Origin of the sequence: Streptomyces sp. 3MP-14, from assembly GCF_006334905.2 — a bacterium.
GTDB lineage: Bacteria > Actinomycetota > Actinomycetes > Streptomycetales > Streptomycetaceae > Streptomyces > Streptomyces triticirhizae.
Genome location: NZ_VDLZ02000011.1, coordinates 1 through 115,343, shown reverse-complemented (window position 1 = coordinate 115,343; position 115,343 = coordinate 1). Strand labels below are relative to the sequence as shown.

Here is a 115,343-nt window from a genome sequence, read left to right as displayed (position 1 = left end):
GTACCGTCCCGGTCCGTTCCGGCGACGCGGCTGGCCGCGACGAACGGGACCCGCCGTGCGGCCCGCGCGGCGACAGCCGAACGACAACGTCCCGCCGGGCAGGGGCCGCCACGGCCACGGCCATGGCCGACGCCGGCCAGAGGCACGTACCCGGCGACCCGGCCGGAGGCGGAACGGTTCCCGCCGCCGCGCACCGGCGGCACAGCCTCGGCCGACACCAGCCAGAGGCGCGTACCCGGCACCCCCGCCGGAGGCGGAACGGCCCACGCCGCCGCGCAGCAGCGGACACGGCCACGGCCGACGCCGGCCAGAGGCGCGTACCCGGCGACCCGGCCGCCGGAGGCGTGGCGCTGCCACGTCGGCGGGAACGAATCGCCGTCCGGCGAGACAGGGGCCCGCCACGACAGGGGCCCGGCCCCCAGGGCCGGGCCTCCGGGAGGCCGCCCCGGCCAGGGGCTAGCGACGGTCCTCGTCGTCCGGCTCGTCGTCGGTCGGCCGGGGGCCGAGCAACTCGTCGGCCAGCGTGGGCACATCGTCCAGCGGAGTCTCCTCCGCCCACTCGGGCCGCCGGTCCCTGCGGGACGCCGGCTCGTCCTCGACCCGGGGCAGCGGGCGCGTCTGGTCGACGGCCTCCGCCGCGTCGGGCCGGGGCAGCACGGCCGTCTCCTCGTTGTCGCCCGGGGTGCCCTGTTCGCCCGGGTAGGCGTGCGGGATCTGCACCGTGGTCTGGTTGTCCGCCGCCGCTGCCCGCGCCTCCTCGGCGCGCAGCAGCGCCTCCTCGGCCCGGCGCTGCTTCTCGCGGCGCAGCTCCTCGGCCTGGGCGCGGAGCCTGGCCTCCTCCTCGGCCTCCCGCCGGCGGCGTTCCTCCTCCTCGCGGCGGAGTCGTTCCTCCGCCTCCCGGCGGCGGCGCTCCTCCTCGGCGGCCCTGGCGGCCTCCTCCGCGCGGAGCCTGGCCTCCTCGGCGCGGCGGGCCTCCTCGACGCGGAGACGCTCCTCCTCCTCGCGGCGCAGCCGCTCGGCCTCCTCGGCCCGCTGCCTGGCCAGCTCCTCCTGGCGGGCGCGCTCCAGCCGGGCGGCCTCCTCCTGGCGCTCCCGCTCCAGGCGGGCCTCCTCCTCCTTGCGCTTGCGCTCCTCCTCGGCGAGCCGGCGGGCCTCCTCCTCGGCCTTGCGCCGGGCCTCCTCGCGGGCCCGGATCTCGGCCTCGGAGAGCGGCAGCATCTGGTCGAGCCGGTGCCGGGCGGCCATGGTCACCGACTCCGGGTCCTGGCCGGCGTCGATCACCAGGTAGCGCGCCGGGTCGGCGGCGGCCAGCGCCAGAAAGCCGGCGCGGACCCGCTGGTGGAACTCGCTCGGCTCGGACTCCAGCCGGTCCGGCGCCTCGGTGAAGCGTTCCCTGGCGGTCTCGGGCGAGACGTCCAGCAGCACGGTGAGGTGCGGGACCAGGCCCTCGGTGGCCCAACGGGAGATCCGGGAGATCTCCACGGCCGAGAGGTCCCGGCCGGCGCCCTGGTAGGCGACGGAGGAGTCGACATAGCGGTCGGTGATGACCACCGCGCCGCGCTCCAGCGCCGGGTTGATCACGGAGTGGACGTGCTCGGCGCGGTCGGCCGCGTAGAGCAGCGCCTCCGCCTGGTGGGAGAGGCCGCCCGAGGCGACGTCGAGCAGGATGCCGCGCAGCCGCTGCCCGATCGGCGTGGCGCCCGGCTCCCTGGTGACGACGACCTCGTGGCCCTTGCTCCTGATCCACTCGGCGAGCGCCTCGACCTGGGTGGACTTGCCGGCACCGTCCCCGCCCTCGACGGCGATGAAGAAACCCTGCGCAGCGGGGGCGCTGACCGGCTCGGCGCCGCCGCGCACGGCCGCGCCGATGTCCTTGCGCAGCGGGACGCCCCTGCGGTCGTCGGTGCGGCCGAGCACGACGGCCGCGACGGGCAGCAGCAGCACGCCGACGATGGTCAGCGTGTAGGCGGCGCCGCCGTGGTCCAGCACGAAGTCGCCGCGCACCACCCGGTGCGGGCCGATCAGGGCGGCGGCCAGCGGGCCGGCGAGCAGGGCCAGCGCGACGGCGAGCCGCACCACGGCGTGCAGGTGCTGGGTGAGCTGGGGCCGGCGGAAGTCCTCGGTCTCCTGGTCGAGCAGGGTGTGCCCGGTCTGGGCGGCGACGCCGGCGAGCAGGCCGGTGGCGGCGGCGGTGAAGAGGACGGTGGCCGGGTCGGCGATCAGGCCGACGCCGAACAGGCCGAGCCCGGTCAGGGCGATCGCGAGGGCGAACAGCCGCCGCCGGGAGAGCGCCGGCAGGGTGCTCGGCGCCAGCCGGACACCGGCGACCACGCCGCCGGTGAGGCCGAGCGTCAACAGCCCGTAGGAGACGGGCCCGCCGCCCAGTTCGGCGATGCGGAGCACGCCCAGCGCGCCGGCCGCAGCGATGCCGGCGGCGACGGTGGCGCAACCGAGGACCAGCACCGGGATGGCGCCGGTGCGGCCCTTGTCCGGCTTGGTGCCGGCGGCCGGGCGGCGCAGCCCGACCAGCGGCGAGACGGGCCGGCGCCCCTCGCCGCTCGGCAGCCGCAGGAAGTAGAGGACGGAGATGGCGGCGGCGAAGTACCCGGCGGCGACATAGGACGCGAGCGCCGCCTGGTGGGTGTCGAACCAGTCGAGCCCGGTGGCCAGGAGGTTGCTCACCAGCGAGGCGGCGACCAGGGTGAGGGCCGCGACCGGCAGCGCCACATAGCCGCCGCGCAGCCAGAGGCGGCGCAGCGCGTCGTGGTGGTCGGGCAGCGGCCGGATGGCGGCGCCCTCGGGCGGCGGCGGGGGCAGCAGCACGGGGGCAACGCTGTCCCGGCAGGCGACCCAGATCCGCTCGGCGACGCTGGTCACGAAGATCGTCGCCAGCACGTAGACATAGGCGTCGTCGGGCACCCAGTCGATCCAGAGCGGGGCGACGATCAGCAGCGCGGCGCGCAGCGCGTCGGCGCCGATCATCGTCCAGCGGCGGTCCAGCGGACCGTCGGGTGCGAGCAGTCCGGCCACCGGGCCGAGCAGCAGCACGCCGGCGAGGCCGGTGCCCAGCAGCCGCACCGCGAAGGCGGCGGTGACGGCCAGCGCCAGCCCCCGGTACTCGCCGCCGAAGAGCGGCTCGCCCGACTCCGGTACGTGCAGGGCGGCCTGGACGGTGAGCAGCACCAGCGCCAGCAGGGCCAGGGCGTCGCCTATGCCGCTGGTGAAGTGCGCCTCCCACAGCCGGCGGAGGGCTGGGACCTGCAACAGTGCCCCTCGGGCACGGTCGCGGGAGTCCGCGGCGAGCGCCTCGTCGGTGGCGCCCGTGGTGGGGTCATCAACCCGGGGTTGCTCTGCTCGCGTCATTCGGCCAGCGTAACCTTACGGAATCTGAGGGGACCGCCCGCCCGCACACCTGCCCGGCCAACGGTCTTGGGGAGAACAGAGGTTACTCCGCCCCACTGACAAAAGCCCGGGCGGAGGGCCACCGGCCGCCGGCCCGAGGGCCCCGCCGGCCGGCGCACCGCTCCGGCCCGGCCATCCGCCGGCCCGCGCCACGCGCCGGCTCACCCTTCGGCGGAGTCCTCCGCGCCTCCCGCCCGCGCCGCCGTCTTCTTCGTCGCGGCGCTCTTCTTCGTCGCGGTCTTGGTGGCGGTCGACTTGCTCGCCGTCTTCTTCGCGGCGGTCTTCGCGGTCGTCTTCTTCGCCGCCGTCTTCGTCGTGCTCTTCTTGGTCGTCGACTTCTTGGCGGTGGCCTTCTTGGCGGTCTTCTTCGCCGGCCCCTTCGCCCGCCGCTCCGCGAGCAGTTCGAAGCCGCGCTCCGGCGTGATTGTCTCCACGTCGTCGTCCCGGCGCAGCGTCGCGTTGGTCTCGCCATCCGTGACATAGGGCCCGAAACGCCCGTCCTTGACCACCACCGGGCGCCCGTTGGTCGGGTCCTCGCCCAGCTCCTTCAGCGGCGGCTTGGCGGCGGCCCGGCCGCGCTGCTTGGGCTGCGCGTAGATGGCGAGGGCCTGCTCCAGGGTGATGGTGAAGATCTGCTCCTCGGTCTCCAACGACCGGGAGTCGGTGCCCTTCTTGAGGTACGGCCCGTACCGCCCGTTCTGCGCGGTGATCTCCTGCTTCGACTCCGGGTCCACGCCGACCACCCGGGGCAGCGAGAGCAGCCGGAGCGCGTCGGCCAAGGTGACGCTGTCCAGCGCCATCGACTTCAGCAGCGACGCGGTGCGCGGCTTCACGGCGTTCTTGCCCGACTTGGGCGTGCCCTCGGGCAACACCTCGGTGACATAGGGCCCGTAGCGGCCGTCCCTGGCGACGATCTGCCGGCCGGTGTCCGGGTCGACGCCCAGCTCGAAGTCGCCGCTCGGCTTGGCCAGCAGCTCCTTGGCGAGGTCGACGGACAGCTCGTCGGGCGGCAGGTCGTCCGGCACGTCGGCCCGCTTGCCCGGCTCGCCCTCCTGGCCTGGCTCGGGCGGCGCCTCGACATAGGGCCCGTAGCGGCCGACCCGCAGCACGATGCCGTCGCCGACCGGGAACGAGGAGATCTCCCGGGCGTCGATCGCGCCCAGGTCGGTGACCAACTCCTTGAGCCCGCCCAGGTGGTCGCCGTCCCCGTTGCCCGCCTCGGCGGCGGTGCCCTGGCCCTCGCCCTCGCCGAAGTAGAAGCGGCGCAGCCACGGCACGGCCTCGGCGTCGCCGGTGGCGATCCGGTCGAGGTCGTCCTCCATCTTGGCGGTGAAGTCGTAGTCGACGAGCCGCCCGAAGTGCTGCTCCAGCAGGTTGACCACGGCGAACGAGAGGAACGACGGCACCAGCGCCGTTCCCTTCTTGAAGACGTAGCGCCGGTCCAGGATGGTGCCGATGATGCTGGCGTAGGTGGACGGGCGGCCGATCTCCCGTTCCTCCAGCTCCTTGACCAGCGTCGCCTCGGTGTAGCGGGCCGGCGGCTTGGTGGCGTGGCCGTCGGGGGTGATGGCGTGGACGGCCAGCGGGTCGCCCTCGGCGACGGCCGGCAACCGGCGTTCCCGGTCGTCCAGTTCGGCGTTGGGGTCGTCGGCGCCCTCGACGTACGCCTTGAGGAAGCCGTGGAAGGTGATCACCTTGCCGGTCGCGCTGAACTCGCAGTCCCGCCCGTCCGCGCTGGTCCCGGCGACCCGGACGGCGACCGACTGGCCGACGGCGTCCTTCATCTGGGAGGCGACGGTGCGCTTCCAGATCAGCTCGTAGAGCCGGTACTGATCGCCCGTCAGCCCGGTCTCGGCCGGGGTGCGGAAGCGGTCGCCCGAGGGGCGGATCGCCTCGTGCGCCTCCTGGGCGTTCTTCACCTTGCTGGCGTAGACGCGGGGCCGGTCCGGCAGGTAGTCGGCGCCGTAGAGCTGGGTGACCTGGGACCTGGCCGCCGCGACCGCCGTGTCCGACAGGGTCGTCGAGTCGGTCCTCATATAGGTGATGAAGCCGTTCTCGTAGAGCCGCTGCGCCACCTGCATCGTGGCCTTGGCGCCCATGCCGAGCTTGCGGGACGCCTCCTGCTGGAGCGTGGTGGTGCGGAACGGGGCGTACGGGGAGCGGCGGTACGGCTTGGACTCGACGGAGCGTACCGCGAACGTCGTGTCCGCCAGGGCGGCGGCGAGCGCGCGGGCGTTCTCCTCGCTGAGCTGGGTGACCTGCGTGGGGTTGCGGAGTTCGCCGTCGGGGCCGAAGTCCCGGCCCTGCGCGATGCGGCGGCCGTCGACGGCGGACAGCCGGGCGTCGAAGGTGCCGGCCTCGCCGCGCGCCGCGAAGGTGCCGGTGAGGTCCCAGTACTCGGCGGAGCGGAACGCGATCCGCTCCCGTTCCCGCTCCACGACGAGGCGGGTCGCCACGGACTGCACCCGGCCGGCGGACAGCCGGGGCATGACCTTCTTCCACAGGACGGGGGAGACCTCGTAGCCGTAGAGCCGGTCCAGGATGCGACGCGTCTCCTGGGCGTCGACCAGCAGCTGGTTCAGCTCGCGCGGGTTGTTGACCGCCGCCCTGATGGCGTCCCTGGTGATCTCGTGGAAGACCATCCGGCGCACCGGGACCTTGGGCTTGAGCACCTCCCGCAGGTGCCAGGCGATCGCCTCGCCCTCGCGGTCCTCGTCCGTGGCCAGGTACAGCTCGTCGGACTCGGCGAGCAGCTGCTTGAGCTTGCGGACCTGGTCGCGCTTGTCGCTGTTGACGACGTACAGCGGCTGGAAGTTCTCCTCGACGTTGACACCGAGCCGAGCCCAGGGCTCGCCCTTGTACTCGGCCGGCACCTCGGCGGCGCCGCTGGGGAGGTCACGGATGTGCCCCACGCTGGCCTCGACCACATATCCGGGGCCGAGGTAGCCCTTGATCGTTTTGGCCTTGGCGGGCGACTCGACAATGACGAGTCGGCGTCCGCCATCGGCGGTGTCGCTGGTCGGGGACAACTTCTCGCTCTTCTCTCCAGCCCGGGGGGAAAGTTCTGACGGTGCGGAGTGTGACGGTACATCCCTGCTGCGTGTCAAATGGGAAAACCCCGCAACGCATCTCGAACGGTAACCCGAGAGCCGCCCATCCCGCCGCCCGATGACACCCCCGCCGGCCGCCGCCGGGGGTGGAACCGGGGTGGAAACCGGGTGGAAACGGCGGGGGCTGCCGGGTCGGCGGTCAGCCGACGGGAAGCAGAAAGCCCTGCTCAACGAGGGGGCGCAGCCACTGGGGCGCGGTCGCCCGCAAGCTTGCCGGGTCCTCGTCAACCAACTGGGCGATCGCGTCCAACAGCGCGCCGGCAGCGAGGCTTCCGTCACAGCTGCCGGCGAAACCGGCGCTGACCGTGTCCATCGCGGTCGCCCTGAGCATCCCGTGGCGCTGACGCAGCACCACGTGCTCCGGGTCCTCGGCACCCGGCTGGCCCAGTTGCTCCTGCACCACGCCGTCGGCGAGGGTGTAGCGGGCGGCGAGCAGGGCCTCGTCGTGGTGGGCGCCGAGAAAGTCCTGGCGCGCGAAGTGTCCGGGAACGATCGCGCCAAGCGGCTGTTCGACCGAGTGGGGCCAGTCCTCGATCAGTACGGCCGGCTCGGCGACGTCCGAGCGGCGCAGGGTGATCCAGCCGAAGCCGACGGAACGCACCTTGCGCGCCGCGAACTCGTCGAGCCAGGCGTGGTAGGCGAGCTGGTAGTCGGCCGGGTCGCCGCGGTGCGCGCCGGCGTCGCGCAGCCACAGCTCGGCGTACTCGTTGACGTCCTGCTCCTCGCGCCGCACGATCCACGCGTCGCAGCCGGGCGGCACCCAGGACGCCAGCCGGTCGCGCCAGTCCTCGTCGGCCAACTGTTCCCAGTTGGCGAGCAGTTGGCAGTAGCCGCCGGGGGCGAGCCGCTCGGCGGCCGAGCCCACCAGGGTGCGGCAGAGCGCGTCGCCCGGCAGGCCGCCGTCGCGGTAGGTCAGGCCGGCGCCGGGGGCGGCCGGGGAGATCACGAACGGCGGGTTGGAGACGATCAGGTCGAACGGCTCGTCGTTCTCCACGGGGGTGAAGAGCGAGCCCTGGCGCAGGTCGATGTCGGGCGCGCCGGAGAGCGCGAGGGTGAGCGCGGCGACGCGCAGGGCGCGGGGGTTGAGGTCGGTGGCGGTGACCTGCCGGGCGTGGCGGGTCAGATGGAGCGCCTGCACGCCCGAGCCGGTGCCGAGGTCGAGGGCCCGGCCGACCGGCTCGCGGAGGGTGAGCTGCGCCAGCGTGGTGGAGGCGCCCCCGGCGCCCAGCACCACGTCGCGCCCCTGCCCGTGCGCCCCGGCGCCCCCGGCGACCGCGCGCCCCGGGTCCGAGACGATCCACCAGTTCTCGCCGGCGTCGCCGGCGTAGGGGCGGATGTCGACGGTGGCGCGCAGGAGTTCGGCGTCACCGGTCTCGCCTGGCACCAACCAGCCGTCGGCCAGGGCCTGGTGGGCGGGCAGCGCGGCGGCCACCCGGGCCGCCGGCAGGGCCTGGCCGAGGAGGAAGAGCCGGGTCAACGTGGCCAGCGGCCCGGCGTCCTCGCCGGTGGCGCGGAGCGCGGGCACGGTCTCGCCCCGCGCGAGCGCCGCGTACGCCGGGGCGCCCACCAGGTCGAGCACGCCGTCGGGGGTGTAGGACGCGGCCAGCAGGGCCTCGCGCAGGCGCGCGGTGCCGGGCCCGGGGGCGGGAAGACCATGGATACTCACGCGACCATTGTGGCCACGGCGGCGATCACGTCGGTCACGCGGTCCGGCGCGGTACCCGCTCGGGTCCGGCGGCGGTCACTCCCCGGACTCGGCCTCGCCCTCCCCGGCCTCCTCCGCGTTGTCCCCGCTCCCCTCGTCGGCGGCGGCGCCCTCCTCGCCACCCTCCTCGGCGCCCTCGTCTTCCGCGCCCTCGTCGGCGGCGCCCTCCCCCTGGTCGCCCTCCGTCTCGCTGGGCGCCGACGGGCTCTGGCAGCCCTCCTGACGGCCCATCGCCTCGCCCAGTTCGCCGGACTGGATCTCGTTCAGCGCCTCGTCGCCCCGCTCGCCCAACTCCCTGAGCTGTCCCGCAATTTCCTGGAGGCCCTCGGCGAAGGCGCCCTGGTCGGAGGTGTCCAGGCCGTCCATCGTCTCCCTGAGCTGCCCGTACGCCTCGGAGATGCCGCGCAGCTCGGTGACCGCGTCCTCGCGCAGCTGGGCGCCGTCGTCCACCGGCGGGTCGCCGGCCGAGTCCACGGCGTCGGCGAACGAGCCGTAGGCGTCCGAGATGTCCTGGAACGCCTGCGCGTCGGCCTCCTGCACCTCCTCGGCGGAGAGGTCGCCTTCGCTGGCCTCGGCGATGGCCGTGTTGGCCCGCTGGATCGCCTCGGCCTGCGGCCGCACCTGGTCGCAGACGCTCTGGGCCCACTCGTCGGCCTGCCCGCTGTCGTCACCGCCGCAGGCCGTCAGCGTGAACGCCATCGCCGCGCACCCCGTCACCACGGACAGTGCCACCGGGAGCTTCTTCTTCACGTTCCTCGTCCCTTCGTGCCGCTCGGGCGGGAACTTACACGGCGAACATCCCTCTTCCGAGTGACGGTCGGCAGCGATGTCCCGATGTGCAGCCATTTGCATCAGTGGGTCATTGGTGCGTCGTCGGTGCGTTATCAGTGAGGCGTGGGTGGGGTTCCGACGTCGTGTCAGGGGCCGAGCAGCGCGCCCAACGCCCGGCGCAGCGCGGCGTTGTCACGGTGGTGCAGGCCCGTCATGCCCAGGCGCCGAGCGGCCGTCACATGGCCGGCGGTGTCGTCGACGAACAGGCAACGACCAGCGGGAACGCCCGCCCGGCCGGCCGCGATGCGGAAGATCTCCGGCTCCGGCTTGGCCACGCCCTCCCGCGCGGAGTTGACCACCGCGTCCACCGCCCCGGTCAGGCCCAGGGCGGCGAGGTCGGCGTCGAGCCGGGTGGTGGCGTTGGTCACAAGCACCACGGGGACCCGGCGCCTGACCGACGTCAACAGCGCGAGCACCTCGGCGTCGACCGTTCCCGGCGTCTCGGTCCAGGCGGCCACCAGGGCGCGCGCCCGCGTTCGCGCCCCGCACGCCGGCGCGAGATCCGCCGCGACCGCCTCCCGCCACTCCTCGTCCGTCACCGCGCCGGTCACCGCGGGCAGCAGCCGCTCCGGTCGGAACGCGGCCCGGCTGAACGAGCCGGGCGCCAGCCCGTACTCCCGCTCCAGCCCGGACATCAGCCCGGGGTCCCAGTGCCGCAGTACCCCGTCCAGATCGCACAGCACGGCCTCGGGAACGGGACCGGGAGCGGGAGCGGCCTCGGGACCGGCGCCGCCGAGTTCAACAGGTTCAACGGGTTCAACGGGGCGCGCTGTCACGGTGGTTGGTCCCTCACACGTCGGGCCGGGCCGGGGCCCGCCCGGCCGCCTGGTCGGTGTCCAGCCTACGAACCGGCGCGCGAACGCCGGAAGATCGTCTGGAATGGGACGGTCGAGGAAAAGCCGCCCGGGCCCTCCCGGGCCGCCCAACAACTCACGGACCCTCCATGGTCGAGATGCGTTCCCTGGTCGGCGACGCCGACCGTGGCTTCGTCCCCGTCGAGGAGTTCGCCGGCCCCTGTCCCAAGCGGGGAGACCTGGAGAGTGCCGTCGTCCTGGAAGCGAACGGGGTCACGCTGCTCGACACCGACATGTGGGACTCCGTCGATCTGTTGTGGGCACTGATCGTGCGCGGTGCTCACGAGTTCCGGGACAACGGCCAGGCCAGGATCCGCTTCCCGGACCAACCGATCTTTGTGACCCTCCGACGCAGCGGAGCGGACGGCGTCCGGCTGGACGTGGAGTGGCCCGCCGGCCACCGGTCTTCCTGGGCCACGCGTGAAGAACTCCTCGCGGCGGTGAGACAGGGAGCCGTGACATTCTTCGAACTGCTGTTGGAACTGTCGCCGCCGAGCGACTGGAAGTACCGAGAGCAGTTGCGGAGCGCTCAGACGCTGTGAGAGGCGCGGCCGTGGCTGGTTGTGGCCGCCCTCAGGCACGCGCTATTCCCTCGTCTGGCGACCCCGCCTATTCTCACGATCACGCGACTGGGGGGTGGCATGGCTGCTGAGGCGACGAGTTGGCAAAAGGAACAGGTCAGTCGTGCTTTCGTGCACGCCCTGGCCACGCAGGGCGGTTACACGATCTGTGACTGGAACGTGGACAAGGACGGAGTGGACGTCACGCTCCGCTCGCGTGGACTCATGGTCGATATCCAACTCAAGTGCACTCAGAGCCCGCGCACACTCCGCAGTGGCTACAGCTACGACTTACTGATGGTTTCAGAATGAGGTGAGCTGCGGATCTTGTGCTCGACGATCTTGGTCGCCAGGGTGTCCGAGGTGCGTGCTGATCTTGTTCCTGTCGGCCTGTCGGCAGCGGGAGGCCCGCTCCCGAGCGGCGCCGCTGGTATCTGAGGCGGTTGCTTGTTCCTGACCGAACAGCACTGGCCGGTGTCGCCCGAGCTCTTCCGCGCCGAAGAACGGTACACGGTCTCGGGCACGCCCGAGATCGTGCTGCGTAAGACCGGCGGCATCGAGACGACCCGCGTCGGCGGGCAGCTCAGCCTGATTCACGGGTGCGCCGCCGCGGTCGTCGCTGCCCAGGTGGCCAGCAGTTGCAGGCGCTCGGCGGTGGACGAGGCGGGCTCGGCGATGTACGCGGACAGGGTGATGGAGGGAGAGGATTCGAGGGTCAGTTCCTCGAAGCCCAGGACGAGCTCTCCGACCTGGTGGTGGTGGAGAATCTTCCTGCCCGCGCGGTGGACGCCGACATCATGAGCGGCCCAGCGGGATCTGAACTCGGTGCTTCTTGTGGACAGCTCGCCGACGAGCTGTATCAGCTGCTTGTCGTGTGGTGTCGCGCCGGCCTGGGCCCGGAGGATGCGCACGCACGCGGCTGCCGCATCGTCGAGGTCGTCGTAGAACTTGGCCGCGGCAGGGTCGAGGAAGACGACGGAGGCCAGGTTCGGCGGGAAGGCTGATGAGCGCCGAGTCGGGCTGGTGAAGGCCATGTCGAACAGGGCCCGGCCGAGAGCGTTCGACGCGAGGACGTCGAGCCTCCTGCTCAGGGCGATGACGGGGGTGGCGCTCATCGCGTCGATGAGCAGCTGTACCTGCTGCGGCACGCCCGTCGCGGCCTTCGGCTGTCTCCTCGCCCGCGAGGGGCGGCGCGCGGTGCGGGCGAGGTCGTAGAGGTAGGCGCTCTCGTCCTCGGTCAGCTGCAGGGCGCGGGCCAGGGCGTCGAGGACCTCGTCGGAGACCCCTGTCAGGTCGCCTTTCTCGATCCGGGTGTAGTAGTCGACCGAGACGCCGGAGAGCATCGCGACTTCCTCCCGGCGCAGGCCGGGGACGCGACGTGCTCCGCTGCCCTTCGGGATGCCGGCCACGTCGGGGGTGATCTTCGCGCGGCGGGTGGCCAGGAAGTCCCGTACGCGCTCGTCCTTCGGTGCCATGACCTCACGCTATGGGCGATCGGGGCCAGGGGCCAGGTTCCGCCAGACCCCCCTCTGAGGGGGGGTTCTATCGCAACCTTCCACCCTCGATCGAGGACGCCCACTGTTGATGTCGTAAGAGCCCGACGGGCGCCGGCCCGCGGCCCGGACGACGATGAGTAGGACAGCCAGGAGGAATCATGACTGAACGGACCGAGCGTGTGAGCTTCCGTTCCCCGGGGATGGACTGGGACCTGGCGGGAATCCTCCACTTCCCCGCGGATTTCGACGAGAACGGCTCCTATCCGGCGATCGTGAGCGTTCACCCGATCGGCAGCTGCAAGGAACAGACCGCCGGCAACGTGTACGCGAAGGCGCTGGCGGAAGCCGGCTACGTGGTGCTGGTCTTCGACGCCAGTTACCAGGGCGAGAGCGGCGGGCAGCCGCGTCTGGTCGAGGACCCCACGCAGCGCGTGGAGGACGTCCGGGTCGCGGTCGACCACCTCATGACGCTGCCGTACGTCGATGCGGACCGCATCGGCGGGATCGGGGTCTGCGGCGGTGGCGGCTACGTCATCAACGCGACCATGACCGACCGCCGGATCAAGGCCGTCACCAGCATCACCGGCGTGAACTTCGGGCGCCTCAGCCGCGAGTCATTCGGTGGCTACGACCCGATCGGCGCTCTGGAGCAGATGGCGGCGCAGCGCACCGCCGAGGCACGCGGCGCGGATCCGCGGGTCGACAACCTTCTGCCTGCCTCGGTCGAGGCCGGACGGGAGGCGGGGCTGACGGACATCGACGTGCTGGAGGCCACGGACTACTACAAGACCGGCCGGGGACAGAGCGCGGGTGGTGCCACAAGCGCGGTGTTGTCGCGTCGCGCGGCGGCGATCGGCTGGGACGCGTTCTTCGACGCGGAGCAGCTGCTCACCCGGCCGCTGCTGGTCGTGATCGGCGACAAGCCCGGCGGGTTCGGCGCGTACCGCGACGGCCAGGAGATCTACGGCCGCGCTGCCTCGAAGGACAAGCGGCTCCTCGTGGTGGAAGACACCTCGCACTACGACCTCTATGACCGGCCGGAGCCGACGCGCCGGGCCATCGAAGCAGCGACGGAGTTCTTCGGCACCCACCTGTGAGCCCGGCCCACCCAGAAACCCATTCGGACATCAATCCGAGGAAGATCATGAGCGAGAACATCAGCATCCAGACCCTCAACGGCTACGGCACCACCCTCGCCGCGGTGATCAACTTCCCGGAAGGCTTCGACGCGTCGAAGACCTACCCGGCGATCGTCGTCTCCCACCCGGGGGGCGGCGTGAAGGAGCAGGCAGCGGGCCTGTACGCGGGCAAGCTCGCCGAGCACGGCTTCGTGACCGTCGCCTACGACGCCTCGTTCCAGGGCGCGAGCACCGGGGAGCCGCGGCAGCTGGAGAACCCGCACATCCGTACCGAGGACGTCAGCGCCGTGGTCGACTACCTGACCACGCTCGGCTACGTGGACAGCAGCCGCATCGGCGCGATGGGCATCTGTGCCGGGGCCGGCTACACCGCGAACGCCGCGATCAACGATCCCCGCATCAAGGCCGTGGGCACCGTGAGCCTCGTCAACATCGGCCAGATGTTCCGCAACGGCTGGACGAACGACGTCGCCGACGCCGACGCCGCCCCGCTGCTCGCGATGGGCGCGGAGGCCCGCACCACCGATGTCCAGGGCAAGGACAACCCCTTCCCGCTCGCCCCGATGCGCGAGGAAGAAGCGCCGAACGAGGAGCTGCGCCAGGCGTGGGAGTACTACCACACGCCGCGTTGCGAGCACCCCAACGCACCGGGCTTCATGACCACGCGCAGCCTGAGCCAGATCATCACCTACGACGCCTTCCACAAGGCCGAGGCGTTCCTCAGGCAGCCGCTGCTCGTGATCGCGGGCAGTGAGGCGGGATCGAAGTGGATGAGCGATGACCTGTTCGCACGTGCCGCGAGCAAGGACAAGTCCTTCCACGTCGTCGAGGGATCGAACCACATGGAGCTCTACGACGGCGAGAAGGAGGTCGCCGAGGCCGTCAGCAAGCTCGGCCCGTTCTTCACCGACAAGCTCTGACAGCTCCCCACCCCGGAGAGCGGCGGGACACGTATGTATCGCCGCCTCCGGGCCCGAAGGAACAAGACAAGCACATGACGCGCACAGTATTGATCACCGGATCACGCTCCGGATTCGGCGCTGCCCTGGCCGCGCCGCTGGACGTGACAGACCCGGCCTCCATCGCCGAGGCCGTGGCCGTCGCCGAGCAGCGGTTCGGCTCTGTCGACGTCCTCGTCAACGCCGCGGGATTCGTCGTGCAGGGCACGGTCGAGGAGATCACCCTCGACGCGCTGCGCGACCAGCTTGAGACCAACGTGGTCGGAACGGCAGCCGTCATCCACGCGATTCTGCCGGGAATGCGGGCGCGCGGAAACGGCCACATCATCACCTTCTCCTCGGGCGCGGGACTCGTCGGGATCCCCCGGATGGACGCGTACGCCGCATCGAAGTTCGCCGTCGAAGGGCTCAGCGAGTCGCTGGCCCGCTCGGTGGCGCATCTCGGCATCGAGGTCACGATCATCGAGCCCGGAGTCTTCGAGACCGAACTCGGGTCCTCTGTCGTCACGCCCGCCTCGCCGATCGAAGCCTACGATCCCGCGGCCGCCCAACTGCCCGACCTGTACGACTGGACCCCCGGAGACCTCGGCGCGGCCGCGCGCGCGGTCGAGTCCATCGCCGGTAGGCCAGACGCGCCGCTGCGCCTCTACGTGGGCCACGGCCTGGACGAGGTGCGCCGTCACTACGGGGATCGTCTCAAGAGCTGGGAGCGCACCGCTCAGATCACGGCGACGACGACCAGCGCACCGTGAGTGAACCCGAGAAAGGCTGACGAGATGAGCACCTGGACGCAGGACGAACTGGACCGGATCAACGCCGAGACCTACTTCACCGTCGGAGCCACCCTGCCCGATGGCACCACCCCGAAAACCGTGGACATCTGGTCAGTGCCCGTCGGGGATCGGATCTTCATCCGCTCCTACAACGGCACCCAGGGCAAGTGGTACGGACCCGCGCTCAAGACCGGCCGCGGGCGCATCTCCGCCGGCGGAGTCGAGAAGAGCGTGCGCTTCGTGCCCGTCGACCCTGACGACGAGGAGACCAACCAGGCCGTCGATGCCTCCTACCTGGAGAAGTACGCGGACAGTGAGTACTCGGTGACGATGTCGACCGAGCCCGTACGCCGCAACACCCTGGAGGTGGTCCCCCAGGGGTGAGGCACCGGATGCGGGCGGCGGTCCGGGGCGGGAGACGCCCCCGGACCGCACGGCCTGTTCAGAACGCCATCACCGGCGCAAGGGGGGATCACGTCGGCCCCTCGCCCGTCGACCGTGCCCGTCCAGGCTCCAAGCACCATCTGATCGTCGACCGCCATGGCACCCCGCTCGTCGTCACGCTCACCGGTGGCAACCGCCATGACGTCACCCAGCTCCTGCCACTGCTGGATGCAGTCCCCGCGATTCGGGGTCTGCGAGTCCGCCCCCGCCGAAGCCCCCGCCGCCTGTATGCCGATCGGGGCTATTAGACATCGAAACCTACAACAAGTTACGTGACCCAGAGCGCTCAGCGCCTGGGCACCTGGCGCTGCTCATCGTTCCTCCCGACATCGGGCGCTGGGTGACCCACCAGCCCGACTCGATCATCCTTGCCTGCCACGGCTACTGGGCTTCCCTCTTCGGATTGGGAGACGCCACAGGCAGTGTTACCACCGCTATCCACCTTGCTGAGCACCAGGAGCTCACTGTGAAGGCGATGGGCACCATGTTCGATGCGGCGCGGCGCATGACCAACGGCGCTGGTCTGGGGTTGAGATGACATGGCAGACATCCTGGACTTCGGCCCCGACGAGATGCGCAGCTATCTGAAGGTCACGGGATGGACCCCCGTATCCGGCGGAGACGTCGCGGAATTGTGGACCCTGCCGGGGCCAGCCGATGAAGTCGTCTTGGTCCCCATGAAGCCCGGCGCACCAGACTTCAACAAGCGAACCCGAATCCTCATTCAAGATCTCGCTCGAGTCGAAGCACGAGATGCGCAAGCCGTCCACGACGCCATTGTCACGGTCTACCACGACGTCACGGATCTGCGAGCCTCGGACCCATCACTGAGCGATGGGTCGATCTCCCTTGAGTCCGGTTACGAACTCTTCGTCTCCACCAAACGCCTGCGGGTAGCTGCCGCTGCGGCGACCATCAGACGGCAGGGCCACTTCCGCAACTTCCCTAACCGAGCACGCGATCAGGCGCGCGAAGTACGCATTGGGCAGACCCGGCGCGGCTCCTACGTTGTGCCCATCATCAGCCAGGCGCGCTCTCCCGAGGACGTGTACGCACCTCGTCAGGACCATATCGATGTGCACGTAGAGGTAACGCTCTTCGACCGCCGCGTGACCGCGACGATGTCCCGCGCGCTGGGCGTCCTGGCGGACATGGCTGGCGCCGAGCGCGAACCCACGCGCAGTGAGATCAACGACTCCATCGGCGAGGGTGTGTCCTACGAGCTGTGCCGTGCGCTCACACGAGTGGTGAACACCGAGTCCGTCAGCACGCTCGATGTCTCCTTCAACTGGTCACGAGTGGCAGCGCCACCGCCGGGCACCCCAGCCTGCGTCGGCTTCAACCGCGACGCGATCGACATCGTCGATCGCGTTTCGGAGCAGCTCAAGACGAAAATCTACACACGTGAACACCTGATCTACGGCGTTGTCACGGGCCTGAGTCGTCACCCCGAGGACGACACGGGCCGCGTCGGTGTGAAGACGCTCATACAGCGTCGAAGCCGCACGGTGTGGATGGATCTCCCCGATCAGGACTACCACACCGCCGTGCGCTGCCACGACGCCGGAATCCCCGTTCGCGTACGAGGCACGTTGGCCAGTCCGCCTGGTGGGCAGGCCAGCATGGATGTCGTCGCCTTTGGCCCTGACCCCTCACTTGGCTCCGACGCCTGAATCGCCATCGAGCTGAGCGGAGCCACTGACCCAGCCTCGATCGCCCAACGGGCGCCGGCGAGGCGATCAGTTCTCGGTCTGGCCAACGCCGGCCTCAGCGACTCGCTCCGCGCGAACCGATGAGCGAACCGTTCACGCGGCCCGACAGGCCTATCCGACCAACAGCGGACCTCACTCTTGGGTACGTCCCCGCCCATGAACAACCCCACGAGCCGCCCCGACCGCCGTCACGGTGAACACCGTTGCCGGACTAACCGGACTAACCGGCGGGCGCCGGCGCCGGCGCGCGCCCCGGCGTGCGCGGCGCCTCCTTGAACACCTCGGCGCCGTGCCAGACGACGAACGCCCGCCCGGGGCCCGGGTGTTCGCCGCGCGGCGCGGCCAGCGGGCGCCCGGCCAGCGCGCTGGTCTCCCGGCCGCTCGCCGAACGCGCCGCGAAGCGCGCGGAGACCCGGATGCGCCCCTCGGTGGTCAGGCCCAGCGCGCCCAGGTCGAAGAGCGTGTGGTGCAGGGCGCACAGCGCCAACGCGTTGGCCAGCCGGTCCGGCCCGTCCTGGCTGTGCCAGCGGATGTGCGCCGCCTCCAGGCCGACCGGGCGCCGGTCCAGCGCGCCGTCGAACCCGCACATCGCGCACGCGTGGCCGTACGCCTCCAGCACCGCCCGGGCGAAGCCGGCGCTCCGCGCCCGGCGCCGGCCGCCGGCCACCAGGCGGTGGGCGACGCCCTCCACCTCGGTCAGCTCAAGCCCGGCCGCCTCGACGACCAGCCCGTCGATGGCGGGGGTGAAGTGCTCGTCCAGCAGCAGCCGCGCGCAGTCGGCCAGCACCCCGGGCTCGGCCAGCGCCAGCTCGACCTCGGGGCGCAGCCGCCCCCGCGCGCCCGTCCTCCGCAGCAGCGTGCCGCGCTCGGGGGTCGCGGGCGGCAGCGGACGGCCCCCGGCGTCGGTCAGCTCCCAGAGTTCCCGCTCCAGATGGACGAACGGCATGGCCGCCCGTTGACGGGCCGTCGCCGCCCGGGCCGGCGGCCCGAAGTCGTCGATCAGCGCGGAGACCGGCTCCTCGGCCTCCGCGTAGCTGACCTCGGTGCGGCCGGTGGCGGCGAACCGGCCCAGCAGCCACAGCAGCAGCAGAGCCTTGTGCGGCGCCCGCCGGCCGGCCACCCGCGCCCGACGCAACGCGGCCAGCCGGCCCAGGAGTTGGTCCGTTGGCATGGGCAACGGCATCGGCTTCGGCCTCGACGCGGTCATGGCGGCCATGCTGGCAGGGCCACCGGCGCCGCATCCAGGGGTGCCGCGAAAGTCCGTCGCCCGGCGGCTCCCCCGGGCGCGGGGAGCCGCCGAACGCGCGGCGGGGGAACGGCCGGTCAGGCGCCGACGTACTCCGCCAGGTGCTCGCCGGTGAGGGTGGCGCGGGCGGCGACCAGGTCGGCCGGGGTGCCCTCGAAGACGATCCGGCCGCCCTCGTGACCGGCGCCGGGGCCCAGGTCGATGATCCAGTCGGCATGGGCCATGACCGCCTGGTGATGCTCGATGACGATCACCGACTTGCCGGCGTCCACCAACCGATCGAGCAGGCTCAACAGTTGTTCGACATCGGCCAGATGGAGACCGGTCGTCGGCTCGTCGAGCACATAGACGCCGCCCTTCTCGGCCATGTGCGTGGCCAGCTTGAGCCGCTGCCGCTCGCCGCCGGAGAGCGTGGTCAGCGGCTGGCCGACGCTGAGGTAGCCGAGGCCGACGTCCACCAGCCGGCGCAGGATGCGGTGCGCGGCCGGGAGGCGCGCCTCGCCGGCGCCGAAGAACGCCTCCGCCTCGGTCACCGACATCGCGAGCACCTCGCTGATGTCGCGGCCGCCGAGGTGGTAGTCCAGCACGGCCGCCTGGAACCGCTTCCCCTCGCACTCCTCGCAGACCGTGGCGACCCCGGCCATCATCCCGAGGTCGGTGTAGATGACGCCGGCGCCCTTGCAGTGCGGGCAGGCGCCCTCCGAGTTGGCGCTGAAGAGCGCCGGCTTCACGCCATTGGCTTTCGCGAACGCCTTGCGGATCGGGTCGAGCAGCCCGGTGTAGGTCGCCGGGTTGCTCCGCCGGGAGCCACGGATCGCGGACTGGTCGACGGAGACCACGCCCTCGCCCGCCGGGATCGAACCGTGCACCAGCGAACTCTTGCCCGAGCCCGCCACGCCGGTGACCACGACCAGCACCCCGAGCGGAATGTCGACATCGACGTTCCGCAGGTTGTGCTCCGTCGCGCCCCGGACCGCCAGCCGGCCACTGGGCGTGCGCACCTTCTCCTTGAGCGCGGCCCGGTCGTCCAGATGGCGGCCGGTGAGCGTGTCGCTGGCGCGCAGCCCCGCCACGGTGCCCTCGAAGCAGACGGTGCCGCCGTTCGTTCCGGCGCCGGGACCGAGGTCGACGACGTGGTCGGCGATCGCGATCGTCTCCGGCTTGTGCTCCACGACCAGGACGGTGTTGCCCTTGTCGCGCAGCCGCAGCAGCAGGTCGTTCATCCGCTGGATGTCGTGCGGGTGCAGGCCGACGGTGGGCTCGTCGAAGACGTAGGTCGCGTCGGTGAGGGAGGAGCCGAGGTGGCGGATCATCTTCACGCGCTGCGCCTCGCCGCCGGAGAGCGTGCCCGAGGGCCGGTCGAGCGAGAGATAGCCCAGGCCGATCTCCACGAACGAGTCGAGCGTCCCGCGCAGCCCGGCGAGCAGCGGCGCCACCGAGGGCGCTTCGAGGTCCCGCACCCAGGCGGCCAGGTCGCTGATCTGCATCGAGCACGCCTCAGCGATGTTGATCCCGTTGACCCGGGACGACCGCGCCGCCTCGTTGAGCCGGGTGCCGCCGCAGTCGGGGCAGTCGGTGTAGGTGACCGCGCGGTCCACGAACGCCCGGATGTGCGGCTGCATCGCCTCCCGGTCCTTGGCGAGGAACGACTTCTGGACCCGGGGCAGCAGCCCCTCGTAGGTCATGTTCGCGCCCGCCAACTTGATCTTGGTCGCCTCCTTGCGGAGCAGGTCGTGCAGCTCCCGCTCGGAGTAGTCGCGGATCGGCTTGTCCGGGTCGAAGAAGCCGGAGGCGACGAACATCTTCACGTTCCACCCGTCGGCGTTGTAGCCGGGGATGTTGAACGGCCCCTCGTTGAGCGACTTGCTGTCGTCGTAGAGCTGGGTGATGTCGATGTCGGTCACCGAGCCCATGCCCTCGCAGCGCGGGCACATCCCGCCGGTGACCTGGAACGTCCGCTTCTCGGTCCGCTTGCCGTCGGCGCCCTCGACGGTGATCGCGCCGGCGCCCCTGACCGAGGGGACGTTGAACGAGAACGCGTTGGGCGAGCCGACGTGCGGCTCGCCGAGCCGGCTGAAGACGATCCGCAGCATCGCGTTGGCGTCGGTGGCCGTGCCCACGGTGGAACGGGGGTTGGCGCCCATCCGCTCCTGGTCCACGATGATCGCCGTGGTCAGCCCCTCCAGCAGGTCCACCTCGGGGCGGGACAGCGTCGGCATGAAGCCCTGGAGGAACGCGCTGTAGGTCTCGTTGATCATGCGCTGCGACTCGGCGGCGATGGTGCCGAACACCAGCGAACTCTTGCCGGACCCCGAGACGCCGGTGAAGACCGTCAGCCGGCGCTTGGGGATCTCGACGTTGACGTCCTTGAGGTTGTTCTCCCGCGCGCCGCGCACGCGGATCAGGTCGTGGCTGTCCGCCGCGACGGGCGGTTCGGAGGTCCGGGCGTCCCCGCCGGTGCCGTTGCTCATGGTGGTCTCCCTCAGTGCGGCCCTGCCGCGCTCCTCGCGCGCGGCAGGGCCGCGTTCGCGAACGTGATCGGGTCGGTTCAGGTCAGATGGAGTGGGGTCGGTCGAATGGCACGGGCCAACCACCGGGTCGCCGCGCCTCGTCGGGCGCGGCCGGGGCGGATCGCCCCCCGGCGGAAACGGCGACCGGCACCGGGGTCGCCGCAGCCCACGAACGTGGCGTGAACTTCTGGCCGAAGGGTGAGGATAGCGCCCCCGCTCGCCGCGCGTCTCTCGCGTGCCCTCCGCGCCGGGCCGCTGTCGGTGCCCCGTGCGATGCTGGCGGCGTGCATCGGGAGGCGCCGTGAACCTGGAGGACCTGAGGCGGCTGCGCCGCGCCAAGGACGCGATGGACCGCGAGTACGCGCGGCCCCTGGACGTTCCCGCGCTGGCGCGGATCGCCCTCATGTCGCCGGGCCACTTCTCCCGCAGCTTCCGCGCCGCCTACGGCGAGACCCCGTACAACTACCTGATGACGCGGCGGGTCGAGCGGGCGAAGGCGCTGCTGCGCCGGGGGGACCTGAGCGTGACGGAGGTCTGCTTCGCGGTGGGCTGTACCTCGCTGGGGTCGTTCAGTTCACGCTTCACCGAGCTGGTCGGGGTGAGCCCCAGCGCCTACCGCGCGCGCCGCCACGAGGCGGGGGCGGCGATCCCGGCCTGCGTCGCCAAGGACCTCACCCGGCCGGCCAGGAACGGACAGCGGCCGGCGAGCGATACGCGATCGGTCAGGATCGGAGAAGCGGAGTCGGACGTCGGCTCGTAGCGTCGTCGACATGACCATCAAGCTTTCACAGTGCTTCATCGCCGTTGACGACCACGACAAGGCCCTGGCCTTCTACCGCGACGTCCTCGGGCTGGAGGTGCGCAACGACGTGTCGTTCGAGGGGATGCGCTGGCTGACCGTCGGCTCGCCCGACCAGCCCGGCGTGGAGATCGTCCTGGAACCGCCGCTCGCCGACCCCACCGCCTCGACGGCCGACCGTCAGGCGATGGAGGAACTGCTGGCCAAGGGGATGCTGCGCGGCGTGATCTTCGCCGTGGACGATGTCGACGCCACCTTCGAGCGCGTCCGCGCGGCGGGCGGCGAGGTGGTGCAGGAGCCGATCGACCAGCCCTATGGCGTGCGCGACTGCGCCTTCCGCGACCCGGCCGGCAACATGCTGCGCTTCAACCAGGCGCGCTGACGCCGCCGAGCGGGGCGAACCGGGGAGGGGGCGGTTCGCCCGCGCCCCGCGCCCGCGATGGTGGCCCGGACCATCGCGGGCGCGGGCGCGGGCGCGGGCGCGGGACGGCGCACGGCGCTGGCGCTCAACGCGCCGCGCTCAGCACGTCGCTGGCGCTCGACGCGCCGCTCGCGCTCAGCCGGTCGACGCGCGCCCCGCCTCGGCGGCGCCGGTGCCCTCGCCCGGCCCGCCGCCCGCCGCGTCGTCCGTCCCGTCCGCCCCTTCGGGTGAGTCGGGTGCGTCGTCCACCGCGATGCCGCGCCGGCGCGAGACCTGGACGGCGGCCACGATCACCGCCACCGCCAGGGCCGCGATCACGGCGCGCGCCCCCGCGTTGGCGTCATCCCCGTAGCTGAGGGTGATCACGGCGGGGGCGATCAGCAGCGCGACCAGGTTCATCACCTTGAGCAGCGGGTTGATCGCGGGGCCCGCCGTGTCCTTGAACGGGTCGCCGATCGTGTCGCCGATCACCGTGGCGGCATGTGCCTCGCTGCCCTTGCCGCCGTGGTGCCCGTCCTCGACCAGCTTCTTGGCGTTGTCCCAGGCACCGCCGGAGTTGGCCAGGAAGACCGCCATCAGGATGCCGGTGCCGATGGCGCCCGCGAGATAGGCGCCCAGCGGGCCGATGCCCAGGCTGAACCCGACCGCGATCGGCGCCATCACCGCCAGCAGCCCCGGCGTGGCCAGCTCCCGCAGCGAGTCCCTGGTGCAGATGTCCACGACCCGGCCGTACTCGGGCTGCTCGGTGCCGTCCATGATCCCGGGCCGGGTCCGGAACTGGCGGCGCACCTCGTAGACCACCGAACCCGCCGAACGCGAGACCGCGTTGATCGCCAGCCCCGAGAAGAGGAAGACCACGGCCGCCCCGATGATCAGCCCGACCAGGTTGTTGGGCTGGGAGATGTCGAGGCTGAGCGCGGTCTCGGCGAGCACCTGTTCCGCCGTCAGGCCGGCGTCGCCGATGGCCTCGGCGACCGCGTCCCGGTAGGAGCCGAAGAGCGCGGCGGCGGCCAGCACGGCCGTGGCGATGGCGATGCCCTTGGTGACGGCCTTGGTGGTGTTGCCCACCGCGTCGAGGTCGGTCAGCACCTGGGCGCCCTCGCCCTCCACGTCGCCCGACATCTCGGCGATGCCCTGCGCGTTGTCGGCCACCGGGCCGAATGTGTCCATGGCGACGATCACGCCGACCGTGGTCAGCAGCCCGGTGCCGGCCAGGGCCACCGCGAAGAGCGCCAGCATCACCGTGCCGCCGGCGAGCGCGAAGGCCGCGTAGACGCTGAGGCCGACCAGCAGCGCCGTGTAGACGGCGGACTCCAGGCCCAGCGAGACGCCGGCCAGCACCACGGTCGCCGGCCCGGTCCGCGAGGTCCTGCCGATGTCCCGGACCGGGCGCCGGGACGGCTCGGTGAAGTAGCCGGTGAGCTGCTGGATCAACGCCGCCAGCACGATGCCGATGGCGACGGCCGCCAGCGCGAACAGCCGGGGGTTGGCGTCGTGCTCCGCGATCGCCCCGTCGGTGATGCCGTCCAACTCGGCGAAGCTGTCCGGGAGATAGACGTAGGTGGCCACGGCCACCAGGGCCAGCGAGATGCCGGCGGAGAGGAAGAAGCCCCGGTTGATGGCGGTCATGCTGGTCCGGTCGGTGCGGCGCGGCGCGACCAGGAAGATCCCGGCCATCGCGGTGAGCACCCCGATCGCCGGCACCAGCAGGGGGAACGCCAGGCCGGCGTCGCCGAACGCCACCGTGCCCAGGATCAGCGCGGCGACCAGGGTCACGGCGTAGGACTCGAAGAGGTCGGCGGCCATGCCGGCGCAGTCGCCGACGTTGTCGCCCACGTTGTCGGCGATGGTCGCGGCGTTGCGCGGGTCGTCCTCGGGGATGCCCTGCTCGACCTTGCCGACCAGGTCGGCGCCGACGTCGGCGGCCTTGGTGAAGATGCCGCCGCCCACCCTCATGAACATCGCGATCAACGCGGCCCCGAGCCCGAATCCCTCCAGCACCTTGGGCGCGTCGGCCGTGTAGACCAACACCACGCACGCGGCACCCAGCAGGCCGAGGCCCACGGTGAACATGCCGACCACGCCGCCGGTGCGAAAGGCGATGCGCATGGCCTGGTGACGCACCGACACCAGATCCTTTTCTCCCGCCTCACGCGCCGCAGCCGCCACCCGGACATTGCTGCGCACCGCGAGCCACATTCCGAGATAGCCGGTGCCGGCCGAGAACGCGGCACCCACCACGAAGAACACGGACCTGCCGATTCGTTCGTTCCAGTCGTCGGCGGGGAGCAGCAGCAGGAGAAAGACGACGGCGATGGCGAATCCGGCGAGGGTGCGGAGTTGTCTGGCGAGATAGGCGTTGGCGCCTTCCTGAACCGCGGCGGCGATCTTCCGCATGTTCTCGGTGCCCTCGCTGGCCGCCAGGACCTGTCGCACCAGGAAGATCGCCAGTCCCAGGGCCGCCAGCGCGACCCCGGCGATCAGCAGGACCAGCGCCCGGTTCCCACTGGTGAGTTCGACGGCCTCGGCTGCCTGTATGACATGGGGGTGTGCCATTCGTCCTCCTCGACGCTCAGGCGTGCTACGGAAAACTGACAGACGTCGCCGGAGTGTAGAGAGATATCGCGGATCGGCACAGGGGACGCGGAGCAGAATGACCGCATCAGGGGGCCCACGCGTAAACATCAGAAAAACCCGAACCGGCGAATACAAGATCGCAATTCCATGATCGCGGACATGGATCATGGAATTGCGATCTTGCATTCGCCGATCTTGTATTCATCGATCATGAAAGCAGAATCTCCTGACCAGCGCCGCGAGGGCGGCACCGACCAGGAGACGGGGAAACGCCAAGAACTGGAGGATCGGAGGGAACGGGCCCCGCTCAGGGGAAGGACGGCGTGGCGGTGGGCCAACTCATGCGGATGGCACCGCCGTTGGCGGCGGAGATGACCTCCACGTCGTCCACCAGGCCGCTGATCACCGCCAGCCCCAGCTCGTCGGTGTCCTCGGCCGCCTCGCCGGCGGAGGAGTCGCGCGGCGCCGGCACCGCGCTGGGCGCGTCGTCGCCGACCTCGATCGAGAAGGACTTCTCCCCCTCGGTCAGCACCACCCGCACCGGGCTGGTCAGGCCGTGGATGGCGTGCAGGCCCACGGCGCGGCTGCACGCCTCACCCACGGCGAGGCGCAGCTCGTCCAGCGCCGACTCGTCGACCCCGGCCCTTCTGGCGACCGCGGCGGCGACCAACCTGGCGGTGCGCACATGCTCCGGGGACGCGCTGAAGCGGAGTTCGACGGTGGCCATACCCATCCCCCTTGGTGATGCGGACAGACCGCCCCGGCCGTGCTGTCGACACTGGGTCGACCGTCGCGGCCGGGGCGGGTCGCTGGTGATCTTTCGAACGGCTGCCGGGCGACCGGTCGCCACGCCTCAGTCGGTGGCCGCGATGGCCTCGTCCACGGACTCGTGGATCGGGAACACCTTGGTCAGCCCGGTGATCCGGAAGATCTTGAGAATGCGCTCCTGGTTGCACACCAGGCGCAGCGAGCCCTCCTGGGCCCGCACTCGCTTCAGGCCACCCACCAGCACACCCAGTCCCGTGGAGTCCAGGAAGTCAACGCGCTCCATGTCCACCACGAGGTGGTGGTTGCCGTCGTTGACCAGCTCCACCAGCTGTTCGCGCAGCTTGGGCGCGGTGTATACGTCGATCTCGCCGCCGACCTCGACGACCGTACGGTCGCCCACGGTTCGGGTCGAAAGGGACAGGTCCACGGATCGTCCTCCAGCACCTTGCTAACGAGCGGTCGCCCCCCTGGATCGGCAGCCGCCAGGGCATTCAACCACTTACCTCATGCCCAGCACGACGTCTTACAGCCATTGTCCGTCGGACCAGTGACAGACTCGTTCCTTGTGCGCCCCTACCAGTCACCCCCGAACGCCACCGAGGCGGACGGCCGCCGTCGGTCTCCGCAGGCGGTGCTGGCACGGCTGAGCGAACCGGGGGACCGGTCACTCCGCATCACTCATACGGAGCAGCTGCCCGGTCGGGTCGAGGTCCATGCCAACTGGCCGGAAGGCATATGCCACGAGGTGTTGGACGCCGTGCGCGCCGCCGGCATCGACCGGCCCTGGGCGCACCAGGCCAGGGCCGTGGAACACGCCGTGCGAGGGTCCTCGGTGGTGGTGTCCACGGGGACGGCCTCGGGCAAGTCACTGACCTATCAGGTGCCGGTGCTCAGCGCGTTGCTGGACGGCCAGACGGCCCCCAACCGGCGGGGCGCGACCGCGCTCTATCTGGCGCCGACCAAGGCCCTGGCCGCCGACCAGTGGCGCGCGATACGCCGGCTCGCCGAACCGCTGGGCACCGCCGTTCGGCCCGCCGTCTACGACGGGGACACGCCGCAGGAGGAGCGGGCCTGGGCCCGGGAGCACGCCAACCTGCTGCTCACCAACCCGGACATGCTCCACACCGGCCTGTTGCCGGGCCACCGGCGCTGGGGCTCCTTTCTGCGCGCGCTGCGCTATGTGGTGATCGACGAGTGCCATGTCTACCGGGGGGTCTTCGGCTCGCATGTGGCGCAGGTGCTGCGCCGGCTGCGCCGCGTCTGCGCGCACCACGGTGCGGAGCCGGTCTTCCTGTTGGCCTCGGCGACCACCGCCGAGCCCGGCGACTCGGCGGGTCGACTGATCGGGCTGCCGGTCGCCGAGGTGACCGAGGACGCCTCGCCCCGTGGCGAGCTGGTCTTCGCCCTGTGGGAGCCGCCGCTGACCGAGGGCAGGGGCGAACGGGGCGCCCCCGTCCGGCGGACCGCCACCGCCGAGGCCGCCGACCTCCTCGCCGACCTGGCCGGCGCGGGGGTGCGCACGGTGACCTTCGTCCGCTCCCGGCGTGGCGCCGAGCTGATCTCGCTGATCGCCCAGGACCGGCTGGCCGCCCTGGACCGCACGCTGGCCGGCCGGGTCGCGGCCTACCGGGGCGGCTATCTGCCGGAGGAACGGCGGGAGTTGGAGCGGGCGCTGCACAGCGGCGAGCTGCTGGGACTGGCCGCGACCACGGCGCTGGAGCTGGGCGTGGACATCGCGGGGCTGGACGCCGTGCTGCTGGCCGGCTACCCCGGCACCCGGGCCTCGCTCTGGCAGCAGGCGGGGCGCGCCGGGCGGCGCGGGCAGGGCGCGCTCGCCGTGCTGATCGCCCGTGACGACCCGTTGGACACCTACCTGGTGCACCACCCCGAGGCGCTGTTCGAACGGCCGGTGGAGAGCACCGTGCTGGACCCGGGGAACCCCTATGTGCTGGCCCCGCACCTGTGCGCGGCCGCCGCCGAACTCCCGCTCACCGGCGCGGACTTCGCGGAGCAGCCCGCGCTGTTCGACCCGACGGCCGCCGAGCTGCTGCCCAAGCTCACCGACCGGGGTCTGCTGCGGCGACGCGGAAGCAGTTGGTACTGGACCCGCCGGGAGCGGGCGGCCGACCTCGTGGACATCCGGGGGAAGGGCGGCGAACCGGTGCGGGTGGTGGAGGCCGCGACGGGCCGGCTGCTGGGCACCGTGGACTCGGCGGCGGCCCACACCACCGTGCACGAGGGCGCCGTCCATCTGCACCGGGGGCAGAGCTTCGTGGTCCGGGAGCTGGACCTGGCCGACTCCGTCGCGCTGGTCGAGGAGTCCAACCCGCCCTGGTCCACCTCGGCCAGGGAGGTCACCGAGCTGACGGTGCTGGAGACCGACGTCGAGGTGCCGTGGGGCGACGCCCGGCTGTGCTTCGGGTCGGTGGAGGTCACCCACCAGGTGGTCTCCTATCTGCGGCGCCGGCTGCTGACCGGCGAGGTGTTGGGCGAGACCCGGCTCGACCTGCCGCCGAGAACGCTCCGCACCCGCGCCGTGTGGTGGACCATGACGGAGGACCAGCTGACCGACGCGCGGATCACGCCGGAGATCCTGCCCGGTGCGCTGCACGCGGCCGAGCACGCGGCGATCGGGATGTTGCCGCTCTTCGCGACCTGCGACCGCTGGGACATCGGCGGCGTCTCCACCGCGCTGCACCCGGACACCCTGCTGCCGACCGTCTTCGTGCACGACGGCCACCCGGGCGGCGCCGGCTTCGCCGAGCGCGCCTTCCACACCGCTGCCCGCTGGCTGGCCGCCACCAGGGACGCCATCGCCGCCTGTGAGTGCCGGGCCGGCTGCCCGTCCTGCATCCAGTCCCCCAAGTGCGGCAACGGGAACGAGCCCCTCCACAAGGCGGGCGCCGTCCGCGTGCTGACCCAGCTGCTCCGTGGCCGGCCCACGGCCTGACCCGGCCGGAACACCCCCGCCCCCCGGCCGAGCGAAGCCGACCGAGGCACGGGCCGGGGCGCGGGTCAGGGAGCCGTCCGTGGCGCGGGCCGAAGCCCCGGTCGGGGCGCGGGCAAGGCCGTCGGCGCGGCCTTCCGTGGCCGGATCGGGAACGCCGGCGGGCGCCGCCCTGGCCCTGGCCCTGGCGGAGTGCGGACCGGCGGTGGCCTCGGTGGTGAGGTCGGCGATCTCACCACCGAGGTGACAGCGGATCAGCCGGGCGCGCTGCGCCTCGGCCACCCGCCGCGCCACGGCGCAGGCGACCTCCGGCCCCGCCGCCGCGTGGTCGGCGGCGGCGAGCGCCGCCAGGTCGGCCGCCGACGCGGCCCGCTGCCGAGCCGCCAGCGCCTGGTCGAGCGTCACCACGGCGCCGAAGACGGCGCACAGCAGCGCCACGATGAGCGTCGCCCAGACCGTGGCGCTGCCCCGGTCGGCGCGGTCAGTCGGGCTCGACATGGGCCACCGCCCACCCTTCGACGGCCAGGCCGAGCACGCCCGTCGCCCACGAGGGCACCGAGACTCCGACCCGCACGAGCGAGCCGTCCCGGCCGATCTCCACCCGGGCGTGCCCCGGGGCGATGTCGCGCGCCACCCGCAGCACCTCGTCCGCCGGCTCTCCCCTGGCGGCGGCCCGTGCCCCCGCGCGCGCCGCGTCCTGACACAGCGACTGGGTGGCGAAGGCACCGAGCCCGCAGAGCAACGCGCCGAGGAAGAGCACCAGGGCGGGGATGACCAGGGCGCTCTCAACCGTGACGGCGCCCGGGTCAGAGCGGCGAGTTCTCGAGCGCCTGCAGGATGACATCACGCAGCGCCCCCCTTACCGGCGCGGAGTCGGAAAGGGTGAGCAGCGCGGCGGCGAAGCCGGCGGCGGCGAGGGTGCCGATGGCATACTCGACGGTGTTCATCCCGGCCTCCCGCCGGCTCGAACGGAGCACGCCCCACGGAACCGGCCGGACGACGAGCCGTCCGGCGCGCCCCGGAACGAACCGTGGAACCCGCGGTGGCACCAGCCGTGGGCCGGCCGAGGGCACGGACCGGGGGACGGATCGGGGACGTTGAGCCTGGTGGGCGCGCGTGGCGCTCCGTTGACTGAGGCTGCGCATGAGCGGTCTCTCTCTGGGCCCAGCTGGGGCCCGCCTGGTGACGGTGATCGACGGACGGTGGTCGACGGACGGTGGTCGACGGACGGTGGTCGGAGGCCAGCGGTCGGGGACGGCGGGCGGCCCGGGCCGGGCTCCGCCCGGAGCATCGGGACCGGAGGAGGCGGGGCGCGCGGCCTCCCTGGCTGGTGGGCCATGGGTCAGATCAACTCCCCGACCAGCGCGATCAGCACCGGGGCCACCCCGATCAGCAGGAAGGCCGGCAGGAAGCACAGCCCGAGCGGCCCGGCGACCAGCACCGCCGCCCGACGCGCCCCGACCTCGACCGCCCGACGCCGCCGGGCGCGCGCCTCCGCCGCCTCGACCTCGAACGCCCGCACCACCGGCACGCCGTTGCTCCCCGCCGACTCCAGCCGCCTGGCCAGCCGGGCGGCCCCCGGCAGCTCGCCCAACCGGCCCCAGACGACGGCCGGTTCGCCGCCGAGCCGCAGCTCGGCGGCCGCCCGCTCCAGCGCCTCCCCGACCGGGCCCCGCACGGAGGCGCCCACCGCACGCGCCGCCGCCCCCGGCTCCGCACCGGCCGCCAGGCACGCCGCCAGCAGCTCCGTGGCCAGCGGCAGCGAAGCGTCGGCGGCGGGCGGCGCACCCCGGCCGCGACGCGGCACCCACGGGCGGGGCCGCGCGGACGGCCGGCCGCACAGCGCGGCCCTGCGGCGACGGGCCGTCAGCCAGGTCGCGGCCTCGCGGGCCGCGAGAGGCAGCACCAGCGCCCACAGCCCCACGCTCAACCAACTCACCGCCGCCGCGCCGCTCATCGCGCCGGCCTCTCGGCCGCGCGCACGATGGCGGCGACCCACACCATGCCGAGCCACTGGAACAGCGCGCCGAGCCCCAGGCAGAGCAGCCCCGCCGGCGTACCGAACAGCGTGCGCAGCGGCGAGACACCCAGGGTCGAGCCCAGCGCGAGGCCGCCGAGCGGAAGCGCGGCCAACACCCACGCCGTGGCCCGGGGCCCGGCCAACAGCGCGCGCAGCTCCTCGTGTTGGTCACGCTCGGCGCGCAGCGCCGTCGCCACCCGCTCCAGCCCGGCGGCCAGCGAGGCGCCGCCCTGGACCGCGACCTCCCAGCAGGCGGCTACGCCGCGCAGCCCCTCGGCCCCGGGCCGCTCGGCCGCCGAGCGGAGCGCCGCCGGCACGTCCCCGCCATAGCCGGCGGCCGCCAGCGGGCCGGCCGCGAGCCGCCCCAACTCCGCCCGGCCGGCCACGGTCAGCGCCGCGACGGCCGGCCTGCCGGCCTGGACCTCGCCGGCGAGCGCCACGCAGAAGTCCACCACCGCCTCCTGCTGCCGCCGCACCGCCGCCGCCTCCCGGCGCCGCCGCCACCGGCGGGCGACCGGCGGCGCGGCGAGCACCGAGGCCACCAGGGGCAGCGGGGAGCCCGCTGCCAGGGCCAACAGGGCCCCGACCGCGACCCAGCAGAGCACCGCCCGCGCCTGGGACGCGTCGGGCATCCGAGGCCGCCGCCGAACCACGCGCCCACCCCGGGCCTCCCGGCCACGGTCGGGCGCTCGGCCCGCGCCGGCCAGCAGCCACGCCCCGGCACCCGCGCACAGCGCCGCGCCCCACTGCGTCACCTGCCCGCTCACAGCGCGCCTCCCCCGCCCCGCGCACAGAGCCGGGCCAGCCGCGTCCAGCCGTCCTCCCGGACGAAGCCGTCCCGCCCCCAGCGGGCGGCCGGCACGGTGCGCACCAGGCCACGCGGCCCCTGCTCCAGCAGCTGGATCTCCGCCAGCCGGCGACGGCCCGACTCCCGGTCCCTGACGAGGTGCAGGACGAGGGCGAGGGCGGCGGCCAGCTGGCTGTGCAGCGCGGCCCTGGGCAACCCGGCCGTGCCGCCGAGCGCCTCCAGCCGAGCCGGGACGTCCCCCGCAGCGTTGGCGTGGAGCGTGCCGCACCCGCCCTCGTGGCCGGTGTTGAGCGCGGCCAGCAGCTCGGTGACCTCGGCGCCCCGCACCTCCCCGACCACCAGCCTGTCCGGCCGCATCCGCAGCGCCTGCCGCACCAGGTCGCGCAGCGTGACCCGGCCCGCGCCCTCCTGGTTGGCCGGGCGGGTCTCCAGCCTGACGACATGGGGGTGACTGGGCCTCAGCTCGGCCGAGTCCTCGACGAGCACCACCCGCTCCCGTGGGCCGACCAGGCCCAGCAGGGAGGCGAGCAACGTGCTCTTGCCGGAGCCCGTGCCGCCGGTGACCAGGAACGAGAGCCGGGCGGCGAGGACCGCCCGCAACACCCGCTCCCCGCCGGGCGGCAGGGTGCCCGCCCGACGCAACTCCGGCAGGGTGAAGGCCCGGTGACGCACCACCCGCAGCGAGAGGCAGGGCGAGCCCACCACCACCGGCGGCAGCACGGCGTGCATCCGGGTGCCGTCGGGAAGCCGGGCGTCCACCCAGGGCCGGGCGTCGTCCAGCCGCCGCCCGGCCGAGGCGGCCAGCCGCTGCGCCAGCCGCCTGACGGACGCCTCGTCGGGGAACCGCACATCGGCCCGCTCCAGGCCCGCGCCCCGGTCGACCCACACCTCCTCCGGGCCGTTCACCAGCACGTCCGTGACGTCCGGCGCGGCCAGCAGCGGCTGGAGCGGGCCGGCGCCGACCAGCTCGGAGCGCAGCGCGCGCACCACCGACAGCACCGCCCGGTCCCCCAGCAGCAGCCCCTGGGCGCGGAGCGCGGCGGCCACCCGGCCGGGCGTCGGCTCGGCGCCCTCCTCGACCAGCCGCAGCCGGACCGTCTCCAACAGCGCGGGGAGCTCCGGCAGTTCCTCCCCGGAAGCGGAACGGTCGTCGCCCAGCCCTGCGACCGTCGCGCGGAACTCGGCGCCGGTCATGTCGAGGCCCCCTCGCGCGGCTGGGCGCGGTCGAGCAGCGTGGCGCAGAAGGCGGCGAGGGTGCCCCTGGGGTTGGCCCCCGGCGGCTCCCCCATCTCGGCGGCGGTCGACAGCCCGGGCTCGTCGACCAGCTCCCCCGCGAGCGGCAGCCGCAGCATCCGGGACAACTCAGCCGCCGGCAGCTCGTCCCCCGGCCGCGTCCTGGCGACCAGCCGCAGATCCCGCACCAGCGCCCCGGCGCCGCCGACGACCCGTCGGGCCGCCGCCGTCGCCCGCAACTCGCAGGGCACCACGAGGAGTCCGAGGTCGAGCTGGGTGAGCGCCTCGGCCGCCGCGTCGTCAACGGCGCGCGGCAGGTCGAGCACCAGGACGCCACCGCCCCTGCGGGCTGAGGCCAGCACCGAGCGCATCGCCTCCACCGGGAGCCGGACGCCCTCGTCCCTGTCCCAGCTGAGCAGGCTCACGCCGTGCAGCCGGGGCAGCGCCTCGTCCAGGGCCGCGCCGGAGAGCCGGCCGCGCGCGGAGAGGAAGGCCGGCCACCGCTTGCCCGCCGTGCGCTCCCCGCCGAACGGCACGTCGAGACCGCCGCCCAGCGGGTCGGCGTCCACCAGCACGCTGCGCAGCCCAGCCCGCGCCGCCGTCACCGCCAGCGCGCAGGCCAGCGAGGAGGCCCCCGCGCCGCCCCTGCCGCCCAACACCCCCAGGGTGAGCGTCGGTTGGCCCGGGCCCTCCACCGCGTCGGCGATGCGGTCCGCGAGGCGGGGCTCGTCCCACGGGAGGTGGAGCACCTGCTCGACGCCGATCGTCACGGCCCTGGCCCAGACCATGTGGTCGTCGAGATCCCGTCCGACCAGGAGCACCCCCGGGCGTCGGCCCTGCCGGGCGGCGCGCTGGGCGAAGGCCGGCGCCCGGTCGTCGCCGATCAGCACCAGCGGCGCGCCCCACCACTGCTCGGCGGTGGGCGGCGCCCCGTGCACCACCTCGACCTCGGCGCCGGCCACGGCACACAGCCGCAGCAGGTCGTCGAGCAGCTCGTCCTCCTCGGTGAGGATCAGCACGGGCCTGCCCCCCGGCGCGACCCCCGACACGGACGCGGACGACGCGGACCTGGACCCGGACGCGGACGTGGCCCGGGACGCGGACCTGGACGACCTGGACGACCTGGATGACGCGGATGACGCGGATGACGCGGATGACGCGGATGACGCGGATGACGCGGACGTGGATTCCGTCATGGCGAAGCCCCCTCGGCTCCGGGCGCCGACTCCGTCGAACGCCCTCCGAAACAACACATCACCCACAGTGACGGCATCCGGACGCCTTTGGGGAAGCCAGCCCAAATCTGTGGATAACCAGCCCCCTGTGGATAAGTCCGTCACCCACACGAGGCACAGCCATCAACAGCGACAACAAATGGGCACACAGAGTCACCGCTTGGTCGGACGACAAAGCGGGAAGAATGGCCGAGTACGTACCCCTGGCCCGAGCGCCATCGCGGCGCCCCACGCGCACACCGACGCGAGGCTAGGCCGTTGACCTGCGAAAACGCCCCCGGACAGGCGACGACCCCCGCCGGGGGGGAGAGCGGGGGTCGTCTTCCACGGCCGACTCGGGGGGGGAGGAGCCGGGCCGGGTTAGCACGGTCGCGAACGATCCGTGACTTCCATGGTGTACCCGAGAGCCTTCTCAGGCAAACCCACGCGCCCCAGCGTACGCCGAATGGCGGGCCCTTATGCTCGGGGCGTGGAAATCCTGCCGCAGCCCCGGACCGCCGCCTTCTTCGATCTTGACAAGACCGTCATCGCGAAGTCGAGCACGGTCACCTTCAGCAGGTCGTTCTACCAGGGCGGACTCATCAACCGCAGGGCCGTGTTGCGCACCGCCTACGCCCAGTTCCTCTTCCTGCTCGGCGGCGCGGACCACGAGCAGACCGAGCGGATGCGGGAGTACCTCTCGGCGCTCTGCCGGGGGTGGAACGTCCAGCAGGTGCGGGAGATCGTGGCGGAGGCCGTGCACGAGGTCATCGACCCGATCATCTACGACGAGGCCGCCTCGCTCATCGAGCAGCACCACGAGGCCGGCCGGGACGTCGTGATCGTGAGCACGTCGGGGGCGGAGCTGGTGGAGCCCATCGGCGAACTCCTCGGCGCCGACCGGGTGGTGGCGACCCGCATGGTGGTGGCCGACGGCCGCTACACCGGCGAGGTCGACTACTACGCCTACGGCCCGACCAAGGCCGAGGCCATCGCCGAACTGGCCGTCTCGGAGGGCTACGACCTGGCCCGCTGCTACGCCTACAGCGACTCCGTCACCGACCTGCCCATGCTGGAGGCGGTGGGGCACCCGCACGCCGTCAACCCGGACCGCGCGCTGCGCAGGGAGGCGGCCGCGCGGGAGTGGCCGGTGTTGACGTTCGAACGGCCGGTGCGGCTGCGCCAGCGGGTCTCGCTGGGCATACCGTCCCGCCCCGCGCTGGTGGCGACGGCGGCGGTCGCCGCGGCCACCGCAGGGGGGCTCGTCTGGTGGTACGCCAACCGCCGCCGCGCCGCCGGGCGCGCCGCCTGAGCCGGCGCGGTCAGGCCGCGCCGCGCTGGAGCGCCTCGCAGACCGCGACGGACTCGCGGGCGCCGAGTTCGGCCGCCCTCGCGCAGTGCGCGATCCAGCCGGCGACCCCGGCCATCGTCCCCGTCAGATAGCCGTCCAGCGCGGCGAGATAGCGCTCCTGCCCCTGCTCTGCGTGGCCGACCTCGGTCGGGGTGACGGCCTTCGGGTCGAGCCCGCCGCCGACCAGCACCAGCCGCGCCGCCGCCCGGGCGACCAGCCCGTTGTGGCTGGCGAACGGGCGCAGCGCCAGCAGCTCCCCGTGCACCACGGCCGCCGTCACCAGCGCCGGCGCGGCCGAGCCCGCCACGACGATGTCGGCGAGCGCCGCCAGCCGCACGGCCACCTCGTCGGCGCCGGGCGCGGTCGGCAGCGCCGCCAGCGCGGGTTCGTCGACCGCCTCGCCCGCCAGCCGGGGGCGGCCGATCCGGTCCGCGTCGGGGCCGGCCGCAGGGCCGCCGGCGGCGACCAGGTGCAGCCTGGCGAGGACCCGGAGCGGGGAGCCGCGCCAGATGCCCAGCGACTCGGTGGCCTCGGCGGTGGCCCGCAGCGCCGCCCCCACCGTTCGGGCCTCCTCGTCCCCGCCGAAGTCGCCGCGCCGCCTGACCTCTTCGAGCGCCCAGTCGGCGCCGGCCAGCGCGGCCGAGGCGCGGGCGCCGCGCAGCGCGGCCTCGGCGGCGACCTCGGGGCTGCGGCGGCGCATCACGCGGTGTCCGTAGACGGCGTCCACCGCCTCCCGTACGCCGGCCACCGCCGCCGGCACTCCGGGCAGTTCGGCCAGCCTGGCCAGGGGGTCGGTCTGCGGTTCGGTGGATGCTCCGGGGCTCATAGCACCGAAGCCTAGGCGGGGTCCAGCGATCATCGGCGACTCGTTCGAGTGGACTTTCCCACTTCGTGTGTTCGGGTGTTCCGCCGACACCACTACGCTCTTGAACATGAAGATCGCTTTCGTAGGCAAGGGCGGCAGCGGAAAGACGACGCTGTCCTCGTTGTTCGTCCGGTACCTCGCGGCCGGGGGCGTCCCGGTGACGGCGGTGGACGCCGACATCAACCAACACCTGGGCGTGGCCCTCGGCCTCCCGGAGGACGAGGCCGCCGCGTGCCCGCCGCTGGGCGCCAGGCTGCCGTTGATCAAGGACTACCTCCGGGGCGACAACCCCCGCATCCTGTCGGCCGAGACCATGATCAAGACGACGCCGCCGGGCGCGGGTTCGCGGCTGCTGCGGCTCTCGGAGCCCAACCCGGTCTTCGACGCCTGCGCCACGACGGTGCCGCTGGAGGAGGGGGCGGCCCGGCTGCTGGTGACCGGCCCGTTCACCGCGGACGACCTCGGGGTTGCCTGCTACCACTCGAAGACGGGCGCGGTGGAGCTGTGCCTCAACCACCTGGTGGACGGGCGCGACGAGTACCTGGTGGTGGACATGACGGCCGGCAGCGACTCGTTCGCCTCCGGGCTGTTCACGCGCTTCGACATGACGTTCCTGGTCGCCGAGCCCACCCGCAAGGGCGTCTCGGTCTACCGTCAGTACCGCGAGTACGCACGTGACTTCAGGGTCGCCCTGCGGGTGATCGGCAACAAGGTGCAGGGCCCGGAGGACGTCGCGTTCCTGCGCGCCGAGGTCGGCGACGACCTGCTGGTGACGCTCGGCCACTCGGAGTGGGTGCGCGCGCTGGAGCGCGGCGAGGAACGGCCGTTCGCGGCGCTCGAAGCGGCCGACGTCGCGGCGTTGCGCGCTCTGCACGGCGCGGCGGACGCCAGCTACGAGGACCGCGACTGGGAGCGCTACACCCAGCAGATGGTGCACTTCCACCTGAAGAACGCGGCGAGTTGGGGTAACGACAGGACCGGGGCCGACCTGGCGGCGCAGGTCGACCCCGGGTTCGTGCTGCGGGAGGCCCCCAGCCCGCTGCCGGCCTGAGCCGGGAGCCGGCGGCAGGCGGCAGGCGGTCAGCCGGCCAGGTACGCCTCCCAGCCGCCGGGCGGGGCCTGGCCGACGCCGAGGCCCCGCAGCCGGTCCAGCACCTCGGGGTCCTGAGCGTCCAGCCAGTCGACCAGTTGGCGGAAGGAGACGCACTCGACGCCCTCCCTCGGGCACAGCTCGGTGATCAGGTCCTCGACGGCGTCCATGTAGATGCCGCCGTTCCACTGGTTGAAGTGGTTGCCGATGATCAACGGCGCGCGGTTGCCCTCGTAGGCCCGGTCGAACGCGGCCATCAGGCCGTCGTGCATCTCGGCCTGCCAGGTGGGCCACATCGCCGGGTCGCCGCTCTGCTCGCCGGACTGGTTGACCATGAAGTTGTAGTCCATGGACAGCGTCTCGAAGGACCGCCCCGGCATCGGGACCGACTGGAGCGAGATGTCCCAGACGCCGTGCCGCTGCTGGGGCCAGAGCTGGAGCGAGTTGCCGCTGGAGTCGTAGCGGAAGCCCGACTCCGCCGCCGCCGGCAGCAGGTTCTCCTGGCCCTCCAGGCAGGGCGCGCGCCCGCCGACCAACTCCTGGTCGTAGTCGAACGGCAGCGGCTCCTCGTCGGTGAGGCCGGTGGTGGTCCGCCAGTTCTGGACCATCCAGCGGGCCTGCTCGATCTCGTCGACCCAGTCCTCGACGGTCCAGCTGGAGCCGCCGGTGGGGCCGCAGAAGTGCCCGTTGAAATGGGTGCCGATCTCGTTTCCCTCGCGCCACGCCAGCCGCAGCTGTTCCAGCGTCGCGGCGATGTGCTCGTCGGAGAGATACCCGATGTCGGAGGCGCCCGGTTGGTGCCCTGGCGGCTCGTACCTGAGGCGCTCACTCTCCGGCAGGAGATAAATACCGGACAGGAAGAACGTCATGTCCGCGTCGTAGCGCTCGCCGAGTTCGCGGAATCGCGAGAAGAGCTGATTGTCGTCCTCGCCGGCGCCGTCCCAGGAGAAGACGACGAATTGCGGCGGCTCCTCGCCGGGGGCCAGCGGCTCAGGGGCGGGGGGCTGCTCGGGCTGGGGGCCGGTGTTGGCGGTCGAGCCGTCGCCGAGGAGTTGGGGCGCGGCTCCGGCGTCGTCCCCGCCGGGGTCCTCCTCGGCCGGGCCCTCCGGGGCCGACTCCTCCTGATCGCTCCGGCCGCCGCCGGACCCGGTGTCGCCGACCAGCGAGCAGGCCGTCATGCCCAACGCCAGCGCTCCGATGGCCACCAGGCTCGCCGTCCGTCTCGTCGTGTGTGTGACCATCTCGCGTCCTCCCGTTGCCAACGCAGTGGTTTGTCCGCTCCGCCCGGTGTGCGGGGGAGCCAGACAAACTCTTCCTCTCAGCGTTAGAGATGTTTGTATGACAAGCGGTTCCCATGACTTTTTCGCTCCTTCGGATTAATTGCGGGGCCAAACGGGGTCTGCCCCTCGTACAGACCTTTGCGCTCCATTACTCTTCGTTTACCAAGCCTTGAGAAAGGCCATAACTCCTGTAACTCCGGGGTTTTCGCCCCTCACGGACGGAGACGGAAGATGTCCGCCTGCGCCCCCACTCCCGATTCGACCCAGCCCGAGCCGTCGTCCCCCTCGGTCTCCTCAGGACCCTCGGGTCGCTCAGGTCCCCCGGACCCCTCGTCGGCCACCCCCGCCGCAGCCCGAACGCCCCCGCCGGCCGGAGCCGGCGCTGACCCGGGTCCGGCGGAGCGCCGTCGCGCCGACCTGTCCGCCTCGATCTCGGTCTTCCTGATCGCCCTGCCGCTCTCCCTCGGCATCGCGCTGGCCACCGGGGCGCCGCTCCAGGCGGGGCTCGTGGCGGCGGCGGTCGGCGGCATCGTGGTGGGGCTGCTGGGCGGTGCGCCGCTCCAGGTCAGCGGTCCCGCCGCCGGCCTCACGGTGGTCACGGCCGACCTCATCCAGCAGTACGGCTGGCGCACCACCTGCGCCATCACGGCCCTCGCCGGCCTCGCGCAACTCGGGCTCTCGGCGCTCCGGGTGGCCAGATCCGCGCTGATGGTCAGCCCGGCGATCGTGCACGGGATGCTGGCGGGCATCGGGGCCACCATCGCCCTCTCCCAGCTGCACATCGTGCTCGGCGGCGAGCCGGAGAGTTCGGCGCTGGACAATCTCGCGGACCTGCCGGGCCAGTTGGCCGATCCGCAGTTGGCCTCGCTCTGGGTCGGCGGGCTGACGGTGGCGGTGCTGCTGCTCTGGCCCCGGCTGCCGGGACGCTCGGGCGGCCTGGTCCGGCGGGCGGCGCCGGCCGCGCTCGCCGCCGTGGTGCTGGCGACGTTCCTCTCCTGGGCGCTGTCCCTGGGGGTGCCCCGGGTCGACCTCCCCTCCTGGAGCAGCCACGCGCTGCCGGAGCTGCCGGACGGGCCGGTGCTGGGCCTCTTCGCCGCCGTGCTCACGATCACGCTGGTGGCGAGCGTCGAGTCGCTGCTGTCGGCGGTCGCCGTCGACAAGCTGGCGGCGGCCAGGCAGCGGGCCGGCGGGCCCCGGGTGCCGCGCGCCGACCTCGACCGCGAGCTGCGCGGGCAGGGCGTGGCCAACCTGGTCTCCGGCTCCCTCGGCGGGCTGCCGGTGACGGGCGTGGCGGTGCGCAGCTCGGCCAACGTGGCGGCGGGGGCGGTCAGTCGGCGCTCGACGGTCCTGCACGGCTGCTGGGTGCTGCTGGCGACGGGCCTGCTGGTGGGGCTGCTGGAGCTGATCCCGCTCGGCGCCCTGGCGGCGCTGGTGATGGTGGTCGGGGTGCAGATGGTCAACATCACCCACATCCGCAGCGTGACCCGGCACCGCGAGGTCGCGGTCTATGTGGCCACGGCGGTCGGGGTCACGGTCTTCGGGGTGTTGGAGGGGGTGGGGATCGGCATCCTCGCGGCGGTGGCGGTCGCGCTGCACCGGCTGACCCACACCGGGATCAGTCACGAGCGGCTGCCCGACGGCACCCATCGGGTGCGGGTGCGGGGGCAGTTGACCTTCCTCTCGGTGCCCCGGCTGTCCCGGGTGCTCGGGCAGGTCCCGGAGAGGGCGAGGGTCTCGGTCGAGCTGGAGGGCACCTTCGTCGACCACGCCGCCTACGAGACGCTGCACGACTGGCGGGCGGCGCACCAGGCCCAGGGCGGAACGGTGGAACTGCCGGGCGGGCTCGGGCGCTCCGGGAGCAAGGTCGCCGCGCCGCACCGCTGCCATCCCTGGCACTCCTGGCGGAACCACCGGGACGTCGCCTGCGAGACGGCGCCGGCCGACGGCTCCCCGGCGCCGGTCGCCCTGGCCGATCCGCTCCTCGGCGGGTTGCGCGCCTTCCAGAGCACCACCGCGCCCATGGTGCGGGAGGAGTTGGCCCGCCTGGCCCGCGAGGGGCAACGGCCCGGGCAGCTCTTTCTGACCTGCGCCGACTCCCGGCTGGTCACCAGCATGATCACCTCAAGCGGCCCGGGCGACCTCTTCACCGTGCGGAACATCGGGAACCTGGTGCCGCCGCCCGGCACCGAGTCGGGCGACGACTCGGTGGGGGCCGCCATCGAGTACGCGCTGACGGAGTTGGGCGTCACCACCATCACGGTCTGCGGCCACTCGGGATGCGGGGCGATGCGGGCCCTGCGGTCGGCGGACCGGGAGCGGGGCGGGCTGCCCGAGGGTCCCCTCGGGCGTTGGCTGCTCCATGCCAGGCCCAGCCTGGAGCGGCTGCGGCAGGACCCGAGGCCCCGGCTCGACGAGGACAGCCGCCGCCTCGACGAGGACAGCCCCCGGCTCGACGGCGACGGCGACGGCGGCGCGGCTGGCGGCTCCGAGGCCGGGGAGTTGGAGGCGCTCTGTCTGGCCAATGTCGTGCAGCAGTTGGACCATCTCGCCAAGCACCCGTGGGTGGCCCAGCGGTTGGCTGAGGGCACGGTCGAGCTGCGGGGGATGTACTTCCACGTGGGGCAGGCCCAGGCGTATGTGCTGGATCGGGAGCGAGGGCGGCCACCGGTCTTCACGGCGGTGCGGCCCGAGCGCGCGGAGGGGGTGGTGGGCGTGCCGGCGAGCGGCCGGGCGGAGCCCGTTCGTCGCAGCGGTTGACCGTTCGTCGCACTGGGTTCGAATGGCCTTGTCAAAGCAGGGTGGGACTGATGGGGTGTGCTCTGGGACACAACTGACGCCGCGAGGGTGACTGTCTTTGTGCGATGGGCGCTTGGCCGTCGGTCCTGGCCGACTCGTTCGCCAGCGTCACCCCCGGCGGCGGTGACAGCGACCGCTCAGCGTGGCGGGGCGAACAAGGAGGCGTTGTGAGTAACGAGAGCCTGGCCAACCTCATGACGGAAACCCGGAGGTTCGCACCCCCGGCCGAGGTGGTGGCGGGAGCCAATGTGACCGCCGCAGCCTACGAGGCGGCGGCCGAGGACCGGCTGGGTTACTGGGCGGAGCAGGCTCGTCGGCTGAGTTGGGAGCGGGAGCCGACCGAGACGCTGGACTGGTCCAATCCCCCCTTCGCCAAGTGGTTCGCCGACGGCAGGCTGAACGTCGCCTACAACTGCGTGGACCGCCATGTCGAGGCCGGCAACGGCGATCGGGTGGCCATCCACTTCGAGGGCGAGCCGGGCGACTCCCGGGCGATCACCTATGCCGAGTTGCAGCGCGAGGTCTCCCAGGCGGCCAACGCGCTGGGCGAGTTGGGGGTGGCGACGGGCGACCGGGTGGCGATCTACATGCCGATGATCCCCGAGGCCGTGATCGCGATGCTGGCCTGCGCCCGGATCGGCGCCCCGCACTCGGTGGTCTTCGGCGCGTTCTCCGCCGACGCGTTGGCCACCCGCATCGAGGACGCGGACGCCCGCGTGGTGATCACCGCCGACGGCGGCTACCGCAGGGGCGCGCCGTCCGCGCTCAAGCCGGCCGTGGACGAGGCCCTGACCCGGCCGGGCGCGGCCAACGTGCGCAACGTGCTGGTGGTGCGCCGCACCGGGCAGGACATTCCGTGGACGTCGGGCCGCGACGTGTGGTGGCACGAGGCGGTCGGCCGGCAGTCGACGGAGCACACCCCCGAGGCGTTCGACGCCGAGCACCCGCTCTTCATCCTCTACACCTCGGGCACCACCGGGAAGCCGAAGGGCATCCTGCACACCACCGGCGGCTACCTCACCCAGGTCGCCTACACCCACCACGCGGTCTTCGACCTCAAGCCGGAGACCGACGTCTACTGGTGCACCGCCGACATCGGCTGGGTCACCGGCCACTCCTACATCGTCTACGGCCCGCTGGCCAACGGCGCCACCGAGGTGCTCTACGAGGGCACCCCCAACACCCCGCACAACGGCCGCTGGTGGGAGATCGTCGAGAAGTACGGCGTCACCCTGCTGTACACCGCGCCCACCGCGATCCGCACCTGTATGAAGTGGGGCGACGACATCCCGGCCCGGTTCGACCTGTCCAGCCTGCGCATCCTGGGCTCGGTCGGGGAGCCGATCAACCCCGAGGCGTGGATCTGGTACCGCAAGCACATCGGCGGGGACCGGACCCCCGTGGTCGACACCTGGTGGCAGACCGAGACCGGGGCGATGATGATCAGCCCGCTGCCGGGGGTGACGTTGGCCAAGCCGGGTTCGGCGCAGACCCCGCTGCCCGGGATCAGCGCCACGGTGGTGGACGACGACGGGAACGAGGTGGCCAACGGCTCCGGCGGCTATCTGACGTTGACCGAGCCGTGGCCGTCGATGCTGCGCACGATCTGGGGCGACGACCAGCGGTTCCTCGACACCTACTGGTCCCGGTTCGAGGGCCGGTACTTCGCCGGGGACGGTGCCAAGAAGGACGAGGACGGCGACATCTGGCTGCTGGGCCGGGTCGACGACGTGATGCTGGTCTCCGGCCACAACATCTCGACCACCGAGGTGGAGTCCGCGCTGGTGAGCCACCCCCGGATCGCCGAGGCGGCCGTGGTCGGGGCCACCGATCCGCAGACGACGCAGGCGATCTGCGCGTTCGTCATCCTGCGCGGCGGGGCGCCGCAGGAGGAGGGGCTGGTCGAGGAGCTGCGGGCGCATGTCTCGAAGGAGTTGGGGCCGATCGCCAAGCCGAAGCGGATTCTCGCGGTGGAGGAGCTGCCCAAGACCCGCTCCGGCAAGATCATGCGCCGGCTGCTGAGGGATGTCGCGGAGAACCGCGAGCTGGGCGATGTCACCACGCTCACCGACCCGGCGGTGATGGACCTGATCCAGACCAAGCTGCCCTCCGCGCCCTCGGAGGACTGAGGCGGTAGCAGAACCGAGCCCGGCGCCCGGCGGCGGTGGGAGCATTCAGGGGCGCCCGATCGTTGATCGGGCGCCCCTATACCATCTGTGGCATCCCTCCCAAGGGCGACGAGGTGTCGCGACGGGCGCACCGCCCAGGCAGCACTACTGTCACGTGCACCTACCGCAACCACGCCAGGAGAGAAAGTGAGAACGCGATGAGCGCAGCCGACGAGGGGCGCAGCCTCGGAGAGTTGGTCGCGTCGGCGACCAGCGAACTGTCCGGTCTGGTGCACGACGAGATCGCCCTCGCCAAGGCGGAGATCCGACAGGACGTCAAACGTGCCCTGTTCGGGAGCGTCGCGGGTGTGATCGCGGCCGGTCTTGTCGTTTTCGCCGTGCCACTGTTGAGCTTCGCGCTCGCGTTCTGGCTGCGGAACTGGTGGGACCTCCCGCTGGCGGTCGCCTGCGTGATCGTCGCCGGCCTCTATCTGGTGCTGGCGCTGGCCCTGGCGCTGTGGGCGAAGCGGAAGCTGGGGAAGATCTCGCCGCCGGAGCGGTCGATCCGTTCCGCCAAGGAGTCCGCGACCCTCCTCTCCCACGCCAAGCCGCGCCCGCGCGAGAACGCCCCGAACGGGAGCGCGCAGCACGAGCGCGCGGTGGCCGGCGATCACGCCGGCTCCTCCGCATGAACAACGCCGACAGCTCAGGGATGCGGTCCTCGGTCGTCCTCCAGGAGGGCCCGTGGACGCATCGCGATGTCGCGGCCAACGGCGCACGGTTCCATATCGTCGAGGCGGGCGAGGGGCCGCTGGTCCTGTTGCTGCACGGGTTCCCCCAGTTCTGGTGGACCTGGCGGCACCAGTTGACGGCCCTGGCGGACGCGGGGTTCCGGGCCGTGGCCATGGACCTGCGGGGGATCGGCGGCAGCGACCGCACCCCGCGCGGCTATGACCCGGCGAACCTGGCGCTCGACGTCACCGGGGTGATCCGTTCCCTGGGCGAGCCGGATGCCGCGCTGGTCGGCCACGACCTGGGCGGCTATCTGGCGTGGACGGCCGCCGTGATGCGGCCCAAGCTGGTGCGGCGGCTGGCGGTCTCCTCGATGCCGCACCCGAGGAGTTGGCGGGCGGCGCTGCTGCGCGACCCGAGGCAGACGGCGGCCAGCCGCTATGTCTGGGGGTTCCAGCGGCCCTGGCTGCCGGAGCGGCAGCTGGTCGCCGACGACGGCGCGCTGGTGGGGCGGCTGCTCCGCGACTGGTCCGGGCCGCGTCAGCCGGAGCCCGCCGATGTGCTGGTGTATCAGCAGGCGATGTGTGTGCCGTCGACGGCGCACTGCGCCGTCGAGCCCTACCGCTGGCTGGTGCGGTCCATCGCCCGGCCGGACGGCATCCAGTTCAACCGGCGGATGAAGCGGCCGGTGCTGGTGCCCACGCTGCACCTGCACGGTTCGCTCGATCCGGTGCTGCGCACCCGCAGTTCGGCCGGCTCCGGCGAGTATGTCGAGGCGCCGTACCGCTGGCGGCTGTTCGACGGGCTGGGGCACTTCCCGCACGAGGAGGACCCGGCCGCGTTCAGCACCGAGCTGATCGACTGGCTGCGGGACCCGGAGCCCGACCGCTGAGCGCTGGGCGTTCGTTCGCCCGCCATCCAGTCACGGCCCGTCACCGTTGCCGACGGTGAGCGGCGGGCGCGGGTTGACGGAGCGTCGGCCGGGTCGGCCCGGTTGGCAACTGCCAGGCGCATAGGCCGACGGACTTCGCGCACTTGAGGTTACTGACCTTGGACCCCGGGCAGGGACGTGTTATGGGCTGGACGCACGAATCCCGTGACGTGGCACGTGAACCAAGCGGCAATGGGGCCGCCACCCGGACGCGAGGCGCCGCTCGCGGCTTCCCGGGGGGCCCGTTGCCCGACTCGGCGATCAGATTTCCCGATATCCTCCGCCGCCGTGCGCGCTGGGTGAGCGTGCGCCTGCGGCATCCGCGCGGCTGAGCCCCACGCGCTCCGCGCCAAACCTCGCTCCCTTCTCGCACCACACCCCCACGCGGTACGGACGGCCGTCATGCCGGCGCGCAGCGCCCGGTGTGCACCGGCCGCTCCGCGGCGAGCCCTCGGGCGGCCACCTCCCTGACCTCGTCCAGGGTCAGCGCGTACCCCGTGCTGCCCTCGTCGAGGGAACGGGCGAAGACCACGCCGAGCACCTCGCCGCGCGGTGACAGCAGCGGGCCGCCGGAGTTGCCCGGGCGAATGGTGGTGTGGAGGGAGTACACGTCCCGACTGACGGTGTCGGTGCGGTAGATGTCCGGGCCCCGCGCCCGGTAGCGGTCCCGGACGCGGGCCGGCACGGCCTGGTAGGGCCCGCTCTCCGGGAACCCGACGACGACGGCGCCGTCCCCGGAGACCGCGTCGTGCCCGCTGAACGGGAGGGCCGGCGCCGGCAGTCCCGGCACGTCCAGCACGGCGATGTCGCGCGCCGGGTCGAAGAGCACCACGCTGCCGGGGAACGACTCCCCCAGGCCGCCGATCCGCACCAGCGGCGCGCCGACCCCGCCGACGACATGCGCGTTGGTCAGCACCTTCCCGTTCGCGAACACGAAGCCGGTGCCTTCGAGGGTGCGCCCGCAGCCGGGCGCCGAGCCCTCGATCCGGACCACCGAGCGCCACGCCTCGCGCAGCGCGGGCGCGTCGACCAGTTCGGGGTCGGGCGGCGGGACCCGGGTGACGGGTTCGGTGCCGATGGGGGCGGCCAGGCCGCGCGGCCCGTCGGGCGCCAGCAGGGTGCTCAGCTCCCCCGCCCAGGAGTCGGCGTCGGCGGGCAGCGCCCGGGAGACGCCGAACAGGACGCGGGAGGAACGGAGTTCGCGGCCGAGCGCGCCCGAGGTGACCATCGTGAGGGCCGAGCCGAGCAGCCAGGCGACCAGCAGCAGCGCCAGCGCGTGGATCAGGGCGCCGCCGGCGGCGTCGAGGGCGCGGGCCGGCGGCCAGGTGACGAGCGCCCGCAGCCGGACGCCGAGCAGGGTGGCGAGCGCCTGGCCGAGGACGGCGGCCGAACCGACCAGCAGCAGGCCGACGGTGGCTCCCGCCGCGCCGATCCCGCCGGGCCACAGCAGCGGGAGGGCGCGGGCGGCGAACAGGGCGCCGAGCAGCAGCCCGACCGCGGAGCAGAGGCCGAGGAGCAGCCCCCTGCGGTAGCCGACCACCGCGAGCGAGCCGGCGCCCAGCAGCAGCGCGACGTCGAGGACGTTCACCCGGTCACGTTCTCACGCGGCCGGGGGCGGCTCACGCCGAGTGGTCCAACGGGAGCAGCCGTTCGGTGTCCCAGGGGCGTTCCCAACCGCCGTAGTGCAGCAGCCGGTCGATCACGCCGGCGGTGAAGCCCCAGACCAGGGTGTCGGCGACGTCGAAGCAGGGGCTACGGAAGCCGCTGGGGTGGAGCGCGGTGCCCCGGCGGTCGGGGTCGGCCAGCTCGGCGAGGGGCACGGTGAAGACGCGGGCGGTCTCGGCCGGGTCCTGCGGGGCGACCGGGGTGGGCTTGCGCCACCAGGCCAGCACCGGGGAGACCACGAAGCGGCTGACCGGGATGTAGAGCCGGGGCAGCGTTGCGAAGATCCGCACCCCCGCCGGGTCGAGGCCGGTCTCCTCCTCGGCCTCGCGCAGCGCGGCCCGCCAGGGCCCGGCGCCCTCCGGGTCGCCGTCCTCCGGGTCCAACGCGCCGCCGGGGAATGAGGCCTGCCCGGCGTGTTGGCGCAGGCTGCTGGCGCGTTCCAGCAGCAGCAGCTCGGGGCCGCTGCCGCCCTCGCCGAAGAGGACCAGCACGGCGGAGGGGCGGCCGCCGGCGGGCGGCGGCAGGATGTCGCTGAGCTGGGCGGGCTCGATGGTGCGGGCCGCCGTGGCGAGCGGGCGCAGCCAGCCGGGAAGGTCCTCAGGGGCGGCCGGGCCCGCCGGCCGCTGGGCGCCGGCGCCCGCCGGCCTCGCGCCGGTGCTGGTGCTGGTGCTGGTGCTGGTGCTGGCCGAGGGTGCCGAACGCGCCGGGTCCTGGCGGCCGTTGGGGTCCGCCGCGTGCGAGGTGGGGTCCCGACGGGCCTCGGCGGCGCTCGGGCCGGGATCGGCGTCATGCGGGCTGGTCATCTTCAGGATGGCTCCCTGGGCGGAGGTCGGTGGTGCGGGGCGGCCGGACGGTGCGGGCGCTTCCGGCGGGGCCGGCCGGGGCGGCGCGTCGTCAGCCGTCCGCGCGGGCGCCCAGGGGAGGGGCGGGGCGGCCCGGGTAGTCGGACGGGGGCTTCAGCCGCTGCCCCGGCTGGCCGCCCATCTCGTACTTGAGCAGCGCGCGCGCCTTCTCCGGGTCGGTCTCGCCCTCGCCGTACGCCGGGCAGAGGTGGGCGATCGGGCAGGCGCCGCAGGCCGGCTTCCGCGCGTGGCAGATGCGGCGGCCGTGGAAGATCACCCGGTGCGAGAGGGTCGTCCAGTCCTTCCGGGGAAAGATCTCGGCCACTTCGGCCTCGATCTTCACCGGGTCCTCCTGCTCGGTCCACCGCCAGCGGCGGACCAGCCGCTGGAAGTGCGTGTCCACGGTGATGCCCGGGCGGTCGAAGGCGTTCCCCAACACGACATGGGCCGTCTTGCGTCCCACGCCCGGGAGGGTCACCAGATCCTCCAGGCGGCCGGGGACCTCGCCGTCGAAGCGGTCGCGCAGCTCGGTGGAGAGCCCGATCAGGGACCTGGCCTTGTTACGGAAGAAGCCCGTCGGGCGGATCAGCTCCTCCAGCACCGCCGGGTCGGCCGCCGCCAGGTCCTCGGGGGTGGGGTAGGCGGCGAAGAGCTTGGGGGTGGTCTGGTTGACCCGCAGGTCGGTGGTCTGGGCGGAGAGCACGGTGGCGACCAGCAGCTGGAACGGGTTCTCGAAGTCCAGCTCGGGGTGGGCGTAGTAGTAGACCTCGCCGAGGGCCCGGTAGATCTTCCGCGCCCGGCGCACCATGGCCAGCCGGCTCTCGCCCGCCGCCCCGGCGGCGGGGCGGCCGGCCCGCGACGGGCTCACCCGCCCGGCCCCGGCCCGTTCGCCCTGAGCGGAATCCTGACGTGCGTTCACCCGGGTGGCCCTCACTTTCTCCCACGCCACCGCACGCGCGCCCCGCGCCCGCTGGCCACTCGGCCAGCGTAAACGGGCGGGCTGACATTCGCCCTTCCCCCGGCGAATTCACCCACCGAACGGGGCCCTGCCGTGGGCCGGTACGCACCGGTGCGTCAGACTTGTACCCGCTGGCCAGGCCGGGACATCCGGCATGATGAGAGGGTCAAAGCGTCCCCCGGGTTCCGGCCGGGGGGCTGGAGACCACCGGCCCTCGCGGCCGACAAGGAGAGGAACCCGTGGACGACGTACTGCGGCGTGCCCCGCTCTTCGCGGCACTCGACGACGAGCAGGCCGCCGAGCTGCGCGCTTCCATGACCGAGGCCACGCTCGCCCGTGGCGACACCCTCTTCCACGAGGGGGACCCGGGCGACCGGCTCTATGTCGTCACCGAGGGCAAGGTGAAGCTGCACCGCACCTCGCCCGACGGCCGGGAGAACATGCTGGCCGTCCTCGGCCCCGGCGAGCTGATCGGCGAGCTGTCGCTCTTCGACCCGGGCCCGCGCACCGCCACCGCGACCGCCGTCACGGAGGTCCGGCTGCTGGGCCTCGGCCACGGGGACCTCCAGCCGTGGCTCAGCGCCCGCCCCGAGGTCGCCGCGGCACTGCTGCGCGCGGTGGCCCGCCGGCTGCGGCGCACCAACGACAGCATGTCCGACCTGGTCTTCTCCGATGTGCCCGGCCGGGTGGCCAAGGCGCTGCTGGATCTCTCGCGGCGCTTCGGTGTGCAGTCGGAGGAGGGCATCCACGTGGTGCACGACCTGACCCAGGAGGAGCTGGCCCAACTGGTCGGCGCCTCGCGGGAGACGGTCAACAAGGCGCTGGCCGACTTCGCGGCGCGCGGTTGGCTGCGCCTTGAGGCGCGCGCGGTGATCCTCCTGGATATCGAACGGTTGGCTCGCAGGTCTCGTTAACGCGGGCCGCTACGCGCTGGCGTTTCGGGGAGAGCGCCGAGGCCGCTGCGCGGCCCGGCGCTCGGTGTCGCGACGCCGTCGCGGGGCGGGGCGCCCGCTGAGTGGCCGCGCTGCGCGGGCCGGCGGTGCCGGGTGGTTGGCGAACGGCGCCGAGGGCGGCCGGGGCCGGCCGGCGGGCGTGGTCCTCGGCGAGCGCCCCGAGGCAGGGTGGACGACGGGAGACCCAACTGGTCCTCGGCGTGGCCGGTATGAAGAACAGGTCGGCATCGGCGGCGACCTCCCGTGGCGGGTACGCGTTCCGGTTGACCTGGTATCGGCTCTCGCCGAGCCAACGGGCGCCCGGGCTCAGCGAGTTGAGCACCGCCGCCCAGCCGCCCCGGCCGACACGGTCGGTTTTGGCGACCAGGTCGGCCTGGAGGACGCGCCGCCGGCGTTCCCAGTCGGGTCGGACGGTCTCCTCCCGGATGTGCGTCAGGAGCGCGGTCGCCCGCTCGGGCGGGTCGTCCCGTTCGAGGAGGCCGGGGAGCGGGCCTCGGCGGCAGACCCTGAGGTTGTCTCGCGCCTCGCCGGGCCGGCCGCGCGCACCCCGCCCACTGTCTCCTCGCAGCTCTCCCCCTCGCGGGAGGTAGGGCGGCGGGCGGGGGTGGTCAGCGGTCGGTGAGGTAGTCGAGTTGGGCGCGGACGGAGAGTTCGGCGGCGAAGCGGACGGCGGGGGGAACGTCGGCGTAGACCTCGGCGACGATCTGCGGCGCCGTGGTCAGGCCGCGTTGGACGGCCGCCTCGACCTGGGCGAGGCGTTCGGCGCGGTGCGCGAGGTAGTGGTCGAGGACGCCCTGGGCGTCGGCCAGGACCGGGCCGTGGCCGGGGAGGACGGTGTGGGCGCCCGCGTCGCCCTCGGTGAGGGAACGGAGCCGGCGCAGCGAGTCCAGGTAGGCGCCGAGTTGGCCGTCCGGGTGGGCGACCACGGTGGTGCCCCGGCCCAGGACGGTGTCGCCGGTCAACAGGGCGGCGTCGGCCGGGAGATGGAACGAGAACGAGTCGCGGGTGTGGCCCGGGGTGGCGACGACGCGGAGTTCGAGGCCGCCGGTGGTAACGACGTCGCCGTCGGTGAGTCCCTCGTCGCCGAGCCGCAGCGCGGGGTCGAGGGCGCGGACCGGGGCGCCGGTGAGTTCGGCGAGGCGGGCGGCGCCCGCCGAGTGGTCGGCGTGGCCGTGGGTGATCAGCAGCAGGGCGATGCGGCGGCCCTGAGCGGCGACGGCGTCGCGCACGGCGGTGAGGTGGGCCTCGTCGAGCGGGCCCGGGTCGACGACGACGGCCTCGGTGGCGTCGGGTTCGGCGATGATCCAGGTGTTGGTGCCGTCCAGGGTCATCGGGGAGGGGTTGGGCGCCAGCACGCAGCTGGCGCGTTCGGTGATCCGGCCGCTGGGGGCGGCTCCGCTGGGGCGCCCGGGGGGCGTCGAGGCTCCGGTCAACGTTCCCTCACGTTCCTCGGCTGTCCTGAACCTGTCCTGACGTGCGGGGTGCGGGGTGCGCGCTGCTCGAACTCGCGGTGTCCCGGCCAGCTCAGCACGACCTCGTCGTCGACCAGTGTCGCGCGGGCGATCACCGGTGTCAGGTCGTTGCCGGCGGCGCCGGCGAGCGCCTCGGCGGTGGTGCGGTGCGGCAGGAGCTGGCGCAGGGTGGCGACGGTGGGCGGCATCATCGCCCGTTCGCCCCGCTGGTAGCCGGCGAGGGCCTCGGCCGGGGAGAGCCAGGCGACGTGGTCGGCCTCGGTGGACGCGTTCCGGCCGCGCTGCCCGGGCGGCAGCGCGGCGGCGAAGAACCAGGTGTCGTAGCGCCGGCTCTCGAACTCCGGGGTGATCCACCGCGCCCAGGGCCGCAGCAGGTCGCCGCGCGGCAGCAGGGCGCGGCGGGCGAGGAACGCGCTGAACGACAGCTCGCGGGCGACCAGGGCGCGGCGGTCGGCCTCCCAGTCCTCGCCGGTGACGTCGGCGACCAGGCCGCCGGGGTCGGGGCCGGCGAGCAACACGCCGGCCTCCTCGAAGAGTTCGCGGAGCGCGGCGAGGACGACGGCGTTGGCGGGGAGCGGTGCCCGGGCGTCGGCCTCGGCCTCGGGGGTGCCGTCGCGCGGGTCGACGGCGCCGCCGGGGTAGGCGTGGGCGCCGCCGGCGAACGCCATGGAGCGGCGGCGGCGCAGCAGGAACACCTCAAGGCCGGCGTCCCCGTCGCGCAGCAGCAGCACGGTGGCGGCCGGCCGGGCGGGCGCGGGCGTCAGCTCGCCCCGGGCGAGGGCGCGTATCCGGTCGGGCCAGTCGGGCGGGAACCACCGGCCCGGGGCGGGGCTGCCGCCGCTGTTCGTTCCCATGGCGGGGATGCTACGCGCCGGGCGGGTAGAGCAGGAGGGGACGGCGGCGCGCACGCGGCGCGGGTCGCGCGGAGAAGGGGAGGCGAGGCGTGGTGGTGGAGCGGCGGTTCCGGGGGCTGGTGTTGGACTTCGGCGGGGTGCTGACGACCGGGGTGCGGGAGTCCACGACGGCGTGGTGCGCGGCGCACGGGCTGCCGCCCGACGCCTGGCGGCGCGCGCTGGAGGAACACCCCGAAGGGCGGTTGCTCTACCGGGAGTTGGAGGCCGGGCGGCTCTCCCAACAGGAGTGGAACGCGGGGATGGCCGCGCTGCTCGGGGTGCCGGCCGAGGACCTGATGGGGCGGGCCTGGGCCGGCGTTCGGCCGGCGGCGCGGATGGTGGCGCTGGCGCGGCGGGCGCGCGAGTCCGGGCTCGCGGTGGCGTTGCTCTCCAACAGCTTCGGCCTCGACCCCTACGACCCGTACGGCCGGCTCGGGGTGTGGGAGTTGTTCGACGTGGCGGTGATATCGGAGCGGGAGGGGCTGGCCAAGCCGGAGCCGGAGATCTACCGGCGGGTGGTGGAACGGCTCGGGCTGCCGGGCGCGGCGTGCGTGTTCGTGGACGACCTGGCTGCGAACCTGGCGCCGGCCGAGGCGCTGGGGATGGCGACGGTGCTGGCCACGGACGAGGCGAGCACGGTGGACCGGGTGACCGCGCTGCTGAACGGGGGCACCTCGCTGGGCCGTTGAGCCCGGGCGGGCGTGGCCGCGACGGTGCGCTGTGCCTCGGTCGCTCAGCGTCGTAGGATCGACCCGCCACGGGGAGGGTTCGCGCCACGACGGAGGGGATTCGGCCATGGCCGCTGGGAACTCGGCCGCGCGGCGGGCGCAACAGGCCCGGCGTCAGGAGCGGTTGCTGCGGGAGCAGTTGCGGGCGGCGGGCGCGGAGGCGCGCCGCTGGGAGGCGGCCAGCGAGGGCGAACGGCGGGTCGCCGCGCAGCTGTTGGCGTTCACCGAGCGCGGCTGGCGGCTGCTCGTTGACCGGCGCTGGCCGGGCACCAGGGCGGCCAACGTGGACATGCTGCTGGTCGGCCAGGGCGGCGTCTTCGTGCTGGACGTGAAGAACTGGCGGGCCGCGCCCGAGGTGCGCGGCGACGCGCTGTGGGCGGGCGGCCAGCCCAGGGACGAGCACGCGCGGAAGCTGGCGCGGGTGACCGGGGTGGCCGAGGGCGCGCTGGTCGCGCTGGGGCTGTCGCCGGTGGCGGTGCGCCCGTTGATGGTGTTCGCCGGGCACCGGTTCGCGGCGCGGCTCGGCCCGATCGACCTGCTGGGCGAGGCGGAGTTGGCGCCGTACCTGTGGCGGCAGGGCAAGCGGCTGCCGCCGGCGCGGGTGCGGGCGGTGGCGGAGCGGCTGGCCGAGGTCTTCCCCGCGTACCGGCCGGCCGCCGTCTCGGAGCCGGCCCGGCGGCGCGCGGCGGCGCCCGGGCCGGGCGGGCCGGGCGGGCCGGCGGTCGGCTCGGCGGGCGCGGACGAGGCGCTCGGGCTGTTCGACGTGGCGGCGGTGCGGGACGCGGCGCTGGCGGACGCGCTGGCCGCGCCGATCGAGCGGTGGATGACGTTCCTCCACTCCGACCAGGCGTCGCTGGTGCGGCGCGACTGGGCCGGCCCGGCGCGGATCAGCGGCCCGGCCGGCACCGGCAAGACGGTGGTGGCGCTGCACCGGGCGGCGCGGCTGGCGCGGTCCACGAACGGGCGGCTGCTCTATGTCACGTTCGCCAACAACCTGCCCCGGGTGCAGCGGACGTTCCTGCGCACGCTGGCGCCGTCGGTGGCCGACCGGGTGGAGTTCTCCAGCCTGCACGCCTGGGCCGGCGAGTATCTGCGCGCGCGGGGCGTCGCGGTCAACCTGCGGGGCGACGCGGCGGAGGCGGCGTTCGGCAAGGCGTGGTTCGAGGTCGGGCGGCACGGGCGGCTGCCGGAGATCGACCGCTCGCCGCAGTACTGGCGGGACGAGATCCACCATGTGATCAAGGGGCGCGGGCTGACCGGCTTCGAGCAGTACGCGACGGTGCGCCGGCTCCGGCGCAGGACCGCCCTGCGGCGGGCGGACCGGGAGGCGGTCTGGGAACTGTACGAGGCGTACGAGCGGCGCCGCGCGGAGCGTGGGCTGCACGACTTCAACGACGTGCTGGCGATGGCGCTGGAGCGGGTGCGCGGGGGCGCGCCGGCGGCCGGCGCGGCAGGCACGGCAGGCACGGCAGGCACGGCAGGGGAACGGCCCTACCGGGCGGTGGTCGTGGACGAGGTACAGGACCTGACGCTGGTCGGGGTGCGGCTGCTGCACGCGCTGGTCGGCGACGCGCCCAACGGGCTGCTGCTGGTGGGCGACGGCCAACAGGCGGTCTACCCGGGCGGGTTCCGGCTGGCGGAGGCCGGCGTGGACATCAGGGGCGACCGGGCGCAGGTGCTGCGCCGCAACTACCGCAACGGGCACGAGATCCTGCGGGCGGCGATGGCGGTGGTGGCGGACGACACGTTCGAGGACATCGACGGGGAACGGACCCCCGGCCGCCGCGAGGTGGACCTGGAGTACCGGGACGGCGCCGTGGTGCGCGTGGTGGCGCCGAGCCCCGGGGAGCAGGACCGCGAACTGCTGGACGCGCTGCGTGCGTTGACGCCGGACGAGTTGGCGGACGCGGCGCTGCTCTGCGCGTCGAAGCGGGCGATCGACCACTACCAGCGGCTCCTGGCCCGGGCCGGGGTGCCGGTCTGCCCGCTGGAGGGGTACGCGGGGAGCGCCGTTCCGGGGGTGAAGCTGGGCAGCTACCGGCGGGCGAAGGGGTTGGAGTTCAAGCGGGTGTTCCTGCCGCACCACGACGAGGGAACCGTCCCGGCGGGGGACGGCGAGCCGTCGGACGCCGACCGCGAACGGGCGGAGCTGGCACGCGGCCAGCTGTTCGTGGCGATGACCCGCGCGCGGGACCTGCTGTGGCTCGGCTCGGTGAAGGGGACGGCGGCCCCGCCGAGGGTGGCTCCGCCGGGGTGACCGGGGGCCGGGTCCGCCGAGGGCCGGTGCGGTGAACGGGCTCTGCGCCCGTCGGCACTCGAGCCACGCGCCGAGCGCAGGGGTCGCGCGGGCCGCCCGGGGTGAACGGAGAGCGGCCCCCGCCGGGGGCCGCTGGGATGAACGGAGGGACCGCGCCCCGGCGTTCAACGCTCGCGCGCCCGGCGCGGCGACACCGGGGCAACCTCGCCCAGGAGCGGAAGCGGCTGCGGCAGGGCCGCTGTGCCGGAAACAGCCGCGCCGGTGAGGCGAACGGGCGGATGCCCCCGGCGTTCAACGCCCACGCGCCCGGCGACACGGACGCCCCGCCGCAGAACGGCCCCGCCAGGGGCGCCCCGCCGGGGCGGATCAGCGGACAGACGGGGTGAACAGGCGGGAGACGGCCCGGCGTTCAACACCCGCACCGCCGGCGCCGGAAACGACTCGCGGCAGGACGGCACCGCCAGGAACAACGGCCGGTGAGGTGAACGAGCCGGTGCCGCCGCCCCGGCGTTCAACGTCCGCTCGTGCGGCGAAGGAGGCGGCCACGCCCCGAGCCCCGCGCCAGCGGCACCAAGCGCTCGCGCGCGCAACGCGAGAATGGCCCCGCCAGGGGCACCCCGCCGGGGCGCCCGCCCGGGACGTCCCCGAAAGCCCAGCGGCAGCGTCTAGCGGCGCGGGATGCGCCAGGAGCCGGGGCCCTTCTCCTGGTGGCGGCGCGGCATGTGGTGTTCCTCCTCGGGCGTGACCCGGTGGATCACCACCAGCCGGTCGGTCAGCTCCAGGGTGGCCACGTCCGGGTCGTCGAAGGGCAGCAGCCGGTGGCCGCGTATCACGGAGACCACCAGGTCGGCGCTCTCGCGCGGCGAGCGCCCCGCCTCCTCGCTGGTGACGGGCCGCTCCTTGAGGGAGAGGCCCTTGCCGTGCTGGATCAGGTCCTCCATGACCGAGCCCGAGCTGGGGCTGATCATGGACAGGCCGAGCAGCCGGCCGACGGCGCTGGCGCTGGTGATCACGGAGTCGGCGCCGGACTGGCGGAGCAGCGGGACGTTCTCCTGTTCCCGCACCGAGGCGACGATCCGCACCTGCTTGCTGAGCTGGCGCGCGGTGAGCGCCACCAGCACGGCGGTGTCGTCGCGTTGGGTGGCGATCACCACCTGCCGGGCGCGGTCGGCGCGGGCCCGCACCAGCACGTCGCTGCGGGTGGCGTCGCCGACGACGCCGGCGAAGCCGAGGGCGTTGGCCGACTCGACGACGGCGGCGTCGGGGTCGACCACCACGATCTGGTCCTGGCTCAGCCCGCCGCTGATCAGCGTCTCCGCCGCCGAACGGCCCTTGGTGCCGAAGCCCACGATGACGGTGTGGTCGCGCAAGTGCTTCCTCCAGTAGGCGAGCCGCCACTGATCGCGGGTGCGTTCCGTGAGCACCTCAAGGGTGGTGCCGACCAGGATGATCAGGAACGCGACCCGCAGCGGGGTGATGCAGAAGGTCGTCATCAGCCGCGCCCCGTCGGAGGCGGGAACGACGTCCCCGTAGCCGGTGGTGGAGAGCGAGACGGTGACGTAGTAGAGGACGTCGGTGAAGCTGACCTCGGAGTCGTGGTTGTCGTGGTAGCCGCGCCGGTCGAGCCAGACCAGCACCACCGCCAACGCCATCACGCCGGTGGCCAGCATGAGGCGGCGGGCCACCTGGACCAGGGGTCCCGCGGCGTAGCGCGGGAGCGAGACGCCGGGGGAACGGTCCTGGTAGGTGGGCCGGTCGGCGGAGGGAGAGCTGGGAAGTCTCATGCCTGTGGGAGGTCGAGGAGGCGCACGGGGGTGTGGGCCTCGGCGCCTCCGGGCGGGATAACCGCCAGGGCTGACGCGGCGGCGATGCCACGCAGCATGGCCGGGCCAGCGTAGCTCAACGGGCGGACCTCGGCGGGGTCGGCGTCGGAAGCCAGCACGGGGACGAGTCGGGTGTCCCGGGGATGGCCGGTGACGCGTTCGGTGAGGCGGGCGGCGCGCTCGGCCGGCGGCGGGCGGTCGGTGAGCGCGCGCAGCACCGGCGCGGCCAGGGTGAGCAGGCCGGAGACGGCGGCCAGCGGGTTGCCCGGCAGGCCGACGAGGGGGGTGCCGTCGGGGAGTTCGGCGAGCAGCATCGGGTGTCCAGGGCGGACGGCGACGCCGGTGATCAGCGGCTGGGCGCCCAGCTCGTGCAGCACCCGGCGCAGCAGGTCGACGGGCCCGGCGGCCGTCGATCCCGTGGTGACGACGAGGTCGGCGCGGGTGGTGGCGACGGCCTCGGCGAGCGCCTCGACGTCGTCGCCGAGCCGGCGGGTGACCAGCACCCGGGCGCCGAGCGCGGCGAGCCAGGGCCCGACCATCGGGCCGAGCGCGTCGCGCACCCGGCCGTCGTGGGGCAGGCCACGGAAGAGGAGTTCGTCGCCGAGGACCAGCACCTCGGCGCGCGGCCTGGGGCGCACCGCGAGTTGGTCGTAGCCGGCGGCGGCCGCCAGGCCGAGCGCGGCGGGGGTCAGGGGGGCGGCGGTCGGCAGGAGTTCGGTGCCGCTGCGGCACTCCTGGCCCCGGGGGCGGATGTCGGCGCCGGGCTCGGGGGTGTGGCCGGTGAGCCGGCCCCGGTCGACGGTGCCGCGCTCGGCGCGGAGCACGGCGGTCGCGCCCTCCGGGACGCGGGCGCCGGTGGCGATGGGGACGGCCCGGCCGTCGGCGAGCGGGGCGGCGAGCGGGCCGCCGGCCAACGCGGGCGGGCCGTCGACCAGCCGCCAGGGGCCGGGGCCGGCGACGGCCCAGCCGTCCATGGCGGAAGTGTCGAACGCGGGCAGGTCGGTGAGCGCGGTCAACGGGGAGGCCAGCGCGTGGCCGAGGGTGTGCTCCAACGGGAGCCGACGCGGCACGATCGGCCGGAACGCCCGGTACGCCACCGTGCGGGCCTCCGCCCAGGCCGGTTCGGCGCGGGGGGCGCGGCCCTGGGGGCCGGGAGCGGCGGAGCCCTGCGGGGCGGCGGCGTCGGAGTCCTGCGGGGACGGGCCCCGCCCCGGGGGCACCCGGCCGCCGGCGTTCCCGGGGACCCGGCCGCCGTGACCGTCCTCCCCACCGGACGGGTTCCCGCCGGGGGCAACGGGCTCCCGCCCGCCGGGGCCCCAACTCCCCCTGCCGTTTACCGACCCGTCGACCCCGCCGGGCGGGCGCCCCGGCGGGCCGGGAGCGCCCAGGTCCTGCGCGGCCTCGGCGGGGCCCCGGCCGCCCGGGCCCCAACTCCGCCCGCCGTCCACCGATCCGGGCCCGCCGGGCGCGTGGGGCTCGGCAGCCGCGCCGGGCGCGCGGCCCCCCTCACGAAACGGGCCGGCGGAGCCGAAGCCGGCGAAGCCCCGCCCGGAGGGGGCATGTCCACCGCCAGCACCGGCGCCCCCGGGAACCCGTTCCCCGGCAACGCCCTCCCGCCCCGGCCGGTCCTCACCACCGGCCCCCGGCGAGCCAGCACGCCACCGGTCGCCGCCACCACCGTCACGGGACTCACCCCGGCCAGGGCTCCCGCTCCCCTCCCCGCCCGCCGTCGGCGGGGGCTCGTCGTGGACGGACAGCTCCCCGTCGAAGGGGTCCGGGCCCCCAGGGCCCGGACGCCCAGGGGCCGAGGCCCCCCGGCCCGAGGGCCCGCCCGAGGGCCCGTTGGCGAGGGCCAGCGCGTCGTCGAAGTCGTCGGTCACGAACGCGCCCCGGGCTCCGGCTCGGCCCGTTCCCGCGCCCAGTCCTCGGCCAGGGCCGCGATCCGGGCGGCGGCCTCGGCCGGGGGCAGCCCGGTGCGGCCGGCCGCATAGCCGATGAGAAAGGTGGTCAACGGGGCCGCCGGGCGGGCGACGCCGTGCGCGGCGTCGCGGGCCGCGTCCAGCAGCGCCGTGGTGTCCACGTCGAGTTCCACGTCGAGTTCCGTCTTGACCGCCGCGATCCATTCCTCAAGCACCACCCCATGGTGGCCGATCCTGGCGCGGGCGGCCGCGATGTCCGGCCAGGTGTCGCAGTCGAGCGCGGCCGGCCCCGGCAGCCGGCGCGGCCTGAGCCGGCCGAGCAGGGCGCGCAGCGGGCGGCCGGCCAGGGGCTCGGGGCCGAGTTCGGCGAGGGCGGCGCGGAGCGCGTCCGTGCGGTATACGGCGGTCAGCGGCTGGTCGCGGCCTTCGGCGTCGACGAGCAGCGCGCCGTCCGCCTCGGGCGGCAGCCCGGCGACCAGCGCGGGCAGCGTGTCCGGGTCGAGGAACGGCAGGTCGGCGGCGAGCACCGCGACCAGTGGGCCGGTGGTGAGCGCGAGCCCGGCCGCGAGGGCGGGCAACGGGCCGCCGCCCGGCGGGTGTTCGCGGGTCCAGCGGACCGGGCGCGCGGTGCGTCGGGGCGGCCCGACCACCACCGGGTCGGGCCAGCCGGCCGGACAGGCGGCCAGCACCCGGTCAAGCAGGGCGCGCCCGCCCACGCGCACGGCCGGCTTGTCGATCCCGCCGAGCCGGCGGGCCGCGCCGCCCGCGAGCACCACGACATCGGCCGGCGGCACCACGAGTGTCGGCGGGGGCGGCGGGAGGGTCGTCATGCGCGTCAACGGTAGCGGCGGCGTCGCGGTCCCGGCCCCGCCCGGGGCCGGCGCCGGAGACGCCGGGCCCCGGGGCGGGGCCGCCACAGGGGCCGCCGGCCCGCCTGGGGCCGGGCGGGCGGGTGGGGGCCGGCCTCGCTGTGGGGGAAGGTCGACGCCCTGGCCCAGGGCCCGCGCGCCGACCGGGTTCGTGCCGAACGCGACCGCGACGTTCCGTGGTGCGTTCCCTACCGATTGTTCGAACCGGTCGGCGATCTGGCTAGCCGTGTGGAGGCCCTGTGGACAGTCGGCCGCATTTGCCGTGATATGGGGGCAGGACGTCCAGGGAGGGGAGGCTCACGGGGATGCCGGAGGACCAGTTGCCCAGCGGGGGCGAACGGCCGCTCGACGCCATCGACGAGGCGATACTGCGGCTGCTGCGGAACGACGGCCGGGCCTCGGTCCGTTCGGTCGCGGAGCGGGTGCACATCTCGCGGGCCAACGCCTACGCGCGGATCAACCGCCTCGTCGAGACCCAGGTGATCCGGGGCTTCACCGCGCGGATCGACCACGAGCGGGCCGGCCAGGGCACCTGCGCCTATGTGACGTTGAAGATCGTCCAGGACAGCTGGCGGACCGTGCGGGAGCAGCTGGCCGGGCTGCCGGGGGCGGCGCACATCGCGCTGGTCAGCGGGGACTTCGATGTGCTGCTGCTGGTGCACACCTCCGACAACCGGCAGCTGAGGGAGCTGGTGCTGACCCGCATCCAGGCCATTCCGGAGGTGCTCTCGACCCGCACGCTTCTGGTCTTCGAGGAGACCGACCTGCTGCCCGAGCCGTGAGGCGGCGGACTCGGCACCGGGCCCTCCGGCGGCGGCGCCCGGGTAGCGCCGCGCGCGGGGAGGGGTGACGGTGGTCGAGAGGGAGGGCGTCGCGTGGGCGAAGGAGCGCTGGCCATGAAACTCACCCTGACCCAGTTCGTCTCGCTGGACGGCGTGGTGCAGGGCCCTGGCGGGCCCAACGAGGACACCAGCGACGGCTTCACCCGGGGCGGCTGGGTCGTCCCCTACGCGGACGAGGCGATGGGGCGGCTGGTGTCGGGCTGGTTCGGCTCGGCCGACGCCTTTCTGCTGGGCCGGCGCACCTATGAGATCTTCGCCGCGCACTGGCCGCTGATCAGCGACCCGAACGACATCGTCGCGGTGCGGCTGAACGGCCGGCCCAAGTATGTGGCGTCGGGCCGGCTGAAGACCCCGTCCTGGCAGGGCACCAGCGTGCTGTCCGGCGATGTGGTCACCGAGGTGGCCGCGTTGAAGGAACGGAAGGGCCGGGAGCTCCAGATGCACGGCAGCGGCGGGCTGGCCCAGACGCTGCTGCGCGAGGGGCTGGTCGACGAGCTGCGGCTGCTGACGTTCCCGGTGGTGCTGGGCGGCGGGCGGCGGCTGTTCCCCGAGGGTTCGCCGCCGCGCGCCCTGCGGCTGACCGGCACGGAGAGCACCCCGACCGGCGTGGTGGTGCAGGTCTACGAGCCGGCGGGCGAGCTGACGACCGGTTCGTTCGAGCTGAGCTGAGCGTCGTCGGGCACGTCGCGCGCGTCGGGCACGTCAGGGGCGTCAGGCGCGTCAGGCGCGTCGGCCGGGGGAACGTCGGGGGCCCCGTGGGGCACCGGGCAGCGGCCCTCGGCGCGGGCCCTGGCGTCGTCGTCGAGGAAGAAGTTGGGCTTCAACTCGTCCTCGTCGTAGTAGCGGTGGAAGACGGGCGTGATCCCGCCGGAGAGCGGCGGGACGATCCAGCTCCAGTCGGTGGGGGCCGGCCGGCCCAGGCTCTCCTCGCGTTCCACATGGGTGAGGAAGTGGCGGGAGGCGGTGTGGTGGTCGGTGATCTTGACGCCGGCCCGCTCGAAGGACTGGAGCACCGCGACGTTCAGCTCCACCAGGGCTCGGTCCCGCCACAGGGTGGTCTCGCTGCTGGTGTCGAGGCCGAGCAGGTCGGCCACCACGGGCAGCAGGTCGTAGCGGTCGGCGTCGACGAGGTTGCGGGCGCCGATCTCGGTGCCCATGTACCAGCCGTTGAACGGTGCCAGCGGGTAGTTGACGCCGCCGATCGACATCCGCATGTGGGAGATCGCCGGGACCGCGTACCAGCGCAGGTCCAGCGCGTCGAAGCCGGGCACGTCGGGGTGGGTGATGGGCACCTCCAACACATCCTCGGGCGGCACCTCGTAGAGCCGGGGCCGGTCGTCGGGCACCTCGACCACCAGCGGCAGGATGTCGTGCGGCCCGCCCTTCGGCTGCCAGCCGAGCCGGCGCACCACGTCGGTGAACGGCACCTGGGCCGGGTCGCCCACCACCTCGCCGCTCGGTGAGCGGTGGCCGGCGTAGCGGATCAACTGGCTGTTCCAGAGCCTGGGTCCCGGCCGCTGCGGCGTGTCGGGCGCGAAGACGGAGATCACCGGCCGGATGCGGCCCCCGTTGGTGGCGATCCGCAGATGGTCCAGCAGGTGGCGGTGGATCTCGTCGGGGGTGGTGGCCGCGCGGCGGTCGAGGATCTTGAGGCTGCGCCAGTAGAGGCGGCCGTTGCAGCGCGCGGTGTTGCGCCAGGCGATCTTGCAGCCGAACTCCAGCTCGGGCGTGGTGTGCCGGTAGCTGCCGGTGCGGTCGATCTCCTCGCGGACCCGCGCCAGGCGGGTGGCCAGCGGGACCGGCTGCCCGGGCTCCTCGTGGTGGAACTGGCGCAGGAACTCCTCGACCTCGCCCCAGTCGGGCGGCCGCCGGTCGGGCGCGGCGCCGGGGTCGTCGGCGGCGTCAACGGGCACGGCGGCGTGGGCGGTCTCAACGGCGGCGGTGGGTGCGGCGGTGGTGGCTGGGCAACGTGCACGGTCGTGCGTCATGGGCTCCCCGGTCATCGGCGACATGTGCGTCATCTCCCGCGCCGGATCACAGTAGTTGACCGCCCTACCGACGGGTTCGACGCGCGTGGCGGTTCGCGGGGGCCGGTGACCGAAAAGCGCGCGGTAAAACGCTCGGCCTGCCCCGGAATGCGGCGCACAATGCCGCGAATCGGGGCCGAACAACCGGAAGTACCGGCCGAGTTGGGGCCGTTCTTCGCCACCGGTGGGAGGGGGTGCGGGCGCGTCGGCCGCCCGTTCGACGGGTGAGCGACGGGTGGGTGCCGCGCTCTGGCCCAACCGGGCGGCGGGCCGCACAATCGATCTCACCCAGATCGCGAGGAGTTGGCCGCCGATGACCCCTTCGCTCACCCGCTCCCTGCTCGCCGAACGCCACGGCCCGACCCTGGAGGGCGCCACCCGCGCGCTCCGGGAACGCGGGCACTTCTCGGCGTTCTCCGACAACCCGCGCGACTACCCCCGCGAGGAGGGGGCCGCCGCGTTCGAGGCGCTCACCCAGCGCCGGTTCGACCTCGACCAACCGGGCACCGACGCCTGGGTGGGCGGCGAGGTCTCGCCCTACGGCATCCCGTTGGGCATCGGCTATCCGCACCCCGATCCCGAGGTGCTGCTGCCCGCGATGCGGGCCGCGCTGCCCGCCTGGCGGGACGCCGGTCCCGAGGCGCGGGCGCTGGTCTGCGCCGAGATCCTGGCCCGACTCGCCGACCGCACGGCCGAGTTGGCGCACGCCGTGATGCACACCACCGGGCAGGGCTACGCCATGGCGCTCCAGGCCGGCGGCCCCAACGCGCTGGACCGGGGCCTTGAGGCGGTGGCCGCCGCGCTGGAGGCGCAGACCGCGCACCCGGCCGAGGCCGAGTGGACCAGGCCCAGGGGCCGGCACGAACCGCTGCGGATCGCCTCGACGTTCACCCCGGTGCCGCGCGGCGTGGCGCTGCTGGTCGGCTGCCGCACGTTCCCCACCTGGAACGGCTACCCGGGCCTGTTCGCTTCGCTGGCCACCGGCAACCCGGTGCTCGTCAAGCCGCACCCGCGCGCGGTGCTGCCGCTCGCGCTGACCGTCGCGACCGCGCGCCGGGTGCTGGCGGAGGCCGGGTTCGACCCGCAGCTGGTGGCGCTGGCCGCCGAGGGCGAGAACGAGTACAGCGCACGGGCGTTGGCCGTCAGGGACGAGGTGCGGATCGTCGACTACACGGGCTCGTCGGCGTTCGGCGACTGGCTGGAGGAGAACGCCGGCCAGGCGCGGGTGTTCACCGAGAAGTCCGGCGTCAACACGGTGCTGGTGGACTCCACCGACCACTACGGCGGGCTGCTGCCCAACCTGGCGTTCTCGCTCTCGCTGTTCAGCGGCCAGATGTGCACCACCCCGCAGAACCTGCTGATCCCGCGCGAGGGGATCGAGACCGACCAGGGGCACAAGAGCTTCGACCAGGTGGTCGCCGACCTCGCCGCCGCCGTCGAGGCGTTGTTGGGCGACGAGCGGCGCGCCGCCTCGCTGCTGGGCGCGGTCGCCGAGCCAGGCGTGCTGTCGCGGCTGGCGGCGGCCGAGGAGACCGGCGAGGTCGCGCTGGCCTCGCGGGAGTTCGCGCACCCCGAGTTCCCGGAGGGACGGGTGCGCACCCCGCTGCTGGTGCGGCTGGACGCGCGGCAGCCGGACGCCGAACGGACGCTGCTGGCCGAGTGGTTCGGGCCGGTGGCGTTCGCGGTCGCGGTTGACTCGACGGCGGAGGCGCTGGCGCTGCTGCGCCGCACCCTGCGGGAGCGCGGGGCGCTGACGGTGCTGGGCCACACCACCTCGAAGGAGGTGGAGGCCGCGCTGGTCGAGGTGTGCCTGGACGAGCGGGCGCAGCTGTCGCTCAACCTGACGGGCCAGGTGCACGTCAACCAGACCGCCGCGTTCGCCGACTACCACGGCACCGGCGGCAACCGGGCGGGCAACGCGGCGCTCGTTGACGGGGCGTTCGTCGCCACCCGCTTCCACTGGGCGCAGGTGCGCCGGCCGGCGTGACGCACGAGACGATCCGGCCGGGGCCGGTGCCGATGCCGGTGCCGGTGCCGGTGCCGGGGCCCGGCCGGATCGTTTCCGCTGGGCGTGGAAGGCGGTGGGCGGCGCCTCAGGCGGGGCGCCAGAAGCGCCAGTTCTCGTCCAGCACATCGGCGTTGCGCTGCTCCCACTCCGTGGCGGCACGCACCGCCTCCGCCGGGCAGTGCCAGGGCCGGCCCCTGGTCAGCGGCCGCAGCCGCAGCCGTGGACCGATCCGCCCCGCCACCCGCCCGACCCTGCCGCTCCTGGTGTCCACCACACAGGCGCCGTCGGTCCAGGCCATCGAAACGCTCCCTCGCTCTGACACAGCCGTTCCGGCACCAACGGTTCGGCCGGCGTTCGCCGGCCGGTGCCGGGTGTTCTCCGGTACCCACTGTGCGCGCTGCCCAAGGGTGCGGAGTGCGAGGTTCCACCGCATTGCGCAACGGACGACCCCATCGGGGGACGGTGCGCGAGTGACCTTGGCCGGCCGTTCGATAACGCGCGGGCCCCGGGACGGTGCGGGGGGCGCGGGCTCGTGCGCCGGCACGCGCGGGTGCTGGGCGCAGAATGCCGCATCGGACCGCGCCGCGTCCCCGTTTCGCCGGGATGCCGCCCGCTCGGGGGACGACCCCGTTCCGATCGGACGATCGGCTCTATACGCTGCCGGCCATGATCCGAGCGGTGGTGTTCGACGTGGGTGAGTGCCTGGTGGACGAGAGCCGGGAGTGGGCCGGTTGGGCCGCCTGGCTCGGGGTGCCACGGCACACGTTCTCCGCGCGGTTCGGGGCGGCCATCGCGCAGGGCCTCGATCCGCTGGCGGCGTTCGAGACCTTCCGTCCCGGCTTCGACCTGACACTGGAGCGCGAGAAGCGGACGGCCGCCGGGGAGCCGGAGTGGTTCGGGGAGAACGATCTCTACCCGGACGTGCGGATCACCATCAGGGTGATGCGGCAGGCCGGGATGTGGCTGGGCATCGCCGCCAACCAGAGCCCCGCCACCACCCAGGTGTTGCGCACCCTGTTCTCCGGCTACGCGGGCCTGGTGCTCACATCGAGCGACCTGGGCGTGGCCAAGCCGGACCCGCGCTTCTTCGAGCTGCTGGTGGAGGAACTCCAGGTCGCGCCCGAGGAGATCCTCTACGTCGGCGACCGGCTGGACCACGACATCAGGCCGGCCGCCTCCGTCGGCCTGCGCACGGCGCTGATCCGACGCGGTCCTTGGGCGACGATCCTGAGCGACCACCCGGACGCGGAGCGGCTGCCGACGATGCGGATCAACGGGCTGCGCGAGATCCCGGAGCGGGTCACCGCGTTCAACGAGCGGTACGCGGAGGAGGCGGGGCAGGGCATTCTCTGACGCCCGGCCACCCGAACGTTCAGCGGGCGGCGGGCTCGCTCAACGGGCGGCGCCGACGTTCAACGGGCCGGCTCGCCGGTGTCGTTGTCGATCCACTCGGTGCCGCCGATCAGGTACCCCCACTCGGTCTGGCCGCCGACGGCGCTGGTGCGGAACGGCTCGCCCTCGTCGTCCACCCGCAGCGTGCCCGTCGACTCCCCGCTGGACCAGTCGAGTTCGAGGTGCCAGCTGACGTCCTGGGCGTCGGTGTGCGCGTCGACGTAGAACACCACGGGCTCCGCCTCGTCCACCCACAGCGGCAGGTCATCCTGGCCGGCGACCGCCGTCGGCTCGGGGGCCGGGGCGTCCAGGTCCACGTCGAACGCGGTGGTCCGCACCTGGCCGCCGCCGCAGCCCGAGTAGCCGGCGTACAGCTCCCAGGGCAGCGGCTCGCCGGTGGCGGTGACGCGGACGCGCAGATCGCGCAGCACGACGGTGGCCGTCTCGGTGCCCTGGACGGTGAGTTCGACGCGCTGGGTCCCGGCCGGGACGGCGCCCAGCGCGCGCACCCAGCCGGGGGCGTCGGTCTCGACCGGGGGCGGCGGAACCTGGGCCGGCGGGCGGTCGACGAGGTAGCGGCCCTCGCACTGTTCGAGCGCGTAGGGGCGGGTGGCGACGGTCAACGGGGCGGAGCCCGCCGCCTGTTCGGTGGCATCGTCGCCGAAGGCACTGTCGCCGCCGTCGGCGTCGCCTCCGGTGAGGAGTGTGGCGAGCAGGGCGACCGCCGCGACGACCGCGAGGGCGCCGGCCGCGCCCCAGAGGAGCCGGGGCCGGGGCGGGAGGCGGCGGAACGCGGGCGCGGGCGGCGGGGGTTGGGCCGCCGGCGGGGCGGGCGTTCCCGGCGGGGCCGTGGGCGGGGGCGGTGCCGGCCTGGGCTGCTTGCGGTCCCGCTGGCGCGCCGCGTCGGCGGCGATCCACCGCCGGTGCGCCTCGGCGTGCTCTTCCGGCGTGGCCCGGCACTGGCGGGCGAACCGTTCCACGATCGCGAACTCCGGTGGCAGCGCCTCGCCCCGGCAGTAGCGGTGCAGCGTGGAGGCGCTGAGGTGCAGCCGCTTGGCCAGCACGCCGTAGCTCAGCCCCGAGCGGTCCTTCCACTCCATGAGCAGCGCGGCGAGATCCGCCGTCTCCGCACCCGACGCCACCCGTCCCACCCCTCGCCGCGTCCCGTCCCGGCATTCGATCCGCGACCATCCTCGCAGCTCACCCGGCCGGAACCGTCCCGGCCCCCCAACTCGCCCGCGTGCGCTGGCCGGTGGGACGGGACCTGGCCCAGGCTTCGGTCGTCGGCCCGCCGAACGCCGGGGGCCGACGCCGACCGACACCGAGGAACGAGGGAACGGGAGCGCTGCCATGACGACGACGATGAGGACGACGAGGACGAGGATCACCCGGGCCGGGATGCGCACCGCCGTCGCCGCGCTGGGCGCGACGCTCGCGCTGGCCACGCTGACCGGCTGCCAGGACGACGAACTCGACGCCGGCGCGGGGGCCGAGACGCCGGTCGAGACGCCCACCGAGTCGCCGGAGGGGTCGGCGGAGGGTTCGTCGGACGAGACGGCGGAGGAGCCCGCCGGGGAGGACGGGTCGGCCGGGGCTGAGGGGTCCGGGGCGGAGCCCGTCGAGGACATCGAGCCCTGCACGGACGCGACGACCGAGGTGACCGTCACCCCCGTCGAGCGGCCCATCAACCACCTGCTGCTCACGGCCACCAACACCGGGGACGCGACCTGCTTCGCCTACGGCGCGCCCTATCTGCGCTTCGGCGAGGCCCAGGCCCCGGTGGCCCGTTACGAGGACAGCGCGCCGCAGTCCGTCGTCGCGCTGGACCCGGGCGAGGTGGCCTACGCCGGGATCATGACCTCCTCCGCCGCCGGAGAGGCCGGGGAGGGGTGGACCGTGGACAACCTCGGCGTGCAGTTCGCCGGCGCGGAGGACGAGGGCGTCGGCGGGATGGTCGACGTCCCGCTGCCCGAGGGTGAGTGGTATGTCGACAATGCCGCGCTCGTCACCTACTGGAACACCTCCCTGGACGCGGTGCTCTAGCGTCCCCGAGGTCCGCCGTCCGTGGCGAGCTGGTCCGTGGCGAGCCAGTCCGTGGCGCACCAGTGGTACAGCGTCATGGCCACGCTGGTGGCCAGGTTGTAGCTGGAGACGCCGGGGCGCATCGGCAGGGAGACCAGCGCGTCCGCGCGGGCGCGCGCCTCGGGGGAGAGGCCGGCGCGTTCGGAGCCGAAGGCGAGCAACGCGCCGGCGGGGAGGGCCAGTCCGCGCAGGTCCTCGCCCTCCGGGTCGAGAGCGAGCAGCGGCCCGGCGGGCAGCCGTGCCACCTCGGCGCGGCCCACCGGCACCGCGTAGTGCAGCCCGGCGGAGGCGCGCAGCACCGTGGGGTGCCAGGGGTCGACGGTGCCCGTGGTCAGCACCCCGGCCGCGCCGACGCCGGCCGCCAGCCGGATCACCGCGCCAACGTTGCCCAGGTGGCGCGGCTGGTCCAACACCACCAGGGGCGCGCGGCGTTCGTCGGGCGCCGGCAGCTCCTCGACGCGCGCCGGCGCGGGCGCGGCCAGCGCGGCCACGCCCGTCGGGTGCGGCCGGCCGACCAGGCCGCGCAGCGTCTCTGGCGCCACCTCGACCAGCGTGGCGGCCAGCCGTTCCCGCAGGTCGGGCGCGAGCCGTTCGGCCAACTCCAGGGCAGCGGGCCGGTCGGCCGCCAGGGCCAGCGGCACCTCGGCGCCGAAGCGCAGCGCGTGCTTGAGCGCGTGGAAACCGTCCAACAGCACGGTGTGCCCGGACAGTTCCCGCCAGCGGGCGGCGGGGTCGGCCGCCGCCGTCACGCGCGTTCGGCCCAGGCGGGCGTGGGCGCCTCGGCCGCCGCCGGCGGCGGTGGCCGGTCCGCCGGCCCGCGCTCGTCGTCCCGGCCGCGCCCGGTCAGCCGCGCCAGCGGCGCGGTGATCCGCCGGGCGGCCCGCCCGGTCCGGTCGCCCGCCCACAGCAGGAAGACGGTGGGCAGGAAGACCGCGTCCATCGCGATCATCGCCAGCGAGAAGAACGGCAGCCCCAACAGCACGGCGATGCCCAGGTGTTCGCCCATCATCACGAAGAGCAGCACGTTCTTGACCCGGCGGTTGAGCAGCGCGAACGGGAACGCGACCTGCACGATCACCGTGCCGTAGCTGAGCGCCAGCACCAGCAGCCCGCTGCCGGCGATGATGTCGCTCAGCTCGGGCCAGGCGTTGAAGTAGTCCAGGTTCAGCGGGTAGTAGACCGCGGTGCCGTCCTGCCAGCGGGAGCCCTGGATCTTGTACCAGCCGGCGGTCGCGTAGATCACGCAGACCTCGACCATGATCACCAACAGGGCCGCGTTGTGCACCAGGTTGCCGATCATCTGGGCGACGATCCTCGGCTCGCCGGGGGCGTACCGGCGGACCAGCCACCAGAACGCGTGCACCAGCCACATCCCGCCGAAGAACAGCGTCCACACCGTGCTGTCCAGGCTGCCGGTCACCACCGACAGCAGCAGCGCGGCGCCCAGCACCGCCCAGATCGCCACGCCCGCCGGGTCGTGCGTGGCCGGCACGCCGGCGGCGGCCCGCCGGGCGCGGCGCCTGGCGTCCAGCGACCAGACCTGGCCGCAGCGGGTGAGGACGAGGTACATCGCCATCAGGTGGATGACGTTGTCGCCGCCGTCGCCCATGAAGACGCTGCGGTTCTGCACCGCGAGCACGCCGACCATGAACACCATCGAGCTGGCTCGGGTGCGCCAGCCGAGCAGCAGCGCCACGCAGGCCAGGATCGCGAGGTGGTAGACGAACTCGAACCAGAGCGCCGAGTCGGACCACAGCAGCGGGGTGAACGCGCCGGTGTCGTCGACGAAGCGGCTGGCCAGGTCGTAGCCCCAGGGGCTGTCGGGGCCGTAGAGCAGGCCCCGGTTGGGCCACTCGCGCACCAGGTACAGCAGCATCGTGAAGGCGAAGCCGATCCGCACGATGGCGGTCTGGTACGGGCCGAGCGCGCGGCGGGTGATGTTGCCGATGCCGCGCAGCAGCGCGTTGTCGAACTTCGCGCTCAGCCCGTCGAACGGCGAGGCGGCGGGCGGCCGTTGCGCGTCGGCCGGCGCCTGGTGCGGGACGGCCGGGGCCTGATGCGGGACCGCCGGCGCCTGGTGCGGGACGGCCGGGGCGGCGGCGGTCGGCTCGGGGCGCTCGCCGCCGTTCTCGGGCCGCTGGCCGTCGTCGGGGGCGGAACGGGGCGGGGGAACGCTCATGGCCGCGCCTCCTCTTCGGTGTCGGCGGCGGCGCGGGAGCGCGTCCGCGCGTCGGCCGGCAGGTCCTCGCTGGTCACCGTCCACCAGCCCAACTCCTGGTAGGAGGGATCGGTGTCGAAGTCCTCCCGACGCCAACTCGGCGCCGGCACCCGGGTGTTGGAGACCCGCAGCTGGACGCGCTCCACGGTGGTCACATCCAGCCGTTCGCTCAGCCGCTCCAGCGCGATCCGGTGCAGATAGCTCGCGGAGACCTCGCCGCGCATCCCGACCGGCTCGCCCTCGTCGTTGTGCGACTTGTCGTAGAAGTCCCAGGCCCGGCGCAGCATGTTCTGGTTGGAGTGGCTGGGCAGCGGGTGGTGGCGGATGTGCTCGACCTCCCAGGCGGTGAGGTCGATCCACTCGGTGGTGACGGGCGACTGTCCCTCGCCCTCGCGTATCTCGGCGCGGACGTGCACCGCCGTGTTGCGCTGGAGCGGGTTGGGCGCGAACAGCTTCCAGTTCTGCTCGAACTCCGGGTACATGTAGCCGCGCACGGTCTCCCAGTGCTCCTCGCGCACCGTGTTGGACGGGGCGACGAAGAGGAAGACCATCGCCAGGTGCCAGCAGAGGTAGACCGCGAGGCCGCCGACGGCGACCGCGACGACGGACCTGGCCGGCAGGGACAGCGACCCCAGCCGGACGGACTCCAGCGACTCCTCCCCCGCCGGCCCGTTCTCCCCCGGCGGTGCCCCGGCGCTCACTCGCTCGCCGTCGGGCTCGTTGCCCGCCCCTGCGGCGGTGTCGGATGGCTGCATCTCGGCCAGCTCCCCCAACGCTGCCCTCCGGGCAGCACTCCTCACGCTCTGACCCCAGCACCGTATCCCGTCCGGCACCGGTGGTGACACCGGAGTGGCCGCCCGCCCGGGCGGCCCGGGGTCGCCGGCGCGCGGTCCCTATCGTGGGGCCATGCGCCGCTCAGGAGAGACCTCGATCTTCACGGAGATGACCGAACTGGCCCACCGCACCGGGGCGGTCAACCTCGGCCAGGGCGTGCCCGACCTGGACTCGCCGCCCGCGCTGCTGGCCGGCGTCGCGGAGGCGGTGCTGGCCGGGCGGAACCAGTACCCGCCGGCCGCCGGCCATCCGGCGCTGCGCGCCGCCGTCGCCGAGCACCAGCGGCGGCACTACGGCATCGAGCTGGACCCGGCCAGCCAGGTGCTGGTCACCACGGGCGCCACGGAGGCGCTGGTCTCGGCGGTGCTGGCGCTGACCGGGCCCGGCGACGAGATCCTGACGTTCGACCCGTGCTACGACGCCTATCCGGCGGACGCCAGGCTGAGCGGCGCCACGCTGGTCCCGGTGCCGCTGGCCGTCGAACGCGACAAGGACGACGAGAACGGCAACGGTGCCGGCGGCGGGGCCGGCTTCGCGGTGGACGTGGCCGCGCTGGCGCGCGCGATCACCCCGCGCAGCAGGCTGCTGCTGCTCAACTCCCCGCACAACCCGACCGGGAAGGTCTTCACGCCCGAGGAGCTGGCCCGGATCGCCGAGCTGTGCGTGGCGCACGATCTGACCGTGGTCACCGACGAGGTCTACGAGCACCTGGTCTACGGGGAGGCACGGCATGTGCCGATCGCGACCCTGCCGGGGATGGCCGAGCGGACGCTGACCGTCTCCTCGGCGGGCAAGACGTTCAGCGTGACCGGCTGGAAGGTCGGCTGGATCTCGGGCCCGGCCGAGCTGGTGGCCGCCGTGGCCTCGGTCAAGCAGTGGCTGACCTATGCCTCGGGCACCCCGTACCAGGAGGCGATCGCGGCCGCGCTGGGCACGGTCGACGAGTGGGCCGCCGAGCTGCGGGGCGTCCTCGCCGAGGGCCGGGATCTGCTGGCCGCTGGGCTCACGGAGGCGGGCCTGACGCCGTTCCGCGCGGATGCCGGCTACTTCCTCCAGGCCGACGTCCGCCCCTGGGGCTTCACCGACGGGCTCGCGCTCTGCCGCCAACTGCCGCAGCTGGCCGGCGTGGTGGCGATCCCGACCCGGGTCTTCCAGCAGGGCGAGGACGTGATGCCGTGGCTGGTGCGCTTCTCGTTCTGCCGCCGCCACGAGGCGCTGCGGGAGGCGGCCACCCGGCTGGCCCGGCTCGGCCAGGGCCGCTAGGGCCTCCGGCCGGCGGCCGGCCGGAGAACGGTCGGCTGTCGACTGGAGAACGGCGCGAACGGTCGGCTGTCGGCTGTCGGCTGTCGGCTGTCGGCTGGAGAACGGTCGGCTAGAGAACGGTCGGCTCGCCCTGGTCGCTGACCAGCGGCCGGCCGACCGCCTGCCAGGCGTGCATCCCGCCGTCCACGTTGAACGCCGTCACGCCCTGCTGCTGGAGGAACGCCGTCACCTGCGCGGACCGGCCGCCGGCCTTGCAGACCACATGGACCGGGCCGTCCCCGGCCAGCTCGACGATCTCCGGCAGCCGCTCGACGACCTGCCCCAACGGGATGTGGACGGCGCCCTCGGCGTGCCCCGCCGCCCACTCGGCGGGCTCCCGCACATCCAACAGCAGGCCCTCGTCCGGCACTTCGCCCGCCCCGACGGCGGGAACCCCAAAACTCATGGGCCCCACCCTGCCACAGCCCACTGACAGCGGCGGCCGGACGGCGCTGTCACTGGCCGGTGAGCCGGGCCAGCTCCGCCTCCTTGGTGGCGATCTGCCGGCGCAGCCCCTCGGCGACCTCGTCCAGCAGGGCGTCCGGGTCGTCCTCGGCCATCCGCAGCATCGAGCCGACGGCGCTGTCCTCCAGCGCGGCCGCCGCGTCGGCCAGCAGCTCCTTGCGGGCGGCCAGCCACTCCAGGCGGGCGTAGAGCCGGTCGGCGTCGGGCAGCGGGCGCTCGCCGTCCGGGGTGCCGCCGGCCTCCCACTCCTCGATGAGCGTCCGCAGCTCCTCCGCGTCACCGCGCGCGTACGCCTGGTTGACCCGGGAGAGGAAGGCGTCCCGGCGTTCGCGTTCCGTCGGGTCGGTGACCAGGTCGGGGTGGCAGCGGCGGGCCAGCTCGCGGTAGAGCTTGCGCGCCTCCTCGCCGGGGCGGACGCGGGGCGGCGGCTGGACGGACTGGTCCGTCATCATCGCGTAGCCCTCGGGGGTGAAACCCTCGCCGTCCAGCCAGCCGGAGAACAGCTCGGAGACGCGCGGGATCGGCGTCACCGCCTCCCTGGCCTCGCGGGCGCGGCGCTGGTCCTCGGGGTCCTGGGTGCGGGCGGCGATCGCCTCGGCGATCCGGGCGTCCAGCTCCTCGATCGTGGCGTAGAGCGGGCCGAGGCGCTGCTCGTGCAGCCTGGAGAAGTTCTCCACCTCGATCCGGTAGGTCTCCACCGCGATCTCGAACTCGATCAGCGCGTCCTCGGCCGCCCGCACGGCCTGGGCGAGCCGCTCGGTGCCGGCCCCGCCGTCGGCGCCCGACCCGCCACTGCCCGGCTCGCCGTTGCTCAATCCGTCCGTCGCCTCGTCGCTCACCGGCTCAGCCTAAGCCGTTCCCGGGAACGCACGGCAACGGGCGGGCTCGGGGGAACGGCGACGGCCGGCGGGGCCTGGCGCGTGCGGGCCGGCGGCGCGGGCCGCCCCGGGCCCTCGCACCAACCCAACCCCGCTCAGGTGTCGATGCGGGGGCAGCGGTCGCCGCCCACCAGGTGCGCCTCGGCCCACCTGGTCAGCTCGGCCAGGGCGGGCCGCAGCCCCTCGCCGGCCTCGGTGAGGCGGTAACTCACCCGCAGCGGCGGCCCGTTGTGGACCTCCCTGGTGACCAGCCCGGCCTCGGCCAGCTCGCTGAGCCGGTCGGAGAGCATCCGTTCGCTGATCCCGGGCACGGAGCGCCGCAGCTCGGCGAAGTGCCCGGGGCCGGCCATCAGGGCCGCGATCAGCAGGCCGTTCCAGCGCTTGCCGAGCAGGCCGAAGACCTCGTTGACCGCGTGGGCCGGCTCGCGACAGCCGCCGCCTTCGGCGATCCCGGCCTCGGCCCGCCGCTCGCCCCTGATAGCGCTCATGGCTCCAGCGTACTTGCGGCCCACCGAAAGAGAGGTACTGTAGAAAAGTAAGCAGCTACGTTAACCGTTGCTGCATCCTTTATCGTAGTTCATTACTTTCCGGGAGAAGCGCCCCATGGCCACCCTGCTGCACATCGACTCCTCGCTCAACGGCGACGCCTCCGTCTCCCGCGAGGTGACCAGGACCTTCCGCGAGTCCTGGCAGGCGGCACACCCCGGCGGCGCGGTGATCCACCGCGACCTCAACGCCGAGCCGGTTCCGCACCTCACGGCCGCTGGCCATGTCGCGCCCAGCGTCGCGCCGGCGGAGCGGACCGAGGAGCAGCGGGCCGCCTTCGCCCTGCGCGACGAGCTGGCCAGCGAGTTCGAGGCGGCCGACGCCGTGGTGATCGGCGCCCCGCTCTACAACTACGGCGTGCCCAGCACGCTCCAGGCCTATCTGAACCAGATCCTCATCATGGGGCGCACCGCGGGCGAGCGGTCCACGGTCGCCGGCAAGCCGGTCACGGTGGTCACCAGCCGGGGCGGCTCCTACCGGCCGGGCACCCCGCGCGCGGGGCAGGACTTCAACGAGCCCTATCTGCGGCACCTGTTGGGCACCGCGATGAATCTGGACCTGCGGTTCATCGTTCCCGAGCTGACCCTGGCCCGGCTGGTGCCGGCGATGGCCGACCTGGTCGAGCTGGCGGACGCCTCCCGCGCGGAGGCGCACCAGGAGGCGCGCGAGCAGGCGGGCGCGCTGGCGGCCCGGCTGGCCGCCTGACCGGGCGCCCCCGGGTGGGGGCGGCGCGGGCGCGGACCGGCGCCTGCCGCAACGGGCGCGGGCGCCGGCGGTCCTCGCAACGGGCGCGGATCGGTCAACTTCCGGTCGTGGGACGGGCGTTCGGGACCGGTCCCGGGCCGGGCGGCCCAGAATCGGTGGTCCCGCGCGGGCCGACCGCGCGGCCCGTCGACACGGCCCCGCCCAGAGAGGGACCCCTTCCGTGGACCCGCCCCCCGGGACGCCCCAACCAGCCCTCCCGCCCGATCCGTTGGCCGTTGGGCTCGCCAACGCCTCGCTGCTCGGCATCGGTTACGCGCTGCTCCGGCGGCCGTGGCTGGCGCTGGGCGCGGCGGCGGGCTCCGTCGCGCTGCTCGGCTCCGTGGTGGTCACCGGCAGCCGCTGGCTGGAGGCCCTGGTGGCGCTGTGGTGGCTGGCCTGCGCCGCACACGGCTGGCACCTGGCGCGCTCGACGGCGAAGTCATCCGCCGGGGGCGGGAGTTGGCGCGGGGGCGACCGGCGCCTGCGGCTCCAGGCGCTGGCCGTCACCGGCCCGGTGCTGCTGAGCTTCGCGATCGTGCGGATCGACGCCCAGCTGATCGAGCGCGACGCCGTCGCCGCCCACCGGGACGGCGACTGCGCGCGGACCCTGTCCCGGCTCGACGAGTACGGCCCGTTCCACCGGCTGTTCGCCGCCCCGCTGACCGAGCGGGCGGAGCGGGAGACCGAGGCGTGCGAACTCCTCCTCTCCGCCGAGGGGTTGGCCGACGAATGGCAACGGGACGCGGCGGTGCGGGCGTTCGCCCAGTACGCCGCCCACCCCGGCGCCCGCTGGGACGGCGCGGGGAACCGGACCGCCGACCTCCATCTCGCGCTGGCCGAGGACGACCTCGACCGTTCCCTCGCCGGCGAGACCCCGGCGCTGGCGTCGGGCTTCGACCATCTCGCCACCGTCCTGGACCGGCAGCCCGGCCGGGCGGCCGAGGTCGAGGGCGTCCTGGACGGGTTCCTGGACGCGCTGCCGGCCGACAACCCGTGCGCCACCCGGGCGGTCGCCGGCTGGCTCGGCGAGCGGGAGCCCGACGGAAGCGCGCTGGACCGCGCGGCCGATGTCGTTCCCACGCTGGAGCCGGCGGTGTCCCTCGACTGCGGCGAGCGGCTGCTGGAGCGGTCGCGGTGGGAGGAGGCGCGCGACGTCTACCGGGATCTCGTGGATGCCCACCCGGACCACGAGCGGGCGGACGAGGCGGCGGACGGGGTCGAACGGGCCGAGGCCGGCATCGAGTTGGTGGCCGTGCGCGCCCTCCTCGAAGCGGAGCCGACCGCCGGCGAGCCGCGTTACTGCGACGACCCGGCGCCCTACCGCGCCGCCCCGCCGTACCGGGGCGCGGGCCCGCACCCGGCGCTGCTCCTCGGCGACGAGGAGGGCACCGCCACCGGCGGCGAGCTGCCCGACTCCTGGCTGGCCGAAGGCCCCAGGGACGCGGTGCTGATCGTCTGCCTGGGCACGCCCCAGATGGGGGACGCCATCGAGACCTGCTCCTACGAGTCGGACCTCGGCATCGACGGGTCCAGCGCGGTGACCTTCCGCGAGACGCGGGTCCCGCTGCGCGCCTTCGAGCTGCGCACCGGGGAGCTGGTCTCCGACCGCGCCCTGGAGATCGGCGGCGCCAGCTGCCCGGACGTGTTGACCTGGGAGACCTTTCTGGACTACGACATTCCGCCGTCGGAGGTCTACGCGGAGTCCTCGCCGGCCGACGTGCGGGCGGCGTACGAGGCGCTGATCACGCCCTGAGCGCGGCGCCCTCAGGGTGGCGCTTTCAGGTGTGCGCGGGCGCGCAGGCTTTCAGGTGTGCGCCGGCGGGGGTGCGTGCCGGCGCGCGGGCTTTGAGGTGTGCGCGCCGGCGCCGATGAGTTCCGCGCGCCGGGGGAGTCCACCCGCCATGAGCGATCAGACAACCACCACCAGCGGCAACGGAAGCCCCGACGGCGGGCTCCCCGACCTGGGCCCGGTGACCGAGCGACTGGCCGGGCTGCTCGACGGGGTCACCGAGGACCACTTCGACGCCCCGACCCCCTGCCCCGACATGGCCGTGCGGGACCTGCTCTCCCATCTGCTGGGGCTGACCCTCGCCTTCCGCGACGCCGCCCGCAAGGAGTTGGGCCCGGCCACCGACGTCTCCCCGGGCGACCCCAACGCCCTCATGCCCGCGCCGGTCGGCGACTGGCGCGGCCAACTCCGTTCGCAGCTGGCCGAGTTGGTCGAGGCATGGCGCGACCCGGCCGCCTGGCGCGGCGAGACCAGGGCCGGCGGGATCGACCTGCCGGGCCAGGTCGCCGGCGCCGTCGCGCTCAACGAGGTGCTGATCCACGGCTGGGACCTCGCCCGCGCCACCGGCCAGCCCTATGACGTCGACCCGGAGTCGGCCGGCGTCTCGATCGAACTGCTCGCCGCCGACGCGGACGACCCGAAGTCCCGCGAGAACGGCCCGTTCGGCCCGGCCCAACCGGTCCCCGCAGGGGCCACCCCCCTCGAGCGCGCCGTGGCCCTCAGCGGCCGCACCCCCTCCTGGACACCACCGAACGGAGCGTGATCCCCCACCGGACATGGGGCCACCGGACATGGGGCCACCGGACGTGGCGGGGCGGCGCGGGCACCGGCGGCGCCCTCCCGACCAACTCCCGCACCCCTTCGCCGCGTTCGGCCCCTGGCCGGTTCGCCGCGTTCGGCCCCTGGCCGGGCGGTGCCCGTCGTGCCTACCCTCGTGCTCCGCACCCGTCACCGCCGGCGCCCGGCCACACCCCGGCCGGGGTCGGCCCCCAACGGCCCCCACAGGAGCGCCCCTTGTCCACGGCCAACGCAGACGACGCGAGCCAGACGACCAACGCGACCAACCCGAACGGCGCGCCCCGCGCCGCGAACCCGACACCCCCCGCCCGCCGCGCCCTCCTCGGGACGGGCCTCGGCCTGGCGCTCGGCGCCGGCGGCCTCGCCCCGCTCGCCGCCGGCCCGGCGCGCGCGGCCAACCACGCGCCCTCGTCAACCGCGCCCGCCCCGCCCGCCCCCACCACACCGCAGGCGATCACCGGCGCCAAGGTCGGCAACCTGACCGGCCCGGCCGAGACCGGCCGGTTCGCCGCTCCCTGGACCGACCTGGGCATCCCGGTCCGCTGCCCGGACGGCTCGCTGCTACTGGTGTGCGGCGACACCTTCGACGGCGGCGGCGTCGGCGGCCCCAACTGGCGTTCTCCGGTGGGGCTTCGCGCGTCCAACCCGGACCTCGACGCCCTGGTCGTCGACGGCTGCGTCGGCGGCGACCAGGCCGTTGGCCTGGTGCCCGAGGGGCACGAGGGCGGCACGACGGCGATCCCCTCCGACGTCTTCGCCATCGGCGACACCCTCTATCTGCACCTGATGCGCGGGGTCATCTTCCAGACCCACCACTCGGACTTCTGGCGTTCCACCGACAACGGCGAGACCTGGGAGTACCTGTGCCAGTGGCCGGGCGACGCGCACGGCGGGCAGTTCCAGCAGAAGACCTACGCGGTCGCCGACGACGGCTACTGCTATGTCCTCTCCTCCGTCTTCAACCGGGACATCGCCTCCGGGCTGCTGCTGCACCGCGTGCGCCACGAGGCCGTCGGCGACCCGGCGGCCTATGAGCCCTGGGGGTACGCGGGCGGCGGCTGGGCGTGGGGCAACCCACCCACCACGGTCAACGGGATTCGGCGCAGGGGCGAGATCTGCTTCCGGGCGATGGGCGGCCGTTACGTGCTGACCTGGCTCAACATGGAGCCGCTCGACATCCGCGCCCAGGTCTTCGCGCTGCCCACCTCCGACCTGACCGTCACGCCGGAGCAGCCGGTGATCCTGCCGACCGCGCCCGGGCAGGAACGGGACAACCTGGTCGCCCATCCGTACGGCGGATTCGTCTTCCCCGGCTCGTCGTTCGACGACCTGCGGCTGGCCGTGAGCCAGTGGTACGACGACCAGAACTACCGGGTGATGCAGTACCGCGTGCACGGCCTCGCCGGCTAGCGTCGCCCGACCGGCCCGCCACGGCGGCGGGGTCACGTGCGGGGAGGGGAACGGAACGGGGCGTGGGAACGGGCAACGGGGGGCGTGAACGGGGCGCGCGCGCCGCGCTGTTGGCGCTGGTGGCGCGGCTGGAGCGCCATGCGGCGGGGGAACGCGCCGCCGTGCTGGGCGCGGCGGCCGAGGCCGAAGCGGCGGCGCTCGACGCGGCGTGCGGCCTGGCGCTGCTCGACCGCTTCCCGCACGACCGCGACCCCGAACAACTCCTCGCCGCCCGCGCCGTGTTCGACACCGCCCTGAACGCCCTGCCAACGTCCCATCCGCTGCGGCCCGTTCCGGAAGTCGGCCGCGCTCACGTCGCACTGACGGTCCATCAGATTAAGCGCTGGCGGCCGGCGTTGCGCTCGGCGCTCCAAACGGCCGACCGCCTCCTCGACGAGCCACCGCCCGCCCAACTCCCCTACTCGCTGGGGCTCCAGCTGCTGGAGTTCCACCAACGGGAGTGCGACGGCGCGGCGTTCGTCCGGGGCGCCGCGTTGGTTGTCCACAGCCTGGGGACGGAGCGCCCGCCCGCGCCGGAGGTGCGGGACGCGATCGACGCCGCGCTCGCCCGCGCGCTCCTCGTCGAGCTGGCCCAACGGGGTGATGCGGCGCGGACCGGTCACACCGGAGAACGGCCCGCCGGGCCCCTTGCCCGGGTCGCGGCGGCCGATCCCGACCGTCGTCTCGACGCCCCGGGCGTCCGCGCCGCGCTGCTGGGCGCGCTGCGCCGGCACCACGAGCGGCGCGGCGGCCGGGACTCGCTGGCCGCCGCGCTGGCGCTGGCCCTGGACCGGCCGCGCGAGGGGGCCGACGGTGCCTGGCTCGCGGAGTTGGCCGCCCTCTACCGGGCCGACGCCGATCCCCAACTCCTGGCCGAGATCGCGGCGTTGGCGCGCGAGCGAGCCGAACGCCGCCGACCGGGGCCGGGATCGGGGACGGGCGAGCGCGAGGCGGCCCAACTGCTGCTGGGACGCGCCCTGGTGTGGCGGGACGAGGCGGTGCGTGACCCGGCGGCGCTGGCGGAGGGGGCGGGGCTGCTGACCCGGCTGGCCGAGGGGCCGCCGGACACGCCGGTCGCCCGGGCCGCGCTGTCGCTGGCCGCCCACGCCCGCCGCCTCCAGGCGGAGCGGCTGGCGCCGGAGGCCCGCGCCGCCGAGGCGGCCGGCCTCGGCCAACCAGACACCGAACACCGGCGATTGCTCGACGAGGCGGTGCGCCTGGGCGAGGCGGCGGTGGCCGCCCATTCGGCCCCGGGCGCCGAACGGGGCGAGGCGCGGAACGACCTGGCCTTGGCCCTGCTGGCCAGGGCCGAGTCCCCCGGGAACCCGGCCGGCGCCCGGGACGCGGAGCGCGCCCTCGCACTGCTCCGCGCGGCGACCGCCGAGGAGGAGTCGGGCGGCGTCCCGCCGCACCGGCTGGTCAACCTCTCCTTCGCCCTGCGGCGCCGCCACGCGGCGACCGGCGAACCGGCCCTGCTCGCCGAGTCGTTGGCGGCCGCCGAGGCGGCCCTTGCCCGCGCCGGCGCGGGAACCCCGGACCACGCCACGGCCCGCGCCGCCCGAGCCGCCGCCCTGGCCGCCGGCGCCCGCCCCTCAGCCGCGCCACCCCCGTTGAGCCCGTTGTCCCCGTTGACTCCGTTGACCCCGCTCGCCTCCGCGCCACTCGCGGCGGCCCGCTCCCCGCGTCTCCCGCTCGCCGACCGGCTCGGCGCCGCCCGCCAGGCCGCCGAACTCGCCCTCGCCGACGGCGACTTCGAGACGGCGACCGTCGCCCACGAGACGGCCGTCGCGCTGCTGCCCGCGCTGGTCGCCGGCCGGCTCGCCGACCCGCGCCCCGGCGCCGAGGAGGCGCTGGCGGAACACCCCTGGCTGGCCGCCCGGGGCGCCAGCTGCGCCCTCCGCCTCGACCAACCCGCCCGTGCGCTCCGCCTGTTGGAGCGCGGCCGGGGCGTGCTGGCCGGCCGCGCGCTGGCCGCGCGCCGCGACCTGGCCCGGCCCCGCGCCGACCACCCGGCGCTCGCCGCCGAACTCACCGCCCTCGCCGGGGCCCCAGGGCCCGACCGGCCCGGCGCCGCCACCGCCCAGGCCGCGTTGCTGGCCCGCGTCCGTGCCCTCCCCGGCCACGCCGCGTTCCTCACCCCACCCGACCCCGACCCGAGCGCCCTCGACCTGCCGGGTCCGGTCGCGGTGATCAACCTCAGCCAACTCGGCGGCCACGCCCTCCTGTTGCGCGACCACGAACTCACCGTGGTCCCGCTGCCCCGGCTCGACGCGCGGGAGGCGGTGGAACGCACCGTCGCGTTCCTCGACGCGTCCGCCGGCGTGAGCGCCCCGGCGCGCACCCCCGACGAGCGCGGCGCCGCCGGGCGGACCGTGCGGGAGACCCTCGGGTGGCTCTGGGAGGCCGTCGCCGGGCCCGTGCTCGAAGCCCTCGACCCGCCGCGCACCGACCCGCCGCCCCGGCTGTGGTGGTGCCCGACCGGGGTGCTCAGCGCGCTGCCGCTGCACGCGGCGGGCCACGGCGAGCGCGCCGTCCCCGACCTGGTGGTCTCCTCCTACACCGCCACCCTCGCCGCCCTCGCCCACCCCGGGAGGCCCCAACACGCCGCCCCACGCGCCCCGTTGATCGTGGACGCCGCCAACGCCCACGACGAGGTCGCCGCGTTGACCGAGCTGATGCCCGAGGCGACGGTGCTGAGCGGGCCGGCCGCCACCCGCGCCGCCGTCCTGGCCGCGCTCCCGGCGCACGGCTGGGCGCACTTCGCCTGCCACGCCACCGTGGACCCGATCCACCGCGCGGCCAACCGCCTGCTGCTGGCCGACGGCGCCCTGACCACGGACGACCTCGCCCGCCACCCGGTCGACGCCGACCTTGCCGTCCTCGCCGCCTGCGCCACCGGGTCGGGCTCCCTCGACATCCAGGACGAGGCCCACCACCTGGCCACCGCCTGCCAACTCGCCGGCTACCGCGCGGTGATCGCGACCCTCTGGCCCGTCACCACCCGCCAGTCCACCGAGTTCGCCCGCCTCCTCTACCCCCACCTCCGCCACCCCACCCCACCGGCCCTCGCCCTCCACCACACCACCGCGACCCTCCGCACCCGCTACCCCAACAGCCCCTGGCTCTGGGCCCCTTACGCCCACCTGGGGGTGTGAGGACCCCGTTCACCACCGGTCCAGCCGGGTCACAAAGCGGAGGCGGGTGCGGTCCGCCGGGAGGGTGATGCGGGAGAGTTCGACGGTGCGGCCGTCGGTGGCGAGGGAGCGCTGGCACAGGCGGATCACGGGTGCGCCGGGCGCCAGCCCCAACTCGTCCGCCTCGGCGCGGAAGGCCGGGCCGACGCCGGTGACCTCCTCGACGATCCGGTCCAACTCGATGCCCACCGTGTCCAGTTGGTGCTGCGTCCCGCCCGGCCAGGGCTCCCTGGTCTCGTCCAGCAGCGCGGGGTTGGCGGCCACCCACCCCCGCACCAGGAACGAGCTGGTGAGGTTGAACGGCGCCGACTCCCGCCCGTACCGGGTGCGATAGACCCGTTCCACCAGCGCGGTGCCCTCCGGCACCCCGAACGCCTCCGCCAACTCCGCGTCGGCGACGGCCTCGTGGTAGCGCGCGGTGAAGACCAGCTCGTCCATGGTCAACCCGGTGTCCCGCTCGGTCACCCCGGTGCCGGCCCGCACCTCCCGTGGCTGCCGGGCGCGGTCCTTCTCCCACTGGTGCCGCTCGTTGGAACGCACCACGGCCCGGCGCGGCGCGCGGACCACGACGCCGCCGGCAGCGTCAGGTCCGACCCAGCCCTCGGCCGTCAACGCCGCGAGCGCCGACCGCACCTCCGCCGCCCCCGCGCCCCAGCGCCGCCCCAACTCCTCGGCCGCCGGCAGCGCCTCCCCCGCCGCCCACTCGCCGTCCCGAATCCGCCGCCGCAACCCCTCGGCGACCTCCCGATCACTCACCGACATCCCGCGCACGCCTCCCGGCTCATCCCCGTTCCCCGGTCGACCTGACACCGCCTGGGGGTTTGCCCCAACTTATCCCTTCGTCATTGCGGGGCAGTGCCTGCCTCTCCGACCGGGGATCACGCCTGCGATGACAGCGGAACCGGCCGCCGGGTCAGCACGGCCGAGCGGCCGCCCCGCTGTCAGGCAGCGGGTCAGCGGGACGAGGGGCGTTCCGCCGCTCCGGGCAGGAGACGCAGTGCCATCACGGTGCCGTCCGTTCCGAACGAGGCCGGTCCCCAGCCCTCGACCGTCGTCGTGCGAGGCCATGAGTCACGCAGTTCATAGGCACGGCGCCGGTACTCCTCCACCTCGCCCCGGGCCAGCGGTGCGTAGAGTTCCTTCGCCATCCCGGAGAACGCCTCCACGCGGCGCCCGCCGAGGCGGAAGACCTGGTCGGTGCCGACGTAGCGGTGCTGCCCCAGCTGATGCTCGGCGTCACGAACACTGGACGCCCCCGCGAACGTCCGCTCCCGATAGTGCTTGAACCCCTGCTTCTCCGTGAGGTAGGGCGCTATCTCCACGCCCGCCCCGGCGAAGGCCAGTTGGCTGGCGGCACCCGAACGCGCCAGCACCCGCCCGAACCACGCCAGATCTGCCTCCGGAACGAAGAATCCGTCGTGCGAGCGCGCTCCGCTCCCCTCCTTCGACGGAAGCGGCACCGCGTTGGCGAAGGGAAGATTCCTGTCGGGGAGAAGGCCCGTGCGGTCGGGGTCGACGTCCGCACTGCCACGCCCCTCAGGCGGCCGGACCGGAAGACGACCGGCCCCCGGCGCCATGAGGGCGTGCGCGGTGATTCCCCTCCGAGCCAGCAGTTCCGTGGAGACCAACAGGCACGGTGTGTTGTTCCACTTTCCCAGGTGAAAGTGCTCGGCTCTTTCGCTGCCCCTGGCCAACTGTTGGAGGGTGGTGCGGTCCGACCTGTTCATGCGCTCCTTCGCGACGACCTGATGGTTTCCGTTCACCGTGACGACGAAGACGATCGAGGGCTCGCCGGGCCGCCATGCCTCGATGAGGAAGTCCGGGCGGGGGCGCATTCCCAACGTGGGCCGCTGGCCGGAGCGTGCGAATCCCGCCAGGAGCACCACCTCCGCATCGACCGTCGAGAGGAGATGCTCGGGATAGTTGTCTCGCACGGCGCGTTCCGCCACGGCCAGACCGAGTGCGCGCCCCAGCTCCCTGGCCTGCATGGACCGGTACCAGCGCTCCGGGCTCTGCCCCTCCTCGGTGAGCACCAACCGTCCGTCGAGTCCGTCGCCCGCCAGCGCCTGGCAGTACTTGAGGGCCTGCCAGTGCTCTGCCAGACCTCTGCCCCGCCCCTGCCGGGCCAGAGTGCTGGCCCTGGCCAGCATCCCGAGCAGTTCCCAGGGGCTGGTCCTAAGCTCGCCGCCGTGTCGCCCAAGGCTTCCCGTGGGGATCAGACCCGTCTTGCGGAAGCTCTCGTACCCGTCGTCCCGTTGTGCGCGTTTCCGGTCGATCGCGGCGGCGGCCTTCTTCACACCAGCCACGAGCGCCGGGGTCGAGTCGACATGAACCGTTACCGAATGCCTCAGCCGTTGGAGAACCTCGTCCGTGGATGCTCCCATGACTCAGCACGGTAGGAACGGACACGGGGGCGCACACAAGGACGCATCGCACGCGGGGCGTGACTTTCAGACACCCGTCGCCTCACTGCCCATCCGTTCCCCGCCCCGGGGAAAGCGCCCCCGGAGGCGCGCCCGCGCCCGCGTGAGCGCCCCCACTCGCGCCCCTCACCGCGCCGCCAACCGTCCCTCCAGCTCCCGCGCGTGCAGCGCCGCGAGGGCGGCGTGGGCCGCCGCCACGCCCGCCCGGTGCCCGGCCTCGGTCGCCACGTCGAGGGCCTCCCGGTGCGTGACCAGCGCCCGCGCCGCGTCGCCGGCGGCCGCCTGGCTCGCGGCCAGCTCGCCCAGCGCCTCCAGCAACGTGTGCCGGGACCCGATCGAACGCGCCACCGCCAGCGCCTCCTCGTGCCGGCGCACGGCCTCCGCCGGCTCGTCGGCGTTGCGGGCGACGACGCCCAACACCCGCAGGCAGTCGACCTCGACGGCCCGGAAGCCGTGTTCGCGCGCCAGCGCCAGCCCGTCCCCGGCGTGCGCCCGCGCCTCCGCGTCCCGGCCCGTCAACAGCGAGAGGTCGGCGAGCCCGGTGAGCGCGTTGGGGATGTGGATCAGATCCTCGTGCGCGCGGCAGAGTTCCAGCACCCGCGCCAGGATGCCCAACGCCTCGTCGTGGCGCCCCAGTTCCTTCAAGCAGCGGGAGACGTTGACCATCGGCGCCCGACGCAGCGGCCATGGCCCGTCGGGGCTGACCAGCGCAAGGGACTCCTCGAACTCAGCGACAGCCGCCCGGAGTTCGCCACGCCGCCCGTGCGCGACGCCGAGGTTGTTGCGCACCGCCGACTGCCACTCGGGCAGCCCGGCACGCTCGTAGGCGGCGAGCGCCGCGCGCAGATGGTCGAGCGCCGCCTCGCCGTCCAGGCCGAGTTGGTCCATTGTTTTGCCGAGGTTGTTCCGGGCGCGCGCCTCGGCGAGCGGGTCGGCGAGCGCGCGGGCCGCCGTCAACTCGCGGTTGTAGAGGTGGAGCGCCTCGTCCGGGAAGCCGCCGAGGAAGAGGTAGCGCCAGAGCGTCTCGGCCAGGTCGACCGTGCGGCGCGGTTCGCTGGTGCTGGCCAGCTCCAGCAGGTTGGCGCGCTCGGCGTCGAGCCAGTCGCGGGCGGCGTCCGGCGCGTCGAACCGGGGCGCCTCGCCGGGCCAGTCCGGCGCCGGCGGGCGGCGGAACGTCTCCTGCGGCACCAGGACGTCCATCGCCGCCGACGCGGTGGACAGGTAGTAGTCGGACAACCGGCCCAACGCGGCCGCCCGTTCGCCCGGCGGGCCGGTCAACTCGGCGGCGTAGGCGCGCAGCAGGTCGTGCAGGCCGTAGCGGCCGGACGGGGAGCGCTCGACAAGATGGGCGCGCACCAGTGCGTCCAACGCGCGCCGCGCCGCGCGCCGTTCGAGACCCGCGAGCGCCGCCACCGCGTGCTCCGCCACATCGGCGGCGCCCGGGTGCGCGCCCACCATCCGGAACACCAACGCCTCGTCGGGCGCCAGCCGTTGGTAGGACCAGGAGAACACCGCCCGCACCGCCGTGTGCGGGTCGTCGACGTCCAACAGGTCGAGCGCCCCGCGCCGCCCGGCCAGCGAGCCGGCCAGGGCGGCGACCCCGCCGTGACCCGCGTGCGTCCGCACCAGCTCGGCCGCGATGCGCAGGGCCAGCGGCAGCCGGGCGCAGCGCTCGACCAGCGCGTCCACCGCCGCCGCCGGCTCGGCCGCCAGCCGCTCCTCGCCCAGCAGGCTCCGCAGCAGCTCGCGCGCCTCCACGGCGCTGAGCCGGTCGAGCGCCACCCGTCGCGCGCCCTCCCTGACCACCAGGCCGGTCAACGTGTCCCGGCTGGTGACCAACGTGACGCAGGACGAGCTGCCGGGCAGCAGCGGCCGCACCTGCGCCACGTCGGCGGCGTTGTCCAGCAGCAGCAACATCCGCCGGCCGTCCACCAACGTCCGGAAGCGCGCGGCCCGTTCGTCCAGCTCGTGCGGGATCGCCGTGCCGGCCATGCCCAGCGCGCGCAGGAACCCGGCCAACACGTCCTCGGGGGCGAGGGGTTGGTCGGGGCCGTAGCCGCGCAGGTCCACATAGAGCTGGCCGTCGGGGAACCGTTCCCTGGCCCGGTGCGCCCAGCGCACCGCCAGCGCCGTCTTCCCGACGCCGGCGGTCCCGGCCACCGCCGTGATCAGCACGGGGACGGGCGCGGTCATCCGCGCGTCCAGCTCGGCCAGTTCGGCCTCGCGGCCGACGAAGCCCCGTATGTCGCCCGGCAGTTGACCCGGCACGGGCTTGGCCGCGCCCACCCCGGCCACCCCGGCCGCCTCGGGCGCCGCCGCGCCCGACCGCACGCGTGCGGCCAACTCCCTCAGCTCCGCGCCCGGTTCCAGCCCCAGCTCCTCGGCGAGGCACCGGCGCGCCCTGCGGTACGCGGCCAACGCCTCGTCCCGCCGGCCCGCCCGGTGCAGCGCGGTCACCAGCAGCTCGGTCAGCCGCTCCCGCAACGGGTGCGCCCGCGCCAACTCCGCTAGCCCGTCGACGAGTTCGGCCCCCTCACCGCACGCCAACCGGGCCCGGTACAGCGTCTCCCACCCGACCAGCCGCCGCTCGGCGAGACGCTCCGCCCAGTCGCACAACTCGGGAACGTCCGCGTCGGCGAACGGCGCGCCGCGCCACAGCGCGAGCGCGGCCCGCAGCGGCTCGACCGCCCGCGCGGGCTCCCGGTCCACCAGCCCGACCCCCCGCGCCACCAGCGCCTCGAACCGCGCCGCGTCCAACTCCCCCTCCCCGACGCGCAGTCGGTACCCGTTCTCGACCCGGGACAGCCGCTCCGGCCCGTCGAGGAGGCCGCGCAGCCGGTGCACCTGGAGGTGCAGCCGCTGACCGGCCCGCTCGTCGGCGCGCTCCCCCCACAGCGCGTCCACCAGCACATCCGCCGGCACGACCTGATCGGCCCGCGCCAACAGCACCCCCAACAACGCCCGTCGCAGCCGCCCCGCCACCCCCGACGGCCCGCCGCTCCCCCGAACCTCCAACGGCCCCAGCACCAGAAACTCCATCGCACTTCCCCCCCGAGTCGGTCACCACACCACGATCCCCCGGCCAGCCCCGCCCACAAGCCTGTCAGGCGGAACGGAGCGGGGGCGAGCTCGGTGACCGGGGCAACCTCGTTCAGGGCAACAGAAGAGCAACATCTCAGCACTAAGCGGCATATTCCGACATACACCAGGGGTCCATAAGGATGACAGTATGATCAGCTGTGTGAACAGAACCTCCTTTGTCATGGTCCATGTTGGCCGGAGCACCGAGGCGCAACGCAACTTGCGGCACGGCATCGAGACCCGCTCCTGGGGCTTCCCTCGATGGAAACCCGAGTTCCACTCGGCACGACCGCGTTTCGCCGTACTCGGCACCGGAGTCGCACCGCGCGTGCCGTTCGATGAGTGGGCGACGAAGCGAATCACGCTCTACTTCTTCGAGGTCGTCGCCGCCTTTCACAATGCGGAGTCTCGCCACTGGCCGAACGAGGAAGCGGAGAACGCCATCAAGTACCCGGTGCGGTTTGGCATAGAGCCACTGGCCGAGCTCCACGACATTCCGCTCGATGCCACCGGCCCCCTGAGCCTGGCCGGCAGTGACGCTCTGAGGCTCTCCGGAATCGAGCAGGGGATCGGCAAACTCGTCGAACTAGACCCGCAGCCGCTGTTCGACGCAGCGAGCATCAGTATCCGCTGGGCCGACGGAGGAGTAGTCCCGCTCGGGAGCACCCCCGGCATCCTGGCCGACCAGGTTGCCGCTCCCAAGGCACCCCGACGTCGACGCCGTGGGGCTGGCTTCATATCCGACCCCAAAAAGCGCAGGGCGATCGAGTTGCGGGCCGAGGACATGGCGGTCGAGCACTACCAGCGCGAGGGATGGACAGTTGAGCGGCTCGGCAAGCCCTATGACCTTCACTGCACTCGGAACGGAGAGGTGCGGTGCGTCGAGGTGAAGGGCACGACGGGCGCAGCCACCAGTGTCGAGTTGACAGTCAACGAGGTGGAACACGCGAGGAAGCCGCACAACACCGTCGATCTCTACGTGTTGAGCGACATCAAGGTCGACGTGCGATCCGAGCCCTATGTGGCCAGCGGCGGCAGGGTGACGCACCTCAAGGGCTGGGAGCCCGCCGATGAGGATCTCAGGCCCAGGAGCTTTGAGTATCGGCTGCCACCGACCTGACGAAACGTTCATCCTCTCGGACCGCTGAGTCCCGGTCCGCCACCATTCATCCGACCTTCATCCGCCGGAGACCGCTATGCCCCTTCTCCGCCTCTCAGCACGCGCCCTGTCCGACATCTACAGGGCAGGGGACCTCGTGGACGTGCTCGCCAAGAGCTATCGGCAGACCCAGCTTGCTTACCCCCCATTGGCTGAGCGCCGCTCATGGGCGCGGAGCTTGCCCGCTCTTGCGGATGTGCTGTACCAAGCCGACCTCCAGGACGTCCACGTACTTGTCGAACACCGGCTTCCGTTCACCAGCCTCCGTGCCGATGTCATCCTTGCCGGCTCGCACCCGACGACCGGTAGGCCGTCCTATGTCGTGGTCGAACTCAAGCAGTGGGACAAGGCGAGCCTCGTACCGGGGACGGAGGAACTGTGCCGGGTGCGGCGGCCAGATGAGGCGTTGCTGCACCCGGTCGTGCAAGTGCGGCGCTATTGCGACTATCTACGAGACTTCACGAACCTGCTCAACGATGAGGAGGACGTGGTCGCGGGGGCTGCCTACCTCCATAACGCCGACGACCAGAACGTCGAAGAGTTGCTGCGCCTGACAGACGGCAGGGCACCACTCTTCACGAAAACGACCTGCGGGGCGTTCGTCCGATACTTGCAGACCCGACTCTCCCCCCTTGACGGGTCATCCGAGGCGGACGACCTTCTGGAGAGCCCCACGGGCCCGGGTCGCCAACTCATGCGGGTAGCGGCTGACGAGATCATCAACGGTGACCAGTTCGTGCTGATGGACGAGCAACAGGTCGCGGTCTCCCTGGTCAAGCGGGCTGTGGCAAGGTCACGCCGCTCGGACCAGAAGGAGGTCATCGTGATCTCCGGCGGACCTGGTTCGGGGAAGAGTGTCATAGCTCTTCACCTCATGGGCCACATGGGCCGACACGGACGCGCTGTCGTCCATGCCACCGGATCGAAGTCGTTCACGACAACACTCCGCCACGTCATCCGTAGGAGGAACAACCGACTGCCGAAACTCTTCCAGTACTTCATCAACTTTTCGGCCGCTGAACGCAACGGCCTGGACGTTCTCATCTGCGACGAAGCCCATCGCCTTCGTCAACCACAGCACCTCCAAAGCGGCATGGCCCCCTCGGGGAGCCGTCGCACACAGTTAGAGGAACTCATCGATGCCGCTCGCGTGCCCGTGTTCCTGCTCGACGAGCACCAGGTGGTACGTCCCGGGGAGATGGGCAGCGTCCAGTCGATCGCCGAGACCGCCCAAAGCAAAGGTTGCCTCGTACGCGAGGTCAACCTGAACGAGCAGTTCCGGTGCGGCGGGAGCCGGGCGTACGAGGACTGGGTCCTCCGGCTGCTCGGGCTCGTTCAGGGTGGCCCCGTGCCCTGGCAGCAAGAGGCGAACTTCGAACTGCTCGTCGCGACCTCTCCGCAGGAGATGGAGGATTATCTCCGCCGACAGCACGAGGCAGGTCACACGGCCCGCATGACCGCCGGATTCTGTTGGCCCTGGAGTGCCCCGCGCGCCGATGGCAGCCTTGTCGACGACGTGGTCATCGGAGAGTGGCGCAGACCGTGGAACCTGAAGAGCGAGCACGCCACCGACCATGCGCCGGCGTCCTCGCTCTGGGCGACCGAGCAGGCCGGGTTCGGTCAGATCGGCTGCATTTACACGGCTCAGGGCTTCGAGTACCCGTGGAACGGCACCATCTTCGGTCCTGACCTGGTGTGGCGCGGCGACGGCTGGCGTGCGGTGCCCGCAGCCAGCGCCGACGGCATCGTGGCCAAGGCATCGCCGGCGTACTTCGACCGTCTCATCCGGAACACCTACAAGGTCCTGCTCACGCGAGGGCTGGCCGGCACGGTGCTCTACTCAACCGACCCGGAGACGCAGGCCAAATTGCGAAGCTTGGTCCCCACGGTCACCACCGCCCGTACCTGAGCGGCCGAGCCGCCCCGGCGCCCTCGGTCTCGGAACCCACCGCCTGGAGGCGGTGGTGTCACGCCACTGATCGGTCGGACGCCACCGTCATGAGTCCGCCATCACCTTCCTGATGATCGTGGCGAGATGGCCGCGGTAGGTAGTACCGAGATTGGTCACTACCCCCTGGAAAGGCCCAGGGCCGTGCTTCATGCGGCTGACGTAGTTCTCGGGCAACAGGACGCGGTCACCGACCTGCAGAGGCTCGACTCCGCGCCACCGGTACGCGTATCCGCCCACATCCACTACTTGGTCGCCGTCGATCTCGTGGATTCGCGTCGCATCGTCGAGCCGCTGCTCGAGCTCGTCAACTCGCCTCTCCAACCACTCGATCCTGAGCTTCGCCGAGCTGGCCCCTGACTCCCTGCCCTGCTCGTACCCCTCACGCCAGCCCCGCTGATGCGCCGCCGCGACCGCACGGTCCTCGTCCGTCGCATGCGTGCCGCAGGCCACGTCCGAGCCGAATATGCGAACCCGACACGGCTTGCCCGAACGAGTTGGCCGACCGCACACCCGTTCCTGCGGACTCACAGTGGCACCCCCTCCCGTCATGTGGAGGCACGACACTAGCCGTCCGCCCCGGGCCGGTACGCATGATCACCACAACCGTGACCAAACGCCAACGAGGCTTTGGACCGGTAACGGTCCAAAGCCTCGTTCAGCCCGGTGAAGGCTGGGCGGAGGATACGAGATTCGAACTCGTGAGGGTGTGAACCCAACACGCTTTCCAAGCGTGCGCCCTAGGCCTCTAGGCGAATCCTCCGCCGGACACGATACAAGACCCGGGAGAGTGGTCGCGAACCCGCTTCCCGTGGCCCGGGGGTGTGAGGGGGCGGGGTGGCATCCGGTAGGGTTGGCACCAGCCCCTCACGCGGCGCTATCTCGCTGAACTCCCCCAGGGCCGGAAGGCAGCAAGGGTAGGTGAGCTCTGGTGGGTGCGTGAGGGGCCCTCGCGTTGTCAGTGGGGGCCGATATCGTCGGTGTCGTGTCCTCCCTCGCGCTGTACCGCCGCTACCGACCCGAGACCTTCGCCGAGGTCATCGGGCAGGAGCATGTCACCGACCCGTTGCAGCAGGCCCTGCGGAACAACCGGGTCAACCACGCGTATCTGTTCAGTGGCCCGCGAGGCTGTGGCAAGACCACGAGCGCGCGGATTCTCGCCCGCTGCCTCAACTGCGAGCAGGGCCCCACGCCCACCCCCTGCGGGGAGTGCCAGTCCTGCCGTGACCTGGCGCGGAACGGCCCCGGTTCGATCGACGTGATCGAGATCGACGCCGCCTCGCACGGCGGCGTCGACGACGCGAGGGACCTGCGCGAGAAGGCGTTCTTCGGCCCGGCGTCGAGCCGGTACAAGATCTACATCATCGACGAGGCGCACATGGTGACCTCGGCGGGGTTCAACGCCCTGCTGAAGGTGGTGGAGGAGCCCCCCGAGCACCTCAAGTTCATCTTCGCGACCACCGAGCCGGAGAAGGTCATCGGCACCATCAGGTCGCGCACCCACCACTACCCGTTCCGGCTGGTGCCCCCCGGCACGCTGCGGGAGTACCTGGCCGGCGTCTGCGCCAGCGAGTCGATCCCGGTCGCGGACGCGGTGTTGCCGCTGGTGGTCAGGGCCGGCGCCGGTTCGGTGCGGGACTCGATGTCGGTGATGGACCAGTTGCTCGCGGGCGCCGCCGAGGACGGCGTCACCTACGAGATGGCCACCGCGCTCCTGGGCTACACGGACGGCGCCCTGCTGGACAGCGTGGTCGACGCCTTCGCCACCGGCGACGGCGCGGCGGCCTTCGGCGTGGTGGACCGGGTGATCGAGGGCGGCCACGACCCCCGCCGCTTCGTGATGGACCTGTTGGAACGGCTGCGCGACCTGCTGATCCTGGCCGCCGTCCCCGACGCGGCGGACAAGGGCCTGATCGACGCCCCCGCCGACGTGCTGGACCGGATGCGGGACCAGGCGACGCGGCTGGGCCCGGCCGAGCTGAGCCGGGCCGCCGACCTGGTCAACACCGGGCTGACGGAGATGCGCGGCGCGACCTCGCCCCGGTTGCAGCTCGAACTGATCTGTGCCCGCGTGCTGCTGCCGGCGGCCCACGGCGACGAACGGTCCCTCCAGAGCCGGTTGGAGCGGCTGGAGCGGGGCGTCTCGTTGGGCGGCGCCCCTGCGGCGAGTGCCGGCACGCCGGCCCCGGGGCCGGCCGCGCCGGGCGGCACGAGCCTGGCGGCACAGGGCGGCACCAGCCCGGCGGCGCAGGCCGCCGCCCCGCAGGCGTCCCAGCCCGCGGCTCCGCCGGCGCCGGCGGAGCCCCAGCCGCCGACACCGACGGCACCGTCGACGACACCCTCGACGCCCGCCGCCGAGGCCCCGCCGGCCGCCCAGCCCGCGCCGGCCGCACCCGCGCCGCCCCCGCCGGCCGCCGGCCCGGCGCCCGGCGCGTGGCCCACCGGCCCGGCCGGCAACGCCGGCGCGGCCGCCCCCCGCCCCGGCGCCTGGCCCGGCGCTGGAGCCGCCGCCCCCGCCGAGCCCGGGCCTGCGGCCCAGGCCCCCACGCCCGCGCCGCAGGCCCCCGCCCCCGCCGGCGCCGGCGGCGACCCGGCCCAGGTGCGGCAGCTCTGGCCGGAGATCCTGGAGGCGGTCAAGAAGCGCCGCCGCTACAGCTGGATTCTGCTGAGCCAGAACGCCCAGGTCGTCGGCTTCGACAGCGGCAGCAACACGCTCCGCCTCGGCTTCGCCTCCGCCGGCGCCCGGGACAACTTCGTCAACAGCGGCAGCGAGGACGTGCTCCGCCAGGCGCTCAGCGACCGGATGGGCGTCTCCTGGCGCATCGAGGCCGTGATCGACCAGGGCGGCGGCGGAGGTGGCGGCGGCCTCCGCCCCGGCGGCCCCGGGCCGCTGGCCCCGCCGGCCGCACCCGCGCCGCCCCAGCCCGGCCCGTATCCGCAGTCGTCCCCGTCCGCCCAGTCCTCCTCGTCGGCCCAGTCCTCCTCGTCGGCCCAACCATCCCCGTCGCCCTACCCCCCGCAGTCCTCCCAGCCCTCGCAGCCCTCCCAGTCCTCCCCATCGCAGGCGGCGGGGTCCGCGCAGCGGCCCGCCGGCGCGTCCGCCCAGCGCCCGGCCGCGCCGGCACCCGCCTCCGGCCGCGCCGCAGCGGCGGCGGCAGCAGCGGCGGCCGGGGCGTCGGCGCCCACGGCCGACGCGTCGCCGCCGCCCCGCCCCCGGGTGGCCGTCGAGGACGACATCCCGGACGAGGACGACCCGGACCTGGACGACACCGCGCTCAGCGGTTACGAGTTGATCGTTCGGGAGCTGGGAGCGACGGTTATTGAGGAGATTCACCACGAGTGAGACCAGAGCCAGCGGAACCCGTACGCTCAGGGGTACGCATTTGTTGTCGATAGCCCAGGAGTGAAGCCCGTGTTCCCTGGTGGCGGTGGGGTCGATATGCAGCAGTTGTTGCAGCAGGCCCAGAAGATGCAGCAGGATCTCGCCACGGCGCAGCAGGAGCTGGCCGAGACTCCGGTGGAGGGCAGCGCGGGAGGCGGCCTGGTCAAGGCCACGGTCACCGGCTCGGGCGAGTTGACGGCCCTGGTGATCGCGTCCGAGGCCGTGGACCCCGACGACACCGAGACCCTGGCCGACCTGGTGATCGCCGCCGTCCGCGACGCCAACAACTCGGCCCAGGAGCTGGCCAAGGCCAAGCTGGGCCCGCTCGCGCAGGGCCTGGGCGGCGGCGGCATCCCCGGCCTGCCGATCTGAGCCGGCCGGCGGAAGCGGACAGCGGAAGCGGAGAGGCATCCCGTGTACGAGGGCGTAGTCCAGGAACTCATCGACGAGCTGGGGCGCCTGCCGGGCGTGGGCCCGAAGAGCGCCCAGCGGATCGCGTTCCACATCCTCCAGTCCGAGCCGGCCGATGTGCGGCGGCTCGCACGCGCCCTCACCGAGGTCAAGGAGCGGGTGCGGTTCTGTGCGGTGTGCGGCAACGTCGCGCAGGAGGAGCAGTGCCGGGTCTGCGCCGACCCGCGCCGGGACCCGGCGGTGATCTGCGTGGTCGAGGAGCCCAAGGACGTGGTGGCCATCGAGCGCACCCGCGAGTTCCGGGGCCGCTACCACGTGTTGGGCGGCGCGATCAGCCCGATCGACGGGGTCGGCCCCGACGACCTGCGGATCAGGGAGTTGCTGGCCCGGCTGGCCGACGGCTCGGTCACCGAGCTGATCCTGGCCACCGACCCCAACCTGGAGGGCGAGGCCACCGCCACCTATCTGGCGCGGATGGTAAGCCCGATGGGCCTTCGGGTCACCCGGCTAGCCAGCGGCCTGCCGGTGGGGGGAGACTTGGAGTATGCCGACGAGGTCACCCTGGGCCGAGCCTTCGAGGGCAGGCGGCTGCTTGATGTGTAACGCGAGGACGACCGAGCCGGCCGCCGGCGCCGGGCCCGCCGTCGCTCGCGCAGACGTAGGGACGACCGTTGGGGAGGCGACCGCCTGATGTCCGATGCGACGACGGGGCCGGAGATCGATGAGACGCCGATGGACCAGGTCGAGCAGGCCGGTCTGTTGGCCCGCGAGGAGCGCCCGGAGTCCCTGGCGGGCCCGGACAGCTTCTCGGTGCAGATCGCGGACCAGATCGAGAGCTTCGTGGTCGCCGTGACGGAGGTGGCCAGGGGCGACGACCCGGACAGCGCGGTGCCCTACCTGCTGTTGCAGGTCTCGCAACTGCTGCTCGCCGGCGGCCGGTTGGGCGCCCACGAGGACATCGTTCCGGACGAGCGGTACGAGCCGGACACCGGCCCCGACCCGGACATGGACTCGTTGCGCGAGGCGCTGGCCGCGTTGCTGACGCCGGTGGACGTCTACTCCGAGGTCTTCGACCCCTATGTCCCGCACAGCACGCCGGTCGCGGCGCGGATATCCGACGACCTGGCCAACATCGTCAGCGATCTGCGGCACGGCATGGCGCACTACCGCGAGGGCCGGGTCAGCGAGGCGCTGTGGTGGTGGCAGTTCTCCTATCTGACGAACTGGGGCCCGACGGCCAGCGCCTCCCTGAGGGCGCTTCAGTCGCTGGTGGCGCACGTGCGACTCAACACGCCGCTGGCCGAGTTGAACGGCTTGGACACGGACAGCGCGGCCGAGGACGGCGACCTGGAGCGGCAGGCCGGCCGGGTCATGGCGGCCGAGATCGGCGCGCCGCTGGGGCTGACCGCGCGCGACGCCCGCTGACGGCCGGCAAACGCGACACCCGCTGACGGCCGGCAAACGCGACACCCGCTGACGGCCGGCGAACGCACCGCCCGCCGCCCGCCGCGAGGCAACGGACCCCGACGCCCGCTCAGCTGACGGTGCGCAGCAACAGCAGCGCGATGTCGTCGTCCCTCGTCTCCGCGTGGTGGGTGCCGTGCAGCAGCGTGTCGGCCAGCACGTCCATCCGCTGGTCGCCGGCGCGCACCAGATGGCCGGCCAGCCGCAGCGCCGAGTCCTCCAGATCCTCGCCCGGGGTCTCGATGAGGCCGTCGGTGTACATGACCAGCACAGAGCCCGGCGGCAGCGAGACCTCCGTCTCCGGGTACTCGGCCTCCCGGTCGATGCCGAGCAGCAGGCCGGGCGGAACGGGCAGCAGGTCGGCGCGCCCGTTGGGGTGGCGCAGCAGCGGCGGCGGGTGGCCGGCGCTGGCCAGCCGCAGCTGGTGGTTCGAACGGTCGTAGTGCGCGTAGAGGCAGCTGGTGAAGAGGCCGGGGTCGAGGTCGGTGAGCAGCCGGTTGGTGCGGCTGAGCACCTCGCCCGGGGCCTCGCCGGCGGCGGCGTGCACGGCCGTGCGCACCTGGCCCATCAGCGCGGCGGCCTTGACGTTGTGTCCCTGGACATCGCCGATGGCGACGGCGGTGTTGTGGTCGTCCAGCGGGATCACGTCGTAGAAGTCGCCGCCGATCTCGATGCCCTCGGTGGCCGGCAGATAGCGGGCGGCCACGGTCAGCCCCGGCAGCTCGGGCAGGCGGTGCGGCAGCAGCCCGGCCTGGAGGCTGAGGACGAGCTGGTGCTTGGTGTCGTAGAGCCGCGCCCGGTCCATGGCCTGGGAGACCAGGCTGGCCAACGAGGTCAGCACCGCCCGCTCCTCGGACGTGAACTGGTGCTCCCGGTCATAGGCCAGCACCAGACAGCCCACCGAACGACCGGAGGTGATCAGCGGCAGAAAGCCCCATGCCCGCATCTGGACGGCGGGGCGCATCCCCGGGTGGTCGCGGAACAGCTCCTCGCGCGAGCCGTAGAACGCCGGTTCCCGGTCGAGCAGCGACTTCGCGGCGGGGGACGGCGGCGGGTGGAGCGGAACATTGTCGTAGCGCTCCATCACCTCGGGCTCGAAGCCGCGATAGCCGACGGACCGCAGCCGACCGCCTTCGGCCAGGAAAATGACCATTCCCTGAGCGTCGAATGCGGACATCAGTTGGTCGGCGACCGTTTCCACCACGTCCTTGACGCCGACGGCCTGGGTGAGGGCGGTGCCCAGTTGCAGCAGCTGGTAGAGCGCCCCGCCCTCGGCCGGGGCGGGAGCGGGGGTCGAGGGCAGCCCGCGCCGCCGCGCCCCCTCACCCGGGGCCGGTGCCCGCGCCGGGCTGATCTGGATGGTGATGCCGCGCGGGCCCGGATAGACGTGGAAGGTGATCCACTCCTTGGAGGGCTTGGCCATCGAGAACGAGAGCGACTCCCGGCTGAAGATGGCCGTGCGGTAGCGGTCCTCGATCAGCGGGTCGCCCAGCCAGCGCACGCTCTCGGCCGGCCGCCGGCCGAGCAGCGACTCCACGTCGGTGTCGAGCAGTTCGGCCGCCCGGCCGTTGGCGTAGGCGACGACGCCGTCGAGGTTCACCGCGCACCAGCCGTCGGGCAGGCCCTCGACCAGGTCGGAGGCGGCCAGCGCCTCGTCCGGCCCCGGGGTGCGCGGCCGTGGCCGGAAGAGGACCTTGGGGCGGTCCTCGGGGAGGTAGGGCTCGCCCTCCTCCTGGGCCCGCCGCAGCAGCCCGGCCAGCCGGCGGCAGAGGCGGTGCAGCTCACTGACCTCGACGTCGGACGGCCCCTTCGGGTGGGACGCCGGCCAGAGCAGGGTGACGACGCCCCAGCAGGTGTCGGGCGCGTCGAGCGCGTCCCTGATCGGGGCGGAGCCGAGGGCGAACGCGTAGGGCATGGCCATGGCGGCCTGCCCCTCGTCGGCGGCGACCTCGCCGCGCCCCCGCACGTCGCGCCAGACCAGCCGGCGTTCCCTGGCCGCCTCCGCCACGGGCAGCCGGGAGCTGAGCTTGACCCGCGTCCACTGCCAGGCGAGGCCGGGCGGAACGCCGCTGATCAGGGCGAGGCGGAGGAGGGTGGCGTCGGGTTCCAGCAGATACACCAGCCCGCCGTAGGCGCCGGTCCGGTCCAGGGCCTCCACCACCAGCGGTTCCAGCGAGGAGAGCCTGGAACCACGCTGAGAAACGCCCATGGACAAACGATATGCCGGAAATGTCGGCACGCCACCCCCGGACGACCGGACCGGTCCGTCAGGCCGGGCGAGGCGCGGGACCGGCGGGCAGCCGGCGGGCAGCCGGCGGCGTCAGGCCGAGCCGGCCGTCTCGCCGAGGAAGCCCGGGTCGGCGCCGGTCAGCTGGCGGGCGTACTCCTGGTGCACCTCCAACAGCTCGACCATGGGCACCGGCCGCCGCGAGGTGCCCGGCAGGTCGGCCCGCGCCTCGCGGGACCACAGAGGCGGGATCACCGACAGCCCCTCGGCCGCCGTGTCCAGGGCCCGGGTCTCGGCCCGCCAGTCCGGCCAGCGCACGTCCCGGTAGAACGCGGCGGGGCCGCCCGTCAACAGCCAGTCGAACCAGGCCGAGTGCGGCACGTCGAGCGCCACCCAGCCGAGGGTGTCGGGCGCGAAGTAGACCACCTCGCCGGGCCGCCCCGGGCGTCCGAAGGCCGCCGGCTCGGGCCCGTTGAGCGCGAAGACGCCGCCGATCACGTCCCAGGCCAGCACCAGCCCGGCCTCGGGGCGCCAGTCGGGGTCGAACGGCTCGGGGAAGCCGTTCACCCTGGCCAGGCTGGGCAGCCCGTGCGGGTTGCGGGGCGTGGCGCTGCCGAAGACCCGCAGCCAGCCGTCGTCCAGCAGCAGCCCGCCGCAGTGCAGCGCGAAGGCGCCGAGGTAGGAGCGGGCGGTGACCTGGAGTTGCAGCAGCGTCGCGCGGCCGAGGGCCGGGTCGACGGGGACGATCTCCAGGGGCACGGTGGCCGACGAGACCTTGCTCACCAGCTCCGGCCAGGCGGGCTCGGGCACTCCGGTGAGTTCGTCCAGGCCGCGCAAGTTCATGTAGGTGCCTTCTCTGTACCGGTTCCCGGTGGCTTCTGAGCCATGACGACCCGCCAATGATCGTTTTCAACGTTCGGCTGGCAATGTGAGGTCGGTTACGTTTCGTGCTTGTTTCCGTGTGTGCCGCCCGACCAGCGGGCAGGGCTCGTGGCTGGACGGGCGGGGTTGTCGCTTCGCTCGGTAGTATTCAGCCGGCCGCAGTCCCCAAAGCGACTGCGGAGAGTGACTCACACGAGGAGCGAGCACACGTGGGCCTTGTCGTGCAGAAGTACGGCGGCTCCTCCGTTGCCGATGCCGAAGGTATCAAGCGGGTCGCCAAGCGAGTTGTCGAGGCCAAGAAGAACGGCCACCAGGTGGTGGTCGTGGTCTCCGCGATGGGCGACACGACGGACGAGCTGATGGATCTCGCCGCTGAGGTGTCCCCCGTCGCCTCGGGGCGGGAACTGGACATGCTGTTGACCGCCGGGGAACGCATCTCCATGGCCCTGTTGGCCATGGCGATCACCTCGCTGGGCCACGAGGCCCAGTCGTTCACCGGAAGCCAGGCCGGCGTCATCACCGACGCCGTGCACAACAAGGCCCGCATCATCGATGTGACCCCGGGGCGCATCAAGAGTTCCGTGGACCAGGGCAACATCGCGATCGTCGCGGGCTTCCAGGGGGTGTCCCAGAACAGCAAGGACATCACCACGCTGGGCCGTGGCGGCTCGGACACCACGGCGGTGGCGCTGGCCGCCGCCCTGGACGCCGAGGTCTGCGAGATCTACACCGACGTTGACGGCGTCTTCACCGCCGACCCCCGAGTGGTGAAGAAGGCCAGGAAGATCGACTGGATCTCCTTCGAGGACATGCTGGAGCTGGCCAGTTCCGGCTCCAAGGTGCTGCTCCACCGCTGCGTGGAGTACGCCCGCCGATACAACATCCCGATCCATGTCAGGTCCTCGTTCTCGGGCAAGCCTGGCACCTGGGTCGGCAGCCCGCAGCACGAGCGTCAGCAGGAAGGGGAAGCGGTGGAGCAGGCAATCATCTCGGGGGTCGCCCACGACACCTCCGAGGCCAAGGTCACGGTCGTGGGGGTGCCGGACAAGCCGGGTGAGGCCGCCAAGATCTTCCGTGCCATCGCCGACGCCAGCATCAACATCGACATGGTGGTGCAGAACGTCTCCGCCGCCGCCACCGGGCTGACGGACATCTCCTTCACCCTGCCCAAGTCGGAGGGGCGCAAGGCGATCGAGGCGCTGGAGAAGCGGCGCGCCCAGATCGGTTTCGACGCGCTGCGCTACGACGACCAGATCGCCAAGATCTCGCTGGTCGGCGCGGGCATGAAGACCAACCCCGGGGTCACGGCGACGTTCTTCGAGGCGCTCTCCAACGCCGGGGTCAACATCGAGCTGATCTCCACGTCGGAGATCCGGATCTCGGTGGTCACCCGTGAGGACGACGCCAACGCGGCCGTGGTGGCGGTGCACACCGCCTTCGGCCTCGACAGCGACAGCGACGAGGCCGTGGTCTACGGCGGAACGGGCCGCTGACCGGGGGTCGTTCTACGCCCCGTACTTCGTTCGCTGACTCGTTTGCATCGCCTCGCGTCCGAGGATGGTTGGTTGTGAATCTCTCGTGACCAACTCGTAGGCCGGTACGGCTTGCTACGGACCGAGCACCCGAGAGACGATTTCCTCTCCCCGCGCCGCACCATCTCCACCGCGGTCGCGGGGAGAGTCGTTAGCGCGTCCTCGGAGCAGGGCCAGGCACCGACCAGAGCAGGGCATCGACGGCAGGGCGGGACATATGAGGGCACAACACCCGATAGGCGAAAGCTCCCCCGTGCCGTACAACCTTCGCGGGGGAGAACGTGTCCAACAGGCGTGGCAGAGGTCCTCGAATTCATGGCAGCGCCGAACCGCCCCCTCGCTCGGCCCAGTTCCACCGGAGCCGGGAGCGGGGCCGTGACCGCGCCTCTGCCCGCCGCGCGACCGAGTCGTATCGCCGCCGCCGGCGAGGGTGCTGACGACACGATGGCTGAGGGCACCACCGTCGACTTCCTGACCGAGACCTACCGGGCGCACTACCGCTCGCTGCTCGGTCTCGCCGCCCTGTTGCTCGACGACACCGCGTCCTGCGAGGACGTGGTGCAGGAGGCGTTCATCCGGGTCCACTCGGCGCGCAGCCGGGTGCGCGACCCCGAGAAGACGCTGGCCTACCTGCGGCAGACGGTGGTCAACCTCTCCCGTTCCACCCTGCGCCGGCGGATCATCGGGTTGAAGCTCCTCAGCAAGCCGCTGCCGCACATGGCCAGCGCGGAGGAGGGCGCCTACGAGCAGTTGGAGCGCGCCGACCTGATCAAGGCGATGCGCGGCCTGCAACGGCGCCAGCGCGAGGTGCTGGTCCTGCGCTACTTCGCCGACATGTCCGAGGCCGAGGTGGCCAGGGCGCTCGGCATCTCGGCCGGCTCGGTCAAGGCCTACGGGTCACGCGGCATCGCGGCGCTGCGCGTCGCCATGGAGGCCGCCAGATGACCGAGCACCGCCCCGGTCCCCGGCGTGAGCCGGACCGGGAGCCCACCGACGCCCATCCCGAGCGGGAGCCGACCGCGCGGGAGGGCGACGCGCCGTCGACGGACGCGGGACGGCCGGACGCACGCGGGACGGACGCACGCGGGACGGACGGGCGCCGGCCGGACGCGGGGAGCGGCGCGTTCGGGGTGGCCGAGCGCGGCCGGCACGAGGCGGGCGCCCCCGGGCGCGGCGCCGGCCGGCACGAGGACCTCGGGGATCTGCCCCCGGAGCACGCCGACGGCGCCGAAGACGCCGAGGTCGAGGAGCTGCGGCGGCTGTTCCGGGACGCCGTCGGCGACCTCGAACCCGGCCCGGACTCCCTGGACAACCTGCGCGTCGCCGTGCCGCTGCGCCGCCGGCGCCGGCGGCATCTGCTGCTGGGCACGGCGGCCTCGGTCGCGCTGCTGAGCGTCGGCGCCCCGCTGATGGCCAGCGTCGCCGACTCGGTCGGCGGCCAGGACTCCTCGATGGACACCTCCAACGGCGGCGGTCCGCCCGGGAGTTACGGCGAGAGCGGCGGCCCCGGCGACACCGGGGAGCCCTATCCGTCGGGCGGCGGCGGCCTCAGCGACCAGAGCGACGGCGGGGTGGACAGCGACGGCGGGCTTCCGTTCGGCTCCGGCGACCCGGGCGAGGGGGACCCGACCGACGCCAGGGAGACCCTGGGCGTGACCTCGCCCAGCTGCCTGCGCGAGCAGCTCGGCCGGGTGGTCACCGACACCGAGCCGCCGGACGAGGATGGCCGGATCTATGGCCTGATCCGGATGGTCAATGTCTCGAACGAGCCCTGCCGCGTCACCGGTGAGGGCGAGTTGGCGGTGCTCTCCGAGGAGGCCGGGTCCAACCCGGTGCGGGTCGTCGACCGCACGGAGGGTGACCGGGCGACGGGTCTGCCGGCGCCCGAAGAGGCCCATGACGAACTGATCCTGCCGCCCGGCGAGGGCTTCGAGGTGCGCTTCGCCTGGGTGCCGGACGGGCCGTCACTCAGCGGCTGCGCGATCGCGGCGAGCCCGACGCCGGGCGCCGGCTCCTCGCACAGCCCGCAGCTGCGCACCGACGACCCGGAGGGCTCGGCGACCGGCGGCGACTCCGGCGGCGACGCGGGCGGGTCGGGCGACTCCTCGGGCGCCGGCGGCGCCGGCGGCACCGGCGACTCCGACGGCTCCACGACCACCAGCGGCGCCTCCGGCAGCGGGGGCGCGGGCGGCACCGGGGCCACCGGCACGGCCGGCGCCTCGGGTTCGCCCGGGTCGAGCGGCTCCGACTCGACCGGCGCCGAGGGCGCGGGCGGCGACAGCGACGGGCAGAGCCCGGGCGGCTCGGACCCGGGCGACGCGAGCGGCGGCACGCCAGGCGGCGACTCCGGCGGGCCCGGCGGAACCAGCCCGCCCGTCGACGGCGGCGGCAGCGACGGCGAGTCCACCGGCGTGGTCCTGCGCTACACCCCGGCGGCCGGGGAGCCCGAGGCGGCCCGCATCGTGCTCGACGGCACCTGCTCGGGAACGATCTACCGCACCGGCGTGCTGGCCCCGGCCGGCTGACCGCCGCCGGCACGGGCCCGCCGTCGCCCGGCCCCGACGCCGGGCCGCGCGGGGCGCGCCAGTACCGTTGAGGCGTGTACCGGTTTCTGCTGACCCCGCGCTGGTGGGCGATCAACGTCTTCGTGGTACTGGCCGTGCCGATCTGTCTGGCCGCCGGCACCTGGCAGCTGAGCCGGTTCGAGGCGCAGGTGGACTCGCACCGCGAGCAGGAGCGGCTGGCCGAGGGCGAGGGCGAGGTGCGCCCGCTGGCCGAGCTGCTGCCGCTGACCACCGAGACCGTCGGCCACCAGGCCGAGGTCACCGGCAGCTTCGACGCCGAGCACCAACTCCTCGTCCCCGAACGGATGGTGGACGGCCGGCGCGGCTTCTATGTGCTGACCCCGCTGCGCCCGGCCGACGGCTCGCCGGCCGTGCCGGTGGTGCGCGGCTGGCTGCCGGGCGAGGCCGACCCGGCGACGGCGCCCGAGCCGCCGGCCGGCGAGGTGACCGTCGTCGGCGCGCTCCAGGCCGCCGAGTCGCCCAGCCAGGTCAGCGGGCGGACCGAGGGCCTGGCGCCGGGCGAGTTGGGCGTGATCGGCGCCGCCTCGCTGATCAACGTGCTGCCGTACGAGGTCACCGACTCCTGGATCACGGTGCGCGAGCCCACCTCGCCCCTGGTGGCCGTGCCGGCCACCGCCCCCACCGGCACCGGACTCGACCTGGACGCCTTCCAGAATCTGGGCTACACCGCCGAGTGGTTCGTCTTCGCCGGCTTCGCGGTCTTCATGTGGTTCCGGCTGTTCCGCCGGGAGGTGGAGCAGCAGCGGGACCGGGAGTTGGGCCTGACCGACGAGGGCCCCGCGCCGGGCGGCGGGACCCCAGCGCCCGGCCCTGAGGGCCCGGACCGGCCCAACGGCCCCGAAGGCCCCAAAGGCGCCGACGCCCCGAACGAACCGGCCGAGCCGACGGCCCCGGACGAGCCGGCCGGCGCTACCCCGCCGAGCCCGCCGCCCGAGCGGCCGGCAGATGATCTCGCGCGAACCTGATCTCCATCGCCACCTGCTTGATCCGCTCCTCCACCACCAACGAGCCGTGCCCGGCGTCATAGCGGTACACCTCGTGCGGATGGCCCCGTTCGGCCAGCCGCGCCACGTAGTTCTCGATCTGCCGGATGGGGCAGCGCGGGTCGTTCTCCCCCGCCGAGATGTAGACGGGGGCCTTCACCCGGTCCACATAGCTGATGGGCGAGGAGGCGGCCCAACGCTCCGGCAGCTCGTCGGGGGCGCCGCCCAGCAGGGTGCGGTCCAGCGCCTTGAGGGCCTCCATCTCGTCGTCGTAGGCGGCGACATAGTCCGCGACGGGCACCGCGGCGACCCCGACCGCCCAGCTGTCGGGCTGGGTGCCGATGCCGAGCAGGGTGAGATAGCCGCCCCAGGAGCCGCCGGTCAGCACCAGCCGCTCCGGGTCCGCCAGTCCCGAGGAGACGGCCCACTCCCGCACCGCCGCGATGTCCTCCAGCTCGATCAGCCCGACGCGGTGCTTGAGGGCGTCCGTCCACGCGCGGCCATAGCCGGTGGAGCCCCGGTAGTTGACCCGGACGACGGCGAAGCCGTGGTCCACCCAGGCGGCCGGGCCGGCCGCGAAGCCGTCGTCGTCGTGGGCCGTCGGGCCGCCGTGGATGTCGAAGACGGTGGGGAACGGGCCCTCGCCCGGCGGCCGTTGCACCAGGGCGTGCACCCGGCCGCCCGGGCCCTCGACCCAGGCGTCCTCCACCGGCACCGAGCGCGGCGCCTTCGACCCCGGCGGGTCAAGCACCGTCCGCCCGCTGGTGGACCTGATGCGCGGCGGCTCGGCGGCCGACGACCAGAGGAACTCGACCTCGCCGTCCGGCCGGGCGGTGACCCCGCCCACCGTGCCCGGCGGGGTGTCCAGGCGCGTCAACTCGCCGTCCGCCAGGGCGTACCGGTACAGCTCGTCGCGGGCCTGGAAGCTGTGGACCACCAGCAGCGCCGAGCCGTCCGGATACCAGGAGGCGTGCACGTCGCCCGGCAGGCCCAGGGCCAACTCGCGTTCCTCGCCGGTCAGCGGGTCCCACAGCAGCGGCTCCCAGCGGCCGTGCCGCTGGTGGCCGACGAGGAGCCGGCCGTCGCCCGGCAGCGGCGGGAAGCCCAGCGCCGACAGGCCCAGCTCGACCGTGCCGCCCGCCGTGTCGTCCAACTCCGCGACCGGCGAGCCGTCCGGCCGGACGACGCGGATCGCCGAGTGCATCGCGTCGCCGTGCTCGGTGTGCTCGATCGCCAACAGCGAGGCGTCGTACGAGAGGGCGCCGACGCCGGCCGACTGCCGGTGGCGGTAGATCTCGCCCGGCTCGGCCTCGCCGGGGAGCCGCACATGGATCGTGGTGCCGTGCTCCTCGGTGTCCCGGCCGACCACGACCGTGCCGTCCCGGCCCAGGGCCAGCCCGCTGGGGTAGCCGGCGGCCAGCCCCGGCACCGCCGTCTCGTCCGCCCCGCCGGCGAACGGCTGCCGCCGCCAGACGCCGAACTCGTCCCCGTCCGTGTCGTCGAACCACCAGATCCACTCGCCGTCGGGCGAGAGGCTGCCGGCGACCGTGCCGTTGGGCCGGTCCGTGGCCTGCCGCTGCCGGCCGGTGCTCCGGTCCCAGGCGTACAGCTCGAAGGTGCCGGTGGCGTTGGAGACGAAGAGGGAACGGTCGGGCGCCTCGCGGGCCCAGCGCGGCAGGCTCACCCGGGGCGCCCGGAACCGCAGCTCCCAGTCGGGCACTTCGGAGGCGGCCCCGTCCGCCGAGGCGGGCCGGGACTCCTCGGACGCGGAATCAGTCATGCGGTCAGTTGTACCCGACCCCACCGACAACGCACCGCCGTGCCCTCCCGCTCCCCCTGTCCCGCGCGGCCGCCCCGAGCCCACCGCTCGTCCACGACCCACGCGCCGCCCAACTCCCGTGCCCGGCAGGGAGAACGTCCGGGCACGGAGAACGTACCGTCAGCCGCCGACGGTCACTCGACCAGTTCCACCTGCATCTCGATCTCCACCGGCGCGTCCAGTGGCAGCACCGCGACCCCGACCGCGCTGCGCGCGTGCCGGCCCCGCTCGCCGAAGACCTCGCCCAGCAACTCGCTGGCGCCGTTGACCACCTGCGGCTGCCCGGTGAACCCGGGCGCCGAGGCGACGAAGCCCAGCACCTTGACCACCCTGGCCACCCGGTCCAGGTCCCCGGCCACCGACTTCACGGCCGCCAGCGCGTTCAGCGCGCAGACCCGCGCCATGTCCCGCGCCTGCTCCTCCGTGACCTCGGCGCCGACCTTGCCGGCCACCGGCAGCTCCCCGGCGACCAGCGGCACCTGGCCCGAGGTGTACACATAGCGGCCGCTGACCACGGCCGGCACATAGGCCGCCACCGGCGGAACGACCGGCGGCAACGCCAGCCCGAGCCCCGCCAGCCGCTCCTCCACTCCGCTCACCGCGCTCACCCCTGGGGCTTCTCGCGCTTGAAGTAAGCCACCAGCTGCTCCGCGTTCGGTCCAGGTACGACCTGCACCAACTCCCAGCCGTCCTCGCCCCAGTTGTCCAGGATCTGCTTGGTGGCGTGCACCAGGAGCGGCACCGTCGCGTATTCCCACTTCTTCATGGCCGCCACTCTAGCCACCGCCACTGACAGCGACACCATCACGCACAGTGACAACCGGGCCGCCCACGCCACCGGCGGCGCCGGCAGCCAGCCGGCCCTGGCGAAACGGCCGCCGACACCGTTCCCTTAGGCTCGCCAGCGTGACCCCAGAACGCAGACTGCATGTGGTCTCCGGCAAGGGCGGCACCGGGAAGACGACCGTCGCGGCCGCGCTGGCCCTGGCGTTGGCCGAGGAGGGGCGGCGGACCCTGCTCGTCGAGGTCGAGGGCCGGCAGGGCATCGCCCAGCTCTTCGAGACCGAGGCGCTGCCGTACGAGGAGCGCAGGATCGCGATCGGGCCCGGCGGCGGCGAGGTGTTCGCGCTGGCCGTCGACACCGAGAAGGCGCTCCTCGACTACCTCCAGATGTTCTACAAGCTCGGCGGCGCCGGCCGGGCCCTGCGCCGGATCGGCGCCATCGACTTCGCCACCACCATCGCCCCGGGGCTGCGCGACGTGCTGCTGACCGGCAAGGTGTGCGAGGCCACCCGACGGCGCGGGCCCGACGGGGAGTTCGTCTACGACGCGGTGGTGATGGACGCCCCGCCGACCGGCCGGATCACCCGCTTCCTCGGCGTCAACAGCGAGGTCGCCGGGCTGGCGAAGATGGGCCCGATCCACCACCAGGCGCGGGCCGTGATGCGGGTGCTGAAGTCGGCCCAGACCGCCGTTCACCTGGTGACCCTGCTGGAGGAGATGCCGGTCCAGGAGACCTCGGACGGCGTCGCCGAGCTGCGCGCGGCCGAACTCCCGGTCGGCGCCGTGGTGGTGAACATGGTGCGGCCGCCCGTCGCCGAGGTCGCCGCGTCCGCCGCCGAGCCGGCCGGGGTCGACCGGGAGCGGCTGGCGGGGGCGCTGCGCTCCGCCGGGCTGCCCGCCCCGGCGCGGCTGGTCGCCCCGCTGCTCGCCCAGGGCGCGGCGCACGCCGAGCGGCAGTCCCTTGAGGCCGCCCAGCGCGCCGAGTTGACGGCGCTCGGCCTGCCGGTGCGGGAGCTGCCGCTGCTCGCCGACGGCGCCGACCTGGCCGGCCTCTACCGGCTGGCGCGCCGCCTGCGGGAGCACCCGTGGTGAACCGGAACGCGCCGTGCGAGGGCCCGCACCGCGAGGGCCCGCACCACGAGGGAGAAGAGGGAGAAGGGGAGGGCCGATGACCGAGCCCCGGGACCGGGAGTCCATGGTCGCCGAGGTGCCGCCGCTGGCCCTCGACCCGCTGCTGGACGCGCCCGACACCCGCATCGTCGTCTGCTGCGGCTCCGGCGGCGTCGGCAAGACCACCACGGCCGCCGCCCTCGGCCTGCGCGCCGCCGAACGCGGGCGCCGCGTCGTCGTGTTGACGATCGACCCGGCCCGCCGGCTGGCCCAGTCGATGGGCCTGGCCGCGCTGGACAACGTGCCCCGCCGGGTGCCGGGCGTGCAGGACGAGGCCGGCGGCGAGCTGTTCGCGATGATGCTGGACATGAAGCGGACCTTCGACGAGACCGTCGAGGCGCACGCCGACCCCGAGCGCGCCCGCGCGATTCTGGAGAACCCCTTCTACCAGTCGCTCTCCACCGGCTTCGCCGGCACCCAGGAGTACATGGCGATGGAGAAGCTGGGCCAGCTCGCGGCGCGCGACGAGTGGGACCTGATCGTGGTCGACACCCCGCCCAGCCGCTCCGCGCTGGACTTCCTGGACGCGCCGCAGCGCCTGGGCTCGTTCCTCGACGGCCGGTTCATCCGGCTGCTGATGGGCCCGGCGAAGGCCGGCGGCCGGGCGGGGCGCAAGGTCATGGACCTGGGCCTGGCCGGGCTCTCCCGGTTCACCGGGACCATCGACCGGGTGGTGGGCGCCGGGCTGGTCCGCGACGTGCAGACCTTCGTCGCGGCGCTGGACACGATGTTCGGCGGCTTCCGCACCCGCGCCGACGCCACCTACCGGCTGCTCCAGGCGCCGGGCACCGCGTTCCTGGTGGTGGCGGCGCCGGAGCGGGACGCGCTGCGCGAGGCCGCCTACTTCGTGGAACGGCTGGCGGCCGACCGGATGCCGCTGGCCGGCCTGGTGCTCAACCGCGTCCACACCTCGAACGCCGCCGAGTTGAGCGCGGAACGGGCGCTGGCCGCCGCCGAGGCGCTGGAGAGTCGGGGCGGAAAAAATCTTGCCCCGAGCGGCATGGCCGATGATCCGACCGGGCAGACAGAGACGGGGCGGACCACTCCCGCCCCCGACTCCGCGCGGGATCGACCGCACGGCCGTCCCTCTCCCGAAGCCCCTTCTCCCACGGGCTCCTCCCCGACGGCCGATGCGCACGAGGCCGAGCCGCACGCCGCCGATGCGCAGGACGACGGGGCGCACGCCGCCGATGCGCACGACGACGCCACCGAACGGCTCGCCGCCGCCCTGCTGCGCGTCCACGCCGAGCACATGCGCCAGTTGGCGCGCCAGAGCCGCACCCGGGCCCGCTTCACGGCGCTCCATCCCGAGGTGCCGGTGGCCGAGGTGGCCGCGCTCCCCGGCGACGTGCACGACCTGGAGGGGCTGCGCGCCATCGGCGAGGCCCTGGGCCAGCCGTGGGGCCGCGGCGACGGACCGCTGTGAGCCCTCTCACAACGACGACCTCGCCACGGCGGGACGAGAACGGGCACGGCGCCACAACGGCCCCGTGCGGCACGGCAGTTTCGGCCGCGCGGGCCGACGCGCGTGCGCGCATACGCCATCGCGCGGCTCGCTTCGCCGCCCCGGCCAACAAATGCAATCACCGTGCCGCCGCAAAGCGATCACAGGCGAACATTCCAGAAAACGGTCGCGTGTCGACCGCTCGCTTTATCCCACCCCGGCCCACTCCTCGAAGGACGACCCGTCGAGGGGGTCCCGATAACGCCCGCCGTCGCTGAAGCGCAGACTCCGCTCGTATTCCGTGCGCGCCGTCTCCAGCAGCCGGCGCCAGGAGGTGACCGTCGGGCGCCGGCGCAGCAGTGCGCGCCGCTCGCGCTCCGTCATCCCACCCCACACGCCGAACTCCACGCGGTTGTCCAGCGCGTCCGCCAGGCACTCGGTGCGCACCGGGCAACCGGTGCAGACCACCTTGGCGCGGTTCTGTGCCGCGCCCTGAACAAACAACTCATCCGGATCTGTCGCGCGACAGGCCGCCTGCGCGCTCCAGTCGGTAACCCAGCTCATGCCGGTGCCGTCCTCTCCCGAATCGAGGCTCCCCCACGGCGGCAAGTGGCATATTCGCCCTTGCCAGTTGAGGACGTTACGGAAGGCAGCCAGACCACAACACCCCCAGTGGGCCTAATCTTGAATGGCCCGATCGGACTATGGGAAGGGGGAAGTAACCCGACCGGGTGAATGTTCGGCGGCCCAGGCCAGAGCACCCGTGCGAGTTGTGGAGAGAGGCGAGCGGCAGAGCACAGGCTCTTTGCGATCTCACCCCTTCGGGTGAAGCCGAACTTGACTCGTTGGGCTTTATGTGAATCGTCAGTAGCTTAGGCGAACACCCGGGGCCCTGTCCGGCGTTTGAGAACGTAGGCTGGCCCCCATGGGTAGGAAGCGTCCCGGTGGCGGCCTGAGCGCCGCTCAGCAGGTGGCCAAGTTCCTCGGTGTCAGCGTGCTCGCCGGCGCCGTGCTGGCGGGCATCGCCCTGCCGGCGGTCGGCGCCATCGGGCTGGCGGCGCGGGGCACGGCCGAGGGGTTCGACGAGATCCCCGCCATGATGAAGCGCCCCCCGTTGAGCCAGAAGACCACGATCCTGGACGCCGACGGCAACGTGATCGCCGACGTCTACTTCCGCGACCGCACCGTGGTGCCCCTGGACGAGATGTCCGAGCACGTGCGGAACGCGATCGTCGCCATCGAGGACGCCAGGTTCTACGAGCACGGCGCCGTCGACCTGCGCGGCATCCTGCGCGCGCTCAACCGGAACCTGGAGTCGGGCGGCGTCGCCGAGGGCGCCTCCACGCTCACCCAGCAGTACGTGAAGAACGTGTTCGTCGAGGCGGCCGGCGACGACGCGGAGGCGGTGGCCGAGGCCACCCAGCAGTCGGGCGCGGCGGGCCTGGGCCGCAAGATCCGCGAGATGAAGTACGCGATCCAGCTCGAACAGGAGCTGTCCAAGGACCAGATCCTGGAGAACTACCTCAACATCACGTACTTCGGCCAGCAGGCGTACGGCGTCGAGGCCGCCGCCCGGCGGTACTTCTCCAAGTCGGCGGCGGAGCTGAGCATCTCGGAGGCCGCGCTCATCGCCGGTCTGGTGCAGTCGCCGAGCCAGTACGACCCGGTCGAGAACGAGCAGGCCGCGATCGACCGACGTAACACCGTGATCAGCAGGATGCTCCAGGTCGGGGACATCGACGAGGCCGAGGCCGAGGAGGCCATGGCCGCCGACCTCGGGCTGAACATCAGCGAGCCCAGGAACGGCTGCATCACCGCCCCCAACGACGCCGCGTTCTTCTGCGAGTACGTCCAGCACGAGTTCCTGGCGAACCCGGTCTTCGGCGAGACCCGCGAGGAGCGCGCGGCCCAGTGGGCCCTCGGCGGCATGACCATCCGGACCACGCTCCGCCCCCAGGCCCAGGCCGCCGCCGCCCAGGCCGCGCGGGACGGCGCCCACCCCGACGAGCCGATCACCGCCGCCGTCGTCCAGGTCGAGCCGGGCACCGGGCACATCGTCTCCATGGCGCAGAGCCGGCCCTACGGCTACGGCGAGAACCAGACCTCGATGAACCTCAACGTCTCCAGCGGCATGGGCGGCACCACCTACGGCTTCCAGCCGGGCTCCACGTTCAAGCCGTTCACCGCGGCCGCCGCCCTGGAGCAGGGGATCTCGCCGGCCCAGACCTACGAGACCGAGTACGAGATCACCCTCCCGATGTCCGACTTCCGCAACTGCGAGAACCAGGCCCTGGGTTCGGCCGAGGAGCCGGAGTGGACGCTGACCAACGAGCGCGAGGACGAGGAAGGTGAGTGGGACATGACCGACGCGCTCGGTCAGTCCATCAACACCTACTTCGCCCACCTGGAGCGCCAGGCCGGGCTCTGCGAGACCATCACCATGGCGGGGAACCTCGGCGTGGAGCGCGGCAGCGACGAGCCGCTCGCGGCCAACCCCTCGGTGACCCTGGGCGGCCAGGAGACCACCCCGCTGATGATGGCCAGCGCCTACGCGGCGTTCGCCAACGAGGGCACCTACTGCGAGCCGGTCGCCATCACGGCGGTGACCAACGCGGACGGCGAGGAGCTGAGCGTGCCGCCGGCCGAGTGCGGCCAGGTGATGTCGGCGCGGACCGCCAGGACCATCAACATGATGCTGCGCGGCGTGATCGAGGACGGCACCGGTCAGGCCGTCGGCCTCACCGACCGCGACAACGCGGGCAAGACCGGCACCACCGACGAGCGGAAGAACGTCTGGTTCGTGGGGTACACCCCGCAGCTGTCCACGGCGGTGCGGGTCGGCGGCGACCAGACCCTGCCCCCGATGGAGGACATCACCATCGGCGGCCGGTACTTCGAGCGGGCCAGCGGCGCCGGCGTGGCCGGGCCGATCTGGCGGCAGGCGATGACGGGCGCGCTCCAGGGCGTCCCGGCGACCAACTTCACCCAGGTCGACGTCCCCAGGGCCGAGGACCAACGCGACCGGGACCGCGATCGCGACCGGGATCGGGACCGCGACCGTGACTGGGACCGCGACCGGGACGACGAAGGGGACTCCCCGCCCGACGACGGCAACCCGGGTCTCGACCCCGGCGACTGGGGCGACTGGGGCGACGTCGAACTCCCCGACCTGCCCCAGGACGGCAACGGCGGCCAACGGAACTGACGGCCCCGGCCGTCGGCCCCGAACGAACGAGGGCGCCCCCACCACGCAGCACGGTGGGGGCGCCCTTCGCCGTTGCCGCTCTTCCGGCGGGCCGCGCCGTCGTTCCCTGGCCTGCGGCGCCGTCGTCTCCGGCCCGCCGCGTCAACCTCAGCCGGCCAGCGCCTTCTTGACGGCGGCGGCCACCCGGCCGCCCTCGGCCCGGCCGGCGATCCTCGGGTTCACGATCTTCATCACCGCGCCCATCGCCCTGGGCCCCTCGGCGCCCTGGCTCCGTGCCTCGGCCACCGCCTCGGCGACCAGGCCGGCCAACTCCTCGTCCGTGAGCGGCTGGGGCAGGTACTCGGCCAGCACCGCGCCCTCCGCCCGTTCCCGCTCCGCGCTCTCCGCGCGGCCGCCCTTCTCGAACGCCTCGGCCGCCTCCCTGCGCTTCTTGGCCTCGCGGGCGAGCACCTTCTGGACCTCGTCGTCGGAGAGTTCGCGGGCGGCCTTGCCCGCCACCTCCTCGGTGGTGATCGCTGCCAGCGCCATCCGAAGGGTGGCGGACCGCAGCTCGTCGCGTTGCTTGATCGCTGCCGTCAGATCGCCCTGCAACCGGGACTTGAACGTGGTCATGCCGACCATTGTGACAGCCGGTGCCCCTGGGCCCCGTTGGCTCTGCGACCATGGGGCCCATGCGCGCGCGATATCGCATTCCCCTGAACGCCGCCCTCGCCGTCAGCGCCCTCGCCGCAGGCACCGTCGCCTACGCGGCGGGGTTCGAGGTCAGATCCTTCCGGTTGCGTCGGGTGACCGTTCCCGTGCTGCCGCCGGGGGCGCCGCCGCTGCGGGTGCTCCAGGTGTCGGACATCCACATGGTCTCGGGGCAGCACAAGAAGCGCCGCTGGCTCCAGTCCCTCGCCGGGCTCCGGCCCGACCTGGTGATCAACACGGGCGACAACCTCTCCGACCCCGAGGCCGTCCCCGAGGTGCTGGACGCGCTGGGGCCGCTGCTGGAATTCCCGGGGGCGTACGTCTTCGGCTCCAACGACTACTACGCGCCCCGCCTGCGCAACCCCGCGCGCTACCTGGCGGAACGCTCCTCCGGTCGCTACGGCCTCAACGGGAACGCGCCGGCGCGCAACGTTCCGCGCAACCCGTGGTGGCTGCTGCGGGACGCGTTCGACGAGGCGGGCTGGGTCAATCTCACCAACACCCGGGGCCAACTCAAGGCCGCCGGCGCGGAGATCGCCCTCACCGGGCTCGACGACCCGCACATCAAGCGCGACCGCTACGAGGCCGTCGCCGGCGGACCCGAGGCGGACGCCGACCTCTCGCTCGCCGTGGTGCACGCCCCCTACCTGCGCGTCCTCGACGCGTTCACCGCCGACGGCTACCCGCTGATCCTGGCCGGCCACACCCACGGCGGGCAGCTCTGCGTCCCCTTCTACGGCGCGCTGGTCACCAACTGCGACCTCGACACCGACCGCGTCAAGGGCCTCTCCCACCACGAGTCGGCCGACCGCCGCTCCTACCTCCACGTCTCGGCGGGCTGCGGCACCAACCGCTACACCCCGGTCCGCTTCGCCTGCCCCCCGGAAGCGACGCTGCTGACGCTGACCCCCACCACAACCTGATTTCGTGAACGCCCGCTGGTCAGCTAAAGTAGTCCACGCTCCACCGGGGTGTGGCGCAGCTTGGCAGCGCGCTTCGTTCGGGACGAAGAGGTCGTGGGTTCAAATCCCGCCACCCCGACGGTAGAGGTACAGGCTCAGGGGTCCGATCCGCGACAGCGGGTCGGACCCCTGACGCGTTGCGTGGTCGATGGGGAGCCGTCCAAGCCAGGGGACCGTTCTTTCTGACTATTCGACGCAGCGGAGCGGACGGCGTCCGGCTGGACGTGGAGTGGCCCGCCGGCCACCGGTCTTCCGTGCCCCGCAGCTGTGGTCTGATGCGGCTGGTCGCCCCGGGTCGTTGGTCAGAGGGAGCCCAGGCGGGCGCGTTCCATCAGGTCGATGACGTAGTGGACCAGCGCGATCGGAGCGGTGGTGGCGGCGAAGATGCGGCGGTCGACGCCCTTTTCCGGGTCGAACCGTCCCGTGTAGATCAGCACCAGGGGTGTGCACGCTGTGGCGCTCCAGATCGCGCAGCATCCTGATGCCCGCCCGTGGATCGCCGTCCCGGTCGAGGTCGCTGGCGAGTTCGACCTCCACGCCCATCGCCCGGAACGCGGTCACCCGGGGGACCATCCGTTCGACGATCGTTCCTCGCAGGGTGAGGAACACGGTGGCCGCGAAGGCCACCCAGAGCACACCGGGAAGGGTGTCGAGAAGCTTGACCCAGATGGCTTCGGACATCCGTCGAATTATCCTCCTCGCGCACCTGTGGGAGGCAAGATCCCCGTACACGGGGCGAGTTGACCGAAAGGCAGCGGTCGGGGAGCGTCCCGCCACAACCAGGTGGTGCGGCTGTGAGCGGAATGCCGCCGGATGGGTGGACGGCCCCGGAGGCGCCTCGGCCGCGCCCGACGGTGGCGCCCGGTGGCCGTCCCACCGGTGCGACGACCTGGCGCCGGTCGGTGACCTAGCAGGAGATCGAACGATCCGTGTCGGCGCGTGGGAACGCCCTGACCTGCGCCGGAGCGCTTACATCGCGGCTTCGGGGCGGCGGCTTGCCGCCAAGGCTCGCGGTTGGGGGAGGAGCGTGCTACGGTGGACGAAGTTGCAGTTGTGGTTCCCAAGAATTTCAGGTGCTCTTCCCGACTTCGGTCGGTGGGCACCTTTTTTCATATCCGGTGTTTCCGGAGGGGAAAACACACAGCGACCCCGGCCCGCAAGGTGCGGAACGGGTTTGCCCCCTAAGGAGACGCCAAATGGCTTCAGGCACCGTTAAGTGGTTCAACGCCGAAAAGGGCTTCGGCTTCATCGAGCAGGAGGGCGGCGGCGCTGACGTGTTCGCCCACTACTCGAACATCTCGGCTTCCGGCTTCCGTGAGCTGCACGAGGGCCAGAAGGTGACCTTCGACGTGACCCAGGGCCAGAAGGGCCCGCAGGCGGAGAACATCGTTCCCGCCTGATCACGCCCCTGAGGCGTGACCCCAGGGCCCCCGCATCCCTTGGGTTCAAGGGGTCGTCGCAACACCACTTGGTTTCAGGTGGTGAGTAGATCACGTAGACGCTCGGCTGGGGTATCCCAGCCGAGCGTCTTGCGTGGGCGGCCGTTGAGTTCCTGGGCGACGTGT

94 protein-coding genes, 2 tRNA genes, 1 other RNA gene and 2 pseudogenes are annotated in these 115,343 nt (G+C 73.5%); 49 read left to right on the top strand and 50 right to left on the bottom strand.

Annotated elements, in window-relative coordinates; genetic code table 11:
• Window positions 1–456: 456 nt before the first annotated feature.
• The 5 genes from tmk to FH609_RS19075 all read right to left on the bottom strand — a co-directional run bounded on the left by tmk (window position 457) and on the right by FH609_RS19075 (window position 9,731).
• The gene (gene tmk / locus FH609_RS19095) at window positions 457–3,363 is read right to left on the bottom strand and encodes a dTMP kinase (protein ID WP_139669644.1); all 2,907 of its coding nucleotides are present in this window, start codon (window positions 3,361–3,363) and stop codon (window positions 457–459) included.
• Window positions 3,364–3,563: 200 nt separating this feature from the next.
• On the bottom strand, window positions 3,564–6,431 hold the full coding sequence (gene topA, locus FH609_RS19090; RefSeq protein ID WP_139669642.1) for a type I DNA topoisomerase: 2,868 nt from the start codon (window positions 6,429–6,431) through the stop codon (window positions 3,564–3,566).
• Window positions 6,432–6,651: 220 nt separating this feature from the next.
• Window positions 6,652–8,178, bottom strand: coding sequence for a methyltransferase (locus FH609_RS19085; protein WP_139669640.1), 1,527 nt, complete (start codon window positions 8,176–8,178; stop codon window positions 6,652–6,654).
• 75 nt (window positions 8,179–8,253) lie between these two features.
• On the bottom strand, window positions 8,254–8,967 hold the full coding sequence (locus tag FH609_RS19080; RefSeq protein WP_226961807.1) for a small secreted protein: 714 nt from the start codon (window positions 8,965–8,967) through the stop codon (window positions 8,254–8,256).
• Window positions 8,968–9,134: 167 nt separating this feature from the next.
• The gene (locus FH609_RS19075) at window positions 9,135–9,731 is read right to left on the bottom strand and encodes an HAD-IA family hydrolase (RefSeq protein WP_226961806.1); all 597 of its coding nucleotides are present in this window, start codon (window positions 9,729–9,731) and stop codon (window positions 9,135–9,137) included.
• 260 nt (window positions 9,732–9,991) lie between these two features.
• Between FH609_RS19075 and FH609_RS19070 the strand changes: the two genes are divergently transcribed.
• A complete protein-coding gene (locus tag FH609_RS19070; protein ID WP_139669638.1) occupies window positions 9,992–10,444 on the top strand; it encodes a hypothetical protein in 453 nt (150 codons plus the stop codon).
• Window positions 10,445–10,543: 99 nt separating this feature from the next.
• Entirely contained in the window at window positions 10,544–10,774 is a 231-nt protein-coding gene (locus FH609_RS19065; RefSeq protein ID WP_226961805.1) for a DUF4365 domain-containing protein, read from the top strand.
• Between the two features lie 281 nt (window positions 10,775–11,055).
• Here FH609_RS19065 and FH609_RS19055 read toward each other — a convergent pair whose 3' ends face one another.
• Window positions 11,056–11,937: a helix-turn-helix domain-containing protein gene (locus FH609_RS19055; RefSeq protein ID WP_139669635.1), complete on the bottom strand. Its 882-nt coding sequence runs from the start codon at window positions 11,935–11,937 to the stop codon at window positions 11,056–11,058.
• 179 nt (window positions 11,938–12,116) lie between these two features.
• Here FH609_RS19055 and FH609_RS19050 point away from each other — a divergent pair, with 179 nt between their 5' ends.
• The 7 genes and pseudogenes from FH609_RS19050 (at window position 12,117) to FH609_RS19020 (ending at window position 16,946) form a co-directional block, all read left to right on the top strand.
• On the top strand, window positions 12,117–13,055 hold the full coding sequence (locus FH609_RS19050; protein ID WP_139669633.1) for an alpha/beta hydrolase: 939 nt from the start codon (window positions 12,117–12,119) through the stop codon (window positions 13,053–13,055).
• A 47-nt stretch (window positions 13,056–13,102) separates the two neighbouring features.
• Window positions 13,103–14,017, top strand: coding sequence for an alpha/beta hydrolase (locus tag FH609_RS19045; RefSeq protein WP_139669631.1), 915 nt, complete (start codon window positions 13,103–13,105; stop codon window positions 14,015–14,017).
• Window positions 14,018–14,091: 74 nt separating this feature from the next.
• Window positions 14,092–14,808: an SDR family NAD(P)-dependent oxidoreductase gene (locus FH609_RS19040; protein WP_139669629.1), complete on the top strand. Its 717-nt coding sequence runs from the start codon at window positions 14,092–14,094 to the stop codon at window positions 14,806–14,808.
• 24 nt (window positions 14,809–14,832) lie between these two features.
• Window positions 14,833–15,213, top strand: coding sequence for a DUF2255 family protein (locus FH609_RS19035; protein ID WP_139669627.1), 381 nt, complete (start codon window positions 14,833–14,835; stop codon window positions 15,211–15,213).
• Between the two features lie 83 nt (window positions 15,214–15,296).
• Window positions 15,297–15,518 (top strand): annotated as a pseudogene (locus FH609_RS19030) (transposase); the annotation flags it as partial.
• A 95-nt stretch (window positions 15,519–15,613) separates the two neighbouring features.
• On the top strand, window positions 15,614–15,811 hold the full coding sequence (locus FH609_RS19025) for a hypothetical protein (protein WP_193317962.1): 198 nt from the start codon (window positions 15,614–15,616) through the stop codon (window positions 15,809–15,811).
• A gap of 1 nt (window position 15,812) precedes the next feature.
• Window positions 15,813–16,946 (top strand): hypothetical protein, encoded by a 1,134-nt coding sequence (locus FH609_RS19020; RefSeq protein WP_139669625.1) that lies wholly within the window; start codon window positions 15,813–15,815, stop codon window positions 16,944–16,946.
• Between the two features lie 259 nt (window positions 16,947–17,205).
• Here the strand turns inward: FH609_RS19020 and FH609_RS19015 are convergent, their stop codons facing one another.
• Together FH609_RS19015 and FH609_RS19010 are read right to left on the bottom strand one after the other, a co-directional pair.
• Entirely contained in the window at window positions 17,206–18,156 is a 951-nt protein-coding gene (locus tag FH609_RS19015; RefSeq protein WP_139669890.1) for a phosphorothioated DNA-binding restriction endonuclease, read from the bottom strand.
• Between the two features lie 152 nt (window positions 18,157–18,308).
• Window positions 18,309–20,702, bottom strand: a complete 2,394-nt coding sequence (locus tag FH609_RS19010; RefSeq protein ID WP_139669623.1) for an ATP-binding cassette domain-containing protein — start codon at window positions 20,700–20,702, stop codon at window positions 18,309–18,311.
• A 340-nt stretch (window positions 20,703–21,042) separates the two neighbouring features.
• Here FH609_RS19010 and FH609_RS19005 point away from each other — a divergent pair, with 340 nt between their 5' ends.
• The gene (locus FH609_RS19005) at window positions 21,043–21,501 is read left to right on the top strand and encodes a helix-turn-helix domain-containing protein (protein WP_226961803.1); all 459 of its coding nucleotides are present in this window, start codon (window positions 21,043–21,045) and stop codon (window positions 21,499–21,501) included.
• A gap of 10 nt (window positions 21,502–21,511) precedes the next feature.
• Complete coding sequence (locus tag FH609_RS19000; RefSeq protein ID WP_139669621.1) at window positions 21,512–21,922, top strand: VOC family protein; 411 nt, start codon at window positions 21,512–21,514, stop codon at window positions 21,920–21,922.
• Between the two features lie 174 nt (window positions 21,923–22,096).
• On the opposite strand, the gene FH609_RS18995 is transcribed toward FH609_RS19000, so the two are convergent.
• The 3 genes from FH609_RS18995 to FH609_RS18985 form a co-directional block, all read right to left on the bottom strand.
• Entirely contained in the window at window positions 22,097–24,517 is a 2,421-nt protein-coding gene (locus FH609_RS18995; protein WP_139669620.1) for a sodium-translocating pyrophosphatase, read from the bottom strand.
• A gap of 328 nt (window positions 24,518–24,845) precedes the next feature.
• Window positions 24,846–25,265: an ATP-binding protein gene (locus tag FH609_RS18990; RefSeq protein WP_139669618.1), complete on the bottom strand. Its 420-nt coding sequence runs from the start codon at window positions 25,263–25,265 to the stop codon at window positions 24,846–24,848.
• A gap of 126 nt (window positions 25,266–25,391) precedes the next feature.
• Window positions 25,392–25,733, bottom strand: a complete 342-nt coding sequence (locus tag FH609_RS18985) for an STAS domain-containing protein (RefSeq protein ID WP_052847650.1) — start codon at window positions 25,731–25,733, stop codon at window positions 25,392–25,394.
• A gap of 138 nt (window positions 25,734–25,871) precedes the next feature.
• On the opposite strand from FH609_RS18985, the gene FH609_RS18980 reads away from it, so the two are divergent.
• Window positions 25,872–28,256: a DEAD/DEAH box helicase gene (locus FH609_RS18980; RefSeq protein ID WP_405379036.1), complete on the top strand. Its 2,385-nt coding sequence runs from the start codon at window positions 25,872–25,874 to the stop codon at window positions 28,254–28,256.
• Between the two features lie 219 nt (window positions 28,257–28,475).
• Here the strand turns inward: FH609_RS18980 and FH609_RS18975 are convergent.
• The 7 genes and pseudogenes from FH609_RS18975 to ssd form a co-directional block, all read right to left on the bottom strand.
• Window positions 28,476–28,751, bottom strand: a pseudogene (locus FH609_RS18975) (Rv3654c family TadE-like protein); the annotation flags it as partial.
• Window positions 28,735–29,097, bottom strand: a complete 363-nt coding sequence (locus FH609_RS18970; RefSeq protein ID WP_139669614.1) for a TadE family type IV pilus minor pilin — start codon at window positions 29,095–29,097, stop codon at window positions 28,735–28,737. The pseudogene FH609_RS18975 and the gene FH609_RS18970, both read right to left, overlap by 17 nt.
• Entirely contained in the window at window positions 29,060–29,398 is a 339-nt protein-coding gene (locus FH609_RS31765) for a DUF4244 domain-containing protein (protein ID WP_139669612.1), read from the bottom strand. The genes FH609_RS18970 and FH609_RS31765 overlap by 38 nt, the downstream gene beginning before the upstream one ends.
• A 197-nt stretch (window positions 29,399–29,595) precedes the next feature.
• Window positions 29,596–30,210 carry a type II secretion system F family protein gene (locus tag FH609_RS18960; RefSeq protein WP_139669610.1) on the bottom strand — a complete coding sequence of 205 codons (615 nt, stop codon included), beginning with the start codon at window positions 30,208–30,210 and terminating at the stop codon, window positions 29,596–29,598.
• Window positions 30,207–30,905 carry a type II secretion system F family protein gene (locus tag FH609_RS18955; RefSeq protein ID WP_226961801.1) on the bottom strand — a complete coding sequence of 233 codons (699 nt, stop codon included), beginning with the start codon at window positions 30,903–30,905 and terminating at the stop codon, window positions 30,207–30,209. The genes FH609_RS18960 and FH609_RS18955 overlap by 4 nt, the downstream gene beginning before the upstream one ends.
• A gap of 131 nt (window positions 30,906–31,036) precedes the next feature.
• On the bottom strand, window positions 31,037–32,275 hold the full coding sequence (locus FH609_RS18950) for a TadA family conjugal transfer-associated ATPase (RefSeq protein WP_139669606.1): 1,239 nt from the start codon (window positions 32,273–32,275) through the stop codon (window positions 31,037–31,039).
• Window positions 32,272–33,333 (bottom strand): septum site-determining protein Ssd, encoded by a 1,062-nt coding sequence (ssd, locus tag FH609_RS18945; protein ID WP_226961800.1) that lies wholly within the window; start codon window positions 33,331–33,333, stop codon window positions 32,272–32,274. The genes FH609_RS18950 and ssd overlap by 4 nt, the downstream gene beginning before the upstream one ends.
• Window positions 33,334–33,994: 661 nt before the next feature.
• On the opposite strand from ssd, the gene FH609_RS18940 reads away from it, so the two are divergent.
• Window positions 33,995–34,840: an HAD family hydrolase gene (locus FH609_RS18940; RefSeq protein ID WP_139669602.1), complete on the top strand. Its 846-nt coding sequence runs from the start codon at window positions 33,995–33,997 to the stop codon at window positions 34,838–34,840.
• A gap of 10 nt (window positions 34,841–34,850) precedes the next feature.
• On the opposite strand, the gene FH609_RS18935 is transcribed toward FH609_RS18940, so the two are convergent.
• Entirely contained in the window at window positions 34,851–35,705 is an 855-nt protein-coding gene (locus tag FH609_RS18935) for a Fic family protein (RefSeq protein ID WP_139669600.1), read from the bottom strand.
• 106 nt (window positions 35,706–35,811) lie between these two features.
• Here FH609_RS18935 and FH609_RS18930 point away from each other — a divergent pair, with 106 nt between their 5' ends.
• The gene (locus FH609_RS18930) at window positions 35,812–36,795 is read left to right on the top strand and encodes an ATP-binding protein (protein WP_139669598.1); all 984 of its coding nucleotides are present in this window, start codon (window positions 35,812–35,814) and stop codon (window positions 36,793–36,795) included.
• Between the two features lie 29 nt (window positions 36,796–36,824).
• Here the strand turns inward: FH609_RS18930 and FH609_RS18925 are convergent, their stop codons facing one another.
• Complete coding sequence (locus FH609_RS18925; protein WP_139669596.1) at window positions 36,825–38,075, bottom strand: hypothetical protein; 1,251 nt, start codon at window positions 38,073–38,075, stop codon at window positions 36,825–36,827.
• A gap of 270 nt (window positions 38,076–38,345) precedes the next feature.
• Here FH609_RS18925 and FH609_RS18920 point away from each other — a divergent pair, with 270 nt between their 5' ends.
• The 4 genes from FH609_RS18920 to FH609_RS18905 all read left to right on the top strand — a co-directional run bounded on the left by FH609_RS18920 (window position 38,346) and on the right by FH609_RS18905 (window position 44,642).
• The gene (locus FH609_RS18920; RefSeq protein ID WP_139669594.1) at window positions 38,346–40,871 is read left to right on the top strand and encodes a SulP family inorganic anion transporter; all 2,526 of its coding nucleotides are present in this window, start codon (window positions 38,346–38,348) and stop codon (window positions 40,869–40,871) included.
• A gap of 206 nt (window positions 40,872–41,077) precedes the next feature.
• Window positions 41,078–43,039 carry an acetate--CoA ligase gene (gene acs, locus FH609_RS18915; RefSeq protein ID WP_139669592.1) on the top strand — a complete coding sequence of 654 codons (1,962 nt, stop codon included), beginning with the start codon at window positions 41,078–41,080 and terminating at the stop codon, window positions 43,037–43,039.
• Between the two features lie 197 nt (window positions 43,040–43,236).
• On the top strand, window positions 43,237–43,710 hold the full coding sequence (locus FH609_RS18910) for a phage holin family protein (protein ID WP_139669589.1): 474 nt from the start codon (window positions 43,237–43,239) through the stop codon (window positions 43,708–43,710).
• Window positions 43,707–44,642, top strand: a complete 936-nt coding sequence (locus FH609_RS18905) for an alpha/beta fold hydrolase (RefSeq protein ID WP_139669587.1) — start codon at window positions 43,707–43,709, stop codon at window positions 44,640–44,642. Before FH609_RS18910 ends, FH609_RS18905 begins: the two co-directional genes overlap by 4 nt.
• Window positions 44,643–45,081: 439 nt before the next feature.
• On the opposite strand, the gene FH609_RS18895 is transcribed toward FH609_RS18905, so the two are convergent.
• The 3 genes from FH609_RS18895 to nth all read right to left on the bottom strand — a co-directional run bounded on the left by FH609_RS18895 (window position 45,082) and on the right by nth (window position 47,996).
• Window positions 45,082–46,269, bottom strand: coding sequence for a MarP family serine protease (locus FH609_RS18895; RefSeq protein ID WP_139669583.1), 1,188 nt, complete (start codon window positions 46,267–46,269; stop codon window positions 45,082–45,084).
• A 31-nt stretch (window positions 46,270–46,300) separates the two neighbouring features.
• Window positions 46,301–46,927: an NUDIX hydrolase gene (locus tag FH609_RS18890; protein ID WP_226961820.1), complete on the bottom strand. Its 627-nt coding sequence runs from the start codon at window positions 46,925–46,927 to the stop codon at window positions 46,301–46,303.
• 313 nt (window positions 46,928–47,240) lie between these two features.
• Window positions 47,241–47,996 carry an endonuclease III gene (nth, locus tag FH609_RS18885; RefSeq protein WP_139669886.1) on the bottom strand — a complete coding sequence of 252 codons (756 nt, stop codon included), beginning with the start codon at window positions 47,994–47,996 and terminating at the stop codon, window positions 47,241–47,243.
• 389 nt (window positions 47,997–48,385) lie between these two features.
• Between nth and FH609_RS18880 the strand changes: the two genes are divergently transcribed.
• The gene (locus FH609_RS18880; RefSeq protein WP_122184417.1) at window positions 48,386–49,060 is read left to right on the top strand and encodes a Crp/Fnr family transcriptional regulator; all 675 of its coding nucleotides are present in this window, start codon (window positions 48,386–48,388) and stop codon (window positions 49,058–49,060) included.
• Window positions 49,061–49,707: 647 nt separating this feature from the next.
• Here FH609_RS18880 and FH609_RS18870 read toward each other — a convergent pair.
• A complete protein-coding gene (locus tag FH609_RS18870; protein ID WP_139669579.1) occupies window positions 49,708–50,532 on the bottom strand; it encodes an MBL fold metallo-hydrolase in 825 nt (274 codons plus the stop codon).
• Complete coding sequence (locus FH609_RS18865) at window positions 50,529–51,425, bottom strand: NUDIX hydrolase (protein WP_139669577.1); 897 nt, start codon at window positions 51,423–51,425, stop codon at window positions 50,529–50,531. Before FH609_RS18865 ends, FH609_RS18870 begins: the two co-directional genes overlap by 4 nt.
• A gap of 95 nt (window positions 51,426–51,520) precedes the next feature.
• On the opposite strand from FH609_RS18865, the gene FH609_RS18860 reads away from it, so the two are divergent.
• Together FH609_RS18860 and FH609_RS18855 are read left to right on the top strand one after the other, a co-directional pair.
• A complete protein-coding gene (locus tag FH609_RS18860) occupies window positions 51,521–52,153 on the top strand; it encodes an HAD family hydrolase (RefSeq protein ID WP_139669884.1) in 633 nt (210 codons plus the stop codon).
• 106 nt (window positions 52,154–52,259) lie between these two features.
• Complete coding sequence (locus FH609_RS18855; RefSeq protein ID WP_139669576.1) at window positions 52,260–54,449, top strand: nuclease-related domain-containing DEAD/DEAH box helicase; 2,190 nt, start codon at window positions 52,260–52,262, stop codon at window positions 54,447–54,449.
• Between the two features lie 665 nt (window positions 54,450–55,114).
• Here FH609_RS18855 and FH609_RS18850 read toward each other — a convergent pair.
• The 3 genes from FH609_RS18850 to FH609_RS18840 form a co-directional block, all read right to left on the bottom strand.
• On the bottom strand, window positions 55,115–56,233 hold the full coding sequence (locus tag FH609_RS18850; RefSeq protein WP_139669574.1) for a potassium channel family protein: 1,119 nt from the start codon (window positions 56,231–56,233) through the stop codon (window positions 55,115–55,117).
• The gene (locus tag FH609_RS18845) at window positions 56,230–57,492 is read right to left on the bottom strand and encodes a molybdopterin molybdotransferase MoeA (RefSeq protein WP_405379033.1); all 1,263 of its coding nucleotides are present in this window, start codon (window positions 57,490–57,492) and stop codon (window positions 56,230–56,232) included. Before FH609_RS18845 ends, FH609_RS18850 begins: the two co-directional genes overlap by 4 nt.
• Before the next feature lie 656 nt (window positions 57,493–58,148).
• A complete protein-coding gene (locus FH609_RS18840) occupies window positions 58,149–59,021 on the bottom strand; it encodes an NTP transferase domain-containing protein (protein ID WP_139669570.1) in 873 nt (290 codons plus the stop codon).
• Window positions 59,022–59,365: 344 nt separating this feature from the next.
• Between FH609_RS18840 and FH609_RS18835 the strand changes: the two genes are divergently transcribed.
• Together FH609_RS18835 and FH609_RS18830 are read left to right on the top strand one after the other, a co-directional pair.
• A complete protein-coding gene (locus FH609_RS18835) occupies window positions 59,366–59,842 on the top strand; it encodes an Lrp/AsnC family transcriptional regulator (protein ID WP_139669568.1) in 477 nt (158 codons plus the stop codon).
• A gap of 114 nt (window positions 59,843–59,956) precedes the next feature.
• Window positions 59,957–60,571: a dihydrofolate reductase family protein gene (locus tag FH609_RS18830; protein WP_139669566.1), complete on the top strand. Its 615-nt coding sequence runs from the start codon at window positions 59,957–59,959 to the stop codon at window positions 60,569–60,571.
• Here FH609_RS18830 and FH609_RS18825 read toward each other — a convergent pair.
• Window positions 60,523–61,890 carry a nitric oxide synthase oxygenase gene (locus FH609_RS18825; protein WP_139669564.1) on the bottom strand — a complete coding sequence of 456 codons (1,368 nt, stop codon included), beginning with the start codon at window positions 61,888–61,890 and terminating at the stop codon, window positions 60,523–60,525. The genes FH609_RS18830 and FH609_RS18825 overlap by 49 nt on opposite strands.
• 352 nt (window positions 61,891–62,242) lie before the next feature.
• Here FH609_RS18825 and paaN point away from each other — a divergent pair, with 352 nt between their 5' ends.
• Window positions 62,243–63,916, top strand: a complete 1,674-nt coding sequence (paaN, locus tag FH609_RS18820; RefSeq protein ID WP_139669562.1) for a phenylacetic acid degradation protein PaaN — start codon at window positions 62,243–62,245, stop codon at window positions 63,914–63,916.
• 106 nt (window positions 63,917–64,022) lie between these two features.
• Here paaN and FH609_RS18815 read toward each other — a convergent pair whose 3' ends face one another.
• The gene (locus FH609_RS18815; protein WP_139669560.1) at window positions 64,023–64,235 is read right to left on the bottom strand and encodes a hypothetical protein; all 213 of its coding nucleotides are present in this window, start codon (window positions 64,233–64,235) and stop codon (window positions 64,023–64,025) included.
• Window positions 64,236–64,603: 368 nt separating this feature from the next.
• On the opposite strand from FH609_RS18815, the gene FH609_RS18810 reads away from it, so the two are divergent.
• Window positions 64,604–65,290, top strand: coding sequence for an HAD family hydrolase (locus tag FH609_RS18810; RefSeq protein WP_139669558.1), 687 nt, complete (start codon window positions 64,604–64,606; stop codon window positions 65,288–65,290).
• Between the two features lie 59 nt (window positions 65,291–65,349).
• On the opposite strand, the gene FH609_RS18805 is transcribed toward FH609_RS18810, so the two are convergent.
• On the bottom strand, window positions 65,350–66,471 hold the full coding sequence (locus FH609_RS18805; RefSeq protein ID WP_226961797.1) for a helix-turn-helix domain-containing protein: 1,122 nt from the start codon (window positions 66,469–66,471) through the stop codon (window positions 65,350–65,352).
• Window positions 66,472–66,679: 208 nt separating this feature from the next.
• Here FH609_RS18805 and FH609_RS18800 point away from each other — a divergent pair, with 208 nt between their 5' ends.
• Window positions 66,680–67,372 (top strand): DUF4232 domain-containing protein, encoded by a 693-nt coding sequence (locus tag FH609_RS18800; RefSeq protein ID WP_139669553.1) that lies wholly within the window; start codon window positions 66,680–66,682, stop codon window positions 67,370–67,372.
• Here the strand turns inward: FH609_RS18800 and FH609_RS18795 are convergent.
• The 3 genes from FH609_RS18795 to FH609_RS18785 are packed head-to-tail and all read right to left on the bottom strand — an operon-like array spanning window position 67,369 to window position 70,384.
• A complete protein-coding gene (locus FH609_RS18795) occupies window positions 67,369–68,160 on the bottom strand; it encodes a TrmH family RNA methyltransferase (protein WP_226961796.1) in 792 nt (263 codons plus the stop codon). The genes FH609_RS18800 and FH609_RS18795 overlap by 4 nt on opposite strands.
• Window positions 68,157–69,590 carry an HTTM domain-containing protein gene (locus FH609_RS18790; RefSeq protein ID WP_193317959.1) on the bottom strand — a complete coding sequence of 478 codons (1,434 nt, stop codon included), beginning with the start codon at window positions 69,588–69,590 and terminating at the stop codon, window positions 68,157–68,159. The genes FH609_RS18795 and FH609_RS18790 overlap by 4 nt, the downstream gene beginning before the upstream one ends.
• Window positions 69,587–70,384 carry a DUF5819 family protein gene (locus FH609_RS18785; protein WP_139669551.1) on the bottom strand — a complete coding sequence of 266 codons (798 nt, stop codon included), beginning with the start codon at window positions 70,382–70,384 and terminating at the stop codon, window positions 69,587–69,589. Before FH609_RS18785 ends, FH609_RS18790 begins: the two co-directional genes overlap by 4 nt.
• A 151-nt stretch (window positions 70,385–70,535) precedes the next feature.
• Here FH609_RS18785 and FH609_RS18780 point away from each other — a divergent pair, with 151 nt between their 5' ends.
• Window positions 70,536–71,726: an aminotransferase class I/II-fold pyridoxal phosphate-dependent enzyme gene (locus FH609_RS18780; protein ID WP_139669549.1), complete on the top strand. Its 1,191-nt coding sequence runs from the start codon at window positions 70,536–70,538 to the stop codon at window positions 71,724–71,726.
• Window positions 71,727–71,835: 109 nt separating this feature from the next.
• Here the strand turns inward: FH609_RS18780 and FH609_RS18775 are convergent, their stop codons facing one another.
• The 3 genes from FH609_RS18775 to FH609_RS18765 all read right to left on the bottom strand — a co-directional run bounded on the left by FH609_RS18775 (window position 71,836) and on the right by FH609_RS18765 (window position 73,596).
• Window positions 71,836–72,171, bottom strand: coding sequence for a rhodanese-like domain-containing protein (locus tag FH609_RS18775; protein ID WP_139669547.1), 336 nt, complete (start codon window positions 72,169–72,171; stop codon window positions 71,836–71,838).
• Window positions 72,172–72,220: 49 nt separating this feature from the next.
• Window positions 72,221–73,045 (bottom strand): J domain-containing protein, encoded by an 825-nt coding sequence (locus FH609_RS18770; protein ID WP_139669880.1) that lies wholly within the window; start codon window positions 73,043–73,045, stop codon window positions 72,221–72,223.
• A gap of 158 nt (window positions 73,046–73,203) precedes the next feature.
• Window positions 73,204–73,596: a winged helix-turn-helix transcriptional regulator gene (locus tag FH609_RS18765; RefSeq protein WP_139669545.1), complete on the bottom strand. Its 393-nt coding sequence runs from the start codon at window positions 73,594–73,596 to the stop codon at window positions 73,204–73,206.
• 115 nt (window positions 73,597–73,711) lie between these two features.
• Between FH609_RS18765 and FH609_RS18760 the strand changes: the two genes are divergently transcribed.
• The 5 genes from FH609_RS18760 (at window position 73,712) to FH609_RS18740 (ending at window position 81,589) form a co-directional block, all read left to right on the top strand.
• Window positions 73,712–74,359, top strand: coding sequence for an FMN-dependent NADH-azoreductase (locus FH609_RS18760; protein WP_139669543.1), 648 nt, complete (start codon window positions 73,712–73,714; stop codon window positions 74,357–74,359).
• A 220-nt stretch (window positions 74,360–74,579) separates the two neighbouring features.
• Window positions 74,580–76,151 (top strand): hypothetical protein, encoded by a 1,572-nt coding sequence (locus tag FH609_RS18755; protein ID WP_139669541.1) that lies wholly within the window; start codon window positions 74,580–74,582, stop codon window positions 76,149–76,151.
• A gap of 148 nt (window positions 76,152–76,299) precedes the next feature.
• Complete coding sequence (locus tag FH609_RS18750) at window positions 76,300–76,950, top strand: TIGR03086 family metal-binding protein (RefSeq protein WP_139669539.1); 651 nt, start codon at window positions 76,300–76,302, stop codon at window positions 76,948–76,950.
• 374 nt (window positions 76,951–77,324) lie between these two features.
• Window positions 77,325–78,395 (top strand): DUF4185 domain-containing protein, encoded by a 1,071-nt coding sequence (locus tag FH609_RS18745; RefSeq protein WP_226961819.1) that lies wholly within the window; start codon window positions 77,325–77,327, stop codon window positions 78,393–78,395.
• Window positions 78,396–78,457: 62 nt separating this feature from the next.
• On the top strand, window positions 78,458–81,589 hold the full coding sequence (locus FH609_RS18740; RefSeq protein WP_139669534.1) for a CHAT domain-containing protein: 3,132 nt from the start codon (window positions 78,458–78,460) through the stop codon (window positions 81,587–81,589).
• Window positions 81,590–81,598: 9 nt separating this feature from the next.
• On the opposite strand, the gene FH609_RS18735 is transcribed toward FH609_RS18740, so the two are convergent.
• From FH609_RS18735 to FH609_RS18725, 3 genes are all read right to left on the bottom strand, one after another.
• Window positions 81,599–82,390, bottom strand: a complete 792-nt coding sequence (locus FH609_RS18735; protein ID WP_139669532.1) for a GntR family transcriptional regulator — start codon at window positions 82,388–82,390, stop codon at window positions 81,599–81,601.
• Between the two features lie 191 nt (window positions 82,391–82,581).
• Window positions 82,582–84,012, bottom strand: coding sequence for a hypothetical protein (locus FH609_RS18730; RefSeq protein ID WP_226961795.1), 1,431 nt, complete (start codon window positions 84,010–84,012; stop codon window positions 82,582–82,584).
• Window positions 84,013–84,177: 165 nt separating this feature from the next.
• Window positions 84,178–87,090, bottom strand: a complete 2,913-nt coding sequence (locus FH609_RS18725; protein ID WP_139669530.1) for an AfsR/SARP family transcriptional regulator — start codon at window positions 87,088–87,090, stop codon at window positions 84,178–84,180.
• A gap of 202 nt (window positions 87,091–87,292) precedes the next feature.
• Here FH609_RS18725 and FH609_RS18720 point away from each other — a divergent pair, with 202 nt between their 5' ends.
• Window positions 87,293–88,252, top strand: coding sequence for a protein NO VEIN domain-containing protein (locus FH609_RS18720; RefSeq protein ID WP_226961794.1), 960 nt, complete (start codon window positions 87,293–87,295; stop codon window positions 88,250–88,252).
• A 136-nt stretch (window positions 88,253–88,388) separates the two neighbouring features.
• On the top strand, window positions 88,389–90,200 hold the full coding sequence (locus FH609_RS18715) for a DUF2075 domain-containing protein (RefSeq protein WP_226961793.1): 1,812 nt from the start codon (window positions 88,389–88,391) through the stop codon (window positions 90,198–90,200).
• Window positions 90,201–90,287: 87 nt separating this feature from the next.
• Here FH609_RS18715 and FH609_RS18710 read toward each other — a convergent pair whose 3' ends face one another.
• Window positions 90,288–90,692 carry a hypothetical protein gene (locus FH609_RS18710; protein ID WP_139669524.1) on the bottom strand — a complete coding sequence of 135 codons (405 nt, stop codon included), beginning with the start codon at window positions 90,690–90,692 and terminating at the stop codon, window positions 90,288–90,290.
• Window positions 90,693–90,917: 225 nt separating this feature from the next.
• Window positions 90,918–91,002, bottom strand: a tRNA-Ser gene (locus FH609_RS18705).
• A 95-nt stretch (window positions 91,003–91,097) separates the two neighbouring features.
• Here FH609_RS18705 and ffs point away from each other — a divergent pair.
• From ffs to FH609_RS18680, 5 genes are all read left to right on the top strand, one after another.
• Window positions 91,098–91,194, top strand: an RNA gene (gene ffs / locus FH609_RS18700) — signal recognition particle sRNA small type.
• Between the two features lie 30 nt (window positions 91,195–91,224).
• The gene (locus FH609_RS18695) at window positions 91,225–93,582 is read left to right on the top strand and encodes a DNA polymerase III subunit gamma and tau (RefSeq protein ID WP_139669522.1); all 2,358 of its coding nucleotides are present in this window, start codon (window positions 91,225–91,227) and stop codon (window positions 93,580–93,582) included.
• Window positions 93,583–93,651: 69 nt separating this feature from the next.
• A complete protein-coding gene (locus FH609_RS18690) occupies window positions 93,652–93,993 on the top strand; it encodes a YbaB/EbfC family nucleoid-associated protein (RefSeq protein WP_139669520.1) in 342 nt (113 codons plus the stop codon).
• Between the two features lie 42 nt (window positions 93,994–94,035).
• Complete coding sequence (gene recR / locus FH609_RS18685) at window positions 94,036–94,635, top strand: recombination mediator RecR (protein ID WP_139669518.1); 600 nt, start codon at window positions 94,036–94,038, stop codon at window positions 94,633–94,635.
• An 87-nt stretch (window positions 94,636–94,722) separates the two neighbouring features.
• Window positions 94,723–95,457 carry a DUF5063 domain-containing protein gene (locus FH609_RS18680; RefSeq protein ID WP_226961792.1) on the top strand — a complete coding sequence of 245 codons (735 nt, stop codon included), beginning with the start codon at window positions 94,723–94,725 and terminating at the stop codon, window positions 95,455–95,457.
• A 109-nt stretch (window positions 95,458–95,566) separates the two neighbouring features.
• On the opposite strand, the gene FH609_RS18675 is transcribed toward FH609_RS18680, so the two are convergent.
• On the bottom strand, window positions 95,567–97,705 hold the full coding sequence (locus FH609_RS18675) for a SpoIIE family protein phosphatase (RefSeq protein WP_139669516.1): 2,139 nt from the start codon (window positions 97,703–97,705) through the stop codon (window positions 95,567–95,569).
• Between the two features lie 111 nt (window positions 97,706–97,816).
• A complete protein-coding gene (locus FH609_RS18670; RefSeq protein ID WP_319789607.1) occupies window positions 97,817–98,566 on the bottom strand; it encodes a DUF2625 family protein in 750 nt (249 codons plus the stop codon).
• Window positions 98,567–98,814: 248 nt separating this feature from the next.
• Between FH609_RS18670 and FH609_RS18665 the strand changes: the two genes are divergently transcribed.
• The 4 genes from FH609_RS18665 (at window position 98,815) to FH609_RS18650 (ending at window position 103,687) form a co-directional block, all read left to right on the top strand.
• Window positions 98,815–100,098, top strand: coding sequence for an aspartate kinase (locus FH609_RS18665; RefSeq protein ID WP_139669514.1), 1,284 nt, complete (start codon window positions 98,815–98,817; stop codon window positions 100,096–100,098).
• A 354-nt stretch (window positions 100,099–100,452) separates the two neighbouring features.
• On the top strand, window positions 100,453–101,082 hold the full coding sequence (locus tag FH609_RS18660; RefSeq protein ID WP_139669512.1) for a SigE family RNA polymerase sigma factor: 630 nt from the start codon (window positions 100,453–100,455) through the stop codon (window positions 101,080–101,082).
• Window positions 101,079–102,662: a hypothetical protein gene (locus tag FH609_RS18655; protein WP_139669509.1), complete on the top strand. Its 1,584-nt coding sequence runs from the start codon at window positions 101,079–101,081 to the stop codon at window positions 102,660–102,662. Before FH609_RS18660 ends, FH609_RS18655 begins: the two co-directional genes overlap by 4 nt.
• 74 nt (window positions 102,663–102,736) lie before the next feature.
• Window positions 102,737–103,687 (top strand): SURF1 family protein, encoded by a 951-nt coding sequence (locus FH609_RS18650; RefSeq protein WP_139669507.1) that lies wholly within the window; start codon window positions 102,737–102,739, stop codon window positions 103,685–103,687.
• Here FH609_RS18650 and FH609_RS18645 read toward each other — a convergent pair.
• The 3 genes from FH609_RS18645 to FH609_RS18635 all read right to left on the bottom strand — a co-directional run bounded on the left by FH609_RS18645 (window position 103,632) and on the right by FH609_RS18635 (window position 106,290).
• Window positions 103,632–105,485, bottom strand: coding sequence for a prolyl oligopeptidase family serine peptidase (locus tag FH609_RS18645; protein ID WP_139669505.1), 1,854 nt, complete (start codon window positions 105,483–105,485; stop codon window positions 103,632–103,634). The genes FH609_RS18650 and FH609_RS18645 overlap by 56 nt on opposite strands.
• 173 nt (window positions 105,486–105,658) lie before the next feature.
• Complete coding sequence (locus tag FH609_RS18640) at window positions 105,659–106,123, bottom strand: RidA family protein (protein ID WP_139669504.1); 465 nt, start codon at window positions 106,121–106,123, stop codon at window positions 105,659–105,661.
• Window positions 106,124–106,128: 5 nt separating this feature from the next.
• Window positions 106,129–106,290: a DUF4177 domain-containing protein gene (locus FH609_RS18635; RefSeq protein ID WP_122399259.1), complete on the bottom strand. Its 162-nt coding sequence runs from the start codon at window positions 106,288–106,290 to the stop codon at window positions 106,129–106,131.
• Window positions 106,291–106,430: 140 nt separating this feature from the next.
• Between FH609_RS18635 and FH609_RS18630 the strand changes: the two genes are divergently transcribed.
• Together FH609_RS18630 and FH609_RS18625 are read left to right on the top strand one after the other, a co-directional pair.
• Window positions 106,431–107,399, top strand: coding sequence for an ArsA family ATPase (locus tag FH609_RS18630; RefSeq protein ID WP_139669502.1), 969 nt, complete (start codon window positions 106,431–106,433; stop codon window positions 107,397–107,399).
• A gap of 76 nt (window positions 107,400–107,475) precedes the next feature.
• On the top strand, window positions 107,476–108,903 hold the full coding sequence (locus FH609_RS18625; protein WP_226961791.1) for an ArsA family ATPase: 1,428 nt from the start codon (window positions 107,476–107,478) through the stop codon (window positions 108,901–108,903).
• 225 nt (window positions 108,904–109,128) lie between these two features.
• On the opposite strand, the gene FH609_RS18620 is transcribed toward FH609_RS18625, so the two are convergent.
• Entirely contained in the window at window positions 109,129–109,485 is a 357-nt protein-coding gene (locus FH609_RS18620; protein ID WP_139669500.1) for a WhiB family transcriptional regulator, read from the bottom strand.
• A gap of 361 nt (window positions 109,486–109,846) precedes the next feature.
• Here FH609_RS18620 and FH609_RS18610 point away from each other — a divergent pair, with 361 nt between their 5' ends.
• A complete protein-coding gene (locus FH609_RS18610; RefSeq protein ID WP_139669497.1) occupies window positions 109,847–112,126 on the top strand; it encodes a transglycosylase domain-containing protein in 2,280 nt (759 codons plus the stop codon).
• Window positions 112,127–112,273: 147 nt separating this feature from the next.
• Here the strand turns inward: FH609_RS18610 and FH609_RS18605 are convergent, their stop codons facing one another.
• On the bottom strand, window positions 112,274–112,738 hold the full coding sequence (locus tag FH609_RS18605; RefSeq protein ID WP_139669495.1) for a GatB/YqeY domain-containing protein: 465 nt from the start codon (window positions 112,736–112,738) through the stop codon (window positions 112,274–112,276).
• Between the two features lie 59 nt (window positions 112,739–112,797).
• On the opposite strand from FH609_RS18605, the gene FH609_RS18600 reads away from it, so the two are divergent.
• Window positions 112,798–113,739, top strand: coding sequence for a metallophosphoesterase (locus FH609_RS18600; RefSeq protein ID WP_139669493.1), 942 nt, complete (start codon window positions 112,798–112,800; stop codon window positions 113,737–113,739).
• A gap of 44 nt (window positions 113,740–113,783) precedes the next feature.
• A tRNA-Pro gene (locus FH609_RS18595) sits at window positions 113,784–113,857 on the top strand.
• A 223-nt stretch (window positions 113,858–114,080) separates the two neighbouring features.
• On the opposite strand, the gene FH609_RS32165 is transcribed toward FH609_RS18595, so the two are convergent.
• Window positions 114,081–114,215, bottom strand: coding sequence for a hypothetical protein (locus tag FH609_RS32165; protein WP_264372776.1), 135 nt, complete (start codon window positions 114,213–114,215; stop codon window positions 114,081–114,083).
• A gap of 759 nt (window positions 114,216–114,974) precedes the next feature.
• On the opposite strand from FH609_RS32165, the gene FH609_RS18585 reads away from it, so the two are divergent.
• Window positions 114,975–115,178 carry a cold-shock protein gene (locus FH609_RS18585; protein ID WP_122399251.1) on the top strand — a complete coding sequence of 68 codons (204 nt, stop codon included), beginning with the start codon at window positions 114,975–114,977 and terminating at the stop codon, window positions 115,176–115,178.
• Window positions 115,179–115,343 lie beyond the last annotated feature (165 nt).

Coding starts and splice junctions, on each gene's coding strand:
- tmk (WP_139669644.1), bottom strand. CDS start 3,363: ATGACGCGAGCAGAGCAACCCCGGGTTGATGACCCCACCACGGGCGCC.
- FH609_RS19070 (WP_139669638.1), top strand. CDS start 9,992: ATGGTCGAGATGCGTTCCCTGGTCGGCGACGCCGACCGTGGCTTCGTC.
- FH609_RS19065 (WP_226961805.1), top strand. CDS start 10,544: ATGGCTGCTGAGGCGACGAGTTGGCAAAAGGAACAGGTCAGTCGTGCT.
- FH609_RS19055 (WP_139669635.1), bottom strand. CDS start 11,937: ATGGCACCGAAGGACGAGCGCGTACGGGACTTCCTGGCCACCCGCCGC.
- FH609_RS19050 (WP_139669633.1), top strand. CDS start 12,117: ATGACTGAACGGACCGAGCGTGTGAGCTTCCGTTCCCCGGGGATGGAC.
- FH609_RS19045 (WP_139669631.1), top strand. CDS start 13,103: ATGAGCGAGAACATCAGCATCCAGACCCTCAACGGCTACGGCACCACC.
- FH609_RS19040 (WP_139669629.1), top strand. CDS start 14,092: ATGACGCGCACAGTATTGATCACCGGATCACGCTCCGGATTCGGCGCT.
- FH609_RS19035 (WP_139669627.1), top strand. CDS start 14,833: ATGAGCACCTGGACGCAGGACGAACTGGACCGGATCAACGCCGAGACC.
- FH609_RS19020 (WP_139669625.1), top strand. CDS start 15,813: ATGGCAGACATCCTGGACTTCGGCCCCGACGAGATGCGCAGCTATCTG.
- FH609_RS19015 (WP_139669890.1), bottom strand. CDS start 18,156: ATGCCAACGGACCAACTCCTGGGCCGGCTGGCCGCGTTGCGTCGGGCG.
- FH609_RS19010 (WP_139669623.1), bottom strand. CDS start 20,702: ATGAGCAACGGCACCGGCGGGGACGCCCGGACCTCCGAACCGCCCGTC.
- FH609_RS19000 (WP_139669621.1), top strand. CDS start 21,512: ATGACCATCAAGCTTTCACAGTGCTTCATCGCCGTTGACGACCACGAC.
- FH609_RS18995 (WP_139669620.1), bottom strand. CDS start 24,517: ATGGCACACCCCCATGTCATACAGGCAGCCGAGGCCGTCGAACTCACC.
- FH609_RS18990 (WP_139669618.1), bottom strand. CDS start 25,265: ATGGCCACCGTCGAACTCCGCTTCAGCGCGTCCCCGGAGCATGTGCGC.
- FH609_RS18970 (WP_139669614.1), bottom strand. CDS start 29,097: ATGTCATCCTGCAGGCGCTCGAGAACTCGCCGCTCTGACCCGGGCGCC.
- FH609_RS31765 (WP_139669612.1), bottom strand. CDS start 29,398: ATGCGCAGCCTCAGTCAACGGAGCGCCACGCGCGCCCACCAGGCTCAA.
- FH609_RS18960 (WP_139669610.1), bottom strand. CDS start 30,210: ATGAGCGGCGCGGCGGCGGTGAGTTGGTTGAGCGTGGGGCTGTGGGCG.
- FH609_RS18955 (WP_226961801.1), bottom strand. CDS start 30,905: ATGCCCGACGCGTCCCAGGCGCGGGCGGTGCTCTGCTGGGTCGCGGTC.
- FH609_RS18950 (WP_139669606.1), bottom strand. CDS start 32,275: ATGACCGGCGCCGAGTTCCGCGCGACGGTCGCAGGGCTGGGCGACGAC.
- FH609_RS18940 (WP_139669602.1), top strand. CDS start 33,995: ATGGCGGGCCCTTATGCTCGGGGCGTGGAAATCCTGCCGCAGCCCCGG.
- FH609_RS18935 (WP_139669600.1), bottom strand. CDS start 35,705: ATGAGCCCCGGAGCATCCACCGAACCGCAGACCGACCCCCTGGCCAGG.
- FH609_RS18930 (WP_139669598.1), top strand. CDS start 35,812: ATGAAGATCGCTTTCGTAGGCAAGGGCGGCAGCGGAAAGACGACGCTG.
- FH609_RS18925 (WP_139669596.1), bottom strand. CDS start 38,075: ATGGTCACACACACGACGAGACGGACGGCGAGCCTGGTGGCCATCGGA.
- FH609_RS18920 (WP_139669594.1), top strand. CDS start 38,346: ATGTCCGCCTGCGCCCCCACTCCCGATTCGACCCAGCCCGAGCCGTCG.
- FH609_RS18910 (WP_139669589.1), top strand. CDS start 43,237: ATGAGCGCAGCCGACGAGGGGCGCAGCCTCGGAGAGTTGGTCGCGTCG.
- FH609_RS18905 (WP_139669587.1), top strand. CDS start 43,707: ATGAACAACGCCGACAGCTCAGGGATGCGGTCCTCGGTCGTCCTCCAG.
- nth (WP_139669886.1), bottom strand. CDS start 47,996: ATGGTGCGCCGGGCGCGGAAGATCTACCGGGCCCTCGGCGAGGTCTAC.
- FH609_RS18865 (WP_139669577.1), bottom strand. CDS start 51,425: ATGGGAACGAACAGCGGCGGCAGCCCCGCCCCGGGCCGGTGGTTCCCG.
- FH609_RS18855 (WP_139669576.1), top strand. CDS start 52,260: ATGGCCGCTGGGAACTCGGCCGCGCGGCGGGCGCAACAGGCCCGGCGT.
- FH609_RS18850 (WP_139669574.1), bottom strand. CDS start 56,233: ATGAGACTTCCCAGCTCTCCCTCCGCCGACCGGCCCACCTACCAGGAC.
- FH609_RS18840 (WP_139669570.1), bottom strand. CDS start 59,021: ATGACGACCCTCCCGCCGCCCCCGCCGACACTCGTGGTGCCGCCGGCC.
- FH609_RS18835 (WP_139669568.1), top strand. CDS start 59,366: ATGCCGGAGGACCAGTTGCCCAGCGGGGGCGAACGGCCGCTCGACGCC.
- FH609_RS18830 (WP_139669566.1), top strand. CDS start 59,957: ATGAAACTCACCCTGACCCAGTTCGTCTCGCTGGACGGCGTGGTGCAG.
- FH609_RS18825 (WP_139669564.1), bottom strand. CDS start 61,890: ATGACGCACGACCGTGCACGTTGCCCAGCCACCACCGCCGCACCCACC.
- paaN (WP_139669562.1), top strand. CDS start 62,243: ATGACCCCTTCGCTCACCCGCTCCCTGCTCGCCGAACGCCACGGCCCG.
- FH609_RS18815 (WP_139669560.1), bottom strand. CDS start 64,235: ATGGCCTGGACCGACGGCGCCTGTGTGGTGGACACCAGGAGCGGCAGG.
- FH609_RS18810 (WP_139669558.1), top strand. CDS start 64,604: ATGATCCGAGCGGTGGTGTTCGACGTGGGTGAGTGCCTGGTGGACGAG.
- FH609_RS18800 (WP_139669553.1), top strand. CDS start 66,680: ATGACGACGACGATGAGGACGACGAGGACGAGGATCACCCGGGCCGGG.
- FH609_RS18790 (WP_193317959.1), bottom strand. CDS start 69,590: ATGAGCGTTCCCCCGCCCCGTTCCGCCCCCGACGACGGCCAGCGGCCC.
- FH609_RS18785 (WP_139669551.1), bottom strand. CDS start 70,384: ATGCAGCCATCCGACACCGCCGCAGGGGCGGGCAACGAGCCCGACGGC.
- FH609_RS18780 (WP_139669549.1), top strand. CDS start 70,536: ATGCGCCGCTCAGGAGAGACCTCGATCTTCACGGAGATGACCGAACTG.
- FH609_RS18775 (WP_139669547.1), bottom strand. CDS start 72,171: ATGAGTTTTGGGGTTCCCGCCGTCGGGGCGGGCGAAGTGCCGGACGAG.
- FH609_RS18765 (WP_139669545.1), bottom strand. CDS start 73,596: ATGAGCGCTATCAGGGGCGAGCGGCGGGCCGAGGCCGGGATCGCCGAA.
- FH609_RS18760 (WP_139669543.1), top strand. CDS start 73,712: ATGGCCACCCTGCTGCACATCGACTCCTCGCTCAACGGCGACGCCTCC.
- FH609_RS18750 (WP_139669539.1), top strand. CDS start 76,300: ATGAGCGATCAGACAACCACCACCAGCGGCAACGGAAGCCCCGACGGC.
- FH609_RS18735 (WP_139669532.1), bottom strand. CDS start 82,390: ATGTCGGTGAGTGATCGGGAGGTCGCCGAGGGGTTGCGGCGGCGGATT.
- FH609_RS18730 (WP_226961795.1), bottom strand. CDS start 84,012: ATGGGAGCATCCACGGACGAGGTTCTCCAACGGCTGAGGCATTCGGTA.
- FH609_RS18725 (WP_139669530.1), bottom strand. CDS start 87,090: ATGGAGTTTCTGGTGCTGGGGCCGTTGGAGGTTCGGGGGAGCGGCGGG.
- FH609_RS18680 (WP_226961792.1), top strand. CDS start 94,723: ATGTCCGATGCGACGACGGGGCCGGAGATCGATGAGACGCCGATGGAC.
- FH609_RS18675 (WP_139669516.1), bottom strand. CDS start 97,705: ATGGGCGTTTCTCAGCGTGGTTCCAGGCTCTCCTCGCTGGAACCGCTG.
- FH609_RS18670 (WP_319789607.1), bottom strand. CDS start 98,566: ATGAACTTGCGCGGCCTGGACGAACTCACCGGAGTGCCCGAGCCCGCC.
- FH609_RS18660 (WP_139669512.1), top strand. CDS start 100,453: ATGGCAGCGCCGAACCGCCCCCTCGCTCGGCCCAGTTCCACCGGAGCC.
- FH609_RS18655 (WP_139669509.1), top strand. CDS start 101,079: ATGACCGAGCACCGCCCCGGTCCCCGGCGTGAGCCGGACCGGGAGCCC.
- FH609_RS18645 (WP_139669505.1), bottom strand. CDS start 105,485: ATGACTGATTCCGCGTCCGAGGAGTCCCGGCCCGCCTCGGCGGACGGG.
- FH609_RS18635 (WP_122399259.1), bottom strand. CDS start 106,290: ATGAAGAAGTGGGAATACGCGACGGTGCCGCTCCTGGTGCACGCCACC.
- FH609_RS18625 (WP_226961791.1), top strand. CDS start 107,476: ATGACCGAGCCCCGGGACCGGGAGTCCATGGTCGCCGAGGTGCCGCCG.
- FH609_RS18620 (WP_139669500.1), bottom strand. CDS start 109,485: ATGAGCTGGGTTACCGACTGGAGCGCGCAGGCGGCCTGTCGCGCGACA.
- FH609_RS18610 (WP_139669497.1), top strand. CDS start 109,847: ATGGGTAGGAAGCGTCCCGGTGGCGGCCTGAGCGCCGCTCAGCAGGTG.
- FH609_RS18605 (WP_139669495.1), bottom strand. CDS start 112,738: ATGACCACGTTCAAGTCCCGGTTGCAGGGCGATCTGACGGCAGCGATC.
- FH609_RS18600 (WP_139669493.1), top strand. CDS start 112,798: ATGCGCGCGCGATATCGCATTCCCCTGAACGCCGCCCTCGCCGTCAGC.
- FH609_RS18585 (WP_122399251.1), top strand. CDS start 114,975: ATGGCTTCAGGCACCGTTAAGTGGTTCAACGCCGAAAAGGGCTTCGGC.